Annotated in this window: 111 protein-coding genes (2 of these 111 cut by a window edge); 32 read left to right on the top strand and 79 right to left on the bottom strand. The window is 47.7% G+C overall.

Translation table 11 applies throughout. The annotated features are described in order from the left end of the window. The 6 genes from HC229_RS06950 to HC229_RS06925 form a co-directional block, all read left to right on the top strand. A protein-coding gene (locus HC229_RS06950) for a bifunctional UDP-N-acetylmuramoyl-tripeptide:D-alanyl-D-alanine ligase/alanine racemase (protein WP_191019742.1) crosses the window boundary here: on the top strand, positions 1 to 385 show its final stretch. The gene continues 2,060 nt to the left of window position 1, outside the view; 385 of the gene's 2,445 nt are visible here — the last part of the coding sequence; its start codon lies off the left edge, out of view; it ends in the stop codon at positions 383 to 385. Between the two features lie 70 nt (positions 386 to 455). After that, positions 456 to 839, top strand: a complete 384-nt coding sequence (mscL, locus tag HC229_RS06945; RefSeq protein WP_191019741.1) for a large conductance mechanosensitive channel protein MscL — start codon at positions 456 to 458, stop codon at positions 837 to 839. 440 nt (positions 840 to 1,279) lie between these two features. After that, the gene (locus HC229_RS06940; protein WP_191019740.1) at positions 1,280 to 2,269 is read left to right on the top strand and encodes an aspartate-semialdehyde dehydrogenase; all 990 of its coding nucleotides are present in this window, start codon (positions 1,280 to 1,282) and stop codon (positions 2,267 to 2,269) included. A 77-nt stretch (positions 2,270 to 2,346) separates the two neighbouring features. Beyond that, positions 2,347 to 2,697, top strand: a complete 351-nt coding sequence (locus HC229_RS06935; RefSeq protein WP_191019739.1) for a hypothetical protein — start codon at positions 2,347 to 2,349, stop codon at positions 2,695 to 2,697. A 53-nt stretch (positions 2,698 to 2,750) separates the two neighbouring features. After that, positions 2,751 to 5,129 (top strand): TonB-dependent receptor, encoded by a 2,379-nt coding sequence (locus HC229_RS06930; RefSeq protein WP_191019738.1) that lies wholly within the window; start codon positions 2,751 to 2,753, stop codon positions 5,127 to 5,129. Between the two features lie 16 nt (positions 5,130 to 5,145). Then, positions 5,146 to 5,715 (top strand): YajG family lipoprotein, encoded by a 570-nt coding sequence (locus tag HC229_RS06925; protein WP_191019737.1) that lies wholly within the window; start codon positions 5,146 to 5,148, stop codon positions 5,713 to 5,715. Between the two features lie 51 nt (positions 5,716 to 5,766). On the opposite strand, the gene HC229_RS06920 is transcribed toward HC229_RS06925, so the two are convergent. Continuing rightward, a complete protein-coding gene (locus tag HC229_RS06920) occupies positions 5,767 to 6,567 on the bottom strand; it encodes a TIGR00266 family protein (protein WP_191019736.1) in 801 nt (266 codons plus the stop codon). 181 nt (positions 6,568 to 6,748) lie between these two features. On the opposite strand from HC229_RS06920, the gene HC229_RS06915 reads away from it, so the two are divergent. After that, positions 6,749 to 7,123, top strand: a complete 375-nt coding sequence (locus HC229_RS06915; RefSeq protein WP_191019735.1) for a DoxX family membrane protein — start codon at positions 6,749 to 6,751, stop codon at positions 7,121 to 7,123. Here the strand turns inward: HC229_RS06915 and HC229_RS06910 are convergent. Genes HC229_RS06910 through HC229_RS06900 form a run of 3 tightly spaced genes read right to left on the bottom strand, consistent with a single transcriptional unit; the run spans position 7,120 to position 9,841 of the window. Further along, a complete protein-coding gene (locus HC229_RS06910) occupies positions 7,120 to 8,046 on the bottom strand; it encodes a lipid A deacylase LpxR family protein (RefSeq protein ID WP_191019734.1) in 927 nt (308 codons plus the stop codon). The genes HC229_RS06915 and HC229_RS06910 overlap by 4 nt on opposite strands. After that, positions 8,046 to 8,723 (bottom strand): monofunctional biosynthetic peptidoglycan transglycosylase, encoded by a 678-nt coding sequence (gene mtgA / locus HC229_RS06905; protein WP_191019733.1) that lies wholly within the window; start codon positions 8,721 to 8,723, stop codon positions 8,046 to 8,048. Before mtgA ends, HC229_RS06910 begins: the two co-directional genes overlap by 1 nt. Positions 8,724 to 8,728: 5 nt before the next feature. After that, complete coding sequence (locus HC229_RS06900) at positions 8,729 to 9,841, bottom strand: NAD(P)/FAD-dependent oxidoreductase (protein WP_191019732.1); 1,113 nt, start codon at positions 9,839 to 9,841, stop codon at positions 8,729 to 8,731. A 208-nt stretch (positions 9,842 to 10,049) separates the two neighbouring features. Between HC229_RS06900 and HC229_RS06895 the strand changes: the two genes are divergently transcribed. The 3 genes from HC229_RS06895 (at position 10,050) to HC229_RS06885 (ending at position 16,058) form a co-directional block, all read left to right on the top strand. Then, positions 10,050 to 13,259: a reprolysin-like metallopeptidase gene (locus HC229_RS06895; protein WP_191019731.1), complete on the top strand. Its 3,210-nt coding sequence runs from the start codon at positions 10,050 to 10,052 to the stop codon at positions 13,257 to 13,259. 124 nt (positions 13,260 to 13,383) lie between these two features. Next, entirely contained in the window at positions 13,384 to 15,249 is a 1,866-nt protein-coding gene (locus HC229_RS06890) for a S9 family peptidase (protein ID WP_408610257.1), read from the top strand. 143 nt (positions 15,250 to 15,392) lie between these two features. After that, a complete protein-coding gene (locus HC229_RS06885; RefSeq protein ID WP_191019729.1) occupies positions 15,393 to 16,058 on the top strand; it encodes a hypothetical protein in 666 nt (221 codons plus the stop codon). A 70-nt stretch (positions 16,059 to 16,128) separates the two neighbouring features. On the opposite strand, the gene accC is transcribed toward HC229_RS06885, so the two are convergent. From accC to pdxA, 6 genes are all read right to left on the bottom strand, one after another. Beyond that, positions 16,129 to 17,478: an acetyl-CoA carboxylase biotin carboxylase subunit gene (gene accC / locus HC229_RS06880; RefSeq protein WP_191019728.1), complete on the bottom strand. Its 1,350-nt coding sequence runs from the start codon at positions 17,476 to 17,478 to the stop codon at positions 16,129 to 16,131. Positions 17,479 to 17,567: 89 nt separating this feature from the next. Then, the gene (accB, locus tag HC229_RS06875; RefSeq protein ID WP_191019727.1) at positions 17,568 to 18,050 is read right to left on the bottom strand and encodes an acetyl-CoA carboxylase biotin carboxyl carrier protein; all 483 of its coding nucleotides are present in this window, start codon (positions 18,048 to 18,050) and stop codon (positions 17,568 to 17,570) included. A 24-nt stretch (positions 18,051 to 18,074) separates the two neighbouring features. Further along, positions 18,075 to 19,073 carry a beta-ketoacyl-ACP synthase III gene (locus HC229_RS06870; protein ID WP_191019726.1) on the bottom strand — a complete coding sequence of 333 codons (999 nt, stop codon included), beginning with the start codon at positions 19,071 to 19,073 and terminating at the stop codon, positions 18,075 to 18,077. 163 nt (positions 19,074 to 19,236) lie between these two features. After that, entirely contained in the window at positions 19,237 to 19,431 is a 195-nt protein-coding gene (gene rpmF / locus HC229_RS06865) for a 50S ribosomal protein L32 (RefSeq protein ID WP_176006249.1), read from the bottom strand. Between the two features lie 9 nt (positions 19,432 to 19,440). Next, positions 19,441 to 19,989, bottom strand: coding sequence for a YceD family protein (locus HC229_RS06860; protein ID WP_191019725.1), 549 nt, complete (start codon positions 19,987 to 19,989; stop codon positions 19,441 to 19,443). 64 nt (positions 19,990 to 20,053) lie between these two features. Then, on the bottom strand, positions 20,054 to 21,121 hold the full coding sequence (gene pdxA, locus HC229_RS06855) for a 4-hydroxythreonine-4-phosphate dehydrogenase PdxA (protein WP_191019724.1): 1,068 nt from the start codon (positions 21,119 to 21,121) through the stop codon (positions 20,054 to 20,056). 57 nt (positions 21,122 to 21,178) lie between these two features. On the opposite strand from pdxA, the gene HC229_RS06850 reads away from it, so the two are divergent. Continuing rightward, positions 21,179 to 21,775, top strand: a complete 597-nt coding sequence (locus HC229_RS06850) for a riboflavin synthase (RefSeq protein ID WP_191019723.1) — start codon at positions 21,179 to 21,181, stop codon at positions 21,773 to 21,775. 15 nt (positions 21,776 to 21,790) lie between these two features. Here HC229_RS06850 and HC229_RS06845 read toward each other — a convergent pair whose 3' ends face one another. Beyond that, a complete protein-coding gene (locus HC229_RS06845; protein ID WP_223845551.1) occupies positions 21,791 to 22,099 on the bottom strand; it encodes a hypothetical protein in 309 nt (102 codons plus the stop codon). A gap of 291 nt (positions 22,100 to 22,390) precedes the next feature. Between HC229_RS06845 and HC229_RS06840 the strand changes: the two genes are divergently transcribed. Beyond that, positions 22,391 to 23,647, top strand: coding sequence for a putative DNA modification/repair radical SAM protein (locus HC229_RS06840; RefSeq protein ID WP_191019722.1), 1,257 nt, complete (start codon positions 22,391 to 22,393; stop codon positions 23,645 to 23,647). Positions 23,648 to 23,649: 2 nt separating this feature from the next. Then, positions 23,650 to 24,423, top strand: a complete 774-nt coding sequence (locus HC229_RS06835; RefSeq protein WP_191019721.1) for a TIGR03915 family putative DNA repair protein — start codon at positions 23,650 to 23,652, stop codon at positions 24,421 to 24,423. On the opposite strand, the gene HC229_RS06830 is transcribed toward HC229_RS06835, so the two are convergent. The 11 genes from HC229_RS06830 to HC229_RS06780 all read right to left on the bottom strand — a co-directional run bounded on the left by HC229_RS06830 (position 24,424) and on the right by HC229_RS06780 (position 34,208). Then, positions 24,424 to 24,825: a hypothetical protein gene (locus HC229_RS06830; RefSeq protein ID WP_191019720.1), complete on the bottom strand. Its 402-nt coding sequence runs from the start codon at positions 24,823 to 24,825 to the stop codon at positions 24,424 to 24,426. It abuts the gene before it with no gap. Between the two features lie 79 nt (positions 24,826 to 24,904). Next, positions 24,905 to 27,370, bottom strand: a complete 2,466-nt coding sequence (locus HC229_RS06825; protein WP_191019719.1) for an AsmA family protein — start codon at positions 27,368 to 27,370, stop codon at positions 24,905 to 24,907. A gap of 109 nt (positions 27,371 to 27,479) precedes the next feature. Then, on the bottom strand, positions 27,480 to 28,109 hold the full coding sequence (locus HC229_RS06820; RefSeq protein WP_191019718.1) for an alpha/beta hydrolase: 630 nt from the start codon (positions 28,107 to 28,109) through the stop codon (positions 27,480 to 27,482). Positions 28,110 to 28,115: 6 nt separating this feature from the next. Further along, the gene (locus HC229_RS06815; RefSeq protein WP_191019717.1) at positions 28,116 to 29,051 is read right to left on the bottom strand and encodes a ring-cleaving dioxygenase; all 936 of its coding nucleotides are present in this window, start codon (positions 29,049 to 29,051) and stop codon (positions 28,116 to 28,118) included. A gap of 147 nt (positions 29,052 to 29,198) precedes the next feature. Further along, positions 29,199 to 30,671, bottom strand: coding sequence for a catalase (locus tag HC229_RS06810; protein WP_191019716.1), 1,473 nt, complete (start codon positions 30,669 to 30,671; stop codon positions 29,199 to 29,201). Between the two features lie 125 nt (positions 30,672 to 30,796). After that, the gene (locus tag HC229_RS06805) at positions 30,797 to 31,537 is read right to left on the bottom strand and encodes a hypothetical protein (protein WP_191019715.1); all 741 of its coding nucleotides are present in this window, start codon (positions 31,535 to 31,537) and stop codon (positions 30,797 to 30,799) included. 133 nt (positions 31,538 to 31,670) lie between these two features. Further along, positions 31,671 to 32,363, bottom strand: coding sequence for a type 1 glutamine amidotransferase (locus tag HC229_RS06800; RefSeq protein ID WP_191019714.1), 693 nt, complete (start codon positions 32,361 to 32,363; stop codon positions 31,671 to 31,673). A 2-nt stretch (positions 32,364 to 32,365) separates the two neighbouring features. After that, complete coding sequence (locus HC229_RS06795) at positions 32,366 to 32,959, bottom strand: MarR family winged helix-turn-helix transcriptional regulator (protein WP_191019713.1); 594 nt, start codon at positions 32,957 to 32,959, stop codon at positions 32,366 to 32,368. A 1-nt stretch (position 32,960) separates the two neighbouring features. Continuing rightward, positions 32,961 to 33,224, bottom strand: coding sequence for a DUF2024 family protein (locus HC229_RS06790; protein WP_191019712.1), 264 nt, complete (start codon positions 33,222 to 33,224; stop codon positions 32,961 to 32,963). 59 nt (positions 33,225 to 33,283) lie between these two features. Beyond that, entirely contained in the window at positions 33,284 to 33,517 is a 234-nt protein-coding gene (locus HC229_RS06785; protein WP_191019711.1) for a thioredoxin family protein, read from the bottom strand. Positions 33,518 to 33,806: 289 nt separating this feature from the next. Continuing rightward, on the bottom strand, positions 33,807 to 34,208 hold the full coding sequence (locus HC229_RS06780) for a hypothetical protein (protein WP_191019710.1): 402 nt from the start codon (positions 34,206 to 34,208) through the stop codon (positions 33,807 to 33,809). 272 nt (positions 34,209 to 34,480) lie between these two features. Here HC229_RS06780 and HC229_RS06775 point away from each other — a divergent pair, with 272 nt between their 5' ends. The 4 genes from HC229_RS06775 to HC229_RS06760 are packed head-to-tail and all read left to right on the top strand — an operon-like array spanning position 34,481 to position 38,719. Further along, positions 34,481 to 34,984: a CinA family protein gene (locus HC229_RS06775; RefSeq protein ID WP_191019709.1), complete on the top strand. Its 504-nt coding sequence runs from the start codon at positions 34,481 to 34,483 to the stop codon at positions 34,982 to 34,984. A gap of 6 nt (positions 34,985 to 34,990) precedes the next feature. Continuing rightward, a complete protein-coding gene (locus tag HC229_RS06770; RefSeq protein WP_191019708.1) occupies positions 34,991 to 35,740 on the top strand; it encodes an SDR family oxidoreductase in 750 nt (249 codons plus the stop codon). 11 nt (positions 35,741 to 35,751) lie between these two features. Next, positions 35,752 to 38,016, top strand: coding sequence for a hypothetical protein (locus HC229_RS06765; protein WP_191019707.1), 2,265 nt, complete (start codon positions 35,752 to 35,754; stop codon positions 38,014 to 38,016). A gap of 22 nt (positions 38,017 to 38,038) precedes the next feature. Continuing rightward, positions 38,039 to 38,719 (top strand): SOS response-associated peptidase, encoded by a 681-nt coding sequence (locus HC229_RS06760; RefSeq protein ID WP_191019706.1) that lies wholly within the window; start codon positions 38,039 to 38,041, stop codon positions 38,717 to 38,719. Positions 38,720 to 38,724: 5 nt separating this feature from the next. On the opposite strand, the gene HC229_RS06755 is transcribed toward HC229_RS06760, so the two are convergent. The 4 genes from HC229_RS06755 to HC229_RS06740 form a co-directional block, all read right to left on the bottom strand. After that, positions 38,725 to 40,461 (bottom strand): ABC transporter ATP-binding protein, encoded by a 1,737-nt coding sequence (locus HC229_RS06755; protein ID WP_191019705.1) that lies wholly within the window; start codon positions 40,459 to 40,461, stop codon positions 38,725 to 38,727. Positions 40,462 to 40,566: 105 nt separating this feature from the next. After that, complete coding sequence (locus HC229_RS06750) at positions 40,567 to 41,166, bottom strand: YciE/YciF ferroxidase family protein (RefSeq protein WP_191019704.1); 600 nt, start codon at positions 41,164 to 41,166, stop codon at positions 40,567 to 40,569. Between the two features lie 12 nt (positions 41,167 to 41,178). After that, the gene (locus HC229_RS06745) at positions 41,179 to 43,326 is read right to left on the bottom strand and encodes a catalase (RefSeq protein WP_191019703.1); all 2,148 of its coding nucleotides are present in this window, start codon (positions 43,324 to 43,326) and stop codon (positions 41,179 to 41,181) included. A gap of 117 nt (positions 43,327 to 43,443) precedes the next feature. Further along, positions 43,444 to 43,725, bottom strand: coding sequence for a hypothetical protein (locus HC229_RS06740; RefSeq protein WP_191019702.1), 282 nt, complete (start codon positions 43,723 to 43,725; stop codon positions 43,444 to 43,446). A gap of 101 nt (positions 43,726 to 43,826) precedes the next feature. Between HC229_RS06740 and HC229_RS06735 the strand changes: the two genes are divergently transcribed. After that, positions 43,827 to 44,372 carry a hypothetical protein gene (locus tag HC229_RS06735; protein WP_191019701.1) on the top strand — a complete coding sequence of 182 codons (546 nt, stop codon included), beginning with the start codon at positions 43,827 to 43,829 and terminating at the stop codon, positions 44,370 to 44,372. Positions 44,373 to 44,399: 27 nt separating this feature from the next. Here the strand turns inward: HC229_RS06735 and HC229_RS06730 are convergent, their stop codons facing one another. The 4 genes from HC229_RS06730 to HC229_RS06715 form a co-directional block, all read right to left on the bottom strand. Beyond that, entirely contained in the window at positions 44,400 to 44,951 is a 552-nt protein-coding gene (locus HC229_RS06730) for a hypothetical protein (protein WP_191019700.1), read from the bottom strand. Next, positions 44,951 to 48,517, bottom strand: coding sequence for a DUF6443 domain-containing protein (locus HC229_RS06725; RefSeq protein ID WP_191019699.1), 3,567 nt, complete (start codon positions 48,515 to 48,517; stop codon positions 44,951 to 44,953). The genes HC229_RS06730 and HC229_RS06725 overlap by 1 nt, the downstream gene beginning before the upstream one ends. Before the next feature lie 104 nt (positions 48,518 to 48,621). After that, complete coding sequence (locus HC229_RS06720; protein WP_191019698.1) at positions 48,622 to 52,128, bottom strand: RHS repeat domain-containing protein; 3,507 nt, start codon at positions 52,126 to 52,128, stop codon at positions 48,622 to 48,624. Positions 52,129 to 52,146: 18 nt separating this feature from the next. Beyond that, positions 52,147 to 54,069 (bottom strand): T9SS type A sorting domain-containing protein, encoded by a 1,923-nt coding sequence (locus HC229_RS06715; protein WP_223845549.1) that lies wholly within the window; start codon positions 54,067 to 54,069, stop codon positions 52,147 to 52,149. A gap of 313 nt (positions 54,070 to 54,382) precedes the next feature. On the opposite strand from HC229_RS06715, the gene HC229_RS06710 reads away from it, so the two are divergent. Beyond that, a complete protein-coding gene (locus HC229_RS06710) occupies positions 54,383 to 54,799 on the top strand; it encodes a response regulator (RefSeq protein WP_191019697.1) in 417 nt (138 codons plus the stop codon). A 226-nt stretch (positions 54,800 to 55,025) separates the two neighbouring features. Beyond that, positions 55,026 to 56,048 carry an LLM class flavin-dependent oxidoreductase gene (locus HC229_RS06705; protein WP_191019696.1) on the top strand — a complete coding sequence of 341 codons (1,023 nt, stop codon included), beginning with the start codon at positions 55,026 to 55,028 and terminating at the stop codon, positions 56,046 to 56,048. Positions 56,049 to 56,109: 61 nt separating this feature from the next. On the opposite strand, the gene HC229_RS06700 is transcribed toward HC229_RS06705, so the two are convergent. Continuing rightward, positions 56,110 to 56,376, bottom strand: coding sequence for a hypothetical protein (locus HC229_RS06700; RefSeq protein ID WP_191019695.1), 267 nt, complete (start codon positions 56,374 to 56,376; stop codon positions 56,110 to 56,112). A 157-nt stretch (positions 56,377 to 56,533) separates the two neighbouring features. On the opposite strand from HC229_RS06700, the gene rbfA reads away from it, so the two are divergent. The 3 genes from rbfA to HC229_RS06685 are packed head-to-tail and all read left to right on the top strand — an operon-like array spanning position 56,534 to position 58,706. After that, positions 56,534 to 56,926, top strand: a complete 393-nt coding sequence (gene rbfA, locus HC229_RS06695; RefSeq protein WP_191019694.1) for a 30S ribosome-binding factor RbfA — start codon at positions 56,534 to 56,536, stop codon at positions 56,924 to 56,926. Continuing rightward, positions 56,926 to 58,122: an ABC transporter permease gene (locus HC229_RS06690; protein WP_191019693.1), complete on the top strand. Its 1,197-nt coding sequence runs from the start codon at positions 56,926 to 56,928 to the stop codon at positions 58,120 to 58,122. Before rbfA ends, HC229_RS06690 begins: the two co-directional genes overlap by 1 nt. Next, complete coding sequence (locus HC229_RS06685) at positions 58,119 to 58,706, top strand: hypothetical protein (protein ID WP_191019692.1); 588 nt, start codon at positions 58,119 to 58,121, stop codon at positions 58,704 to 58,706. The genes HC229_RS06690 and HC229_RS06685 overlap by 4 nt, the downstream gene beginning before the upstream one ends. Positions 58,707 to 58,711: 5 nt before the next feature. Here HC229_RS06685 and HC229_RS06680 read toward each other — a convergent pair whose 3' ends face one another. Then, on the bottom strand, positions 58,712 to 59,581 hold the full coding sequence (locus HC229_RS06680; protein WP_191019691.1) for a helix-turn-helix domain-containing protein: 870 nt from the start codon (positions 59,579 to 59,581) through the stop codon (positions 58,712 to 58,714). A gap of 124 nt (positions 59,582 to 59,705) precedes the next feature. Between HC229_RS06680 and HC229_RS06675 the strand changes: the two genes are divergently transcribed. Further along, a complete protein-coding gene (locus HC229_RS06675; protein WP_223845548.1) occupies positions 59,706 to 60,086 on the top strand; it encodes a DUF983 domain-containing protein in 381 nt (126 codons plus the stop codon). Positions 60,087 to 60,113: 27 nt separating this feature from the next. Here HC229_RS06675 and dusB read toward each other — a convergent pair whose 3' ends face one another. From dusB to HC229_RS06505, 34 genes are all read right to left on the bottom strand, one after another. Then, entirely contained in the window at positions 60,114 to 61,106 is a 993-nt protein-coding gene (gene dusB, locus HC229_RS06670; RefSeq protein ID WP_191019689.1) for a tRNA dihydrouridine synthase DusB, read from the bottom strand. 95 nt (positions 61,107 to 61,201) lie between these two features. Further along, a complete protein-coding gene (locus tag HC229_RS06665; RefSeq protein WP_191019688.1) occupies positions 61,202 to 61,786 on the bottom strand; it encodes a hypothetical protein in 585 nt (194 codons plus the stop codon). Then, entirely contained in the window at positions 61,783 to 63,072 is a 1,290-nt protein-coding gene (locus tag HC229_RS06660; protein WP_191019687.1) for a phenylacetate--CoA ligase family protein, read from the bottom strand. Before HC229_RS06660 ends, HC229_RS06665 begins: the two co-directional genes overlap by 4 nt. Positions 63,073 to 63,135: 63 nt before the next feature. Further along, positions 63,136 to 64,839, bottom strand: a complete 1,704-nt coding sequence (locus HC229_RS06655) for a C45 family autoproteolytic acyltransferase/hydolase (protein WP_191019908.1) — start codon at positions 64,837 to 64,839, stop codon at positions 63,136 to 63,138. Beyond that, complete coding sequence (locus HC229_RS06650) at positions 64,839 to 66,356, bottom strand: phytoene desaturase family protein (RefSeq protein WP_191019686.1); 1,518 nt, start codon at positions 66,354 to 66,356, stop codon at positions 64,839 to 64,841. Before HC229_RS06650 ends, HC229_RS06655 begins: the two co-directional genes overlap by 1 nt. Next, positions 66,340 to 70,002 (bottom strand): 1-acyl-sn-glycerol-3-phosphate acyltransferase, encoded by a 3,663-nt coding sequence (locus tag HC229_RS06645; RefSeq protein ID WP_191019685.1) that lies wholly within the window; start codon positions 70,000 to 70,002, stop codon positions 66,340 to 66,342. The genes HC229_RS06650 and HC229_RS06645 overlap by 17 nt, the downstream gene beginning before the upstream one ends. Then, on the bottom strand, positions 70,003 to 71,169 hold the full coding sequence (locus HC229_RS06640) for a DUF2062 domain-containing protein (protein WP_223845546.1): 1,167 nt from the start codon (positions 71,167 to 71,169) through the stop codon (positions 70,003 to 70,005). It lies immediately after the preceding gene. Positions 71,170 to 71,182: 13 nt separating this feature from the next. Further along, a complete protein-coding gene (locus tag HC229_RS06635; RefSeq protein ID WP_191019684.1) occupies positions 71,183 to 71,665 on the bottom strand; it encodes a hypothetical protein in 483 nt (160 codons plus the stop codon). Between the two features lies 1 nt (position 71,666). Next, on the bottom strand, positions 71,667 to 72,038 hold the full coding sequence (locus HC229_RS06630; protein ID WP_191019683.1) for a 3-hydroxyacyl-ACP dehydratase FabZ family protein: 372 nt from the start codon (positions 72,036 to 72,038) through the stop codon (positions 71,667 to 71,669). An 85-nt stretch (positions 72,039 to 72,123) separates the two neighbouring features. Further along, positions 72,124 to 72,717, bottom strand: a complete 594-nt coding sequence (locus HC229_RS06625; RefSeq protein WP_191019682.1) for a porin family protein — start codon at positions 72,715 to 72,717, stop codon at positions 72,124 to 72,126. Positions 72,718 to 72,801: 84 nt separating this feature from the next. Then, a complete protein-coding gene (locus HC229_RS06620; RefSeq protein ID WP_191019681.1) occupies positions 72,802 to 73,410 on the bottom strand; it encodes a porin family protein in 609 nt (202 codons plus the stop codon). Positions 73,411 to 73,443: 33 nt separating this feature from the next. Further along, positions 73,444 to 74,055, bottom strand: coding sequence for a hypothetical protein (locus HC229_RS06615; RefSeq protein WP_191019680.1), 612 nt, complete (start codon positions 74,053 to 74,055; stop codon positions 73,444 to 73,446). After that, complete coding sequence (locus HC229_RS06610) at positions 74,021 to 74,644, bottom strand: LolA family protein (protein WP_191019679.1); 624 nt, start codon at positions 74,642 to 74,644, stop codon at positions 74,021 to 74,023. Before HC229_RS06610 ends, HC229_RS06615 begins: the two co-directional genes overlap by 35 nt. Continuing rightward, the gene (locus tag HC229_RS06605; protein WP_223845545.1) at positions 74,631 to 75,371 is read right to left on the bottom strand and encodes a polysaccharide deacetylase family protein; all 741 of its coding nucleotides are present in this window, start codon (positions 75,369 to 75,371) and stop codon (positions 74,631 to 74,633) included. Before HC229_RS06605 ends, HC229_RS06610 begins: the two co-directional genes overlap by 14 nt. Before the next feature lie 92 nt (positions 75,372 to 75,463). Next, complete coding sequence (locus tag HC229_RS06600; protein WP_191019677.1) at positions 75,464 to 76,519, bottom strand: beta-ketoacyl synthase N-terminal-like domain-containing protein; 1,056 nt, start codon at positions 76,517 to 76,519, stop codon at positions 75,464 to 75,466. Then, positions 76,519 to 77,718 carry a beta-ketoacyl-[acyl-carrier-protein] synthase family protein gene (locus HC229_RS06595; protein WP_191019676.1) on the bottom strand — a complete coding sequence of 400 codons (1,200 nt, stop codon included), beginning with the start codon at positions 77,716 to 77,718 and terminating at the stop codon, positions 76,519 to 76,521. The genes HC229_RS06600 and HC229_RS06595 overlap by 1 nt, the downstream gene beginning before the upstream one ends. Before the next feature lie 91 nt (positions 77,719 to 77,809). Continuing rightward, positions 77,810 to 78,067, bottom strand: coding sequence for a phosphopantetheine-binding protein (locus tag HC229_RS06590; protein ID WP_176006219.1), 258 nt, complete (start codon positions 78,065 to 78,067; stop codon positions 77,810 to 77,812). Position 78,068: 1 nt separating this feature from the next. Then, a complete protein-coding gene (locus HC229_RS06585) occupies positions 78,069 to 78,671 on the bottom strand; it encodes a 3-oxoacyl-ACP synthase (protein ID WP_191019675.1) in 603 nt (200 codons plus the stop codon). 69 nt (positions 78,672 to 78,740) lie between these two features. Then, positions 78,741 to 79,880 carry a beta-ketoacyl synthase N-terminal-like domain-containing protein gene (locus HC229_RS06580; RefSeq protein WP_191019906.1) on the bottom strand — a complete coding sequence of 380 codons (1,140 nt, stop codon included), beginning with the start codon at positions 79,878 to 79,880 and terminating at the stop codon, positions 78,741 to 78,743. Further along, positions 79,880 to 80,326: an acyl-CoA thioesterase gene (locus HC229_RS06575; RefSeq protein ID WP_191019674.1), complete on the bottom strand. Its 447-nt coding sequence runs from the start codon at positions 80,324 to 80,326 to the stop codon at positions 79,880 to 79,882. The genes HC229_RS06580 and HC229_RS06575 overlap by 1 nt, the downstream gene beginning before the upstream one ends. Beyond that, positions 80,301 to 81,569, bottom strand: coding sequence for an ABC transporter permease (locus HC229_RS06570; protein ID WP_191019673.1), 1,269 nt, complete (start codon positions 81,567 to 81,569; stop codon positions 80,301 to 80,303). Before HC229_RS06570 ends, HC229_RS06575 begins: the two co-directional genes overlap by 26 nt. Positions 81,570 to 81,576: 7 nt before the next feature. After that, the gene (locus HC229_RS06565; protein ID WP_191019672.1) at positions 81,577 to 82,326 is read right to left on the bottom strand and encodes an ABC transporter ATP-binding protein; all 750 of its coding nucleotides are present in this window, start codon (positions 82,324 to 82,326) and stop codon (positions 81,577 to 81,579) included. A 1-nt stretch (position 82,327) separates the two neighbouring features. Next, positions 82,328 to 83,326 (bottom strand): BtrH N-terminal domain-containing protein, encoded by a 999-nt coding sequence (locus HC229_RS06560; protein ID WP_191019671.1) that lies wholly within the window; start codon positions 83,324 to 83,326, stop codon positions 82,328 to 82,330. Then, positions 83,326 to 83,730 carry a hypothetical protein gene (locus tag HC229_RS06555; protein WP_191019670.1) on the bottom strand — a complete coding sequence of 135 codons (405 nt, stop codon included), beginning with the start codon at positions 83,728 to 83,730 and terminating at the stop codon, positions 83,326 to 83,328. Before HC229_RS06555 ends, HC229_RS06560 begins: the two co-directional genes overlap by 1 nt. Positions 83,731 to 84,454: 724 nt before the next feature. After that, the gene (locus HC229_RS06550) at positions 84,455 to 84,934 is read right to left on the bottom strand and encodes an ABC transporter permease (protein ID WP_191019669.1); all 480 of its coding nucleotides are present in this window, start codon (positions 84,932 to 84,934) and stop codon (positions 84,455 to 84,457) included. Then, the gene (locus HC229_RS06545) at positions 84,934 to 85,359 is read right to left on the bottom strand and encodes a hypothetical protein (protein ID WP_191019668.1); all 426 of its coding nucleotides are present in this window, start codon (positions 85,357 to 85,359) and stop codon (positions 84,934 to 84,936) included. Before HC229_RS06545 ends, HC229_RS06550 begins: the two co-directional genes overlap by 1 nt. Beyond that, a complete protein-coding gene (locus HC229_RS06540) occupies positions 85,359 to 86,492 on the bottom strand; it encodes a beta-ketoacyl-ACP synthase III (RefSeq protein ID WP_191019667.1) in 1,134 nt (377 codons plus the stop codon). The genes HC229_RS06545 and HC229_RS06540 overlap by 1 nt, the downstream gene beginning before the upstream one ends. A 2-nt stretch (positions 86,493 to 86,494) precedes the next feature. Then, on the bottom strand, positions 86,495 to 87,412 hold the full coding sequence (locus HC229_RS06535) for a dialkylrecorsinol condensing enzyme DarA (protein ID WP_191019666.1): 918 nt from the start codon (positions 87,410 to 87,412) through the stop codon (positions 86,495 to 86,497). Positions 87,413 to 87,693: 281 nt separating this feature from the next. Beyond that, on the bottom strand, positions 87,694 to 88,575 hold the full coding sequence (locus HC229_RS06530) for an LpxL/LpxP family acyltransferase (RefSeq protein WP_191019665.1): 882 nt from the start codon (positions 88,573 to 88,575) through the stop codon (positions 87,694 to 87,696). Next, positions 88,575 to 88,829: an acyl carrier protein gene (locus HC229_RS06525; RefSeq protein WP_191019664.1), complete on the bottom strand. Its 255-nt coding sequence runs from the start codon at positions 88,827 to 88,829 to the stop codon at positions 88,575 to 88,577. Before HC229_RS06525 ends, HC229_RS06530 begins: the two co-directional genes overlap by 1 nt. Then, the gene (locus tag HC229_RS06520; protein ID WP_191019663.1) at positions 88,822 to 90,057 is read right to left on the bottom strand and encodes a beta-ketoacyl-[acyl-carrier-protein] synthase family protein; all 1,236 of its coding nucleotides are present in this window, start codon (positions 90,055 to 90,057) and stop codon (positions 88,822 to 88,824) included. Before HC229_RS06520 ends, HC229_RS06525 begins: the two co-directional genes overlap by 8 nt. 21 nt (positions 90,058 to 90,078) lie before the next feature. Then, entirely contained in the window at positions 90,079 to 90,810 is a 732-nt protein-coding gene (fabG, locus tag HC229_RS06515; RefSeq protein WP_191019662.1) for a 3-oxoacyl-ACP reductase FabG, read from the bottom strand. Positions 90,811 to 90,826: 16 nt separating this feature from the next. Further along, positions 90,827 to 91,960 carry a WG repeat-containing protein gene (locus HC229_RS06510; protein ID WP_191019661.1) on the bottom strand — a complete coding sequence of 378 codons (1,134 nt, stop codon included), beginning with the start codon at positions 91,958 to 91,960 and terminating at the stop codon, positions 90,827 to 90,829. 31 nt (positions 91,961 to 91,991) lie between these two features. Further along, positions 91,992 to 93,512: an HAL/PAL/TAL family ammonia-lyase gene (locus tag HC229_RS06505; protein WP_191019660.1), complete on the bottom strand. Its 1,521-nt coding sequence runs from the start codon at positions 93,510 to 93,512 to the stop codon at positions 91,992 to 91,994. 129 nt (positions 93,513 to 93,641) lie between these two features. On the opposite strand from HC229_RS06505, the gene HC229_RS06500 reads away from it, so the two are divergent. Further along, a complete protein-coding gene (locus HC229_RS06500; protein ID WP_191019659.1) occupies positions 93,642 to 94,898 on the top strand; it encodes an NAD(P)/FAD-dependent oxidoreductase in 1,257 nt (418 codons plus the stop codon). 41 nt (positions 94,899 to 94,939) lie between these two features. Here the strand turns inward: HC229_RS06500 and HC229_RS06495 are convergent, their stop codons facing one another. The 3 genes from HC229_RS06495 to HC229_RS06485 form a co-directional block, all read right to left on the bottom strand. Next, positions 94,940 to 95,524 carry a hypothetical protein gene (locus HC229_RS06495; protein WP_191019658.1) on the bottom strand — a complete coding sequence of 195 codons (585 nt, stop codon included), beginning with the start codon at positions 95,522 to 95,524 and terminating at the stop codon, positions 94,940 to 94,942. 44 nt (positions 95,525 to 95,568) lie between these two features. Further along, entirely contained in the window at positions 95,569 to 97,245 is a 1,677-nt protein-coding gene (locus HC229_RS06490; RefSeq protein ID WP_191019657.1) for a hypothetical protein, read from the bottom strand. Between the two features lie 101 nt (positions 97,246 to 97,346). Continuing rightward, positions 97,347 to 97,940 (bottom strand): hypothetical protein, encoded by a 594-nt coding sequence (locus HC229_RS06485; RefSeq protein ID WP_191019656.1) that lies wholly within the window; start codon positions 97,938 to 97,940, stop codon positions 97,347 to 97,349. Between the two features lie 224 nt (positions 97,941 to 98,164). Here HC229_RS06485 and lepA point away from each other — a divergent pair, with 224 nt between their 5' ends. Then, positions 98,165 to 99,961, top strand: a complete 1,797-nt coding sequence (gene lepA / locus HC229_RS06480) for a translation elongation factor 4 (protein WP_191019655.1) — start codon at positions 98,165 to 98,167, stop codon at positions 99,959 to 99,961. A gap of 61 nt (positions 99,962 to 100,022) precedes the next feature. On the opposite strand, the gene HC229_RS06475 is transcribed toward lepA, so the two are convergent. Together HC229_RS06475 and HC229_RS06470 are read right to left on the bottom strand one after the other, a co-directional pair. Continuing rightward, positions 100,023 to 100,421 carry a VOC family protein gene (locus tag HC229_RS06475; RefSeq protein ID WP_191019654.1) on the bottom strand — a complete coding sequence of 133 codons (399 nt, stop codon included), beginning with the start codon at positions 100,419 to 100,421 and terminating at the stop codon, positions 100,023 to 100,025. Further along, positions 100,396 to 100,947: a GNAT family N-acetyltransferase gene (locus tag HC229_RS06470; RefSeq protein WP_191019653.1), complete on the bottom strand. Its 552-nt coding sequence runs from the start codon at positions 100,945 to 100,947 to the stop codon at positions 100,396 to 100,398. The genes HC229_RS06475 and HC229_RS06470 overlap by 26 nt, the downstream gene beginning before the upstream one ends. 89 nt (positions 100,948 to 101,036) lie before the next feature. On the opposite strand from HC229_RS06470, the gene HC229_RS06465 reads away from it, so the two are divergent. After that, complete coding sequence (locus HC229_RS06465; RefSeq protein ID WP_332871634.1) at positions 101,037 to 102,173, top strand: helix-turn-helix transcriptional regulator; 1,137 nt, start codon at positions 101,037 to 101,039, stop codon at positions 102,171 to 102,173. A 15-nt stretch (positions 102,174 to 102,188) separates the two neighbouring features. Here the strand turns inward: HC229_RS06465 and HC229_RS06460 are convergent, their stop codons facing one another. After that, positions 102,189 to 102,677, bottom strand: a complete 489-nt coding sequence (locus HC229_RS06460) for a DinB family protein (protein WP_191019652.1) — start codon at positions 102,675 to 102,677, stop codon at positions 102,189 to 102,191. Between the two features lie 222 nt (positions 102,678 to 102,899). Between HC229_RS06460 and thiL the strand changes: the two genes are divergently transcribed. Next, positions 102,900 to 103,949, top strand: coding sequence for a thiamine-phosphate kinase (thiL, locus tag HC229_RS06455; protein WP_191019651.1), 1,050 nt, complete (start codon positions 102,900 to 102,902; stop codon positions 103,947 to 103,949). Between the two features lie 210 nt (positions 103,950 to 104,159). Here the strand turns inward: thiL and HC229_RS06450 are convergent, their stop codons facing one another. The 6 genes from HC229_RS06450 to HC229_RS06425 all read right to left on the bottom strand — a co-directional run bounded on the left by HC229_RS06450 (position 104,160) and on the right by HC229_RS06425 (position 110,971). After that, the gene (locus HC229_RS06450; protein ID WP_191019650.1) at positions 104,160 to 104,828 is read right to left on the bottom strand and encodes a response regulator; all 669 of its coding nucleotides are present in this window, start codon (positions 104,826 to 104,828) and stop codon (positions 104,160 to 104,162) included. Between the two features lie 12 nt (positions 104,829 to 104,840). Then, positions 104,841 to 106,952 carry a tetratricopeptide repeat-containing sensor histidine kinase gene (locus HC229_RS06445; RefSeq protein ID WP_191019649.1) on the bottom strand — a complete coding sequence of 704 codons (2,112 nt, stop codon included), beginning with the start codon at positions 106,950 to 106,952 and terminating at the stop codon, positions 104,841 to 104,843. Continuing rightward, the gene (locus tag HC229_RS06440; RefSeq protein WP_191019648.1) at positions 106,922 to 107,575 is read right to left on the bottom strand and encodes a response regulator; all 654 of its coding nucleotides are present in this window, start codon (positions 107,573 to 107,575) and stop codon (positions 106,922 to 106,924) included. The genes HC229_RS06445 and HC229_RS06440 overlap by 31 nt, the downstream gene beginning before the upstream one ends. 1 nt (position 107,576) lies before the next feature. Beyond that, positions 107,577 to 109,463 (bottom strand): tetratricopeptide repeat-containing sensor histidine kinase, encoded by a 1,887-nt coding sequence (locus tag HC229_RS06435; protein WP_191019647.1) that lies wholly within the window; start codon positions 109,461 to 109,463, stop codon positions 107,577 to 107,579. 178 nt (positions 109,464 to 109,641) lie between these two features. Next, a complete protein-coding gene (locus HC229_RS06430; protein ID WP_191019646.1) occupies positions 109,642 to 109,908 on the bottom strand; it encodes a hypothetical protein in 267 nt (88 codons plus the stop codon). 175 nt (positions 109,909 to 110,083) lie between these two features. After that, positions 110,084 to 110,971: a LytR/AlgR family response regulator transcription factor gene (locus tag HC229_RS06425; protein ID WP_191019645.1), complete on the bottom strand. Its 888-nt coding sequence runs from the start codon at positions 110,969 to 110,971 to the stop codon at positions 110,084 to 110,086. 237 nt (positions 110,972 to 111,208) lie between these two features. On the opposite strand from HC229_RS06425, the gene HC229_RS06420 reads away from it, so the two are divergent. Together HC229_RS06420 and HC229_RS06415 are read left to right on the top strand one after the other, a co-directional pair. Beyond that, positions 111,209 to 111,643: an IS1 family transposase gene (locus HC229_RS06420; RefSeq protein ID WP_191019644.1), complete on the top strand. Its 435-nt coding sequence runs from the start codon at positions 111,209 to 111,211 to the stop codon at positions 111,641 to 111,643. Then, a complete protein-coding gene (locus HC229_RS06415) occupies positions 111,643 to 112,563 on the top strand; it encodes a P63C domain-containing protein (RefSeq protein ID WP_191019643.1) in 921 nt (306 codons plus the stop codon). The genes HC229_RS06420 and HC229_RS06415 overlap by 1 nt, the downstream gene beginning before the upstream one ends. 29 nt (positions 112,564 to 112,592) lie before the next feature. Here the strand turns inward: HC229_RS06415 and HC229_RS06410 are convergent, their stop codons facing one another. Beyond that, entirely contained in the window at positions 112,593 to 114,140 is a 1,548-nt protein-coding gene (locus HC229_RS06410) for a glycine--tRNA ligase (RefSeq protein ID WP_191019642.1), read from the bottom strand. A gap of 123 nt (positions 114,141 to 114,263) precedes the next feature. Here HC229_RS06410 and HC229_RS06405 point away from each other — a divergent pair, with 123 nt between their 5' ends. Beyond that, the gene (locus HC229_RS06405; RefSeq protein WP_191019641.1) at positions 114,264 to 114,941 is read left to right on the top strand and encodes a ComF family protein; all 678 of its coding nucleotides are present in this window, start codon (positions 114,264 to 114,266) and stop codon (positions 114,939 to 114,941) included. A 70-nt stretch (positions 114,942 to 115,011) separates the two neighbouring features. Further along, positions 115,012 to 115,343: the 5' portion of an Ig-like domain-containing protein gene (locus tag HC229_RS06400; protein ID WP_223845544.1), read on the top strand. It continues 1,255 nt past the right edge of the window; 332 of the gene's 1,587 nt are visible here — the first part of the coding sequence; it begins with the start codon at positions 115,012 to 115,014; its stop codon lies beyond the right edge, outside the window.

The following is a 115,343-nucleotide window of genomic DNA, read 5'->3' as shown; positions in this document are numbered from 1 at the left end:
CGTCGGCACTTTAAAATCGATCATTTCTCAGATACGCACCATCCCGACAGGCGACAGCGTAGGTTATGGCCGTCGTTTCATAGCTGAACACGAAACCCGGATCGCGACGATTCCAATCGGTTATGCCGACGGGATTTCACGTCATTGGGGAAGAGGCGCCGGATATGTGAACATCAATGGAAAGAAGGCGCCGATCACGGGAAGCGTCTGTATGGACATGCTAATGGTGGACGTGACGGGAATTACGTGCAAGGAGGGCGACCCGGTTGTGATATTCGGTGAAAATCCGACGGTCATTTACATGGCCCAAAAACTGGAAACTATTCCATATGAAATACTCACAAGCATTTCCCAACGGGTAAAGCGGGTATTTTACAGGGAATAAACTAGTATTTTTTGTTAAAACTTAAGTTTATTCTGATTACTTTAGTAGGACTAATCTAAAATCAAAACATATGGGATTCTTTTCGGAATTTAAGGATTTTGCCCTTAAAGGCAATGTAATGGACCTGGCGATTGGGGTAATCATTGGCGCCGCTTTTGGAAAAATCGTGACCTCTTTGGTAGAGGACATCATTACACCCGTTATTTTGAAACCGAGCCTCGAAGCCGCGGGCGTTTCAAAAATTGAAGATTGGGCACCCGGTGGAATGTTGCTGGGCAAGTTCATCTCGGCGGTGATTACGTTTACGATCGTCGCGTTCGTGCTCTTCCTTATCGTCAAAGGAATCAATGCAACGCGCAAAAAAGAAGCTGCCGCACCGGCCGCGCCACCAGCACCGAGCAATGAAGAAAAACTGCTGATGGAAATCCGGGACGCGCTGAGAAATCGTCCTTAATCAGACACCGTACGCTACATTACATATTCACTAAACCACGCTCGAAAGGCGTGGTCTTTTTTTGGACGAAACTTTAACAAAATGTACGTGAAAACTGTATGCGATTTGTCGGCGGAAGCCGCATTTTTACCAGACCTAACAAATCTTGGAGATTTGTTAGGTCTTGCGCGCGAGCCCTGGTTTCGAAACCGACACCCGCCAAAACCGGAACCTGCGTTAAGGATGGCGGCATTGTCGGAGCTCTTTTGCCGACCCGATATTGTTCATACAACGAATTTTCGCGGCAAAAAGCGACTGCCGACAGCCTGACGGCGGTCAACGGCAATTTGTCTTTTTGCTGCACTTTTGGAACCGCCGGAACGCCCTGATAAAAAATCATTGGAGCGAAATTCGGACTTGCTAAGTTTCATTACTTTTGCACCAACAAAACTCACAACATTATGAAAGTTGCCGTCGTTGGCGCTACCGGAATGGTAGGCGAAGTCATGCTACAAGTTCTTGCACAGAGAAATTTCCCGATCACGGAACTGATTCCTGTTGCCTCGGAGAAATCGATCGGAAAGGAAATCGAGTACAAAGGGTCAAAATTCAAGGTCGTGGGCATGCAGACGGCGGTCGACATGAAACCTGAAATCGCAATTTTCTCTGCCGGAGGCGACACGTCCAAGGAATGGGCGCCGGTTTTTGCAGCTGCGGGAACAACGGTGATCGACAATTCGTCGGCCTGGAGAATGGATCCGACGAAAAAATTAGTGGTTCCTGAAATCAACGCTTCCGAACTTTCAAAAGACGACAAAATCATCGCCAACCCAAATTGCTCCACGATACAAATGGTCCTGGCTTTGGCGCCGCTCCACAAAAAATATACGATTAAACGCGTCGTCGTTTCCACTTACCAATCGGTTACGGGAACGGGCGTGAAAGCCGTAAAGCAACTCCAGGACGAATATGCAGGAGTCGATGGCGAAAAAGCTTACAAATACCAAATTCACCAAAATATCATTCCGCAGATCGACGTATTCGAAGACAACGGCTACACGAAAGAAGAAATGAAAATGACCCGGGAAACCAAGAAAATACTTTCGGACGATTCGATCCATGTGACCGCGACTGCTGTGCGCCTACCCGTAATGGGCGGACATAGCGAGTCTGTGAACGTTGAATTCGCCAATGATTTCGAAGTGTCGGACGTGCGAAAAATCCTTTCCGAAACGCCGGGAATCATCGTCCAGGACAACATTGACGCGTTCGAATATCCGATGCCGTTGTTCGCGCATCAGAAAGACGAAGTTTTTGTGGGAAGGATCCGACGTGACGAAAGCCAGCCAAACAGTTTGAACATGTGGATAGTGGCCGACAACCTTAGGAAAGGCGCCGCGACGAACGCCGTCCAAATCGCTGAATATCTGGTTGCAAACCGTCTCGTGTAACATTTAGGCCGCGGACGCTACTAATTTTCACAAAATATTAGGGTTTATTCACGCCGTCCGTGGCTAACTTTACCGCCTTGAAGTCAAAATTCGCCATATTCAACCTGATCGCAACCGCGGCCGTGCTTTTTTCGGTCGTGTTTCAGTCTGTGCATTCGGTTGAGCACATCGTCGAGGAGCTTCAGGCGCCAAAATGCCATCACGAAAAAACCGATTCCAAGCACGAACTGTCGCATCAACACCACAAAGACGACAATTGTTTCGTGTGCCACTTTAATTTCAGCGGATTCATCGGAACCGAAATAACGCGCATCCGTATCGAAACTCCCGAAATCCATCAGGAATATTCTTATATCCGATCAAGGGAGATCACTTCTTATTTCGTCGGAAGTCTTTTTGCCCATCGCGGCCCGCCTGTTGAATGTTGATTTGACATAACTCCGGTTTTTATCGGATCCAATTCACATTCAAACTCATTCCCATGCGTATTTTTTTAGCGCTTGCCTTCCTTTTTTTTGGAAGCAAAAGTGCGTTCGCACAGTTTACCGTTTCCGGAAAAGTCACCTCGGACAAAGGCGAAATCCTTGTCGGATGCCACATCCATGCAGCAAACGTCTACGTAAATTCAGGCAAAGACGGCTCGTTTTCACTGCAGCTACCGGGAGGCAAACACGTAATTTCGGCATCCTTCATCGGATACAAAACATCGCAACGAACGATTTCCGTAACGTCCGACCAAACGGTAGACTTCCTCCTGGAGACCGACGTGGCGTCGTTGCAGGAAGTAGTCGTGTCCGGAAACGCAACAAGCCTCACGACCCAACCGCGCCAAACGCTCAAGGTCAACGCGATCGAGAAATACAGCAATGCTTCTCTTGGCGACCTCGTAAAGGAAATCAGCGGCGTCTCTTCGTTGAAAACGGGAAATGCGATCGTAAAGCCGGTCATCAACGGGCTGCACAGTAACCGCGTCCTGGTGATCAACAACAATGTTCGCCTCGAAGACCAGCAATGGGGATTGGAACATGCCCCAAACCTCGATGTCAACGCGGCCGGATCGGTAGCGGTGGTTAAGGGCGCGGCCGGTTTGCAATTCGGAGGAGACGCAATTGGCGGCGTAATCGTGGTCGATCCTCCCAAAATACCGGTAAAGGATACGATTTACGGGCGCGCTATACTCAACGGGGCCACGAATGGCCAGGGCGGCAGCGCTTCTTCGTCTGTATTCAAAGGCTATAAAAACGGTTGGAACTGGAAACTCCAGGGCACGTTCAAATATATGGGCGACCTTGAAACTCCAGATTATGTCTTGTCCAATACGGGCATTCGCGAGAAGAATTTTTCCGTCGGATTCGGGCATAAGGGCGAGCATTCCGGTTTTGATGCATTTTACAGTTATTACAATGCAGAGATCGGGATTTTGCGCGCGTCCCACATCGGGAACATAACAGATCTTGTCAACGCCATCAACAACGGCCAACCCGCGATCATCGACGATTATACCCACAATATCGCATCGCCTAAGCAGGCCGTCCAACATCATCTGGCCAAGCTCAACTATTATCGGGACTGGCATTCGGGAAGGTTCGACGTGCAGTATTCCTATCAGTTCAACAACCGTTTGGAATACGATGTCAGGCGAGGCGACAACCGCGACCGTGCGGCGCTTGACCTCGATTTGGCGACGCATGCGTTACTTGCGGATTTTACGTCCGACAAAACAAAAGATTTCAGGTTCAAGACCGGAATCGGCGCGTCGTACCAAAACAACATCGCGAGCATTGCAACCGGCGTGCGTCCGTTGATTCCCGATTACGACAAGATCGATTTGGGCGCCTACGCTACGTCGGCCTACGACGTTTCGGCAACATGGCGTCTTGAGGCAGGTTTGCGCTATGATTACAGCCGTGTCGACGCCACGAAATTTTACCTCAAGTCAAGATGGGAAGAGCGCGGATATGACGAAAGCTTCGCTCATTTCATCACGGGCGATTTTGGCACGCAGTGGAAGACGAATCCGGTTTTTACGTATCACAACGTCTCGGCCAGCGTGGGTTCCAAATTCCAAATCGCGGAACACCTGAACTGGTATGTAAATGCAAGTTTGGCGCGCCGCAACCCGAATCCGGCGGAATTGTTCAGCGACGGTTTGCATCACGCAACGGGACAAATTGAGCTTGGCGATTTGCGTTTGAAGCAGGAAACGGCGGTAAAGGTTGCGACGACATTTTCGTACGCATCCGGTAAACTTGCCGTTGAAGTGAATCCGTATGCAAATTCCATCCGCGATTTTATGTTTTTACAGCCGAAGGGCCTCGAATACACAACGAGAGGAGCGTTCCCGGTTTGGGAATATCGGCAAACCGACGCTAGGTTGACGGGAGTCGACGTCACGGTTGATTGGGATTTCCATAAGAATTTCAACTACCACGCTACTTTCGCCTATGTGCATGGAAAGGATATGGAATCGGGCCGACCGCTGATCGACATGCCGCCGGCCAACTGGAACAACGGCGTTTCGTTTCTCAAGAAAGAATGGTACGGGTTCGAAGTCGGATTGCGCAGCGAATGGGCATTTTTCCAGAACCGTTATCCGGACAACGATTTTTATGCCGATGTGATCGTAGACGGAAATCCTGTGAACACGCTGGTTCGCATCAGCCGTCCGCCAAAAGCGTACAACCTGTTGCATTTTTCGTGTCAAATCACGCTTGATTCGATTCCCGGCGTAAAGACGACTTTGGCCTTCGGTATCCACAATTTATTGGACACCGCTTACCGCGATTACCTGAACCGCATGCGTTTTTATGCGGACGATATCGGAAGGAATTTTACCCTTCAACTTAAATTTAATTTTTAACCCAAAACATTACACAATGAAAAAATTGAGATTTTTACCACTAGGAATGATTGCCATGCTTTTGGCTTCATGCAGTTCAGATGACAACAACAACGGCGGTCCCGTAAACGAGGAAGAAGTGATCACGACCGTGACGGTGCAGTTGACGCCCCAAGCCGGAGGAACGTCTGTTACCCTTACGTCCCGCGACCTCGACGGAGACGGTCCGACTGCTCCGGTAATCACGGTTTCGGACAACCTGACGACGAACACCGTCTATAACGGAACGGTCACCCTGCTCAACGAAATCGCAAATCCGATCGAAAACATTACGCCCGAAGTCATCGAAGAAGCTCTCGATCACCAATTTTTCTTCAGTGGCTCGAACGGTATCGGGACTGCGGCTTACAGTGCGCCTTTCGATTCCAACAACAATCCGATCGGCGTGAATTTCACGTTCACGACAACAAATGCCGCGAATGGAAACCTGACCGTTATTTTGCGTCACGAGCCTAATAAAACCGCTCAAGGTGTCTCGAATGGCGACATCGCGAACGCGGGCGGAGAAACGGACGTACAGGTTACATTTCCTGTCGTAGTCGAGTAATTCCGATTTCTGTCAAAAACGAAAAGCGCCTCGATTGAAGGCGCTTTTTTTTTAGAATTTATTGTCTCCGTCGAGCAGGTTTCCGAGTCCGCCGAGAAGGCTGCCTTCTTCCCGGCCGCTTCCGCCTGATTTTGGTGCCGACGCTATGATCCTATCCGCAAGGCGACTGAACGGAAGCGACTGGACAAACACCGTTCCCGGCCCTCTCAAAGTCGCGAAAAACAGGCCTTCCCCTCCAAAAATGGAATTTTTTATCCCGCCGATGAACTCGATGTCGTAATCTACCGTTTGGGAAAATCCGACGATGCAACCCGTGTCGACTTTCAAAACTTCGCCTGACGCCAATTCCTTTTTTGCCAAAGTCCCGCCGGCGTGGACGAACGCCATGCCGTCTCCTTCGAGCTTTTGCATGATAAAGCCTTCTCCTCCGAAAAGTCCGCGACCCAATTTGCGTGAAAATTCAATTCCGACCGCCACGCCTTTGGCCGCACACAGGAACGCATCCTTTTGGCAGATGAACTTGCCGTTGTAGCCCCTGAGGTCGATCGCGATGATCTTTCCCGGGTAAGGCGAGGCGAAACTCACTTTGCTCTTCATCATATTTTGATTCTGGTAGGCTGTCATGAACAAGCTTTCGCCCGTCAACATTCGTTTGCCCGCCGAAAGCAATTTACCCATAAAACCAGATTGTTGCTGGCTTCCGTCGCCGAAGATCGTTTGCATCTGAATGCCGTTTTCCATCATCATGAAGCTGCCGGCCTCGGCTATGACGACTTCCTGCGGATCGAGCTCGATTTCCACATATTGCATTTCCTCTCCAAAAATCTCGTAATCAATTTCGTGTGCTGTCATTCGTTTTACGTTTTATTGTACCGCAAATTAACGATTAGCCGTCAATTATTTGTTTTACGGATAACAAAAAAGATAAGCAGATTCAACCAACTTATGTTTAAAATATTTTGCATTGAACTGACTGTATGATAACATTTTAATTATATTTTTACCATATCTGTAATCAATAAAATCGCTTTTTATGAATTCAAAATTTACGATGATTGTCAGGATTGCGCTTGGGATACTTTTGGTTGTTTTCGGAAGCAACAAATTTCTTCACTTCCTGCCGATGGATGCGCCGTCCGGAGCCGCAGGGGATTTCATGAGCTCGCTCGGCGCTACGGGCTACATATTTCCGGTGGTGGGAATACTCGAAGTGCTTATCGGATTGATGTTGCTCGTCAAACGATGGGTGCCGTTCGCCATTATCCTGCTTGCCCCGATTTCGATCAACATCCTGCTTTTCCATTTGTTCCTGGCAATTCCGGGCGTCGCGATCGCCTTGCTCGTCGTAGTTTTCAACGGCATCTTGGTTTACAAGCATTGGAGGTTGTACCGACCGCTTTTCGCTTAATCGATCAGCCAGGCCGCCTGGATCGATCCGAAGAAAAAGCCTTCATTGACCCAATTGTCGACTTCCTTGCCGCGATACATAAACACATAAGCTAAATCCCAACGGTTCTTGCGGAAACGGAATCCGGCTTCACCTATGAAACGAACGGGCGCCAGATCCCAAGTGATCGGACTGTCTTCGTTGAACATACTGCCCTGGATCGTCGCGTCATATACTTGGTAGCCGATTCCCGGCGCTATGTAAAAGAAGAATTCGCTTTGCTGTTCGTACGCTTTCGGATCGGCACTGACCGATGCGCCGTAAAGTGCCGAGTCGAAAATAGGCAGTAATGGCTTAAGGCTTATCCGCGAAAGCAACGAAAGATTGGCGCCCGTAAAGGCGGTTCCTGCAAATGCGTTGGCCTTGACATGCAGGTCGACCTGGTTCGATTTTGCTATCGGATGCGAATAAAACCCATGGAGTTGCATCGCAATCAAGTCGTGCACCTGATAGTCCCATCCTCTAACAGGTTTATATCCGAACACGTTATGGATGCCGCGCTGGAATTCCTCGGCAAGCGACGACGGCCCGATCACACCGCCCTGAAGCGACAATTTAAAAACCGATTCATTTCGGTAAAACCACCCTTTTTGCGCCTGTCCGAATAAATATCCGGCAAATGGCCTGTCGTGAACGCCCGGATCTTCCGCTTTGACGGTTTGAGGATTGTAAATGTGCTGGCCGGCGCGAAACTCGTAGATTTTCTTAATTGTACCCGCCGTAGTGTCTTTCGAAAGGTAGCGGTAGAAAAGCTCGATGCCGTTCGTGTAATATTTGTCGTTTACCGACGACGTGTACAGGTCGTTTTCCAAGAGCAGCCCGAATTGCTTGCTTTGCGCAAAAGTGGAAAAGGATACGAATAAGAGTACCGAAAAAAGCCGCATCAATACTCCAGTTTGACACGCCTCATCCCGGAGACGATCCGCGATTTGCGTTTGTTGATGTAAGCCGAGGAATAACTCGCCTCATATTTTCTCGGATTCGGCAAGATTGCAGCTATTCCGGCCGCTTCCCGCTTGGTGAGTTGGTTGGCGTCCTTGCTGTACCAGTGTCTCGAAGCCGCTTGGGCTCCGTAAACACCATTGCCCATTTCTATGCTGTTGAGATAAACTTCCATGATGCGTTCCTTTGTCCAAAAAATCTCGATCAGCACGGTGAAGTAGGCTTCGAGACCTTTGCGGATCCAGCTTCGGCCTTGCCACAAAAAGACGTTTTTTGCGGTCTGTTGGCTTATCGTACTCCCGCCGCGGAGTTTTTTGCCTTTTTTGTTGGCCTTCATCGCTTTTTCGATGGCGTTCAGATCGAAGCCGTAATGGTCGATGAACGTCGCGTCTTCACTCGCGATCACGGCTTTTTGGAGATTGGGAGAAATCCTGTCGAGCGGCACCCAGTCGTGATCGAAATAGACCGTCTTGTCATCAAACGTATTCTCGATAAATCGGAAGCCCATCAATGGCGTAAACGGAACCGGGACGAACCGGAACACGATCACGAGGAAAATAGAAACGGCAAAAAACCATAGTGCCGCCTTTTTTATGAAGTTGAAAATCTTTCTGAACATACTTTTTACAATAAATCGGCAAGTTCCTGGCCTACGAGGCTACCGATGGCCACGCCCATTCCGCCAAGCCGCACACCGCAGAACACATTTTGGGAAAGCGCTTCGACAATCGGACGCTTGCTCGCCCCGATTCCCATTATGCCGCTCCACCGGTGCTCTACTTCAAATGGCGTATTTGGTAAAATTACCTCTTTTAGCAATTGCTCCAAACGATTTTGTACGATTTCGGTGTTGCCGAACCGCGTCGTATTTTCTGCTTCAAAATCGAGGTTGCGTCCGCCTCCGAGCAATATCCGGTCGCCAATGTTACGGAAGTAATAATACCCGCGGTCAAAATGGAACGTGCCTTTTATGTCGAGGTTGGGAATCGGCTTGGTAACCAAAACCTGGGCGCGCGCCGGCTTTACAGCATTTTGGGTAAGTTGTGCGGAGAATCCGTTTGTGGCGAACAGTAATTTGTTGGTCGTAAACGAAAAGTCCTGTAGCGCAACCGTAACGTCTTTTGCGTTGTCCGAGAATCCCACGACCGTCATGCGATTCAACACCAGGATGTCGTTTGCGATGGCTTGCTTCAAGAGCGCCTGCATCATATTTCCCGTGTCGATTTGCGCCTCGAAAGGGTTGAAAACGACGTCCCCGAAAATTTTTCCGAAGCCGAAGCGGTCAGTTTGTCTGGCAAATACATCTGATTTGAAAAACGGCCGCAGCAAATCGTTTATGAACGGCATTTTTTGGAGACAATCCTGGTAAAGCAACGCGTCTTGTTCTAAAAACAATTCGTAGCCGCCGAACGGCCTGAAATCAATCACCGAATCACCAAGGCGCTGCCGCATCAACTGCAAACCGTTCCATCGTTTGCGTACCAACTGGATGACTTCTTCCTCGGAATGTGCCGAAAGATCGTCTATGATTTCCGAAAGGCTTCCGAAACAGGCAAAACCCGCATTTTTCGTGCTCGCTCCTTGTGGCAAAGCACCTTTTTCGAGAATCAGGATCTTGGCGTGAGGAAATTTCTCGCGTAGGCGCAACGCCGTGTGCAACCCGACTATTCCGCTTCCGACGATCGTAAAATCGACATTGGAAAACCAGTTTTTTAGTTCCCAGAAACTGAGTTCCATTTGAATTTTTTTATAAAAATACTGTTTTGAACTGACACAAAACAACTGACGATATTTCAAGTTTTTTCCGACATTTTTATCGATTGAACACTTACACAGCTTACATCTTGTCGATTTGTTAAATAATTTGTTATAATACTGAATCATCGAATTATCAAACCCTATATATTTGATGTAACTAATTCACTATTAACCCAAATTATGATTTATGAAAAACAAATTACTCACCATCGCCTTCCTTGCAATCGCCGGACTTTCATGGGCCCAGCAGGGCAAACAGGTTTGGCGTCCGGCCGTTAAAAGTCCTGACTCACAGGTTCTCGCCAACAAAACCACGCTTCACAGCCCAAGACTGATCGCTGTCGACGTCGAGGACCTTAGACAAAAACTATCTATGGCGCCCCAGCGGTTCAAAGTCAAAGAATCGAATCTCGTGATCGCGTTGCCGAATGCGGACGGAGGATCGGACCAGTTCCGCATCACCGAGTTCTCGAACATGGACCCGGAACTCGCCTCACGCTATCCGGAAATCAAATCGTATACGGGAAAAGGCGTAACCGATCCGCTGGCGACGGTTTATTTCAGCATTTCTCCTTTAGGATTACAGTCGATGGTAATCCAGGCAGACAAATCGGTTGTGTTCATCGAACCTTACACGACGGATCAGAGCGTGTATGCGGTCTACAAAAAATCCGATAAGACAGCCTCGATGAACCAATGGGATTGCCGCGTTATCGAGCAATCGTTTGAGGAAATCGGTGAATCCGACGCCGCCTTGGCCCGTCCGAACGCCGACGATGGCAACCTTAGGAATTACCGCCTCGCAATGTCGGTTACCGGAGAGTACACCGCTTACTTCGGAGGGACGAAAGCACTTGCGCTTGCCGCCATCAACAACACGATGACGCGCGTCAATGCCGTGTTTGAAACCGATATGGGCGTGCACATGAACCTGATTGCAAACAACGACCTCATCATTTATACAAACGCCACCACCGATCCTTACGCTAATGCTTCCACGGGAGCAGGCGGCGCCTGGAACCAGCAGTTGCAGACGACGTTGACGAACACCATCGGGAATGCGAATTACGACATCGGACACTTGTTTGGCGCTTCGGGCGGAGGCGGAAATGCCGGGTGCATCGGATGTGTCTGCAAGAATCCGACGTCTTCGGTTCCGCTTGGAAAAGGTTCGGGATATACGTCTCCGGCCGATGGAATTCCGTCAGGAGACAATTTCGACATCGATTACGTCGCACACGAAATCGGGCATCAATTCGGTGGCAATCACACGTTTTCGCACAGCAACGAAGGCACGATCGCCCAAGTGGAGCCAGGTTCAGGATCGACGATCATGGGTTATGCCGGGATTACGGGTTCTACTGATGTCCAGCCGCATTCAGACGCGTATTTTCATGCGGTTTCCATCCAACAAATCACCAATTATGTAAAAACCACGACGTGCCAGACGACCACGGTTACTGGGAATGCGATTCCGACGGCTAACGCTGGAGCGGATTATACGATTCCGAAAGGCACGCCATTCATACTGAAAGGAACCGGATCGGATTCCAACGGTGGAAATCTCACCTATTGTTGGGAACAAATGAATCAACGCACAACGAGCAATTCCATGCCAAGCCCGACGAAGACCGGAGGCCCGGCTTTCCGATCGTTTACGCCGACGACGAGCACATCACGCATGTTCCCCAGATTGGAAACGGTAAAAACAGGCGCGACTTCCTGGACATGGGAAGCTGTTCCGACAGTAGCGCGCACGATGAATTTCAGGCTGACGGTGCGCGACAACCAAGGCGCTTTTGCTGCCAACAATAGCGACGATATGATAGTAACGGTCAACGGAACCGCGGGCCCTTTCACTGTAAGTGCTCCAAACACGGCCGTTTCCTACGTTGGCGGGTCGACGCAAACCGTGACCTGGAACGTAGCCGGAACAACCGCAAACGGCGTGAACTGCTCCAATGTCGACATTCTTTTGTCTACAGACGGCGGTACGAATTTCAATACGACGCTGTTAGCCGCGACACCAAACGACGGTTCCCAAACCATCACGATCCCGAATACACCCGGAACGCAAAACCGCATCATGGTCAAGGGAACCAATCATATTTTCTTTGATATGTCGAACGCGAACTTTACGATAACGGGCGGCTCTTCTGACACGACCGCGCCATCGGCTGCAACGAATCTTGCAGCGTCGGGCACGACACAAACCTCTACCAATTTGACCTGGACGGCGTCTACCGATAATGTCGGCGTTACCGGATACGACGTTTACCGAAACGGAAGCCTCGTCGGTTCTTCGGCGACGACTTCGTATGCCGCGACAGGATTGACAGCCGCGACAACGTACAGTTTTTATGTAAGGGCAAAAGATGCCGCCGGCAACATTTCGGTAAACAGCAATACCGTTTCGGTGACCACATCGGCCAACACAACCGACACTACTGCTCCGACAGCACCGACAACGCTCACAGCTTCGGGCACGAGCCAATCGGCTACTAATTTATCGTGGACGGCCGCAACCGACAATGTCGCCGTTACTGGTTACGATGTTTATAGAAACGGCGTTTTCCTTGCTGCTACGACCACGACTTCTTACGCGGCAACGGGACTTACGCCAGCGACGACCTACAGTTTCTTTGTCCGGGCGAAAGATGCCGCAGGAAACAATTCCGTGAACAGCAACACCGTTTCAGTGACGACATTATCGAACTCGGTTTCCTATTGCGCTTCTCAGGGCAATGATGTCAGCGACGAGTTGATCGGTCGCGTGCAATTCGGGACGATCAACAATCCGTCATCCGGCGGAACGGGATATACCAATTTTACATCAATTTCCACAAACGTGACGCGAGGCTCTTCTTATGCTATCTCGGTCACGCCAACCTGGACCGGAACGACGTATAGCGAAGGTTATGCGGTATTTATCGATTGGAACCAGGACGGGGATTTTTCGGATGCAGGAGAAACGGCCTGGACGCGTTCGGCTACGACCGCAACACCTGTAAGCGGATCGATCACAATTCCTGCGACGGCCGCCATCGGATCGACGAGAATGCGCGTTTCGATGCGTTATAATGCCGTTCCTACATCTTGCGGATCGTTCAATTACGGGCAAGTCGAGGATTATACGGTTAATGTGACCTCAGCGGCACGACTGGACGAAACCGCAACGCCGGCCCTCGGCTTCAGCCTATATCCGAACCCGGTAAAAGGAGAGACACTTAACGTGAGCGACGTTCAGGAAAACGCGGCATTTCGCATCGTGAACCTTCTTGGCCAACAGATCCTGACTGGAAAAGTCAACAACGGTGCGATAAACGTCGAATCTATAAAAGCGGGAACGTATCTGCTGGAAATCGACTCCCAGGTAAAGCGCTTCGTAAAGCAATAGAATATTTAACGCAATCAGACAGGCTGCCTCACAAGGGCAGCTTTTCTTTTTTCACTATTTTTAGGCACATTTTCAATTTTACGACATGAGGAAAGCCGCATTTCTAACTTTTACCATTTTAAGCATGAGCGCCGCGCACGCACAACAAACCATGACGCCTGATTTGCTTTGGAAACTGGGACGCGTTTCGGGTCTCGGGATTTCAAAGGACGGGAAAAACGTAGTGTATAAAGTTTCGACGCCGTCGGTCGAGGAAAACAAATCGAGTTCAAAATATTTTACCGTTCCCGTAGGTGGCGGTAAAGCGGTCGAAGTGACCGACTACAAGTCGCTTCTGAACGACAAGAACGTTTCGCCTGACGGAAAATATATCGCCTACCACGAAGAGGTCAAACTGGCCAAGGTCAACGGGAAGGATTTTTATCCGGAGCTCGAAAAATCGGACGTACAGATTTACGACGGCCTCGACTACCGCCATTGGGATACTTGGAATACGGGATCGTACAATCATGTTTTCTTCCGCGAGAACAAGGAAGGCGCCAAAGGAACCGACCTTTTGGCGAACGAACCGTTCGATTCTCCCCAGAAACCGTTTGGCGGTGACGAAGATTACAATTGGTCGCCTGACGGGAAAAGTATCGTCTATGTCGCCAAGAAAAAATCGGGAACGGAATACGCGAAAAGCACCAACACCGACATTTATCAGTACGATATCGCTACCGGCAAAACGGTAAATCGCACGGAGAAAAATCCGGGTTACGATACCCATCCGAAGTTTGCTCCAAACGGAGACCTGACCTGGCTCCAAATGAAACGCGACGGTTACGAAGCCGATAAAAACGATATCATCGTAAGCCATAAAGGCGTCGATATCAACTTGACCTCGGGTTGGGACGGAACCGTGGAAGACTTCAAATGGAGCAAAGACGGGAAAAAGGTTTATTTCGTCGCGCCCGTTGGAGGAACCAAACAGCTCTTCGAAGTCAACTTCCCTGGGTTGACCAAAATCGCGGTTTCGGTAAAACAATTGACCGACGGCGTGTTTGACGTGGCCGGAATAGTAGACTTCGTTGGCGACAAAGCCATCGTGAGCCGCACCGACATGAACCATGCTGCGGAATTGTATTCGTACGATCTCAAAAAGAAATCGTGGGCGCAGCTTACAACCGTGAACAAAGCGATTTACGATAAACTGGCGCTGAGCAAAATCGAGAAACGCATCGTCAACACGACCGACGGCAAGAAAATGACCGTTTGGGTAATCCTGCCTCCGAATTTCGATCCGAACAAAAAATACCCGACGTTATTATATTGCCAAGGCGGACCACAATCGGCTCTTTCCCAATTCTATTCGTTTCGGTGGAACTTTCAGTTGATGGCCGCACAAGGCTATGTCGTAGTCGCGCCGAACCGTCGCGGAATGCCGGGACATGGCGTAGAATGGAACGAACAGATCAGCAAGGATTGGGGCGGACAGGTCATGAAAGATTACCTCTCAGCGATCGATGATGTCGCTAAAGAAAATTATGTGGACAAAAGCCGTCTGGGCTGCGTCGGCGCCAGCTACGGCGGATATTCGGCTTTTTATCTGGCCGGAATCCACAATAAGCGCTTCAAAACGTTTATCGCTCACGACGGTGTGTTCAACCTGCAATCGATGTATGGAACGACAGAAGAGGTTTTCTTTAACCATTGGGACGGAGGCGGCGCCTATTGGGAAAAAGACAATGCGGATGCCAAGCGCACTTACGGAGAGTTCAATCCGATCAATAACGTGACGAAATGGGACACGCCAATCCTGATCATCCAAGGCGGAAAAGATTTTCGCGTTCCGATCGGTCAAGGACAGGAAGCTTTCCAGGCGGCACAACTACTTGGTATCAAAAGCCGCTTCCTTTATTTCCCGGAGGAAAACCATTGGGTGTTACAACCTCAGAACGCAATGGTGTGGCAACGCGAATTTTTCAAGTGGCTCAAAGAGACGCTTTAGGATATAATGTTTGAGAAAAAGTCCGATATCAGAATTTTCCGATATCGGACTTTGCTTTTTAAGCGAATATGTTACACGATTGATATTCTCATTTTGCGAATATTTAAATTAGCATTACCTTTCCCGTCCCAAGTTTACCGACTATGAAAGCAATGCTGATATTGCTGATTCTGACTGGATTGTCAGCATCGGCGCAAGTAGGTGTGAACACCACCACACCGACGGCCACCCTCGACGTAAACGGCAATATGCGCTTGCGGACCACCGCCGCAACAACGCGCTTGTCTGCGCCGAAAGATTCGCTGCTCGTCGTTGATCAAAACGGAAATATCGTACGCGTCACTTCGCGCAATGTCATTATGAGCCACCTGAAATCATTTGTAAAAGGCGGGCTTTCCTCTACCGCCAACCAGACGATTTCCCTAGGTTCGGCCAACGTTGCGACGGCACCGTTCGGATTTGAGGAATTCGACGAAAACGATGAATACAACAACACCACCTATACGTTTACCGCGGCCAATGCCGGAATTTATTCCGTGAGCGCACAAATCAAAGCATCCGCGGCGTTAAGCCTGACTTCAAATTTCGGGATCGCGGTCGTCAAAAACGGAAGTGTCATCGCGCGAAGTGGTTTCGGAAACATTTCCGTGCTTTCGATAACGGTCTCACCTCCGATCAGAAGTGTCAATACGCTTGTAAAACTGGCTCCGGGAGACACCCTCAGTTTCCAGATCTACGCCGACCTGTTGAATGCGGGAGTCACAGGCACGCGGGAAGACTCGTTTTTTTGGATCGCCCAACAACAATAATCTCGATGATACTCGGACATAAAAAAAACCTGTCGTCTGGACAGGTTTTTTGATATTTCGAAATCCGGAATTATTCCGCTGGATCGTTCATTTTGAAAGTTTCCATAAACTTCGTGGTGTAATTTCCTTCGACATAAGCCGGCTCGTCCATCAACTGTCGGTGAAACGGAATCGTCGTTTTGATACCTTCAATGACGAATTCGTCAAGCGCCCGCTTCATTTTGTTGATGGCTTCCTGACGCGTTTGGGCCGTCGTGATCAGCTTGGCGATCATCGAATCGTAATTCGGCGGAATCGTATAGCCAGCGTAAACGTGAGTATCGAGGCGAACGCCGTGCCCACCAGGAGCGTGAAGCGTCGTTATCTTGCCCGGTGACGGTCGGAAATCGTTATATGGATCTTCAGCATTGATACGACATTCGATCGCATGCAATTGCGGAAGGTAATTTTTTCCTGAAATCGGAACGCCGGCCGCCACGAGAATCTGCTCGCGGATCAAGTCGTAATCGATTACCTGCTCGGTGATCGGGTGCTCGACCTGGATGCGCGTGTTCATTTCCATAAAATAGAAATTGCGGTCTTTATCGACAAGGAATTCCACGGTTCCGGCACCTTCATATTTGATGTACTCGGCTGCGCGGACAGCGGCAAGACCCATCTTTTCGCGCAATTCATCCGTCATGAACGGAGATGGCGTCTCTTCGGTCAACTTTTGGTGACGACGTTGTACCGAACAATCGCGCTCGGACAAATGACATGCCTTTCCATAAGCGTCGCCCACAACCTGAATTTCAATGTGGCGCGGCTCCTGGATCAGTTTTTCCATGTACATTCCGTCGTTTCCGAAAGCCGCGGCAGCTTCCTGTCGCGCGCTCTCCCATGCTTTCTCGAGCTCGTCTTCCTTCCAGATCGCACGCATTCCTTTACCGCCACCACCTGCAGTGGCCTTCATCATTACCGGATAACCCGATTCCTTGGCGACTTGCTTGGCGTGTTCGAGCGATTCCAACAATCCGTCGGAACCGGGAACGCAGGGAACGCCGGCTGCTTTCATCGTAGCTTTTGCCGTGGCCTTGTCGCCCATCTTTTCAATCATTTCAGGAGAAGCGCCGATGAACTTGATGCCGTGCTCCTGGCATATTTTGGAGAATTTGGCATTTTCCGAAAGAAATCCGTAACCCGGATGGATCGCGTCAGCGTTGGTGATCTCGGCCGCAGCGATGATGTTGGACATCTTGAGATACGATTGGTTGCTCGGCGGCGGGCCGATACAGACCGCTTCGTCGGCGAATTTTACGTGAAGGCTTTCCGCATCCGCAGTCGAATAAACGGCAACGGTCTTGATTCCCATCTCACGGCAGGTCCGGATAACGCGAAGCGCGATCTCTCCCCTATTTGCGATCAATATCTTCTTAAACATAATGGTCTGTGTTAAATGAAAAATGTCGAATATCGAAATCGGGACAGGCTAGCCTTGTCCAAAATTCAATCTTCAACATTCAAAATATTTTAAGACGGGTCAACCAGGAACAAAGGTTGGTCGAATTCTACCGGAGACATGTCATCCACAAGGATTTTCACGATTTTTCCAGAGTATTCCGACTCGATTTCGTTGAAAAGTTTCATCGCTTCGATGACGCAAAGCACGTCACCTTTCTGGATGTTGCTTCCAACCTCAACGTACACCGGTTTGTCCGGAGACGGTTTGCGGTAGAACGTTCCGATGATCGGCGACTTGATCGTAATGTATTTTGAATCTTCCGAAGCCGCAGCAACTGGAGCGGCCGGTGTTGAAGCAGCAGGAGCGGCAACCGGAGCGGCAGCTTGTGGCATCGCTGCAACCGGAGCCTGTTGGATATACGTCACCTCAGGTGCGCTGGCTTCGGTCGTGGTTTTGATGGTGATCTTGAAATCGTCCATCTCCAGTTTTACTTCGGTAGCTCCCGATTTGGCTACAAACCGGATAAGGTTCTGAATGTCTCTGATATCCATAAGATTGTAATTTGGTATGTTTAGTTATTTAGCGTCGTATGCCCATTTAAGGTAGATCGCGCCCCAGGTGAATCCGCCGCCGAAGGCCGCGAAAATGAGGTTGTCGCCTTTCTTGAATTTGTGCTCGAAATCGCTGAGCAACAACGGTAGGGTTCCGGAGGTGGTATTTCCGTAGTTTTCGATATTGATCAACACTTTATTTTCCGCAACTCCCATACGATTGGCCGTAGCGTCGATAATTCTTTTGTTCGCCTGGTGGGCGATGAGCCAATCGACGTCCGATTCGGAAAGATTGTTGCGCTCCATGATTTTTTCGGATACGTCGGCCATTCCGGTAACGGCGTATTTGAAAACGGTTTTGCCGTCCTGAAAAACATAGTGCTGACGGTTTTCTACGGTTTCTTTCGATGCCGGAAGCAAAGATCCGCCGGCGTCGATTTTGAGGTATTCGCGCCCGATCCCGTCCGAACGAAGAAATTCGTCCTGAAGGCCGAGACCTTCCTCATTGGGTTCGAAAAGTGCGGCTCCGGCTCCGTCACCAAAAATGATGCACGTCGCGCGGTCAGTATAGTCGATGATAGAGGACATTTTGTCGCCTCCGATTACGAGAATTTTCTTGTAACGCCCGGTTTGGATATGGGCCGCCGCCGTTGACATTCCGTAAAGAAAACTCGAACAAGCCGCCTGAAGATCATAAGCAAATGCGTTTACCGCTCCAATCTGGGTAGCGACGTAAACCGCTGTAGCCGCAACCGGCATATCGGGAGTTGTAGTGGCTAGAAGTACCATATCGATTTCGGCAGGATTGACATTCCCGCGCTCGATAAGGTTTTGGGCCGCTTTTATGGCGAGATAAGATGTGCCTTTCGTGGCATCCTTCAAAATCCTTCTTTCCTTGATGCCTGTTCTGGAGGTAATCCATTCGTCATTGGTATCTACCATGGTCTCAAGGACTTTATTGGAGAGTACGAAATCTGGGACGTAACCTCCTACAGCAGTGATGGCGGCTGTGATTTTGCTCATAGATAGAGAAGTTTTCTTTTGTGGGAGTTTCCCGTAAAAGGTGTTGAAATTACAAAATTTTCGACAAACGTCGGCTTCCGAAAACGTTATTTCCGACTAAAATCCTAGGCAATAAAAAAAACTCCCACGACGTGAGAGTTTACATTGTCTGAATTACAGTGCGTTAGGCAACCGCTTCAGTCTTATCGATAACTACCTGGCCTCTGTAGTACATTTTGCCTTCATGCCAGTAAGCTCTGTGGTAAAGGTGAGCTTCGCCTGTTACCGGGCAAGTAGCGATAGTGGCTACCGTTGCCTTATAGTGTGTTCTTCTCTTGTCTCTTCTGGTCTTGGAAACCTTTCTCTTAGGATGTGCCATTTTATTCTTTTATTTATCCGTTTTTAACAGTGACTTTAATTTGTCCCAACGTGGGTCAGTGCTTTCTTCTTTTTTATCGTTTTTGACTTCTTTAGCCGTTACTTTGAGCTGATTGAGCTTGTCGAGCGCGTCCGACTGGAGCGTTCCGTCCTTAATTCCGGGATGGACGCGTTTCTGCGGAATCGACAAGGCGACCATCTCATAAATATATTGAGACACGTCAACCTGGTGCTCGCCATGCGGCAGGACCAGCAATTCCTCGTTGTCGTTGTTGAACTCGTCACCAAACTGTACGATCAGGTTCATTTTGCCTTTCACGGGCAGGTCGAACATTTCGCCTGTAAGGTCACAAGGCAGGAAAACCGTCCCCTTGTGCTTGAAACTCAACTCGAGCATGGTTGTTTTCTTATCCAGCACCACGTTTACCGTGATATTGCAGGATTCAAACTCGTCGTAACCGAACTCATCAAAGAACTTTTTATCAATCTGATACTCAAATTGGTGCTTTCCTAGTTTTAATCCCGCGAACGAAATTAAAAATTCATTCAACTGTTTCATCATCACACAATTTGCCCCGAATTCGGGTGGGCAAAGATAAAAAATATTTATAACAACAAAAGACTTAATTGCCTTTTTTTGATTCGAGGCTTTTTTCCTTGATTTTCAAAGGATTTTTTGAAATTTCCGCATGGCCGATCCGGGAATGGAATATGTCGATTGCCATGTAGACGGCCTCGGCGAACGAACTGTGGTCGGCTATTCCTTTACCTGCGATGTCGTATGCCGTGCCGTGGTCCGGAGACGTGCGGATTTTATCCAAACCTGCCGTATAATTCACGCCTTTGCCAAATGCAAGTGTCTTGAACGGGATCAGGCCTTGGTCGTGATAGGCCGCGATGACCGCATCGAACTTCTCATATTGCCCGCTTCCGAAGAAACCGTCAGCCGGATACGGTCCGAAAACCATCGTGCCCGTTTCAAACATTTTTTTTATGACCGGGCGCAGCAATTGCTCGTCCTCTTTACCGATTACGCCATTGTCGCCCGCATGCGGATTGAGCCCAAGCACCGCGATTTTCGGCTTGTTGATGCTGAAATCCTGGATCAGTGCTTTTTTTACCGTTTCAATCTTGGTGCGGATGAGCGTCTCATTCAAATGGGAAGCGACATCGTTGACGGGAACGTGATCGGTAAGCAACCCGACGCGCAAATTGTCCTTGACCATAAGCATGAGCGCATTGCCCTGTAATTCCTGGGCTAAGTAGTCGGTATGTCCGGGAAATTTAAATTCTTCAGATTGGATGTTGTATTTATTGATCGGCGCCGTTACCAGGACATCTATGCCGCCGTCTTTCAACGCAGCGACAGCCGTAGTGAACGACTTGATTGCGTATTCGCCGATTTTCTCATCATTTGACCCGAAGTTCAAATCGACCGGCTCCCGCCAGACGTTGAGCACGTTGATCTTTCCGATGACAATCTGGTCGAGGCTGTCGATTCCATGCAGCATGGATTGGGACTCGAATGTCTTTTTAACGAACGACAACACCTTTACATTAGCAAAAATCACGGGCGTGCAGAACTCGAGCATTCGGGAATCTTCAAAGGTCTTGAGAACGACCTCGCTCCCGATTCCGTTCAGGTCCCCGATTGATATCCCAACTAGTATGTTTTCTGCTTTCTTGGTCATGCCCCGACGGATTTTATTTGCTAATTTTGAGGGCAAATTTAGAAAATTAAAACCACAATGTTCACGGGAATCATCGAAACGCTAGGCATCGTAAGCAATATTGATCGCAATGGAGGCAATTTGGACGTAACGATCCAATCTTCGATAACCTCCGAGCTCAAAATCGACCAAAGCGTATCTCACAACGGCATTTGCCTTACGGTAGTAAACATCGAGTCAGATCACTACACCGTTACGGCAATTCAGGAAACTATTGCAAAAACCAATATCGGCGAATGGAGCGTCGGCGACGAGGTCAATCTCGAAAGAGGAATGCGTCTCGGCGACCGGCTCGACGGACACATCGTTCAGGGCCACGTCGACCAGACCGCGATTTGCATTTCGGCCGAAGAAGGTAATGGGAGTTGGGAATTCCGATTTTCGTACGATCAGGAAGCAAACAATATCACAATCGAGAAAGGCTCGATTACGGTAAACGGCGTGAGCCTTACGGTCGTCGATTCGGAAGCCGGGGAATTTAGCGTCGCTATCATCCCTTATACATACGATAATACCAATTTCAAGCACATCGCAATCGGGTCGACGGTCAATCTGGAATTCGACGTGGTCGGAAAATACATCGCGCGCCTTTACGGATTTCGCGACATCCGTTAAAGAAATAACCCGAGTCTAAGCCCGGGTTTTTTTATATCTCACTTGGTTGATTTTGTAAAATGCGATCGCTAACGCCCCTATCCCCAATCCTATCAAGCCATTGTCAATAGGCAATCCCGGAGGAACCGGATCAGTTGGCGACGGCGGCGGCGGACCGCCCGGAGCCGCTAATGAAACGCCGGCAATCATGACCGCCGTAAGCGTAAACATCGCCACGGACGCAACTGTCAGTACTGTTTTTGGGACAAATTTCATAGGCCGTAAAAGTAAATAAAAAATCTTTTTAGCAAAATTTTTCAGCAAATAAATTAATTTTTTGAACAATAGGCAATGTTAATCCCCAAATACCTAATTTAATCAACACATTTAACAATTTCTTGTTATAAAATGAACATTCGCCAAATTTTGCGCTTGCAAATGTACGATTTCAAATCCAACTCCGGAACTTTTAATTGACATTAACGTAGAAAAGAGCGTTTTAGTTTTTTCCACCGTCCAGATATCGTTGCAAAATATCCAATTTCTACTAAGTGTAATCATTGATGTTGCAATTTTAACAAATGTTGGAGAATTAATTGTTGCGGTTTCCCGTATATTTAAGTAAAGCCCCATAAAATGTCAAGTAGAATAAGGGAGAAGCTGTCGATTCTCGCCGATGCCGCCAAATACGATGTTTCTTGTTCTTCAAGCGGAGGCAGTAGGAAAAATACGAACAAAGGTTTGGGCGACAGCAGCGCATCCGGAATCTGTCACACGTATACCGAAGACGGACGCTGTGTATCACTTCTTAAAATCCTGCTAACGAATCATTGTATTTTCGATTGTGCTTTTTGCGTTTCGCGAAAGAGCAACGATGTGCAACGCGCGGCTTTTACCGTCGAGGAAGTGGTTGACCTGACCATGAATTTTTACCGCCGCAACTATATAGAAGGCCTTTTCTTAAGTTCCGGAATTTTTAAAAATCCAGACTTTACCATGGAACGCTTGGTTCGGATCGTAAAAAAACTTCGACTCGAGCAACGCTTTTACGGCTATATTCACCTAAAAACGATCCCGGGTGCGAGCCAGGAATTGTTGACCGAAGCCGGCCTATATGCTGACCGGATGAGCATCAACCTGGAAATGCCGACAGAAGCCGGATTAAAACTTCTCGCTCCCGATAAGTCGCACGAGGAAGTCAAAAAACCGCTTGGCTTCATTCAGGAAAACATTGTGAGGTTTAAGGATGAAAAAAAACTGATCAAAAGCACACCTAAGTTCGTTCCGGCTGGTCAGAGCACGCAAATGGTGATTGGCGCCACTCCGGAAACCGACATGGAAATTATGTATAGCGCGGATGCCTATTACAAAAAATTCGAGCTTAAGAGGGTTTACTACTCCGGCTATATTCCGATCAGTTACGATGAACGAATGCCCATCATTGGCAGCCAGCCTCCCCTTTTGCGCGAAAACCGGCTCTACCAAACCGATTGGCTTATGCGGTTTTATGGATTTGATGTCAAAGAACTGCTCAATTTTCAAAATCCTCATCTCGATGTGGATATCGACCCGAAATTAGGTTGGGCGTTGCGCAACATGGACCAGTTTCCAATCGATATCAACACTGCGGATTATAAAATGATCCTCAGGGTTCCTGGAATTGGAGTGGGATCGGCCAACAAAATTGTGCAAGCCAGGAAATTCTGCAAACTTCGTTCAGATCAATTGCAAAAAATCGGGATCGCCTGGAATCGAGCCAAGCACTTTATCCGCTGTGCCGATAGCATTTTCGAACTCAACAATCCAGAAGCTTTTTCCATCAAATCGCGAATTCTTTCCGAAAGCAACAGCAAATACCTCAAAATTCCCCAAAATCAACTCACGCTGTTCTGACCATGATTACCTACGTATTTGACGGCTCATTCGAAGGTTTGTTAACCGCAATTTTTGACAGTTACGAGCTCAAGTCAATTCACGTATCGGTGATTTGCGAAAAACGCCATCAACCCGGGCTTATCGGAGACGACCACATAGTCACCACCGACGAAATCAAAGCCAGGCGGGTGTGGCAAGGCCTCAAGAAAAAGCTCCCTCCCGATTGGCAGCAGCGTTTCTACAATACATACTTGTCCGAATTGCCTGAAAGCTTCCAACACCTGTTTGACTTTGCCCACTATATTTTCGACAATCCGAAAGGAGCTGAGACGAATTTTGGCAATGCTTCGGTGATGGCCGTTTCCCAAACCGATAAAAGCGTAAATCGCGAACGACATCGCATGAAGGCCTTTATTCGGTTCCAGAAAACTTCCGACGGTATTTTTTATGCCCCAATCGAGCCGGATTACAACGTTCTGCCACTCATCGCTACCTTTTTTAAAAACCGTTACGCCGACCAGATGTGGATCATTTACGATCTCAAACGCAAATACGGCCTGTTCTACAATCTTGAAAAGGTCGAAGAAATCAAGATCGATTTCGTCAGTGAAACCGAGTCTTCGACCTCCTTCCTTCCGGCCAAAGCCGTAGACGAAAACGAAGAACTTTACGGGCTTTTGTGGAACGATTACTTCCGCAGTACGAATATACCGGCACGACGGAACATGAAACTTCATTTACAGCACGTCCCAAGGCGCTATTGGCGATATCTGACTGAAAAACAACACAATTGATCAAGGATCTTTCAACGTAAAAGTGACCGGATCTTCGATTTTGTATTCTCCTTTTTTATAGACTTCGCCAGTGCCAAGAATGAATTCGTACGTGTAAGTCGCTTTCGGGACGTCGAACGCGCATTCTTTCCCTTCTTTTGGCACGACGAGTTCCCGCGTGATTTCGTTTGCTTCCCTGTCGAGGCCCGTCATACGGAACGTCACTTTTTGTGCCATGCGGTTTCGGACACAAATAGCCTCCACAAACTTTGAATCTTTCTTTTTATCATCGGATCGCGCCATTTTCAAAATGGTCAGGCTTCCGAGCAACAGTTCACCTCCTCTCATAACCTTGTCGAGGTCCGACTGTGCGAAAAAAAAGAATGGGAACAGCAAAATGGCAATAAACGAAGAGGATTTCATGACAAAAGGATTTAGGCGTGTACAGCATAAAATTACGCCCGATCCCGCTTTGCCGGTTACAGAAAAACTGTACTAATTGTTAATTTTGAGTCGACGCTCTTTTTCCTTTCACGCTTATCCTGACCTTCCCGCTTTCTGGATCGTCAGAAGCGAGCAGATGCAGCACGATTCCGCGATGGCGCCGTTTCTCAAGTTCGGCCTCATCAGAAATTTCCTCGTCTTTTTTAGGGTTGCGCAGCGGCACGTCGATCAATAAATTCGTTCCGGATCCAAACGAGTAAACGCCTTCCACATCGAGGTTGAGCACATTGGAACTGATCTTCATCGGCGCAATGTGAACCTTCTCGCCCTTTACCTCGAACATCCCGTGTAAATCCTTGAACGCAATATTTTGTATGTCGCGCCTCCTGAAGGCAATCTTTCCGACGCTTTGTATGGGCTCGAAATTAAGCAACGCCCCGTCTCGCAATGAAAACTCACATTTTCCCTGCATCGATTTTGGCAACAGCGCACGTTCACCCGTCATGTGACCGCTCAATTTGGCATCTAGCGACAGTTTACCCGATAGGTTTTTGGACGTGAGGGTCTCCATACCAAAATTGTCGAACGACTGGAAAAATGTCCTTACGTTCACGTCTTTTACCTTTGCCGAAAATCTGTAATTTTCGCGTTTTACCGCATGTACCAATTCCCCTTCGATCTGGATGCGGCCGCCGGCGTGCTTCAACCCGGCTTTTTTGAGGTACATTCCAGATTCAGTGATGTCGACAATCGCCGTGGCCTCGCTTCCCGAAAACTTATTGTACGAGAGCTTGTCGATTTTCATAGCCATTCGGACCGAACTGCTTTCCATAAATTCGTTAAGCTCACTAGTAAAGTTCCCTTTTTTCTTGCTTGCTGTGGATCGCGTCTGACGTTTCGCAACCAATCCGGCAAATTCCATCAAATCGAGTTTTTTGCTGTAAACGTTCCAATTCAGCACGATTTTTTCGGGAGCGATATAATACAGGTTCAGGAAGTTTTCTACTTTTCCGTCCATCAGCACATCGCTTTTGGCGGTTTTTATGTGGATATTCCGGATGAACAAATCGCGCGAATTGAAATCAAGGTTGACTGAAACGTCCTCCAAACCGATTTTCTTCGGGCCGTAAATTAAATTGGCATTCGACACCGCGATTTTCCCGAGAATCTTGGGCCGTGCGAGCTTGTGGTCGATGACGTCGGCAGTGAAATCTACGTCGATTTCGGCCTTGCCTGCTTTAAAATCGAGCAGGTTTTTATCGACTATCGAATTTACGCGCGTCAGTTCAAAGCCGGAAATCAGTTTTCCTTTCGCGGTAGGATTGTCGAGGTCCGCGATGGAAATTACGGGCATTGAAAAGGGCACGGTTCCGTATTCGCCCGAGAGATTCCGAAGCAAAATGACCGAATTCGCGTCGCCAAGCGGCTTTTTTTTGTTGTAATTATTCGCAAAGGTTCCATCGAAATTGCACTTGGAAACCAATCCACCGGGAGTTTGCAGGTCGTTGTTGCGCACTTTGGCCTGGACGTAAATCAGCGGATCATCGAACGAATTGAAGTCGCCTTCGAGATCGCAACGCACCTCGATTGGTTTCGACATGTCGAACAACAACAGTTTTTCGCTGATATTACCGGACAAAAGCGCCGCCACATTTTTCCAAAGAATTTTCTTATTTACAAGGTGGATCGCAAAGCGGGCATCCGTTCCTTCAAAGCTAAATTCCGCGGCAAGCGTAAAATGTTCGTTCCCGATGTCGATTGGCTGTTGCACTAATCTGTAATTCGACAGGCCGTCGGCACGCACGTCGAACTTGCCTTTGAGCCGCTTGTTTTTGGAGAAACTGCCATGTTTGGTATTGAAGCTCATGCTCTCCACGAGAATATCGTAATCGACGTTTGCCTGCCATCCTTCGGCTCTCGGGTCGACTTTACCGTCGAGCTTGTTTACCTTGTAATGGTGAAGTTTGCGCCTTGCGGAATTTTCGATCCGGAACGCTACATTTTCCAAACGAAACTCTCGCCACTCGAAAGCTGTACCGCCACTTTTGCTTTCAGACGCAGGCTTTTTCTTAAAAACAGAGGTATTCGAATAACCATCGGCCGTCACAAAAATATCGACGGATGCATCTTCGATCGCGATTTTCCTGATTTCGACAGTACCCGAAATAAGCGCCAACACATTGACCGACACGTCTATCTTTGAGGCCGAGAGCAGCTTCCGATTGTGATCTGCAAAGTGCCTGTCGGTCAGCGCGACATCGACAAGCCGCAGCGAAACCCTCGGAAATCCGCTGAAAAACTCTGGCTTTAAATCGCCAATAACGAGTTTACCGTCGAGATTTTCGTTGAGTTTTTGGCTAACCTGAATTAACACATCGTCTTTGTTGCTTTGGATGTACAACCCGATCGACACGAATCCGATGACAAGCAAAATCAAAGGCACGGCCAACACCAACAGGATGATCCTGATCCATCGCCTATTGCGGGTTTTGGTAATTTTTGCTGCCGGATCCTGGATTTCCATTTCGAGAATGTTGTAATTCTTAAATATAGTCGAAATCGCGCGAATCCGTGTTTCTTTTGGGAAACCGTTGTCAACGCCTCACAAAAAAACCCGCCGAAGCAGGTTCTTGTCATGATGGAAAATGTTTCCGAAACCATTCGGACGCAAGCAACAGATCTTGCTCCGACAAACTGTGACCCGTAGCGATGCTGTGATCGTCCACCAAAAACCCGGCGCTCGAGAGAGCATTTGTATACTTTCGGTTCTCGTCTTTATCGACAGTGGGATCTTGAGAGCCGTTAGACAAAAACACCGGTGTCGGCCTGAGACTGTTTTTCTGGCGATTGTCCCGAAACGGCGGCATCGGCCGGAACAATATCGCACCTGCAAGGAAATCCGGATGCAGAACTAGCGTCGCCCCGGCGATGTTGGCACCGTTCGAATAGCCGAGAGCGACGATCTTCGTCACGTCGAAACCTTCTGACACGGCAACTTTTTCGAGAAAATGCTTTAATTCATCTGTTCGGAACCCGAGATCCTGTTCGTCGAAAATCCCCATCGCCTTTCGCTTGAAAAAACGCGGCATGCCGTTTTCCTCAACATTTCCTCTAACGGAAAGTACGTTGAATCCGTCGCCGAAATAATTGGTCAGAGACAACAAATCATGTTCGTTGCCGCCCGTTCCGTGCAAAAGCAGCAGCGTGAACGCCTCCGCCTTTCCGGCCGACCTGTAAATGTATTTTAATGGTGAATATTCCATGATAACTTAACTGATGGTGGGTAAAATAGCCTCGATCTGGGCGCGTTTGCTCTCGTGTTGTGCCGGAAGTTGGAGGCCTTTGCCCAAATCTTCAAGCGTTTCGTCTACCATAAAACCGGGATTGTCGGTAGCGATTTCGAACAGCACGCCTCCCGGCTCACGGAAATAAAGCGAATGGAAATATTGCCTGTCGATTTGCGGCGTAATGCTCAATCCGGACGCTGCTATCTTTTGTCGGAACTCCATCAGTGCGGCATCGTCTTTCACACGAAACGCAACGTGGTGGATGGTTCCGTTGGCGCCCCGTCCCTTTTCTTCGGACGGAATTTCGACGATATCCACGATCGCAGCGCTCTCGACGGCATCGGTTACATAACGGAAGCGATTGACATCCTGTTGCTGCAAGTGGTATCCGAAAATATCGGTGAGGACAGCGGCCGTCGCGGTTTTGCTGTTAAGCGTCAAGGTGATGTGATGAAAACCTCTTATTGCGAATTCGGACGGGACATCTGCGGTTATCCATGGTTTTCGGGCGTCATTTTCCACTTCGGTCAGTTCGAGCTTCAATCCGTCAGGATCGATAAAGGTCAGATACTGCTCTCCGAATTTGACGGCCGGTTTATTATAAATGACGTTTTGCTCGTCGAACCGTTTGATCCAGAAATCAAGGCTTCCTTTTGGTACGGAATACCCGATTTCGGTTGCCATTCCCGCTCCTCTTCTGCCTTGGGCAATCCGGTCGCCCCAAGGGAAAAACGTCAGGATTGTTCCGGCACTTCCGACCTCATCGCCAAAGTAAAAATGGTAGGTTCCCGGATCGTCGAAATTGACCGTTTTTTTGATGAACCTCAAATCGAGCGTCTTTGAGTAGAAATCAAAATTGCGTTGGGCGTTTCCGGCAAGGGCCGTGATGTGGTGCAAACCTAAAACTCTATTTTCCATGATAATGATATGTATTGGTTGATGGATCAAAAGTAAGCCGGCCCAAAACGGCCTGCATTGAACTAGGACAACAAATGCAAAAACCGGCTCCTTCGGGATCAGTCGAGCGGAACCGGCTTCAAGGAAATTAAAGCTACCACAGTTTTTCTACAGGGCGGAATGCTGGAATTCCTCGACGTCGGACATCGAAATGCCCAAAGCGGCAGCCACTCCCGCACCATAATCAGGATCTGCTTTAGCGCAATTGCGGATATGTCGTATCTGTATGAACTTTTCGGCCGGCGCGATCTGGGCGGCGGTGTTTTGGAACAGCAAACGCTTTTTCTCATCGGTCAGCAATCGGAACAAATTACCTGGCTGTGAGAAGTAATCCGTATCGACGCGATGATCCCATGCGCCCGCGTCACCGTGCAAGGCCAGCATCGGCTCTTTTTGATCGGTTTGCTGTTGCCATTGTCCGAAGCTGTTGGGTTCATATCCAATCGTTCCTCCGTAATTCCCATCGACGCGCATCGCACCGTCCCGATGAAACGCATGATACGGGCACTTGGACTGGTTGACGGGAATCTGGTAATTGTTTACGCCGAGACGGTATCGTTGCGCATCTCCGTACGAGAACAATCGCCCCTGGAGCATCTTATCTGGCGAAAACCCGATCCCGGGAGGAACATTGGCCGGATTGAACGCCGCCTGTTCCACTTCCGCAAAGTAATTTTCAGGATTTCGGTTGAGCTCAAATTCCCCGACTTCGATCAACGGATAATCGGCATGTGGCCAGACTTTCGTGAGGTCAAACGGATTGATGTGATAGGAATCGGCATCTTTTTCGGGCATGACCTGCACATAAAATTTCCATTTCGGGAAATCGCCTTTCCCTATCGAGTCGAACAGATCGCGTTGGTGACTTTCGCGGTCGCCTCCGATAATTGCAGCAGCCTCGGAGTCGCTGAGATTCTCAATACCTTGTTGGGTGCGGTAATGGAATTTCACCCAAAACCTCTCGTGTTGCGCATTGGTAAAGCTGAACGTGTGGCTTCCGAAACCGTGCATGTGACGGTACGATTTCGGGATGCCGCGATCGCTCATGACAATCGTGACCTGGTGCAGGGCCTCGGGCAACAGCGTCCAAAAATCCCAATTGTTGTTCGCACTGCGCAAGTTTGTCCTCGGATCGCGTTTTACGGCGTGATTGAGATCAGGGAATTTCATCGGGTCACGCATAAAGAACACCGGTGTATTGTTTCCGACGAGATCCCAATTGCCCTGTTGGGTGTAAAATTTGAGTGCGAAACCGCGAATGTCGCGCTCGGCATCGGCAGCACCGCGTTCGCCGGCAACGGTTGAGAAGCGAACGAACATGGGTGTTTTTTTCCCGATTTCCGAGAAGATGTCAGCCTTGGTGAAACGCGTAATGTCATGCGTCACGGTAAATTCGCCATATGCTCCAGAACCCTTTGCGTGCATGCGGCGTTCCGGGATGACCTCGCGGTCGAAGTGCGCCATTTTCTCTAGGAACCAAAAGTCTTGGAGCAAGGCTGGGCCGCGGGCACCCGCAGTTTGTATGTTTTGGTTATCGGGAACGGGCGTCCCGGTAGCCGTGGTAAGTTTTTTATTTTCCATGATTGGATGCTTCAGGTTATATGTTGCTCATCGGATCTTGTTTGAGTTGCGTTCTTTCGACCCGGGCGCGACTAAAAAAAGGGCCGTCTTGAAAATGCCAGATCGCGACGGCCCGAAACAAAAAGTTATTTTACCGAATACGGAAGCGATAAGTTTCCGCTGGCCACCGAATACACCTGGTAGACGCCAAGCATCGGTTTGGGGCCTTTGCCTCCATCGGTGTGTGTGGTCTTGCCGCCCGTGTTCACTTGCATGAAGCAGGCCACGGCGTCGAATTTAAAATCGGTTTTGCCGGATATGCGGTAGTCGGGAACCATCACACGGATCGTATTGCCGTTTGTCACCACCTGGTAACCGGGACTGTCCATGTACATCGCCATCCCGGGATTGTTGGCCGGAAGTTTTACCGAGTTGTCGGTTTTCTTGAATTCTTTGACGGCGAGTCCACCTTCGACGCGTTTGTCTTCGACGAGAATCACCCAATGCGGATGCCATATCACTCCGTCATTGCCGAAATTGCGGTCATAGTTCTCGTCCCACATAGGCGTATCGTCAAAATCAGGATGAGAAGTCAGGGCAAGGGCGACGATACCCTCAGTTGGGTTGAAACCGACATCGGTAGACTTCAATGTCGTTGGGAATACGTAACCCAGGACCGGTGCGCCGTTGAGTTGTCCGACACCTTTCGGCGTGGTGGCTCCGGCATTTCCCTTTACTTTGATTTCCCAGACCGTCATGCCGTAATCGGGACTTTTTGTTACCGATGCCGATTCGATGATAAAATCGTCGTTGTTGTAGCATTTGCCGCATTCGGGCGCAAACAGCAATCCCATGGCCGCGGCGGCCAGATAGAATAATTTTTCCATGTTGAAATGATTTGATGGTTGATAAAAAAATAAACGAATACGGGGCTGTGATTCCAAAATATTGAAATACAGCTACTTAAAATAAAAAGGATAGAGCGTAATAATGAAATTGCACTAGTCGCGCGAAATACCGCTAGCGAAGAACGTTGGTCAGCCTGTCGAGCAGTTCGGACAAGACCGCATTAGGTCGTGAGAAATGACGCGCTAAAATTTCCGTTTCGGATTGCACAAAGCGCGCGCTGACAAGCTCGTCCCGTCCGTTGATGACCATTTGTGCGATCGATGCCGGCGTCGCCTCGGGATGGAATTGGATGCCGAGTACATTATCCGCGAACGCGAACATCTGGTTTTTACAAGCGGGATTTTCCAAAAGATTTTGGGCAGATTCCGGCAGCTCGAACGTGTCGCCATGCCAGTGAAATACCGGGCTGTCGAAGTCCAGGCCGTCCAAAAGACGGTGATTTTCGCCCAAAGCGGTTTTCTGGACCGGAAACCATCCGATTTCCGTATCGGAATTTCGCACAACTTTCCCTCCGATCGCCTCGGCAATCAATTGGGAGCCGAGACATATCCCCAAAACCGGTTTTCCCGTCACAATGGTTTGCTTTATAAACCGCTTTTCGTCTGCAAGCCACCCAAATTGCTGTTCGTCGTAGATATTCATCGGCCCGCCGAGGATGACGAGTGCGTCGAAATCGAGCTGTACGGGAAAATCCGCAGCTTCAAAAAGTTTGGTAAAGGAAATTGTGTGGCCGTTTTCGAAAGCCCAATCGGAAATATGGCCCGGACCTTCATAAGATACGTGCTGAAGAATATGTAAGTTCATTTTCAGGCGGTTTTTGCCGAAAATTCGTTGCAGTCCACGCGTAATTCGGCATCGGAAAGAACAGTTTCGAGCAAGTTGCAATAATGGAAATCCTGCTGACGCGAGTGAAATCGACAATTGAGGCACATGCGCTGTAGCGAAATCACGCCCTTTGCATTGAGTTGGGAAATCAGCTGCAGAAGCGCCGTGTACATCGACTCTTTTTGCAGTTCGGGAAAGCTTTCGAGCGCTTGTTCGATATCAGATGTGAACCGCGCCGATCCCTCGGCTATCTGACGCCCGAAGTCGGTCAACGCCAAATTGAAGCTTCTCGAATCGGACCGATCCGACACTGATTGCACGAGCTCTTTCCTGATCAACGTCTTTACCGAATCACTGATGGTTGCCTTGGTCATGTTGAATTCCGAGGCGAGCGAACTCACAGTGGCCATTCCCGTGCGATGCGTATGGACAAAAACGAGAATCTGCACCTGGATCGGGCTCAACCCATACGTTTTGGCTTCCTGCCACAGCAAAACGCGGAAGGCTTCGGAGACTCTTTCGAGCCCTGATGCTATTTTCGCTTCCAGGTTATTTTGCCGTGGTTGGGTGTCCATTTCAGTTACAATTTTCCATTTCTACGATATAGTAGCCCTGTCGTTCAATGTCATCTACCACGGGAGGCGGCGCGACTTCGATGTGACAGTATCGGCACTCCTCGGAATTGAGCGTAAGACCGTTTTGCCCTTTCGCGGCCAGGTATTGCTGCCCAAATGTATGGATAATATTTTCGTCTTTGAGTTCGTCGGGAACGACAATGTCAAAATGCATAATCGATCCGTCGTTGCGGGTTACGTAAGTATCCCAAACTGCTACTTTCATAAGATTGTTGTTTAAGTTGTGGATAAATCCCGGAAGCCGGAACCTCCGGGATTGATGAATCAGGCTTTTACGTCTTCCATCGACGCTCCGAAATTGAGGTGGAGCACGTTTCCGTTTTTCAAAACCAATGCCGGCACTGATTTCAGGCCCGCCGCTTCAGCCTCGTCAATGCGATGTTTGGCAGTTGCAAGGTTGACGATTTCGACCTTTTCTTCTCCTATCAGGCTGATAACGTCGTGTTCTGCGCTGATACAAACCGGGCATCCGGCGTGGTAAAAAATTGCTTTTGTCATGAGATTGCGATTTTGTTTGGCTTCATTGCCGGCACAAATATAGTTAGGAATCCTAACTAATGACGCATTTTACATAATTTTAACAATTTTTTAAGATCATAAACCGGATCAATCCAAAGCAAATTTTGTTTTAATTCATTGACTGTTAGTAAATTACACTTAAACACAAATCGTCAGTCGGCAAGATTCCGCTAAACGCCAATCAATATGATATAAAGATGTGAGATGTCCGAAAACAAAAAAGCATTGGGATTGCCAATGCTTTTAAGATGGGTTTTACCGAAAAGGATTATTCTACGGTTACGGCCTTCGTGATGAATTCCGTAGCCGATTTCTTGAATTTCAGGTTGTAAGCGCCGGCCGCAGTTGGCTTGAACTTGTACACTGTGTCCTTGATCACGGCAGCCGCCTCGCAGTTATTCGATGCGTAACGCGCCACAAGTTCAATGGTTTTGGTAGTCCCGGTGGCCGACTCAACGTACCGTTGGAATTCGCCGCACGCATTGTCGACCGAATATTTTACGACATACGAAAGTTCCTGGTTTACGTCACCTTCAGACGGGCCCGTAATATCGGTCACATAAGCTACTTTCGTAACCGTTGAAGTGTTGGAGTCATCATCGCTGCATGATGCTGCACCCATTGCCAAAAATGCCATTACGGCAATTGCTTGAAATTTGATCTTTTTCATAATAAAACAATTTAATTTCCCTCTAGATTGTCCTATTTGACAAGGGTTGCGCCAGGTCTCGTGTTAAAGTATCGTCTTAAAAGCTAGTGTTCGCGTAGTAAATTGTCAGTCAAAACTTTATATGACTGTTACAAATTCAATTTTTTTCGATTTGTTTAGCGTCGACTGCGACCGAAGGCACTCAGGACGTAAAACCCACCTCGTTTCGAAGAAATGATGTAAAAAATCCTTGTTTGAGTTTGCGAACTTTGAGTCCCTGTAAGACCCCGACCATGATAAAATCCAAAATTGCACAATGTTGTTTGGCACTGTCCGACTTGAAGTGGAAAATCAGCTTTGCCGAAAGTGCGTCGGCGGGAAGGTTGAGCTATGAATTTTCATTGGACGCCAATTCGGGAAAAGTGCTTTTAGGAGGATTGGTAAGTTACGACGCTTCTCTCAAAGAGGAGCTTTTGCGAATTCCGAAATCTCTTGTGGAACGTTATACGCCCGAGTCGGCTGAAGTTACCAAGGCAATGGCGTTGTCGTTCCGCAAAATAAGCCATGCGGACGTTTGCGTAGCCTTGACCGGACTCACGTCTCCTGGCGGGAGCGAAACGCCTGAGAAGCCCGTCGGAACCATTTTTACCTGCATCGCTTTTCCAAACGATATACTGGAAGATCGCGTCGTCTTCGATGGCTCTCCCGAAGAAATCGCAAGCAAGGCCGTCGACCGTGTAGCCGATCTCTTGCTCCAGGTTTTGCTTGACAAATCCGAACAATCTAACGTAAAATAGCTGAAAATGGAGAATTACGATGAATACAAAACACAACAACTATCCGGCAAGCGCGTACTCGTAACCGGAGGCACGACCGGTATTGGGCGCGCAACCGCCATTTTGCTTGCGACCCTCGGAGCCAAGGTATTGGTATTCGGAAGACATCGTCAGGAACTCGATGATACGCTGGCATCCGTCGCAGACGACAATATTTCGCTTTCAGGGATCGTTGCCGACGCCTCGCGCCGGGAAGACCTTCTCAGGGTTTTCGAACATGTGGATTCCGAACTTGGCGGGCTCGATATCCTAATCAACAATGTTGCCTTGCCAGCTCAGAGTATCGTCGACACGGACTTTGAACACCGCGATTACATCCTGCAAACCAATCTGGCTTCTTACATGAGTTGTGCGCAGTTGGCGATCGACCGAATGAAATCAGACGGCGGGCACATCGTAAACGTAGGCTCGATGAGTGCCGAGGTCAGGGAAAAAGGAAGCAGCCTTTACGTGGCGACCAAATCGGCAATCGAAGGATTATCGGCATCGCTGCGCAAAGAGGTCAACGAAATGGGCATCAAAGTCACGTTGATCGAACCCGGCGCGACGGCTACCGACATGCAGGGAAACGACGCCGAAAAACTTGCCGAAAAAACACGCGAAAACGAAATGTTGACCGCTAACGACGTTGCCGTTGCCATCGCCTATGCGCTCTGTCAGCCAAAACGATGCGACGTTGTCCTGATCCAACTAAGGCCCCATCTCCAACTTATCTGATTTTAATTTCAATGAAAAATCCTCTAAGCGCGTGGGCTGCAACCGCCCAATCGGACATTTTGCACGGAAAGAATGTCGGAGAACTTCAGTTTGGCGAATTCCGGGTTGACATCGTCCAATCTCACAATTCGCTTTGGGCGATCTGCGAATGGCCCGGCGGAGGACGCGTGGCATTCCGTCCTGTTTTTACCTGGGGCGCCGTCATTGAAACGTCCGATGTCAAACAAACATCGCCCGACCAAGTCGATATCCGCATTTCATGTGCTCTCGGCGAATTCCGATGCACGATCACCTTTGCCGAAAGTATGCAGTTTCCTACGTTTCGCTACACTACATCGTTCATCTCGAAAGAGGATCTCTTCGTGCCGTTCAGCCCGCGCGACGTGTTGCCGCTGCCGGGAACGGGCCTGATTTCCAATTCAAAAGGCGAAATTCACGTATCCCAGGAAGGAACGCGTTCCGGACACCTTTATTTCAGCTTGTCGAAGCCGTTTGAAGGATCGGTTTTCTATTTCCAGAATCTTACCGCTTTGAGCGAATATTGTGACGCTACGGAAACGTCAGTTGGCGGTTCGGTTGGCGGAAGTTGGCCCGAAACGGGCTTCAGCCTTCCTCCAACTGTCAAAAAACCGATTCCTGCGGGCCGTCGTTTCATTATTTCCGACGCCTTCGTTTTGCCGTCTGTCGAAGTCCCGAAAAGCAAGGAAGCGGGTTGCAGGAACTATCTCGACTACCTTGCATCGGTCTACCTGTTGCTTCCAAAACCCGAAACAGTCTATAACGACTGGCCGAAAATTGCCAAAAAAGGCTTGTCCGACCTCGGGAGAAACAAAGGTTGCTGGACGCAGGCCGAAGGACACTCTTACCTCAACGCCTACGTTTGCGACTACGATACGCCTCCCGAAATCATGGTGCAACTGGCCGTGCTGGTGCCGCTGACGGAATATTTTGAGTGGCGCGGAGGCAAACCCGATGCGGTACGGGACGATTTGCGCAACGGCTTGCCCGCGTTTTATGACGAAAAGCTCAAAGTGGTCAGGCGATGGCTTCCGTCACTTGTACATCGGCTTGACGAATCAGAAGAACAAAAGAAAGAAGGCGTCATGGATTCCTGGTATTTGCATCATCCGTTGATGAACCTCGCCCGACTCGCCATCAAAAAAGACAAGATGGCCGAAAAAATCATCCTGGATTCCATTGCCTTTCCCATGAAAGTCGCCAAGCATTTCAACTATGAATGGCCCGTGTTTTATAATTTGGACACGCTTGATGTCGTCAAAGCGGAAACTGCCGAAGGTAAAGGAGGCGAAAAAGACGTTCCCGGCGCTTACGCCCATCTGATGCTCGAAATGAGAGATCTCACAGGGGACGATTTGTATTTCCGTGAAGCGATCACTTCACTCAAAAAACTCGAAGGACTCGGGTTTGAAATTTTTTACCAGGCCAACAATACCGCGTTCTCGGCCGCTACTTTGTTGAGGGTTTATAAAGAGACCGGCGAGCAAAAATATTTGGACTTGAGCTATGCCTGTATCGCGTGTTTGTTCCGCAACATGCAAATCTGGGAAGGCCATTACGGACTGTCGAAAAACTACTCCCGTTTTCTTTCTGTTTATCCGTTGGCCGAAGCTCCGTATATCGCGGCGTATGAAGAGGTCGAGGTATATGCTGCGCTTGTCTTTTATTTACAGGAGGCCGAGTCGATCGATTTGGCGCCATCGGTACGCTTGCTCGTCGCGGAATTCATACGGTATTTTGTTTTTCGGATGCCGTTCTATTATCCGACCGTTTTACCGCAGGAAGTGCTTTCGGACGAAGTCAAGACCGGCGAAATCGACAAAGATCTCTGGATCCCGCTCGAGGATCTCAGGGACGGTTGGGAAAAAAGCGGACAGGTCGGTCAGGAAGTCTACGGTGCTGCGGGCGCCGGATTCGGTGTAATGCCGAGACAATATCACAAACTCGGAGACAGCGGCATGATGTTGTTTTGCGATTATCCCGTCCACGGCTTGCGGATTTACCAAGACGGCCAAGTCACATTTCGCGTACAGGGCGACAAGCGGTTGACCTGCCGCATAAGGATCATAGGAGAATCGTTATCAGACATACGACTCTCCGCCAATAAAAACGAATTGGCATCAAAATCCGACGGAAAAGACTGGCGCGAATTTGAAGCAAATGGGGAAACCACTTATCGCCTCGAATGGTCGCGGAGCAACAAAGCGAAAACCAAAAACGGCCAACCAAAGAGCAGAAGACCGAAACACTCATCGTAGTTCGACAATAATTCATCTGGCAATGGCAAGCAGCAAAGCTATCGAGGTGTCGTTAGGCGCGCTATCCGAACGATTTGGAGCGGATGTGATGCAGCGACAAACCGTGTTATCGGCGTTGAACAGGGAAATCAATGCATTTGACCATGAGCCGTATCCGATACTGACTAACGCTTCGCCTACAACATTGACGCCTTTCCGATGGGGAATTGTTCCGCCTGATTGGACGAAAGATCCGGATTCGATCTGGCACCTGACTTACAAAGCCAAACTGGAATACCTCAACCGCCGATACGCCTGGAAGAATATCCAACGCAATCGTTGCATCGTTCCGGCAACGGCTTATTTTGAATATCATTGGAATGATCCTAAAGGAAAATCGAAAACCAAATTCCGAATCGAAAGTGCCGACTCCAAAATTTTCGGCATAGCCGGACTCTATGCTACCTGGAAAGATGGATCCGGCCAGGAACTTCACACCTACGCGATCTGCACCACGACGGGCAACGACGTCATGAAATTCGTGCACAACAAAGACATCGAGAAAGATTTTTACAGAATGCCGATTATGCTCAACAAAGCAGACGAGCGCGATTGGCTCGACGAACGCATTCCCGCTACCGATTTCGCTTTCCCCGCCTACAAACCGAACCTCAGAGCCGAACCCTGTCCGGGCGAAAATGGCATACAAACCACGTTATTCTGACGCCGTTAATTCTTGCGTTCGCCTATTTGCTGCCGCCAAAGCGCGTAATAAAGACCTTTCGCGGCGACGAGTTCTTCATGTGTGCCTTGTTCGGCGATTTTGCCTTTTTCGAGAACATAGATGGTATCGGCGTGCATGATCGTCGACAGCCTGTGCGCGATGAGGATCGTCATCTGCCGGCGATCTGCTGATATTTCGCGTATGGTTTGGGTGATTTGCTCTTCGGTAATTGAATCGAGGGCGGAAGTCGCCTCGTCGAAAATAAGCAAGCGTGGATTCCGCAACAGCGCGCGGGCGATCGAAAGCCGCTGCTTTTCGCCTCCCGAAAGCTTGCGTCCGCCTTCCCCAAGTATCGTATCGAGCCCGTCAGGTGCGTTGTTGAGGACGGTCGTGGCCGATGCTTTCCCGAGTGCTGCGAGCATTTCGGCTTCGGTCGCATCTGGTTTTACGAACAACAGGTTTTCGCGAATGCTCCCGAAGAAAAGTTGGGTATCCTGGGTCACGAATCCCATTTGGCGCCGGATACGGTTATAGCGCAAATCCTTGATCGAAACGCCGTCGTATAAGATGTCGCCTTCAACCGGCCGGTATAATCCGACGAGCAGTTTTACGAGCGTCGATTTCCCCGAGCCCGACGGACCGACAAAAGCGAGTGTATCCCCGAGTTTCGCCTTAAATGAAATATTCTGGATAGCGTTGAAATTGGCGTTGCGATGGCGAAAAACGACGTCCGAAAAGTGGAGTTCCGTCAACGGGCCCGTGTCGACCCAATCCTTCGGGCTGTATTCGACGGGCTTTTCGAGAATGCTGTTGAGCATCGTCAGTGCGGTTTCGGCTTCGCGCCACGACACGATGATATTGCCCAAATCCTGCAAAGGCCCGATGATGGCCGTGGAAATGAATTGCATCGAAATCAGTTCTCCCGTAGAAAGCACGTTTCGGAAAATCAGCCACAGCAAAATAAAAAGGATCGACTGTTTGAGAAAAATCAGGATGGTGCCTTGAAGAAAGCTCAGCGTGCGCATTTTACGGACTTTTGCCATTTCGGACACATAAATATCCTGGGTGTGTTTTTTCAGACGCCTGATCTCGGAATAGGTCAAGCCGAGACTTTTCACGAGTTCGATGTTGCGCAGGCTTTCTGTGATCGTGCCGCTCATTTGTCGGTTTTGCCGCATCAGCGAACGTTGCAGCGTCTTGATCGAGCGGCTTAACTGGCTTGTTATTCCGCCAAGTACGACGAATCCGATGAAAAAAACCGGGATCAACGCCCAGTGTTTGGTCACGGCGTACCACATCAAAAAACCAACGCCGACCAACGAAGAAAACAAGACATTGATGAATGCGGTAATGAATTTCTCCGTGTCGCTTCTAACTTTGAGCAAAACGGCCAGGATCTCGCCGCTCGTTTGGTCCTCGAACTCCTGAAACGGCAACCGCAACGTATGTCGCAATCCTTCGTTAAAAATGTCCATGCCGAATTTTTGTACGATCATGCGCAGCACATAATCCTTCAAGGACAGGAACAGGCGTGCCGCCAACGCAACGGCAACGGCAAGCAGCAACAGTTTCACGATGCCGACAGGAAGCTCGCCCTTTTGCGGCCGCAGCGCATAGCCGTCGACGATTTGCCCGAAAATGATAGGGTCGTACAACGCCAGGATTTGTGCGATCGCCGCCAGCATCAAAGCCAACGCTATCCATTTTGAGTAAGGTTTGAGGTATTTCCAGAAGATGCGCATGTCGATTAAGAAGATACGAAAATGTACTGTCTTGACAATACCGGACATCTAAAAACACAAAAGCCGAAACGAAACGTCCCGGCCTTTGTCCTCATCAGTAAGTAATCAAGGTTTTTTGGATAGCGGTTTGTCCGCCGTAGCGCCGACTTCCCCATCGGCTTCTGTATTTATCGCGTTGATCGCCGCGTCGCTTAACAACATGTCGGCTTCTTTTTCCTCGGCTAGCGTTTGGGCGAGCAATTTGGCTTCGTCGTTGAGCCCCAGCGTTTTCGCGAAGGTGTACAACGTGCCGTAAGTCGCGATTTCGTAATGTTCTACTTTTTGGGATGCCGCGATGATTCCCGCATCACGGACAGGCCCGTGCTCGGTTTCTTCGAGAATTTCCTCTCCTTCTTTGATAAGTCCGGCCATTGCTTCACACTTCTTGCCCTCGGCCTTTCCACCCATGAGTTCAAAGATTTCTTCGAGGCGGGTCACCTGATTTTCTGTTTGGGCGATGTGATCCTTTATCAGCGATGCGAGCCTTGCGGAATGAGCGTTGGCCTGCATCTTCGGAAGTGCCTTCAACAGGGCATTCTCGGCCCAGTAGATATCCTTTAGGCAATCCACGAACAGCGATCGCAAATCGGCAGCTGCATTTGGACCCGCCGTGGTTACATTGTTGGCATCCTGGGATCCGTCGTTTTCATTGGTAAGCGTTTTCATATCTGATTTTTTTTAGTTGGTAAGAATTGTTTCGCGTTCCCAGATGCGGTGATCACTCATGGCCTCGATAAAACGCTCGATGGATGCGGTGCCGCCGTCTCCCGAAATCAATCCCGGGTCGTCTTCGATCGCTTTGTTTTTTGTCAGGGAATCCAGAAGTGCTGCCGAAGCTCCCATCGCTCCGATGACTTTACAGTGTTTGTAAGCATCCTGGACGAATTCGACCACGTCAGGATCGGAAGCCAATTGCGATTGTGCGCCTCCGTCGGGAATGAAGACGGCATCGAACAATACAGAGGACGAGGTAAGGAACGAGAAATCGATAGGAAGTTCGCCTCCGTCATCGGTTGCCAAAAAGCCAAGATGAGGCGCGACTATGAATGCCTTAGCGCCGTTCTTGAGCAAGGTGATCTTTAAATCTGTTATGTTTTCCCCACTGGAACCATCGGCACAAATGACAGCGACCTTACGCGTTTCGATCGATGGTTTGACCGTCGGGTTGTTGATCATGCTGAGTGCATCCGAAGGCTCGTAGGATATTTGCTTTTCAGATGGTTGCTGAGCGTCGCTTCCCTCGGCACGAACGCCTTCATTTATTGGCCGCTCGAGTTTATCCGGAACCGGAAGACCCAATCCCTTACCTACTTGTCGGGCAAGATTTTCGTCGATTTTAGACAATAAACCGAGCATTCGCAAACGGATTGCCGTGGTATCGACTTTTCCGAGCTCAAACCGAAGCGCGCGAACAATATGCGATTTTTCGACCTCGGTCTGGCTGTTGTAAAACAATCGCGCCTGCGAAAAATGGTCGGAAAAACTTTCGCTTCTCGCCCTCACCTTGACCGCTTCGACTCGTTCGTTGAAACTGCTGAATCCACCTTGGCTTATCTTAGCTTGGTACGGGCAACCGCCTCCCAACGAATTCGGGTGGTAACTCACGCGGCCCACGTTGATTTCCTGTCGCATAAACCCGTCTCGCTGGTTATTGTGGACCGGAGCTATGGCACGGTTGATCGGGATTTCGTGGAAGTTCGGGCCGCCGAGACGCAGCAATTGTGTGTCGGTATAGGAAAACAACCGGCCTTGCAGCAATGGATCGTTCGTAAAGTCGATTCCGGGAACGATGTGGCCCGGGTGAAAGGCGATCTGTTCAGTTTCTGCAAAGAAATTATCGGGATTGCGGTTGAGCACCATTCGCCCCACTATGGTCACGGGAACCAATTCCTCTGGAATGATTTTCGTCGGATCCAACAAATCGAAATCGAACTTGAATTCGTCGGCTTGAGGCACGATCTGGACGCCGAGTTCCCATTCCGGAAAGTGGCCCGTATCAATCGCTTCCCAAAGATCCTCACGGTGAAAATCAGGATTTTTACCCGAAATTTTCTGGGCTTCGTCCCAAACCACGGCGTGTGTGCCCAATTTAGGTTTCCAGTGGAATTTGACGAAATGGGATTCGCCTTGTTCGTTAATGAGTCGGAACGTGTGCACGCCAAAACCTTCCATCATGCGATACGAACGTGGAATCGCCCTGTCGGACATCGTCCACATGATCATATGCATCGATTCCGGCATGAGCGAGATAAAGTCCCAAAACGTGTCGTGGGCCGAAGATGCTTGCGGGATTTCGTTGTGAGGCTCGGGCTTGACCGCGTGGACCAAGTCAGGAAATTTGGCCGCATCCTGTATGAAAAACACCGGAATGTTGTTTCCGACAAGGTCAAAATTACCTTCCTGTGTATAGAATTTTACGGCAAAACCGCGGACGTCGCGAGCCAGATCGGTAGAGCCGCGGCTCCCGGCAACGGTAGAAAATCGTGTAAAGACGGGTGTTTTTTGGCCGGCCTTCTGTAAAAATCCGGCTTTGGTGAATTGCGGGATCGGATTGGTGACTTCAAAAAAGCCGTGAGCTCCGGAACCTCTGGCGTGCACGATTCTTTCCGGAATCCGCTCGTGATCGAAATGCGTGATCTTTTCGCGCATGATGAAGTCCTCGAGCAGGGATGGCCCTCGCTCGCCGGCCTTGAGCCAGTTATTGTCGTCGTTGATCCTGACGCCGTGGTCGGTAGTCATGAATTTATTGGTACCATCTGATTTGTTCAGCGAGAAATCGCGTTGCTTGTCATCCTGATGGTTTGCAGAAGTGTCGTCTTGTGCCATAATTGTCCTGTGTTCGTTTATCCAAAGAAACCTTTTAGATACGATCTGAACCTTACACAATTAGGCGGAAATGAGGTAGCTTTGGATTAGTTATCTCGTACAATCAACTTGGTTGGATCAATTTTCGTCCTCGCGAAGCTTGAAATAGATAACGGGTGACACGAATGGAATCAACAGCGTGAGCAAAAGTAAAAGGGTTTTGTTTTTCAGTTGGCTTTTCCAGATGTCATACAAAGTTACGATCCAAAAAATGCCAAATGTCCCCAAACCGACCGCTACGAACAAGGTTTCGGGATAACCCTGAAGTTTGCAGAATACGCCAAAAGCGGTCGCCGCCATCGTGATGACGAGAAGGGCGCCAAGAAAGGTACTTTTTGAAATTTCCATTACTGCCAACATCCATGATTTCCGACGAAAGTTACATAATTCCCATGAACTTAAGACGGGCTAATTTTTGATACGATTAAAACCTTAAATTAATACCGCTCAAATCGACTACTATGAAAAAATTATCAGCCGCATTCCTGATCCTTTTGGCGTTGGGTTGCGAATCAGGAGATCATCCCGTATCTACATCGGGACAGAAGACCAACTCATCTGTAAGCGAGCCCGGCGCCGATTACGCCAGGACATCCCAAGGTGACCTCGATTTCAAAAACGCGATGCGCGAACGCTACGGCGCATCGACCGAATTCGGATCGCACGGCCTCATCACGATTACGTATCCCGACCAAAAAAAACTCTACATCGCTTCCACTCAAGATCCCAACATTGTGATTATCGAGGGAAGCGCGATCAACGACGGCAAATATAAGTTGGTCTATGATGCCGACGAGACCAAGTCGCCAGACCAGCGATTGTCCATTACGACGATGCGATTACCTGTCAATCCTTGTGTGAATCATCCGATAAACGAAACCTTCGGACAATGTTTCGTGCGCGAATTCCAAGCGTTTTGCGACGGATTCACGGGATGCGCGGCAATCGCGACGAATCCCGTCGGCGTTTCGGCAGCAATCGGCGCGCATTGTGCGTTGTGCAGATAAACGAAAGGCGAGTAAGCCCCACCTTTTTCATTGTGCTTCGTATTGCTTGGTTTGCTGAATGTCGCTTTGGACTTGCCGGCTCCACTGCTGTTGCTTTATCTCGTTGAAATTCGCTTCACTGTCGTAACGATAGTGGCGGGCGGTTGCCTCTTCGAGATAGCGGTTATATACTTTTTGATAACTGGGAACTTCGGAAACTTTTTTGCGGTTCAGGCTGTCGAACGCCTTGCGAATCTTGCGTGCGTATAGTTCATGAAGATCAAAATGCACCTGCTCATGATTCAACGTATAGTTATCATTCGTGGTTGTCCAGGATTTACTTTTAATAAAATAGGTTCCGATTTTAAATTTGGGAATGTCACCTTCCCAATGGCCATCAGAAATTTCGACGACAACGGTAGACATAGCGGCAAGGTTCGACCTGGCCGTATCCGGAACCCCCTGAAAATCGGGCCAGGTCAACTTTTTGGTCGACGACCAAGGTATCTTGTCGATGTCCTGCGGCATGGAATCGAAATACGAGCGTGGTTCGTTCGATACGAATACGATACAGAGGGCCGCGAACAGAATTTTGTACATCATTTGTTGGTTACCGTAAAGGTGGCGTCAGGTTGACTTCCATCCGTTTTTATTTTTCCGACGCCAATCGACAACTGCTTGGGTTTTACACCACGACGGATGAGGAATTTATATATCGCATTAGCCCGCGCGGACATCAAACCACCAAGCGTTCCCGTTTTACCATCAACCGTTGTCAAGGAATTCAGGGTTGCCCCCCTACCGGAGGATACCGATACACTCGTTGAAATCATAAAATGAACTTGCGGGAAATCTTTCAGCGTTTTTAGCATGTCTCTCATCGTTCGTTCGGTTAACGGTAGATTCAACGTACTCGAATTCCCGGCGAACTGAATGTGGCGATTATAGGTCTTGCCAATCTCTATTGGTTTATTGTCCAATGTCGGGACCGGTTTAATCTTAGGTCGGGGAGTCGGGGTTACGAACCTTGGGATAGTGATGTCGACATTTGAAATCGAATTATCTCCTTCAACCAACCCGGCACCGTCCATGTCGAGCGCGGTCAATTTGTCCCTGTCCTTTACCGGCTTGCTTTCCTTCTTTGTTTGCCTTTTGTTCCCTCCGCCGTCGAAAACATCGGAAAGCCACTCGTTGATGACCGGGAAATCCGGCCGAATCCATGCCCCTCTAACGGATTCTTGTGTATACTTATTGCAGCTGCAATCATTTCCTATGCTTTGGATTGCCCCCCACAAACGCTTGAGGAGATTGACAATGACGTTGAAAAACCCTAATCCATCCTCGTCCATGTTGAGTACCGGATTGTTATCGCTTACAACATAAGGAGACTGATAGCTCGTAAAATCAGCCATGGGGTCCATCGTCGTAAAACGCCCAATATCTGGCATGTAGTGCCTAAATCCAAAATCGTAGAAGTTTATTCCGAGCTCGTCCTGCCACTCCTTCCCGTTGTATTTATAATTGAAGGATTTCGGACAATCTGTACACGGACCGACTCCGACTCCGTCTATATAAGCGCTCCTCGACATGTTGTAATTGTTGTGCTTGAGCCCAAACGGGTAATAATTGTTTTCTTCGAGAATCTTCACTTCACCCGTTTCGCTGTCGGCAGCATACCTGATTCGAATATTTCCGAGGTGATCGACATAGTTATAGACATATCGGAATATCAGTCCTGAAGATGTCAAACTCGCCTCGAGGTTCCCTTCGGAAGTAGAAACGAAATCGAGTGTGCCGTCCGTATATTGGAAAATTCCCAAATAATCGGTATTGCCGGAACCGGTGGTCGACGTCCATGACTTTGCAACCTTATCGCCTAAGGCATTATAGGTATAGATAACGTTCTCCGATGTGTTCTTTTCGACGCCTATAGGCAAATTCAAATGGTTGTACGTAATTACTTTGATTCCTTTGTTCTTATCGATGATCAGGTTTCCGTAGGCATCATAACCATAATCGTTGCCGCTGATGTTGCCGTCGTAGAATCCGGAACCGATACTGGAGTTGTCCGTTACCTTGAGAAGTCGATCTACTTTATTCAGGTCATAGACATAAGATAAATTGTCGATTTCAAGAAAATACAGGTTGTCGTCGTATTCCCCATTTCGGGTCAGGAGCGTGATATTCCCATTCTTGTCGTAATCGACGGCCTCATTGTAACTATTTGTTTCCGGTGTCGGATTGCCGGGTTTTTCATAGTTGGCGTCGGTCAGGCGATATAAGTCGTCATAAAAATAGCGGTAGCGTCTCTGAATCATATCGTTCCTTGTCTTCCATTGGGTCTCTGAAATGTTTCCGTTATACATGGCCTCACCCGGTGTTGGCGGTAAAAAATCATTGTCGGGGCTTGGCGTTTCGTAACGTATTTGGAACTTGAACAAGTCGTCCGGATCATTCCCTTGAAAAATTGGCAAGTTCGTCGAAGGTTCCCCTATGTAGTTGATATCGGTGAGCCATCCGCGAATGTTGTGATAGTACTCTACTTTTTGGAGGCATTCCAATCCGGAAAGATCCGATCCTCCGACCCTCTTGACCAACACGTTTCCTAATTCGTCATACTCTTGCTTTAACAGGGATTCGGTGGGATTCCCGTTAACTGTGTGCAGCGTCTTTGCCAAGAGCCCTTGGGGGGTGTAGGTATGTCCTTGTTTTATCAACACATTCGTGTTTGAAGCGGAAGACGACGTGTACTTGTGCTGTATTTCTTGATTTAAAAGCTGGCCTGCAAAGTCAAGTTTGGCATCGCTATAAGTATATCCGCCAAGATGATTTAATTTATGGTTTCTCACTTCGCGTCCATAAATATCGTACAGCAAGTGATTTACTTCCCTCCTGTAGGCTGTGGTTGCCTCTAATACCCTGGCATAAGTCCCGGTCGGCAGTCCTTTCGGCTTGGTTGTTTGATTGTAATGCACTGCCTGGCTGGCATCTGACATTACAAAGGAAGGTATTGTTGCGGGGGCATTCGGAAAGTTATAATCGTCATAGTAATTCACCGTCAACACATGGAAAGTTGTGGTTGGCCAAGCCACATTACTGTATCGGAAGGCGACCCCGTTTACCGTTGTATTGGTTGTCGTCGCCGTTTTGGTTTCACTGAAGTTGGTCATCTCGGCATCCCGTTCAGCCTGCCTTGCCTTCCAACTGATGCTATCGGCCGCTTGGGCCATCCAGCCTGTGAGGACCACCCGGTCGAGCGCGTCGTATTTTGTGATCAACCACCCGTTGTTGTTTCTCACGGTATTAGTGAATGGCGATGCCACGGGTCCATTGGCAACAACGCGATCCAGTTTGTCGTAAACCATGAATTCCCACGATTTTCCCGGAAGCTTCTTGTGGGCGATCCGCTCACGCCTGTCGTAGCGGTATTGATAACACTGGCCGTTCAGTTTACCTTGGGTCAATGTTCCGGTTACGGCCGGCGGAATGACATAAGTAAGATTTCCAAATTGGTCATAGACATAATACGTGTCGTGAGGATCGCTCAGGTTGTAGCGTCTTTTGAGTATTACCCGCCCCTGGACGTCCTTAAACTCCTCGGTCGTGCGATTCAACCCGTCGCCCGTTTCCCAGTTTTCATCTTTTGTCACGGTTTTGTACAGCCTTCCGGCGGGATAGCTGTTCGCACCGCCTTCGTCGATCATCGGCTTAAAGACGCCAAGTCCGGCATCCCAGCTGGAAATCGCGGTGATGAGCTTGACTTCGTTGTTGAGGTTGGCCTGATAGTCGAACTTGATCTCGTGGCCGGATCCGATCTGCCAGCTATAGCCAGGAGCTCCTTGTTTAAGCGTACGTCCTAATGGAGAAGCGTCGAGCCTGCGTTGGAAAAATGATATATCGCCGAGATACTGCGGATAATTGGACAAAGCCGTATTCACCGTCAAACTATCCCGGAAAAGCATCGTGGCATCCGAGGCGGGAGCAGGTAGATAATCCTTGGTTTGACGACCAAAATCATCATAGCGGATCGAGTTCACGATGTCTTTCCCACTGGCCGATTGTCGATGTGAAATTTCCTGTATCGGTTTGCCCAAGCCGTCAAAATAGGTAACGCTTACCTTGGCCTGTTCCGGCGTGGGATTCGCAATGGTCGTATTGGTGGGCACCCGATATACGGTAGCTTTTGTATAATTTTGATCAACGCTTTGGCCCCACCCCGCCAAAGGCAATACTAACGAAAGTAAAAAACTTTTTTTCATATGCTCGGGAGTTAGGGCTTGTAGTGATAGTTGTGTTCGGAAATCAATTCGGACTGGGCATTGCGCACCTCTTTGAGCTTGCCAAAATTATCGTATATATAATTCTTGCTGTCTCCTTTGGGATCGGTTATGGTCTTGACGCCCTGGCCCGGCGCATAGAGATACGTCGTCACCAAAGCTGTCGGATATAAAGTGCGCAAATTGGCCAATGCAGCGCTGAGCAGCGATTCGTTATACGTCCCCGCTGCAGAATATAACGTGATGTCGTCCTCGGAGGCGAACGGGATTGCAGGATAATCAAGATTTTCCAGTTTTGCTACCGGCATCGTCTTGTCGTACCCGTACACAAGCAACGTCGCTTTGCCATTTTCCTGTTTGAAAACAGTCAGGTTGCCTTTCGCGTCGTATGCGTCGTAGCGGACTCTTTTCTCCAGAGATTGGCTGTCTTTTTTACTGCTTACGGATGTTTGTATGATGTGGTTATAACCATCTTTCATATATTCCTCCTGCGTCATCGAAACTTGTTGGCCGTTGCGAATTGTCTTGATCTGGAGGGGAACGTTGATAAAATTCGCTGCCACCAATGTCGGCTCGTTCGTGCCGATCGGATTATCCGTTGCGTATAGATATTGCCTCATGGTTTCTTCCAACTGGCCCGCGTGACGGGTTTCGGTAGCGACCTGTCCGTAATTGTTGTAGGTTATGGTCGTGATATCGTCAACAGATGATGCCCCGAGGTACGTGTATTCCTTGATGTCCGCGATCTTGTAAGCTTGGGAAAGTATAGGCGTACACAAATAGCTGAACTTGGAACGCGAGGTGCCATTCGGACCCTCGACAGGATCAGTATTCCCATAATAATTGCTTTTAAGCCTAACGCCATAAAATACAGTGACGCCGGGAATGTAGTCCTGATACGTAAAGGTCTTTTTGTGGAGCAGCGTTCCGCTTCGGTCGTAGGTTCGCTCTGCCGTCTGAAGCCCGGTAATCGCATTAGGCACATCGGGAAACCCGTTTGAAGTCATATTTGGCTGGTTGTGGAAATCGAATTCCTTCCTTCCTATATTGTACGTCGACGTACCCAATATTTCTTCCACTTTTCCGTACCCGACATAATTGCTCAGATGCTGCAAAAATCGAGAATCGACGAAGAGTTCCCGTGTAAACATTGTCTGCATGTTCCCGCACGGGGAATCGCAACGCGTACTGGTACAGTTGAAGCAATACACGTCATTGATGGCAAGCGGATTGAAATCAGTAAGTATCTTGCCTGAATGGTACACGTAATTTTTAATCGTCGGAGACGGGTCCGTTACGGATGTGTAGCTCGTAATCGTTTTCACCCTTAATCCCCCGCCTTGGTATTCGGTGCCTTCGAGAAGTCTTCCGAAATAGCGTACATTGATGTTGGAATTTGCTGCATACGCAACACCGCCCGGAAAATAAGGAACGGGATTAAACGCTTGAGGGGCCGGGAATGTCGCCCGTATTTTATAAACGTATCCGGCTTGGTAATTCAAACGGTACGTGACATTTTGTTGTATGCCGGTGAAACCTGGCAACTGCCAGTTTTGGAGGCTGACGAAATTCCCCGGCACCCAAGTCATCACGGGCGTCTCCACACCGGATCCGTTTCCGCTCACTTTGACCAACGTTACCGAAGATTCGTACCACATTTTAGTTTTCGCAATGTTATTGGGCGACTGGTCGGTCATAGACATTATTGGGTTTCCATGCGAAAAACTCACCTGGAAGCTCATGGTTACGCTGGCATTGATCCCTTGCAAAGTGACGGTTTGGCTGTTTGACGACCACGATGGCATCATACCTCCCGTCGCACTGTAATATTTAAACATCGAGTTGACCTGCTGTTGAGAAGGAATCGGCTGATTCGTAAATGTATGAGGCTCAAATTCAAAAGTGGTATGCCCTCCCGTCGGATAGGTGATTTTCTTGATCAGGCCAGCTTTGGCGTAGTCGTTGTTGGCGTACCGGTTTCCTTTAGTGTAATTGGTGTAAACGAACGGGACATTGTTCGTTGCGCCCATGAATTCATATGGATAGTCATAATAATCAAGATCTGGTGTTAGCGAGGTGTTCGAGGCGCCGTTGTAATAACCGTAAAAATCAATGGCATTTGAAGTCTTTAGCGGCAACATGACACTTTGGTCATATTCAAATACATGGGCCGGTTTGGACAAATCAGCGGTTTGGGTTGTTCCTTGCGTATATCCGATTTCCTTGACCGCGTCGAGCCTTAACCTCTTGGCGAGCACCGCGGTATTCAACTGATAATTCCCTATTGGAGGCGATGAACCATGTGGAAAATAAGACGTAGTGAGTTGAAACGATTTGAGTTTTTTATTGGTCGTCTTTGAAAAAATATCGACGCTTTGCAGTTTTTTATGCGAATCGGTCGACCTAAGATTCGTGTCCTCCCGGTCGGCGAGAACAAAGTCGATCCTAAGATCGGGTGTCGTGATCTTCTTCAGGATTTTGACCTGGCTGATATCATAAGGGCTGGAGTTCGGCAGTTGCGGCGTAGGCAAATTGTTAGGCTGGGGACCTCCGTAGCACGAATTCAAATACGCGAATTGAGAGTACCGCAAATTGGTTACCTGCCCATCCTGATATTCAAAATCGATACTCTTTCCGCTGGTCAATGTAATTTTAGTCACTTTGAAAGTGGAGCCACTTTTCTCGTAATAGTCATTTACGGGAAGATTGCCATGGGATATCTCTCGCCCGCCGCTACCAAAAAAGTAAGAAGTTCCGTCGGGCAGTTTCGCTTCAATGGTAGGATTGGTTTGATCGCCTCCTTTGATGATCTTGATCCCGTCTTTATTATCTATGAAAACAACTGCCTGTGTTTGGGGATTGACATAGAACTTTCCCATGTACCCCCCAAGATTGTAGTGGTAAATATCGGGGTCGCCATGGCCTGTGCGCAATGCATTTAAAAGCGCCCCGTCTTCTGCGTTTGGCGGAAGGCCCGGGATTTCAAATATCCCATAGGATGAACAAGCCCCATTAAAACACTGGGTTGGGCAATTAAAGATGTAGTGGTTGTTCCCTAACTGCTTTATTTCTTTGTAACTGCCTAATCCTCCCGATGTCAGTATCCGATTCATGAAAAAATCATAACTGGCCTGTGCGGTGTTCAACGTCGGGCTGTCCATTTCATCACGCCGGCCGCGAACTTCCTGTATGATGTAGCCGCCGGGAGAAAAGTCCCATCCCAACCCAACCCACGTGGCCTCGTCCGCCACTTTTATACCCGATGAATTATAACGCAGTGCGAGCGGTAAGGTAAATTCATCGACTTTAATGGTGTAAAGCGGAACATCGATATTGGGCGAGCCGTTGTAATATCCTACCGGAATTTCGCCAAAGCGTTCCATTAGGGCTGCTTCGGGAGAGGTAGGAATATTGTTGACTTTGGGCTGGTAACCCTGGGCAGAAAGCGCGATGGCGCTTCCCAAGCAAAATGCAGAGAGTATTTTTTTTACACTATCCATGTTCTTTGGAGAATTATTTTATCTTGATTTCATTACTTTGACCGCATCCGTTGATTTTTCGGTTTTGACCTCAACGATATAGATGCCTTCCGGGTAGCTTCCCAGGTCGATAGGCACGGTCCGCCCTGTCGTAATTTCAAAACTTTGAAGCATGTGGCCCGCTATGTCAAACACCGTTGCCGTGCCTTTTTCAAAGTCGTAACCGATAATGACATTGGTGTAATTGCGCGCCGGATTTGGCGCAGCCTCGATCGACTGACGCGCTTTTTCCTTCTTATCCTTGTCCTTGAGCTTGATTACCCAAAAATCGCTTGTCCCGTAATTAAGGGTCTTGTTTTTTGAAGCGGGCTGCTTTTGGTAATTGTTTCCGGAGAGGCCGGAAAGTGCGTCGGCGTCGACTCCGGCCGATTTGCCCGAACCTTGGCCAACGACGTTCGTTGGAACGGCAATACCGGTTTTTATCGGACCGTCTTGGGACCCGAGGGCTTCGCTAAGCTCGTCGCGCAGGCCTTCGGTGTGTTCCTTGTAAATATCGTTTACGGCGTCGCGGCCTTGCGTGAGCGTTTCGTCAACCTCTTTTTGAGCATTATCTGAAACTGCCAAAGATTCGCCTTTTCCCGCAACTGACAACCCCTGGTTTTTTCTCTTACCGTTTTTGCGACGCAGCGCGTAATTGTTTTTGGCCGCGTTTGAAGTCCCGGCCAAGAGGTAACCTCCGTCCCGTGTTTGTATCAATTTGCGGAGGATGTCATCTCCATCACTTCCCAGATGCCTGTTCCAAATTTCTTCTCCGTTCGCCTTTACCTTTAATGCGATGTAGTCATTGATTCCTTCTTCTTCTTTAGACTTTCCGCGGGTTTCGGTTTTTGCGTGGCCGCCGATCAGAATACTGCCATCCGGATTTTCGGTCAGCGAGGTAAGGATATCGTACTTTCCGAAGTCATACGATTCCTGCCAGACGGAATTCCCTTGCTCATCCATGCGCACTACCCAAAAATCACTTCCCGAGCGAGCAGATGTAGTTTTATTACCCGAGGTCCCGGACGCTGAATTGCCGCCCAAAAGATAGTCGCCATTATTGAGGGCCAATATTGTAAACGGCTGGTCGTCAAGATCGCCTCCAAAGGTTTGCTGCCACAGCTGCTCACCTCGAACATCGAGGCGCAACACCCAGAAATCACCTTTCCCAAAACCTTTGCCCTTCTTTTCGTCGGATTCAGGAGAATTGGTGTATCCCAAAACCATATAGCCGCCGCTCGGAGCAGGGCACAAGCCGCGCAGTTGCTCGTTATAGAGACCGCCGTAGGTTTGCTGCCATTCTATATTCCCGGAACCGTCGAGCTGGACGATCCAAAGATCTGTCCCGCCGCGATTCTTGTCGGTTTTTTCACCCGAAATGCCAGATGCGGAGGTTCCGCCAAGCAAGTATTTGCCGTCTTTGGAAACCAGCACAGCTACCAATTCGTCCGAATCAATACCTCCTATCGTCTTTTGCCATTGCAAACCGCCACCAGCATCCAGTTTTATGACCCAAAAATCCGAGAGACCACGTGCGCCCTCGGTTTTGTCCAGGCCTTTTCCTGATGTAGAGGTACCTGCCAATATAAATCCGCCATCGGGCGTGAGCCGGATACTTTGCAAAATATCCATGCCGTTGCCGCCAAAGGTTTTCTGCCAGACCGCTTCGCCATGTTCGTCCATTTTCCAGAGCCAATAATCAAGATCGCCCCGGTTAGCGGATGTTTTGTTTCCGGTGGCACCTGAGACGGAGCTACCGGCCAAGATGAAGCCATAATCGGCGGTAGGGATAGCGTCAAAAAGGAGCTCGGCATGTTTCCCGCCATAGGACCGTTCCCATAAGATATCCTGGGAATACGAAGTCAGCGTGAACACACATGCCGCAAAGGCATACCAACTCCAGAAGGGTTTGTGTAGGTTCATGGATTTGAATTTTAATTATATCTGGTAAAAACAAATACAAACTTAAAGTACGGGCAGTACTTCCAAATCAAATCTCTTAGGGAGCCGCGATGAATCGCCGAGTGGTTTTTGAATGGCGCAATTTAACTCAATTTTTGGAACTTTAAAATAAAATTCCTACTAAATTGTTAATTTTATGTTAAGTATTTTTGTTGCGAAAGCGCCGCTCAAAACAACATGCCGCTAACGTTATACTGGTAATCGTACAATCCATTCTAATTCAAATATAAGCCCACAGCTTCGACCAAAATATACCTTTGGCAAAAAACGAGACATGAATAAAATATTTTTTGCCGACGACGATCCAGATGATCTTTTACTTTTCGCCCAAGCCATGGAGGACTTGAAACAGGAATTCGAGGTCTTTTACAGCGGTGACAACATCGAAGACCATCTTGAGTCGCCTTCGCTGGTTTTCCTCGACATCAACATGCCCAAGCGAACAGGTTTTGAAATCCTCGAAATCATCCGACAAAAATATTCCAAGACCGAACTTCCGGTCATCATGTTTACGACCACGAACGACCAGGCTACGGTTGAACGTGCGCGTAACGCAGGCGCCAATTTGTTTCTTGTAAAACCGAATAGCTTCTGGGATTTGACACATGCCGTGAAAATGGTGCTGAAGATGGACTGGTCCGAGGAGAATGAATTTGTGCTTTCAAGGGAGAAATATCTCCAGGCGACTTAACTGCGCATAATGCCCCTCCATCTGATTGCCGTTGAATCGTTTATTCGTCCGCAATAATAATCGGAACGAAAAGCGTTGACCAATGTCATTTTTTTACACTTCAGAATTGCCTAACTTCGTCGTGTTTCACAAAAGTTGAGAGCTGTTATAAATGTCCGGAGTTGTCGTATTGCTGACATTTCTCGGTACGGCGACTCGCCAACCATTCAAACACGAAACTACACACATGGAAATAGGAATCGACAGCTTTGCGTCCGCTATGTACGGAAGCACCAGCCTTGGCAGCGCCGACGCAATGGAACAGTTACTGGAGCGCATCGTACAGGCGGACCAATCAGGACTCGACGTATTCGGAATCGGCGAACACCACAAGAAAGAATTTCTGGATTCCGCTCCTGCGGTGATTCTCGCGGCCGCCGCGGCACGAACCAAAAACATCCGTTTGACGAGCGCCGTGACGGTATTGAGCACTTCAGATCCTGTCCGGATTTACCAAAGTTTCGCCACACTTGACCTGATATCCAAAGGTCGCGCGGAAGTAGTCGTGGGACGAGGTTCCGCGATAGAATCGTATCCGTTGTTCGGATTTGATCTCGACGATTACGACAACCTGTTTAGGGAAAAACTCGAACTTTTCCTGAAAATCCGCAACGAGGAATTCGTCACCTGGTCCGGCAAATTCAGGCCCTCGCTTCAAAATCAGCCCGTTTATCCAAGAGCGTTGCAGGAAAAACTGCCCGTCTGGCTTGGCGTTGGCGGAACTCCCGAATCATTTGCGCGCGCCGGAAGATTGGGATTGCCGTTGATGGTAGCCGTCATCGGTGGTGAAACCGAACGGTTTGCCCCGCTCGTCGATTTGTACCGACAGGCCGGACGCGAGGCGGGCTTTGCAGCTGGCGATTTGAAGGTCGGATTGCATTCTCCGGGCTACGTGGCATCCACGACCGAGAAAGCCATAGCCAATTATTTCCCGGGTTACCAGGAACTCTGGACAAAATTAGGGAAGGAACGCGGTTGGCCTCCGGTTACGCGAAACCGTTTTGATGCCCAGTCAGGACCCGAAGGCGCCATCGTAATAGGTGGCCCGGAAGAGGTCGCCGAAAAATTGTCGAGACACAGCCGCGCGTTAGGTGGTATCGATCGTTTTACTTTCCAGATGGACAACGCCGGGCTCAGCCACGATCAGCTGATGTCGTCAATTGAAATCATCGGCTCTAAGGTGATTCCGATGTTGAAAAAAATTGACTAATTCCAATTTAGCCTAATTCCGACCGGTTTTTGCCATCGTGCTCGAACGAGTTTTCTGATCGTTACTCTTTGGTTGCCGGAGTCGCTTTCGGGTCGTTGCGTTGGGAAGCTTCCACTGCATTCCCTTCGGTTGCAGGCGCGGTCGTGTCGATCACATTCGGATTGATATGCGTCGTACTGTCGCGCTGGCCTTTCGATTGTTCATCGATTTGGGTACCGAGTTCGCTTTCGTTGTTCTTGGCGTTTTCGTCGTTTTCGTTTCTGTTGTTACAAGCCAGCGTCAGCATCGCCATCAGTAAAATCGGGAAAAAGAAATAAATGCGTTTCATAATTGTCGTTTTTAAGCTGTTATCATCACGGCAATTTACGACAGCGAATGCGTGAATTCCTTACACGATATCGTTTTGGTTGATTAAGATTTTGGAGCGGCATCACATACGCCCGGAATCGTCAATTCCCAAAAAACAAATTCCCTACCTTTGCACCATGGAAACAAACCGTCAAAAGAAAATCGCAGGCGTACTGCAAAAGGATTTGGTCGATATCTTACAAGGCGAGGTGCGCAAAAATGCGATCGCGAACCTTGTCATCTCGGTTTCGAAGGTTTCAGTGACGTCCGATTTGTCGGTGGCTTCGGTCCACCTTAGTATTTTCCCTCAGGATAAAGCTCCGGAAACTTTGGCCGCAATCAAGTCGAATACGCCGCTGATCAAGCACGATTTGTCGCAACGCGTCAAAATGCAATTGCGCAAAGTGCCCAACCTGACGTTCTACATTGACGATTCGCTCGACTATATCGAAAAAATAGACAAAGCACTCAAAGGAGAAGAAAATCCTATCGAAAACCGGGATTTGCTCGAGCGCCGCAAAAAATCCTAGTGAATTTCCCGCTTTACATAGCCAAACGTTATTTGAGGACCGCGAGCAAGAACAACGCGATCAACCTCATCAACGGCATTGCCTCGATCAGCATTGTCGTTGGCGCCGCCGCTTTGTTTGTGGTGTTGTCGGTTTTCAGCGGACTCAAGGATTTCAGCTTATCGTTCAGCAACGACTTCGATCCAGACCTGAAAGCGCTTCCGCAAAAGGGAAAAATATTTACCGTTTCGCCAGAACAAACCCGCAAACTCCAAAAAATCAGCGGTGTAAGAATGGTCTCCAAAGTGATAGAAGAGCGCGTATTGTTCGTGTTTGACGCTAAGGAACAAGTGGCTTATCTCAAGGGCGTCGACAGCCTTTTCGGACAAGTGAACAGCATCAACAAAACCATTTTTCAGGGACAATGGCTCGAACCGAATACCGCCCAGGTCGTCGTCGGATACGGAATTTCCCAACGATTGTCGCTCGGCTTGCTCGACTTCAACAACCCGTTCGAAGTCTATATGCCCAAACCCGGGAAAGGCGATATCGAAAATCCCGACGAAGCCTTTACCAAAGCGGTTTTGGCACCTGTCGGAATTTACGCCATCAGCGAAGAACTCGATAGCAAATACGTTTTTGCGGACCTTCGACTGGCGCAAATCCTGCTCAATTATAAGATCGACCAGGTTTCGGCCGTGGAGTTCAAGTTGGATCCGAATGCCGATATGGACAACGTATCCGAAGAAATTGCCACGATACTTCCGGCAACGGATGTCAAATCGCGGGCGCAGCTCAACGAATCGCTCTATAAAATGCTCAACAGCGAAAACCTCGTGGTCTACCTGATTTTCACGCTCGTGGTGATCATGGCGCTTTTCAGCCTCGCCGGAGCACTTATCGTGATGATCATCGAAAAGAAAAACAACCTTAAAACACTCACGGCTCTTGGCGTGGAAATACGCGATTTACGCAAGATTTTCCTGTTTCAAGGCAGCTTGCTTTGTTTGTTTGCCGGCGTCTTCGGGCTGGCCGTGGGCGGTGCCGTGATCTTGCTGCAGCAACATTTTAAGCTCATTATGATTACGCCGACTTTGCCATATCCCGTGGTATTCACGTTCCAGAATATCGCCATTGTGTTTTTTACGATTTTCGGCTTCGGATTCCTGGCTTCGCTGATCGCATCATCACGCGTACAAAAAACATTGGAAGAATGACGCGCTACTTATTGCTTTTACTGGTCACTTCGATCGGTTTTTCCCAAGAGATTTTCCGAGACGAACGCTTTGGGTTTTCGATGGAGCGACCGGCCGACTGGCTCCAGGCCAAAACCGGCGAAGCGATTGAAAACGCATCCGAAAGAATACAACTACCTCCTGAAAAACTCCAGGAATTGCTGCGCAGCCACCGCGGTTCGATAGACGTTGTAGCGTTTTACAAATACGACCTGAATTCGGTCAAGGGAGTCATTCCTACCATCAAGATACTGTTGCGGTCTAATCCGACAAAATCGGCATCCGATTTTAAACAAATGATCGGGCAAAGTTTTTCCAGCCTGAAAAAAAGCTTTCCGGATTTTACCGTAACCGTGCCGCCAACGCCCGTGAAAATTGGCGAAAAAACCGGCATCCACATGAAAGGTCTGAACAAACTGGAAACCAAATACGGCGTGGAGGAAGTCCGTACGATCATCTACGCGATTCCGCATGGCGACCTTTTTTACCAACTCAATTTCATGGATACTTCTAAAGACGATTGCCGAGCGCTTTTCACCCAAATCCTGGCCTCGATCAAGATTTAATACGACTACCGAAAGCGTTTCCTGAAACCGGATGGCGTTACGCCTACTTTCTTTTTGAACAGTTTGGAAAAGTACGCATAATCGTCGTAGCCGAGTGCCGATGCGATCTCGTTGTAATTTCCCGTCGCATGTATGAGTTTGCGCCTCGCTTCGAGCATTACGCGATCGAGAATGATCCCCGAAGTCGATTGCCCGACGGTTTCCCGATTGATGCGGTTGAGATGCTTGGCCGTGATATGCAACGCAGCCGCGTAATATTCGGGCGACTTTTCTTCCCTGAACCGGGTTTCCAACAACTTGGCGAATTGCGAAAACTTTTCGGCATATCCCGATCGGTTTTGCGCCAGGCTACCGTTTGGCAGCGCACGATCTATTTCAAGGTAAATTTGTGTGATATGGCTGATGATGAAGTGGCGTTTGGATTTTTCGTCCCTAAAACCTGCTTCGGACATTTCCCGAAAATGCCGCGTAAAATCGTCGATTACAGAAGCGGGAAGATCCACGTGATCGACCGATCGCACCTGGGAAAAAAACGCGTAATCGGACAACAGTTCGTCCGAGAAACGCATTTCGTAAAACGCCGCCGTGTGAAAAAAGATAAAACCATCAGCATCTTCAGACAATTCCCAATGGTGGACCTGGCCGGGCGACATCATAAAAACGCTGCCCCGCTTGACTTCATAGGTCTTGAAATCGACCGTATGTGAACCCATCCCGGACGTAAAAACCATCGTAGCGTAAAAATCGTGCTTGTGGGGCTTCTCGATATGTTGGTGGCTCGTGACCAAATGATCGGCCAAGGTGTTGACATAGTAACCCGAAAGGACATTCTTACCTTTGAATTTGTCGATACCAAGAATTTCGATTCTATGCATAATGTCCGTAAAGTACAAATTTAGCAAACTTTTGTCCTAACCTGAAAACCGATTGTCATCCGATCTTTGTATCAACAACATAAAGCTATTGACCATGTTTAGCAAAAAGAGCAAAATACAAAGTATGATAACCGGATCATGTCCGAAATGTCATGAAGAAAATATGTATGTGAACCCAAATCCGTACAATATTATCGAAACGATGAAAATGCACGAGCGCTGCCAGAATTGCGGCTTTAAATACAAGGTCGAACCCAATTTCTTTTTCGGGGCGATGTATGTGAGTTACGCGTTGTCCGTACTGGTCGGTGTAATAACTTTCGGGATTGTAAAAGTGGGATTCGGGCTCGACCTCGTCCAGTCGTTTGCCGCGATATTTATCATACTGATTGCATTGATGCCGCTGATTACAAGACTTTCGCGCAATATTTACATCAATTTGTTCGTGAATTACGATGACTCATTAGTTCGAAAACCGAAAGTCGAAAGCCGAACGACCGTCTAACCAGGACGACGAAAAACTTCAGACATCTCAAGCAATTTCGTAATCCGAATAAACGTCGGCAATCGTGTCGAAAATGGCGAACAAATCGTCCTTGCCGTCGGTGGTGACGAGCTTTTGACGGTATTCCTTGAAGTTGGCGATGCCCTTGAAATAATTCGTATAATGGCGGCGCGTCTCGACGATCCCGAGTTTGTCGCCTTTCCATTCCATCGCCCAGGTCAGGTGATTTCTGGCAGCTTCGATGCGGTCTTTCATCGTCGGGGCGGATAATTTCTCCCCGGTTTCCATAAAGTGCTTGACTTCGTTGAAAATCCAGGGATAACCTATCGCGGCGCGTCCGATCATGATACCGTCGATACCGTATTTATTCTTGTATTCGAGCGCTTTCTCAGGAGAATCGATGTCGCCGTTGCCAAAAATCGGCATGGTGATGCGCGGATTGTCCTTTACCCTTGCAATATGCGTCCAATCGGCTTCCCCTTTGTACAATTGGGCGCGCGTCCTGCCGTGTATCGACAAGGCTTGAACGCCGATATCCTGCAACCTTTCGGCCACTTCGTCTATGTTGATCGAATTCTCGTCCCAACCCAGACGCGTCTTGACCGTAACAGGCAAACTCGTAGAATCGATAACGGCTTTGGTAAGTCGGACCATCAAATCGACGTCCTTGAGCACCGCGGCTCCTGCCCCTTTGCACACTACTTTTTTGACCGGGCACCCGAAATTGATGTCGATAATATCAGGATTGACCGTTTCGACGATCTTGGCGGACATCGCCATGGCTTCCTCGTCTCCTCCGAAAATCTGTATGCCGACGGGGCGCTCATAATCGAAAATATCAAGCTTTTGGCGACTTTTGATCGCATCGCGGATGAGCCCTTCGGATGATATGAATTCAGAAAACATCAAATCGGCTCCATGCTGCTTGCACAGGCGACGAAACGGCGGATCGCTCACGTCTTCCATAGGCGCAAGCAAAAGCGGGAATTCAGGGAGTTCGATATTGCCGATTTTTACCATTGTGCAAAGGTAAGGGGAAAAGTCGGAAGTCAAAAGCCCGGAGCGGCATATTGATTTCCCGGCCAATGCTGCCTACCGCTACCCTCGCATCAAATTCAGTGGAATGTCGACTTTCGCAATACCTCGAGCATCGTTTGCTCCGTTTGAGGAATCAGCGAAACGATTCCGACGCTGAAATCGCGTTTCCCAAATAACCGACTGAACATGTACATGTGGAGCGCTCCGTTGTTCGGAAGCCCTTCGAGGGAGATATAGCTCACATAGAATTCGAGTCCGTCGATCGTCTCCTTATAAATACGCGACTTGATCGGTTTGCCCGGAATTTCCCGCTCAAATGACGCTATCAACAATTGTTGGAGCATTTCCACAGAATCTTCGTAAGGGCCGTCCGTAGCTTCGTCGAATGGCTGGAAGTTAGCCTCCATGTGATTGAACTGATCTTTTTTAAACGAAAAAATTGGAACCGCCTGGTTGACAATAGGTGAACCGAGCGTCGCCTCAAACATCTCCTTTCCACGTTTGACTTGTTGCGCAGACTCGGCGTCGCTAACGGTGTAAAAACCATGAGGAAGATCGATTCTCCAATTAAAGTCCGCGCTGTAGAATTGTTTTTCATCTTGGCCGGAAACCGAGACGAAATTTAGCAGCGCGATAATGCAAATGACAAATTTTCGTATCATTTCCGGTAGTCGAAAAAAGTGATTGGTTTGCGGCTCATCGGATTGAAAACTACAGGATTCAAAATTTCCTTCGTCGTGAATTCAATGCGTGGCGTCACGCGCAATTTCGCCCTGAAATGGTCTTTGATCTCGCGTAAGAATTGTTCCGATTCTTCCTTGACGACAAGTTTGATGACGATCTCATCAGTTCCCAAATCGTTCGTAGATATCTCGATGACGTGCAGGTCAATGTTCTCGAAATCGTTCAAAACGTTCGTCATCGCCGGCGGGTACAACGTCGTGCCTTTGTATTTGATCATTTGCTGTTTGCGTCCCAAAACGGGCCCGACACGCAACGTATTTCGTCCGCATTGGCAAGGTTCGCGATGCAATTGCACGATATCGCCCGTCTTGAAGCGGATGAGCGGCATTCCTTCCACACCGAGATTCGTGATCACGAGTTCACCGGGTTGTCCGTCGGGAACGGGATTGTTGTCATCGTCCACGGTTTCCACGACAATCAGTTCCGGATGATGATGCCCGCCGAGATGGAATTCACATTCGGTGAACGCCGTGGCCATTTCGGTAGAAGCATAGGTCGAATAAAGTTCGATGTCCCACTTTTCGGCAATTTTGCGCGATAGCGTGCTGTCGGAAAAATCCTGCTCGCGCAGCGCTTCTCCTATACAAACCGCTCCTTTTACACCCGAATTCTTATAGTCGATGCCGTGGGCTTCCGCGTATTCGATGAGTTTCAGCAAAAAAGATGGAACCGTTATCAGGTACGTCGGTTTGTACTTCAGGATCGAATCCCACTGTAATTCCGGAATTCCGGCGCCGACGCGAATCACGCCGACTTTCATCTTGCGCAACCCGAGAAAATAGGCAAGCCCGGCCATAAATCGCCTGTCGATCGTGGTCATGAGCTGGACGACGTCGCCCTGTTTGATCCCGGCGCAATCGAACGAAATAGCTTCGTTATACGCCAAACGATCGAGGTCGTTGTCGGTCAAGCCGAAAGTCACCGGATCGCCAAGCGTGCCCGAAGTTGTGGCATAATCGATAATTTCCGCCGTGGGAACGCACAAAAAATCGTCGTTGAATGCCTGAAGTTCCGCTTTGGTCGTCACGGGAATCCTGCGCAGGTCGTCCAACGATCCAATACCCGAAACATCAATATTTCTCTCGCTAAAAAGTTTTTTGTAATAAGCCGAATTTTGGGAAACATATTGGAGCGTTTTGGCCAGTTCCGATTCCTGGAATACTTTTATTTCTTCGGCTGAAGCGGTTTCGATTTTCGGGATCATTTATATCGTTTTGCCGCGGATTCGCGGATTATATCGGATTTCAAAAATAGGAATCCCAACTGATTAGTTAAGTTTTCGATTGATTTTTTTGAGGTATTCCTGGGCGTGTTTTTTTGCCGGAAGCGTCGTGATTTCCTTTGTCAGCGCAACTTCGAAATGCGGTTTTGCTTTCGCGTATTCTTTTCGTGCGAAATGATATTGACCCACTTTGTAATGGACGATCCAAAGGTCTGGGTTCAAAGATTGGTAATTTTGGGCAAATTCATCGCTCATTTCCGATTCCTTGTCTAGGAATTCATCCATTTTGCGGTCTTCGATGCGATATTGTTCGTATTTCCTGAAAGCGTCGGAATCGGCAAAAGGATCCTTCGCAATTGCAAATTCAGGAGAAGAAAGCGTCTCAAGCGATTTCCCGTCGTGACGTTTCCCGAAAATTTCGTTCAAATCATAACAAACCAACTCGCCCAATTGATATGGATTAGCCGAAACCCAAACCTTGAGACCGACAGGCTGGAAAATTACGCCGTGGTGCGCCAACAGCTGATTGAGGGCTTTTTCATTTCCGTAACCAAGTGGCAGCCCGCCTTCGATTGCCTTTGTATCGCGTAGGATCGAAGCGGCGATTGCTGGATTTATCTTCGGATTCTGATCGAACTCTTCCGTCAATTTGTCGAAACGGTACTTCGAATGCGAATTTTCGATTGCGTCGCTATTGCGTTTGTCGTTCTTGTAAGATTCGCTTTGGAAATGGTTCGAGCACAACAACTGATCGGCCGAGTTCGCAACTTCGTATACGCCGAAATTTTTCGGGGAAACCTCTATCAACGCGGCTTTCCCGTCTTTCGCGCTCCCGACCATGATCGCTTCGGACACAAAAACCTGCCGTTTCCTGGCAATGGCTATCGCCTCGTCGATGGTCGTGGCATACTGCAAGATTTCGCGCGTCAGGATCGAAATCGGCGTCTTGGCGATAAGCGGGATCTTCGATTTTCCGGCATTGATCGTCACCGTCAAACCTTGGTTGTTCATACCCGACACAGCGCCTATCATACCCGGCCAGGTCACCATCATAAACGGGTTCCCTTTATCGGGCCTGACAAAAGCGATCACTTTGTCTTTTGCGAAATCATCTCCGGCGTAGAAATCGAAATTGCGGCCCAAAATCAAGTTCCCATCTTCGGACTTGTCGCCCCAGGCCGCGAAAGACGAACATCCGACAAGCATCAGATCCTGCATCGCGTGCCCGATATCATGAGCGCCGTGAAGGTAAAGCGATCGCAGATACGGAGGCGCGATGAAGTCGTAATCGTGGGATGTGTATTGCGAAAGTCCGTAGATCTCGGTTTTGTATTCTTCGGGAACGTGCAGATAAAGCTTGCGATTGTACCACGTAAGGATTTTGCGCAACAACTTTTGCTTGTTTTTTGACGGGACGATTTCCTCGATTTTTGAAAAAAACACCTTTTCCTGCTTTTTGAGAAGCGAATCTTCGAGTGCGCCCGTCGCAAGCCCGATTTGAAGCGGATCGCCTTCGACATACAACTCCCATTGCCGCTGCTTGTTCTTCAACAGGAAGTTGTTTCCGGAGATATAGCGCTCCGGGGAAATTTTTTCAACACCGGGAATGGAGTTGTCGTATCCTTGAACTATCGGTTTGTGGCGCAAAGAACCCGAAGTGCCGCACGAAGCGACCGCAATGGCAAAAAAAATCGCCACCACTGCGCGAGTCCTGCGGCTATGCGATCGCAAAAACAGTCGTGCGTTCATCATTCGGTATGTTTGATGATTTTGTTCAACAAATAGTCCTTGCCGAGGATTTCCGAACAGGTCAAAACCGCGCCTATCGTAACACCTAAAACGCCGTGTACACTGACGCTTTGGCCCGTGAGATACAAATTGTCGAGCTTGGTCTTGGCTGCGATAAAAGTCTTCATCGGATTGCTTGAATCTTTCACATAACCGTACATATTGCCTTCAAACCCACCGATATAATCCCGGTAGGACAAAGGCGTCGAAGTATGAACCGACTTGATGCAGTTGTTGATTCCCGGGAACTTCCGCTCGATCTCAATTAGAAATTTGGCGACTTTTCGTTGTTTGAACGATTCGTACGATTCGCCCCGGTCGCTTTTTTCGGCCGTCGTGTTGTGAGAATCCGCCCAAGCTTTGACGTCGTCGAACTTCATGTAGGTGATGAACGTCATGCCGTCGGCCCAAACGTCGTTCTGGCCGCTGGCATTCATCGAGGCCATGTAGGCTTTCGGCCACGAATCCTCGTCGTAATCGTGGGCGCTCCAGACATCACGGCTGTCGCGGAAATGATAATAGTTGTGGTTGATATACGGGAAACTTTCGGGCTTAAAAACGATATACACGCTAAATGCGGACATCGACCCTTCAAGACTTTTGATACGGTCGAAGAATGCTTTGCGGAACTTGTCTTCGCCGACCATTTCGAGGGTCGTCTTGAGTTCGATATTCGAAATGAAAATATCCGCAAAAACCTCGGAGCCGTCTTTCATCACGACCGACGTCACTTTATTTTCTTCCGAATTTATCTTGACGACCTCGCGGTATTTGTAAGTTTCTCCTGCGTTTTCCTTTAGCCGTTTGATCAGCAATTTCGTGATCTGGCTTCCTCCATGGATGCAGCGCCACGAGCTTTGTATATATGAATTTACCGAAAGTGCGTGCACATAGAACGGCGACTTTTCGGCAATTCCGGCGTACAAAAAATTGGAACCGGCCAAAATTGCGCGCAATCGTTCGTTTTTCGTGACAGAGTCTATGGTCTCCTTGGCATTCAGCGATAAAATTGCCTGGTCGTATTTTCCGTCGATCTTGAGGTTGTACATCGGGAACGAATCGCAGGTTTGCTGGATTTTAGTGCAGTATGCTTCGAGGTTTTCACGCTCATCCGGAAAAAACCCGGAAAGTTGATCGATGAAATTGTCGTAACCTTGTGCGTGAGGATATTCCGAACCATCGTCACCGAACGAAATGCGGTCAAACCCGTCTTCGTCCATTTTTTTGAGGTTCAACCCGTTCATGATCCCGATGTACTCGAAGTAGCGGTTCAGGTTTTCGCCTTTTCCCAATCCGCCGATGTAGTGGATCCCTGTATCGAAAATAGTTTTGTCGCGCACGAACGTCTGAAGGTTCCCGCCAAACTGGTTGTTTTTTTCGAGCACGCACACGCTGTGACCTTCCTTGGCCAGGATTACGGCCGAGACAAGCCCTCCAAGGCCGCTGCCGATGATTACCACGTCATACTTCTCCTTCACGTCTCAATATCGTTATGTTGTCCTCGCGATGTGAAACCGCAAATCCTAATCCTTCAAAAATAGGCACAAAAGTAGCGTTATCGAACAAAATTACCGCATCGGAAAGTTTTGAAACCGCTTCTGCCTCAACTTCTTTGGCCGTTATCAGGATCAGGTCATATTTTTTTACAGGGAAGTCGATGTATTCGAGGTCACGCGCCGCCATCAGGTGACTCGTTTTTGCCACACGGCGTTTTTCTTCATCGGCTATATAGGAATCGATTTTGCGCAACGATTGCTGGAAAACCAACAAGACATCGAGCTGGCCGTAATCGTCTGCAATGTGCAGCATTTTAGCTTTAGGCGCTATGTGATTTCCGAGTTGGTAATAAGCTTCCATGTTTTTGTCAATGTCCGACTTTACAGCGCTCACGACATACTCTTCCTTAAAATCGAAACTGCCCAATACAAATTTCTTCCAGTATTCCGGGCCTTCCTCCTGAGCGCGCAATTTCTGGAACTCGTCCCGCATATAGGCGTTGATTTTCTTTGTCCGTTCGGAATAATCCTTCCCGAAACGCAAGTCTTCGGGTGTGATGCGCGCCAGGAATTTGATTGCTGTCGTAGTTCCGTTGAGGATGAAATCGTTCTTTGGGGCCGCCTCCGAATATCCTTGGATCAACACCGGCAAAATATCGAGATGGAACTCTTGGGCGAGGAAAAATGCCCCTTTTTTAAAGCGTTTGATCGAATTGTCCTGAGACCGCGTGCCTTCCGGAAAAATCATGATCGAAAAGCCCTGAGCAACTTTTTCGCGCAAATGCTCTACGCCTGTCTCGAGGCCCTCGCTGGCCGGATAAAACCCTGCCATTCGCACGCCAAGGCCGATTATAGGATTGTTGTAGACGTGGTCAGATACCAAAAAAATAATCTTTCCATTGAGGCCGCCCATCGCCATCACATCCAAAAACGAAGTATGATTGGCAATAATGACGGCCGGTTTCCCGAAATTTTCCCCAAACTCATTGTACAAACGCCTTTTGACGGCCGGATACGTGTAAAACACCGAATTCATATAAGCCGACATCACATTGTGAAAGATCCGGCTTTTGCGCGTTTTGGAAACCGGAAGCAACTTCATGATCACGAAACTCAGCAAGGAGACCACAAAACCTACGATTCCGTAATACGCGAGCGAAAAAAAAGAATGCAGCACCCTCCTGAGTTCGATAGGCGCGAAACCTTTTTTGCGTCGGGCGAAGAAAACCCACCTGAAAATCATCGGATACAACACGAAAATCATGGCGCAGGCCGCAAAAACGCCAATCAATGCGGCAGACGAAATCGATCGAAGCGACGGATGTCCGGCGAATATCAGCGCACCGACTCCGAAAATCGTGGTTATCGCCGCCAGGATAATCGAAGTCCGGTACACCTTGCGTTCATCGCGCCCATCTGTATATTCCTTTTGAAGCGCGCTCGTCATAAAAATCGAGAAGTCGACGCCATGGCCAAAAATGAGCGTGCAGACGATCGTGCTGAAGATATTGAGCTCGAGACCGAAAATCCCCATAATTCCAGCGGTTACCAATCCGGTTAGGACAATCGGGATGGTGGCGACGATCACGATTTCGATGCGGCGGAAAAACACGAAGAGTATTGCGATTACGGCAATCAGCGAATAGTCGACAAGGTTGTTGAAATCGTCTCGCAACTGCTTCAGGAACGTCTCGTTCATTTGCTGTCGGTCGATTGGGACGATATTTTGTTTGGCTGCTGCCGATTTGACAAAAGCATCGCGTTGCGCATTCGAAACTTTGACAAGAGACGAAACCGTGAAAAAGCCCTGCTTTTTTGCGATGAATTCACCGAGTTGCAAAGCCGCTACCTGGTTGAGCTCGTCTATCGAAATCGGATCGAACCGACGTGAAAGCAATCGGTAAAATGGCTCGTATGCATTGGGTTTGAAACCGACTTTTTCCCCTTCGGAAATCAAGCTGCTCCTCACGAACTCCATTTTTTCGATGGTCCAGAACGAATTCCATCGGTCGATTTTTTTTTGCTGTCCGGATTTCGGGAGAACCAGTCCGCCGATGGAGCTGAAATTGAGGATTTTACCGGATTTTTTATCTGATTCCAAATCGAGGAAAAGCCGCGAGTTGTTCGCCAAAGCTTCTTCGAGACTGTTGCCGTAGGCCGCGACATAAATGGTTTTGGACGTCAGGCTCGAGTTTTTCTCGAGTTGTTTTTCCGCTTGACGGATATCGCCCGGAACATAATTGAGCTTGGACAGATCGCTGTCAAACTTCACGTTTTGAGCCGTAAAGAAACTGACGGCCACCAATATCACGCAACCGCCGATGAGCCATTTGCTGCTGTCGAACGAAAATCCGGCGGCGCGCTCGATAAAATTCTCTTTATGGACCGCCGCTTCCGCCTTCGGTTTGTAGAGATGGGGAACGATCAACAGCGAAAAAAACGCCGAACCCATTACGATGGCCGCAGCAAAAATCCCGAGGTCGCGCAAGGCCTCACTCTTTACGAAAAGCAGGCACAAGAACGCAAGCGCCGTCGTCGTGGAGCTCATGAACAACGGCTTGGTGATGATTTTATAGACGGTTTTTACGTCTGAATTGTGCTTGTAATGCGTCAGGATATGGAGCGAATAATCGATCGTAATCCCAATCAGGATCGCACCGATTCCCAACGAAATGGCAGAAATCGTCTCCGTTGCGAAATACAGGACGGTCAACGCGAACAGAGCCCCGAAAATCGTCGGGATGAAAATGATGACCGGAATTGTGATTTTGCGGTAAAACAACATCAGGATCAGCATCAGCGCGCTCATCGCCAGGATCGTGGTAAACAGCACGTCTCCTTTTATTTGAGTGGCATTGGCTACCGCGATCAGGGGCGATCCGAAATAACTAACCTTCGTTTTCGACTGGTTGATCGCGTTTTTGATCGCATATAGTTTTGTTGAGAATTCGGCATTTTTATCTGCTTCAGAAGCCGTTTGGTTGGGCGCGATGAACAGCAACAACATTTTTTTGTCGCGCGTCATCACAAAGCCGTTTTCTAAAGTGAAATCGTCCCCGAGGCTCAGTTGCTGCAATTTTTTAAGTCCGATGAACGAAATGCCGAGCGGGTCACGTTGGATGAATTCTCGCGTAACCATTCCCGATGGCGACAAAATCGAACGATAATTCGCCTCGACCGTCGCTTTTATGGAATCGGTCGATAGCTTTTGGTCGATTCGCGCATAATCGGACTCGTCGAGGAACAGCGGCAGATTGTCAAATACAAACCCAATGGTTTCCTCAATGTTTTCTTCCCCAATCCTGCCCTGGATTTCTTTGTAGTATGGTTTACAGGACTTTTCGAGAGCGTCGATGAAAACCTCGGCGGTTTGCTGCAGATCTTCGGGCGTTCCGCTCGATTCGGACTCAAAGATGACCGTGATTTTATCGGCAAAATTGACCTGTTTCAACACCTTTGCCGTCACGTCGAGCTTGTCGTTCACCGGAAGCAGTTTCGTGACGTCTTCCTCAAATTTCAAACGCGAGGCAAAAAATCCGAAAACGCACAAAATAGCCAATCCGATCCCAATCGAAACCGTCTTGTTGCGACTAACGAAATCGTGTATGGCGAAGAAAAAACGATGCATTTACCTGGATTCTTTTTTGAAGACCGACAGCAATCCGTAGCTCAAAAATCCGGCTACGACCGACGCGATTGCCGCTAAAGTAAGACTTCCTATGAGATATTGGCCCAAATGGTCTTTTAGCTTTTCGAACGTGATCGGCAATTGAGGGAATAAAGGCGCGCCCGTGTCGTAAACCAAGCTCCCGATCCAGAGCGAAGCCGCGACGATAGGCGGAATCATCGGCGGGATGCTCACATTCGAAAAAATATACGCAATAGCTTTGTTGAGTCTAAAAACGGTGGCCAGAAACAGCGAAAGCACCGTTTGGAATCCCCAAAACGGGCTGATGCCGATGAACACGCCCAGCGCGATCGACAGTGCTTTCACGCGGTTCGAATCTTCGCTGTGCAGCACATTTTCGAGCAGGAATTTCTTAAGGCCTTTTTTTTTTAGTTTCCGAAACAGGTTGCGCGGGAATATCCAGAGCAGGCAAATCGTGACCAAGACCGTGTTGAGTATCGAAATGCGCGTAAAATCTTTAAAAGGACGAAAATGGGAAACCCGTTCGCTCGGATCGTATAAAACCTGTATCGGAACGTTTTTTACAGGAATGTCGCGCCAGGCCGAACGCACGATGACTTCGATTTCAAACTCAAACTTCTTCGTAAAATACTTTTTCGGAATGCGCTTCAGCGGATAAAGCCGGTAACCCGATTGGGTATCTTCGAGCCGGATCCCGGTTTCGAACCAAAACCAGAAATTCGAAAAATTGTTGCCGAAACTGCTCTTTTTGGGAACACCTTCCTGCGTCATGTTTCGTCCGCCTATCAACAGTGCCTCGCCTTCCGATTCAAGCGAATCGAGGAAAACAGGCAAATCGGAAGCGAAATGTTGCCCGTCCGAATCTATCGTAATGGCGTAATCGAAACCCATTTCGCGAGCCTTGGCGAAACCGTTGCGCAGCGCCATGCCTTTCCCGATGTTTTGAGGATGGGTAACAATCGTAAGTTGCGGGTAGTCGGAAAGGATTTCGGGTGTGGAGTCGGTAGCGCCATCATTTACGACAATCACATCGGCAGTATATGCAAGCACGGAGTCGATCACGCGCCTGAGCGTTTTGTGGTTGTTGTACGTGGGAATAATCACACATACGTTGAGCTTCTCCATCTGCTGCGTCACTTGCGTCATCGGTCAGAGCAGCCTATTTGTAAGCCTTTTTTTCTTCATCTGAAAACGACTTGGAACGCACGATGAAGTTTTTTATGTAGTCTTTGAGTGCTCCGCTTTTACCGAAATTGGCTACGATAAACGCTTTGTCTTCCTTGATGTTTTTCTTGTAACCGACGATTTTCGGGACGCTTTCCTGAACCGAGAGCCGGATCATGCGAATCTCGATATTGTCGGCATCGGCGGCGACCGCGGCATCGATGAGTTTCGCGCCCGCTTTCATGTGCTTGGTCTTTTTCCCGAGCGTGTTCCCGTATTTGGACAACAATGTTTCGGCAGCGCCTTTGTAGGCGACGAGTGCTTTATTCGCGTCCGACTCTTGTACCGAACTCATCTTGGCGTGGAACGCGTTGGCGCTTTCTTCGGTTTTGGCAGCGTCGGGATAAAGTTTCCTCACTTCGGCTATATCGGCAAAAGCAAGAACGAACAAACAAACGATCGAGGCGATGATTTTCATATCAGACTTTTTTATAAGTACTGGAAAGCTTAAGTGCCACCGTATCATTAAAGTACGTCGTATTCTTGACTTTTACAAGACCTTCCTCCGATTGTGAAATATTTAACTCCAACCGCAAATCGGGCGTCACGTCCGGATTGATGAGCGCCATGAACTTGACGTTCGAAAGACTTTGCATAAACAGGCTTTGGCCGATGATTTCCTCGGTCAGTTCCTTGATGATCTGCATCATGCATACGCCGGGCATCACGGGATTTCCGGGGAAGTGTCCCTTAAAGACCTCGTGTTGCGCATTGACTCGGATAGCGACGGCGTGATTGCCATCGGAAACCTCGTCTTTTGAAATTAGGGTGTAAAAATCTTTTAAAAGCATATCGTCGTTTAAAAAAGCTGGATTTAAATCGGTCACAAAAGTACGTTTATTCGTCAAGCAAGCAAACGAACCCGCTTCCGATGCTTTAGAAGTTATACGAAACGCCAACGGAGATCACCTGGTTGAGTCGGATTTCGCTCACGTCATCGTTGTAATCTTCTTCGTACCCGCCCGTGCTGACGTTGCTTCCGAAAATGTCCACAAGGCCTTGCTTGATGCGCGCCTCGACAGACATTCCGAATGGAAGCGTATATCCGATTCCGCCATAAAGTCCAAAATCGAAACCTTCGACACTATCGTGGTTGTCACCGACTTTAAAATCGATGGCAGGGCCCGCCAGAACGTGCAATCCCTGATAGATGAAAATTTTATTGGTGACTGCTATTCCTACGTACTTCGCCTCGACGTCGTATTTTTCGGCGCCCAGATTCGGGTCGAAACTTTCGTAGGCCAAAAGCGTTCCGCCCTGACGCGAATAATTGACTTCGGGCTGGAGGTTGTATCGTTTCGAAAACTTGAATGTGATTCCTGCACCCGCGTAAAAATCGAGGTGGCGGCCGCTTTCCGCATTCGTCAGGCGCGACGTGTTGATTCCGGCGCGCACCATCGGTCGAATTTTCGATTGTGCATTTGCCAGGGAAACTGACGCCAGAGCGAGCAGTAAGAACAATTTTTTCATAGTGTCAAAATGTAAATGTTGCCTGCGGGAATCGCCGGGTTTCAAAATCGAAGCTACAGAAATGCACCTCGATTCCGAATTACGTTATTTGGATGAGGGACGGGAATTGAACGTATAAGAAAGCCCGAGCTGCAGCGCGAGGTTCGAGGTTTGGTCGAATTCTAGAAACGCTGTCGAATCGGTAAAGATATCGTCGTCGATCGTGCTCACGAATCCTTTTTTGACGCGGAATTCCAATTCGAGCCCGTCTACGAGGCGACAGCCAAGACCTAACGTCAAGCCCACATCAGTATAATTGTTGACGCTGACATTGTCGCTGTTGTACACAAGAAAATCAACCGTAGGACCGACCAAAATCGACACGCGATCGACGAACGTGATCTTGTTGATGATGGCGACCGTAAAATACTGTAGCGAAATATCGATGTCTTCCGAAACGGTTTGGCCCCCGCTCTGGTAATCGAAATCGCCCTTCGCTCCTTGTCTTGAATAACCGAATTCAGGCTGCAAGGTGTAATATTTGTTAAACTTTACACCGGTAAATACGCCGGCGTAAAAATCTGGCTTGAAGCCGAGGTCGGTATCGGAAATCTTGGAGAAGTTCACGCCTCCGCGAAGTCCGGGTGTGAATTTAGGTTGGGCATACGCAATCGAGCAGCCCAAGGCGATGATCAGTGTAAGCAGCTTTTTCATGGCTTTTGTGTTTGGTTTTTCGACATTGGCAAATCAAGGCGCGAAATGACGCATCTCGATGTTCAGCTTTATATCGCGATGATGGATTTCGATCGTATCGGCAAATTTATCGTTTGTGCTGACAAATCCTACAGAAACCTTTTCTTTCTTTCGACTTCCTTTTGAAATGGAAATCAGTTTATTGCCAGAAAACGAAATTTGGTAATGGTCGCGACCTTCAACAGCAAAAACCTCTAAATCGCCGGTGTGCCCGTCCAGCTCCGGAATTGCGTACGTCTCCCGAAAAAGCAATCGGAAATCGTCGCGCAACGTATTGACGATGATTTTGCGATCGAGATCGTCGACGATCGCATTCTTCCGGAAACTTTGCTGCCCGATTTCGAAATCGAGCAACGTATTCCCAAAATCGGTCGTCAGCACGACGCGATGAACGGAATCAGAGATCTTTTTGGCAATCAAAATCCCGTTGAGTTCGTGTCCGTAGACCGCAATTTTGGTGCGATAGGTGTAGTCTTGGGATTTATCTGAAAAATACGGATTCACGACCGTTGCCGTTTGAGGGAACGCGCTCGGTTTTGGCCTCGGGGCGCATCCGACAGCAAGCAGAAAACTAATTGCTAAAAGCGGAATCGTCAACTTTTGCATTGAGAATCTTGTTTTTGAAGACGATTTTGGTGTAGTCGGTTTCGGATTCGAGCAGGCGGACCTGTTCGACCGTTCCTTCTTTTTTGTCGAAACTCAACTCGACTTGCTTGATGTATTTTTTGAGTGACGCGTCTTTAGGGACGAAACGCGCGATGTCGAAACCAGCCGATTTGTAATACGAAATGGCGAATTCCTTATCGTCGAACATTTGGCCGGAAACGCTTCCTACGATCAGTTTGTTGATCTTGGAAAACGTCTTGTTCGATTTGGCGTCCATCTGGCTCTTTTTGCCCTCGTCGTTGATGAAGATTTTTCCCGATTTGAACACAATCGAGTAATTGTACGGTTTTTTATACTGCCAGGCCAGGGAATTTGGCTCTTTGAACGCCATTTTTCCGGACGTTTCAACATCTTTCGCCAAAAAATCCATGTGTTTGTATTGGACGAAATCCGTCGTCATCGTTTTGATCGTGGCCGAGGCCGCATTCACTTTCTTCTTGAAATCGGCAATTTCAGATGCTGACATCGCTTGTTGCGCAAAAGTCTGGAATCCGATAAAAAACAGCAGTAAAAAACTAATCTTCTTCATAAGCAGTCAATCCGAGAAGCGCGTCGATCGGAACGATTTTAAAATTTTTCTCGCGCAAAGTTAACAATATCCGTTCCAAAACGTTCACGGTAACCTGAGAAGTGTCGTGCATTAAAATAATCGCACCTGGCTTTATCTGTCGGACAATCCGCTCATAAATAGCGTTTTCATCTTTGCTGAAGCCATCCATCGAACGAATGTTCCAACCGATGACGTCGTGTTTGGTGACCTGGAGCGCCTTTGCGATAGACGGGTTCGTCACGCCATACGGTGGTCGGAAGAATCGCGGTTTCCTGCCGCATACTTTTGAGATTGCTTCATCGGTTTTCGCCAGTTCCGACAGGACTTCTCCGGAGTTCTTCCAATCGAAATCTTTGCCGTGAAGATAACTGTGGTTGGCCACGATATGACCGTTTTGAAACATCTGACGAACGATTTCAGGATGCGCATCAACGTTCTTCCCGATGCAGAAAAACGCCGCCTTTACGCCGAACCTTTCGAGCAATTCCAACACTTTTGGCGTGAATTCGCTTGGCCCGTCATCGAATGTGATTGCAATCTTGTTTTCCTTTTCGGACAGGTTCGAACAATGCGTTTTTACGTGATAATTGCTGCCGATCCAAGCCGACCCGATTACTACGATGGTCATCCAAACCAAAATCGCGAATCCCAAAAACCACCAGCTCAAAGACGCGAAAAGGCTCAAAAGAGCCAGTGTGATTGCCATTGCGGTAAAAGATAGTGTGACGATTTTATGCCGCATCGTATATAATTGCTCGTTATTTCACAACTTTAAACCTTAAACTTTGCACTTAACCCTTAAATCGAAATCAACGTAAAACTATGGTCGATGCCGCGATATTGATTGTACAATAAAATCTTGTGATACGAAGGCTTCTCGACAGCATTGATCTTCAATTGCTGGGGAACTTCCTGATTTTTCAACACGTTCGCCCCAACGTATAATCCAAAGGCTGAAGCGGTGTTGTATTCGCCCGAAACGTGCTTGTAGAAAATTTGAGGCGTAAAGGCAAATTCACGCGCCAATTCCTTGTAATATTCGTCGAATTCCACATCTCCGTCAAAACCAAGGACAACGGCGTCTATGTCGTGTTGCGTCAGATTGTTCGCTTGTAAAAATTCGATCGCTTTGTGTGCGACGGCGTCAACTCCGACTTTATTGATCGTCTCGATGTCGAGCAACTCGGCATATGTCGATTCCGATTTTGTGTCCGACAACATAAAAAACGTTGCGCCTTCGCTGAAAATCGTCGCTTTCGTTTTCGACCCTAAAACATCGTGAGGGCCGGAATCGTCTGGCTTGATGAAACCCGCGAGCTTGAACAGCGACTTTGTGTATTCGGTCATTTCGTCTATCCCGCCGACGAGAACGTTTGAGACTTCATCGGCATCGAATTGCAACTTGGCGTCAACCAAAGCCGATTCGAACGAAACCGCTCCATTCACATACGTAAAATTATATGCCTTGCAGCCCAAGTTGATCGCGATCGTCGAAGCCACGGTGTTGTGTGTCGATTGGATGAACGAGGTCGGCGTCAAAAATTGTTCGTTGTTGTCGATGATCGCCTTGAGAAACTTGTCGGAATCTTCGATGCAGCCCATTCCCGTTCCCGTGATGATGGCGTCGAGGTTTTCGACTCCGGATTCCCTCATCGCCAAAGTAGAGGCGACGATGCCGTTCTTTACGCCTTTGGCCATCCTGCGGGAAGCGATAGGAGAGAAATACTCCTTGTAATCGGGTTTGACGAGCTCGAGGAAATTCGCGTTTTCGTCAATTGTGAATTCCGATGGAAATCCCGCTGTCGTGGCTTGTGCCGAGACACATCCGATGCCGTTGATATAGGTTTTTGCCATCAGTTCTTCGAAAATATTACTGTCGAGCAGTTGCCGCCGAATCCGAACGAATTAGACAGAACGTGGTCGATGTTTTTGTGTTTTAGCTCAGTTTGCGGAACCAAATCGAATTCCGCCATTTTAGTCGTGAAGTTCAGGTTCGGATAAACTACGCCGTTCTGTATCGCCAAAACGGAATAAACCGCTTCGATCGCAGCTGCGGCCGCCAACGTATGTCCCGTAAAAGCTTTCGTAGACGAGAAATCCGGCACGTCTTTTCCTTCATAAACACGGGCTACGGCCCGACCTTCGCTCAAATCGTTGTTTGGAGTCGCCGTCCCGTGCATGTTGATGTAGTCGATTTGCGTCGGATCGAGATTCGCAACCTTGAACGCTTTCTGCATCGCCAAAAACGCGCCTTCCCCATTTTCAGACGAAGCCGTTTGGTGGAAAGCGTCGTTCGCGTTCGCGTAACCCGTGATCCGTGCAAGCACTTTTTTACCTTCCTTTTCCACGATTTTGTCTGATTCCAAAACCAGGAAAGCAGCGGCTTCACCAAGGTTTAAGCCTTTTCTGTCGTTGTCGAAAGGCGTGTTGTATGTGTCGGTCAGGATCATCAGCGTCTTGAATCCGTTGATCGTGAATTTCGCCAATCCGTCGGTTCCGCCAACAATGACGCGGTCGAGTTTACCGGCCTTAATCATTCGCGCGCCAAGCATGATCGCATTGGCAGCCGACGAACAAGCCGTTGAGATTGTCGTGACAAATCCTTCCAAACCGATGATTTCCGCGATTTTTTGGGAAGTGTCGCCTCCGTCATGGGCCGAAATGAATTTTATCGTATCGGGATTCTCGAAATATTCGTAATAATGCTTTTCTGTCGTGTCCATTCCACCAACAGATGTCGAATTTATCAGCCCGGTTTTGTACTCGGACATATTCGAAATCCCCGCATTCGCTACCGCTTGTCTCGCAGCGAAAGCGCCCAGCAAGGCCGTTCTCGTGAAATTATGATCGGCAGCCAATCCAAGTTCGGACGCCAAATCGTCATTCGACTTCTTGATTTCCCCGAACATAATCTCATCCTTGTGGATCGTGTCGATGTTGTCGGTCCTGGAAATTCCTTTGTCCGAATTCGTCAACGCGCGAAAATTCTCGTCCACGTTGTTTCCGATCGCAGAAATAATTCCCATTCCGGTAATCGCAATTCCTCTATTCATCAGCACATTTCCAGACAACGCAGGGCATTATCCAATTATCAAATTGATTAGTTATCTAATTGACAAATTCGCTAATTCGCTAATTCGCTAATTATTTCGTCCGGTTCGCCTCTACATAAGCCGCCATCGTATCGATCGATTGAAATATATTCTTGCCTTCTTTCGGATCCGTGAGCTTGATTCCGTAGTCTTTGTCCAACAAAACGATCAATTCCAGAGCGTCGATCGAATCAAGGCCCAAACCGTCGCCAAAAAGGGCGTCCGTATTCGAAATGTCCGACGGTTGCACGTCTTCAAGGTTCAAAACCGCGATAATCTTCTCTTTCAATTCTTGTTTCAATGCTTCCATGTCAATTCGTATAAAGTGATTCTATATTTTGTTTTGTGTGTGCTTTTTTTCCTTCGGATGAAACCAGGTAAACGAACGCCTTGTAGTCATCCTTAAACAATTCCGTCCAGCCGCAAAGCACATTTGCCGCCTTGCCCGTTTCTATCAGATTTTCAGCATATCCGATGAAAAAATCAGGATTAAACGCGCCAAATATAAAGAAACTATTCTCGGTTTTCAACTGGTGGCGTATGCTAATTTCGCCAAGGCAGATATTGGGCAACGTGTACACAAACACCGCGGGGCTCGGGAAGTAATTGCCCTTGTCGGCAATCGATTCCTGATAGGTGACGTCCGTGTCTAAAGAAGAGGACGAGTTGGCAAACAATAGAGCCGTTTCAGGATTCGGATTGTCCTTCAGTACCAATTCGGATCCCAAAAATGCGAGTTTGCTCAAATTGTCCATCTTGAAAAATTTCGGATACTGAATCCCAAAATGACGCACACTTTCTTTCAAAAAGTCCGACACATTCGCCACAGACGATTCAAAAACGGTTTTCCCGTCAACCGAAATTTTACCGTTTTCGATCGAAGCATATGATTTTATGTAAAGTGTATCCTCCAAATCCCCTCAATTATCTCATTATCTAATTATCTCATCATCTAATTACCTCATTCGCTAATTCGCTAATTATCACTCCCCAAAACTCCCTTCTTTCTCGAAAACGACAGCCGTATTGCATCCGCCAAAACCAGATGCTGTCTTCAAAAAGTACCGCAAAAATCTGTCTTCGTTTTCACGGATGACGTTCACATTTTGGCTTACGCCGATTTCATCGAAACCCGCTGAGGCAATCAGTTTATTCTGCTTCAACGCTTCGATTCCGATCACCGTTTCCAGCAATCCCGAAGCGCCGAGCGTATGCCCGTAGAACCCTTTCAGGCTGTGAAGCGGCTTGTCTTGTAATCCCAACCGGTTGAAGGCGATGGCTTCCATTTCATCGTTGAACGGAGTGGCCGTGCCATGGGCCGAGATGTAATCGATCTTATTCGCCGGGAGATTTGCCTCTTTCAACGCTGATTCCACGCTCAGAACCAAGCCTTCTCCTGTTCGGGAAGGGCCGGAAATGTGATTGGCATCGTTCATCGACCCGTCGCCCAGGATTCTGGCGTTGGCGTGAGACGCATCCGAGGTGACCAAAACGGCAGCCGCGGCTTCACCCAAAGTAACGCCTGTACGATTTTTTGAATACGGCTTACAAGGCGCATCGCTCATCGCCTGGAACGAATTGAATCCCGATAACACAAATTCGGAAACCAAATCGCCGGCCACGACGAATGCTTGGTCGTAAAGACCGGACTGAATCAGGCGTTTTGCGACCGAGATCGCCAAAATACCCGACACGCAGGCGTTCGACACTACAATCGGTTCTGATTTGAAACCGAAAAAATCCGCAACGGTTTGTGCCAGATCATGTAATTGGGCTTTTTGAATGTTCCCGGATTCTAGAGCGGTGATGTTGCCTTTTGTCGTGGAGAGCAAAAATGCGGTTCGCGTGCCAAGATCGGATTTGGATTTTTCGACGATCGGACAAAGCGCCAAAATCATCATCTTTTCGAGTTTCGTATAGCTTCCTGACGACGACTTCTTTGCAAACTCCGCATTCAGTCGCGCATCCTCAACGATAGCCGAAAAATAGGCATTCGGCACCATTTCATTTTCGTGCCGCTTGATTCCCGAAATTCCGCCAATCAGGTTATCGAAGTTTTCCTCTACCGAAAAACCTAAAGGCGTAATGCAATTCATGCCCGATATGTAAACGTCCTTCTTCATCACACCAATCCCATTCGTTGTTTCCATTCGGCCCAAAATGGCGGGTTCGTAAGTTGGAGCTCGCCTTTTTCGTCAAGGAAAACCTGAGTGGTTTCTCCTGTGCAGGCCACGTCTCCGTTCGTGTCGAAAATCGTGAATTTAAAGATGATCTTCGCAGCCGGCGTGTCGTAAAATTCGGTTTTGACGGTCGCCACGTCGCCGTATCGCAACGACAGTTTGTGCTCGCACTGGGACTTTACGATAGGTGTCGAATAGCCGCTTGCCGCGACATCGAGGTAGGAAACGCCGTGACGTCTGCCGAAAGCTTCGCGCCCGTCCTCGAAATATTTGATGTAATGCCCGTGCCACACGATGCCGAGCGGATCGCACTCGTTGAAGCGGACGCGCGTCTCGAATTCCGTGGTAAGTTCCGGGATCAGTTTATACGGTTCTTTTCTTTTTGTCATACAACAAGGCGATAGTGGTCGTGGCTATGAAAAAGGCGAATAACAGCGCAATGTCGGTAGAAATATCGGCAATGGACGCGTTCCGCAAAAAAACATCGTAAAACGCGTTGAGTCCCCAATTCATGGGCGAACACTGGGCGACGATCTGCATGAACTTCGGCATGGCGAAAACCGGAACCCATACGCCTCCGAGCGCCGCTAAAACAATGACGGAAGTTGCCCCGAACGGAGCCGACTGCTCTTGCGTTTTCGCGATCGTTCCCACCAAAATCCCGTAACCGGTCGCGGCTAATCCTGAGAAAAGGGCGACGATCGTCAACATGAAAAGATTGGCGTCTACGTTGAGCGCGGGCAATCCCAAAAGCGGGAAAACCCATATTCCGACGGCGATCATCATATAAAATTGGATCATGCAGATGATCAGGTACGTCAGCGTTTTCCCTCCAATCACAACCGCACTCGAAACCGGATTGGTTCGCAACCTGATGAATGTGCCCTGGCTTTTCTCCTTGACCATATTGATCGAAAGCGGGATTACGATAAAAAACATCGCGAAAAGCGTCCACGCAGGAACGTTGTGCTGAACCGCATTGGGCTTGACTTCTTTGTTTCCGAATGTAGGGTTGATTTCCTTGAACGCTATAAAACTCTCCTGGTCGAACGATTGGGTTTCATCTGTTCCCAACTGTTCGCTGAACGCGTCGTAGATCGACTTGCTCTCGATTTGGGAAATCATTTTGTCGATGTTGTTCATCACGGCGTTCTTGAAACTCATCTGGACGGCCGGATCGAAATACAGCTTTACATCTTTTTGCGTGATTTTTCGGGTCGGCGGTTTGACTTTTATCGAATCTTCCATGCCGAAACTCGTGAGCAGTTTTTCTACGTTTTGGTCGATTTTGATCTGAAGGTCGGAACTCAGATCTTTCGGAAGCACGATCGCGAGTTGATAACGCCCGCTGAACACCGCGTTTTTGGCCGATTCCTCGGTGAGTTTCGATCCGTCCAAATCGGTAATGAGGTCAAACGCCTTGGCCGACTTCATGTTGGCAAAAATCGATTCGGATACGCTGCCCTTGTCGTTGTCGACGATCAAAATCGGAAGCTGGGAATCGCCAGATCGCTCATATGCCGATTGTTGTATCAGCGTAACAGCTATAATCAGAACCAAAGGCATCGCGAACAAAATGATCACGCCCCCGATGTCGCGGCGCAACAACAGCAATTCCTTTTGTATGGACATCCGGAGTTTATGCATCGCGCAACGCTTTTCCGGTTAGCGAAAGGAAGACATCTTCGAGATTGCGCGCATCAGGAGTAGACGAAATCAGTTCTGAAGGCGTTCCCTGTGCGTAAATCACGCCTCGGTCGATAATGGCGATCCTCGTGCAAAAATCCTGGGCTTCGGTCATATGGTGGGACGTGTAAATGATCGTCGTGCCGCGTTGGTTGATTTCCGTCAGGTATTCCATGATCACGTTCTTGGAATGGACGTCGACGCCAACGGTCGGTTCGTCGAGAAACAACACTTTCGGCTCGTGCATGATGCCTGCGATCAGGTTGATGCGGCGTTTCATGCCTCCGGAATAAGTGTCGATCCTCTTTTTTGCGAATTTCGTCAAGCCGAGCCTTTCGAGATTGTAGGCGATCTTATCTTTGAATTCCGAACCTTTGAGTCCGTACATCGACCCGAAATAGTTGAGATTTTCCTTGGCGGATAAGGTCGGGTACAATGCGTATTCCTGAGGGACGACGCCAATGATTTTTTTGAGCTCGTGTTCGTCCGCTTCGTATGTTTTTCCGTCGATCGCGAAGTCTCCCGATGTGGGTTCGAGCAAACCGCAAAGCATCGAAATCAACGTGGTTTTCCCGGCTCCGTTTGGACCAAGCAAGCCGAAGACTTCACCTTTGTATATCTGTAAAGACAAGGGTTTAACCGAAAAATGTTCGGCTCCTTTGTACTTTTTTGCAATGTCGTGTATGTCAATGATGGCGTCCAAATCAGGCGATGGCTTTTTTTAGTTTTTTGAAGAAAGCTTCTTCAAGATCGGCAATTTTTACCATTTCGTCTGCCAACAAATTGTAAACATCTGATTTCGACGAACGATTTTTGTAAACGCGCGAAGCTTCTACGGCAAAATCGCGCCAACGATCGCCGATTTGCGTCATTTCGTGAGACAATTCCTTTAGTTCGGGTTTGTTCAGGATTGCCGACGATTCCTGTAGAAACGCAGCGAATATATAACGGAATCCGCCTCCGCCCGTCCCGATTTCCTCCTGCATCCGGACGATTTGCGCCAAATAATGGTTGGCGACCTTCACACCGTACTTCGCAGGCCATTTCCTGACAAGTTTGGCGACGGTGCGTATCCCTTTGACGCCGACGAACGGCACGGGCGCAAGCATATCGCGGCAAGTTTCCTTGATGCCTTTGATGATCGCTTTCGGCAGATCGGACTGTTTTGGGATCGAGGTCGGAAAGTACATTTGCCCTTTCGGCGCAAACGCTCCCTTGGCAAAACGGACTTTTTCCAAGTCTTTATGAGTCAAGGTCGTGACGCTTTCCATTACAGGATCGGAAACGAGATAATCGGTCTCAGTCTTTCCGTAAACCACGCAATTGTGGGCGTTGAAATGGAAGCGGTATTCGTCCGGAAAATAGGTCAAACCGTAAACGCCCACCTGAAGCCCTGTCGGAATATTGTTTTTGAGGTTTTCGTCAAGTGCTTGCTGAGCCGATTTCGGATTTGAGAATTTAATGCGTTTGACCTTGAATCCCAGTCGTTTCGCGGCTTTGTTGAAAATCGTGCCCGGCATGGGGCGATAGGAAATGGCAGGTGCATGATTGACCTTCAAAAACGGGATGTAGACGAAGAAAAGTCCGGATCCGATCCCAAAAATCATCGGTTCTGAAATCTCAAAACCGTTGTGCTTCAATAAATTGGACGCGACGCCATTCTCACAATGGGCCGCTTGGTGGTGCGTAAATCCTACTTCCATTATTCGGCTTTGAAATTCTTGAGTTGATCGATCCCGATGTCGAACGCATCGGCGTATTTTTGGAGTGTGTTATCTGACAGTTTTGCGAAAATCGACGGCTTGAAGTGGCGTTTGACGCGCCATTTCCAAATACCGACGTAACTCGCCAGGATACCGATGTCCATTTTGGCCGCTTCCATGAAATATAAAATAGGGCTTGCGTTACCGGCCCTTATCTCCGCTTTGGCCGCTTCCATGCGATCGGAAATGTCGTCCATCGCGTTGGCAAGCGCAATCGACTTCGGTTCCCAGCCTTTGCTCAAGGCGGTTGTGTAATTGCCTTGTTCATCTGTGGCGTAAAGCAATTCGCGAACGTTGTTTTTAGAGAGATTCCCTTCGTCCTGAGGCACTTCTTCTTTCTTCATATCAGCTCGATTTCGGATAAATCCTAGCCGCCAAAAGTACCAAAACTAATTTGAACCTTTTTTACGAAATCGAAAATTCAAACCATTTTGTGGTAATTGGTAACCTGCGGCGGGTTTGTGGATGGAACTTGAGATGTGGGAAACGGCTGCATCACGACCGTTTCGGAGTTGTGGCCGTAGACCTAACAGGTATTTCGAATCCTGTTAGGTCTGCGAACGTACGGTTTTTTAGGCACATTTTGCTACAGAAAATCTGTACTTATTCTTAAAGTTCTGACCCGAAAACAGCGCTGCAAATTAGTGTAAGCAACTTGGAGATCAATAAATAGTAGCGCGATTGCGGTTAGCGGCGCCAAATGGAGTTTTACCTGAACAATTTTTTAATGTTGTCCCAAAAGCCATCGCTTTGGTCATTGCGTGGTTGAACCGGCTTTTCCTGGCTTTTGTTGCGGTATTTGTTTTCCTTTTCGATCTCGTTTCGGAATTGGGGCGTATTGACTGAAGCTATGCTTTCGAATTCATCCAAAAATTGAAAATCATATTCGAATTTACGAATGGCTTGTGCTAACTCCGCTTTCGATGGGAGTTCGCTCTTTTCAAAAAAGCGGCCTGGGTCATTGACATCTGGATGTATTTATAGCGTGACGTTCCAACAGCCGTGAAAACTCGTAGTTGTAACCGAAATAGAGCCAAGATTAAACCTGGACGCGAAAACGGCTGATCGTCAATCCTGAGAACCGATGGCGACCGGAACTTGCTGTTGTATGAAAAGATTGATTTCGCCATCCAAAAGCTGAGTTTCGCCAACAAACGTGCGGCAATGCATCGTGCAAAGGCAGTAATCGTCGGTAGCGAAGTTGGAAACCAAAGAAGATTTTGTAACGATCACGTCTCCCGCTTTCGGAAGTTCGAAAATCTTAAGGGTTTTGATAGCGCTGATGAATCCGATGACTTGGGCGTCGGGCTTGTCGGTCAGATCTTCATCTACAAAAAACCCTTTGGCGACGATAGCGGCGCAGTTTTGGGCAGCGTTCTCGACAAGGCCTGCCTCTATAAAAAAGCCGTCCGGATTCACAAAAATATTGTCAGGGAGAATTTTAAATGTCGTTTCAACGGCTCGTTCCTCGAGATGCGTAATCACGTCAACCATTAGGAATGGCGCGCGATGCGGAAGGTATTTCGCAATGTCGATCGCGGTTGTCATCAGGATGCGAGTACGGTTTTCATTTGACCTTTTGCAATTTCGGAACCGTTGACAGATGAAGCGATCTCTACCATAGTGATCCCTCCGAATTCCTGCAATATCGCGACTTTCGTGACGATTTCATCTCCGACTTCAGGCAATTCGGAAATAGTCAGCGAACTCACCGACCCGATATAACCGGTGGGCGCGGCTTCCTGTTTCAGAAAAAATTGATATCCGGTATGAAGCGCCACAGATTGCGCCATGTGTTCGATTAATCCTGATTCGCGAAAGACGCCGTCGACGGTAAAAATATTGTCATCGGAAACCCGAAGTCCTGAGATGAGCTCGCTTTCCGAAAACGAAAACAACGTGTCGACCATTACAAACGGGAACTTCTGCGGAATCAGATCCTGAACGGCCTGGTTGTGCGCCAAAACTTCCATTACACGACCGTTAAGTATGCGTAAGCGAAAGAGAACCGGCCGCTTTCCGGAACCGACAGGAGGATTTTCTGTCCTTTTTGCAACTTCCCGGAATTCATCAATTCCTCAAGCGCAAGATAGATCGAGGCCGATCCTACGTTTCCGACGCGTTGCAGGTTCATGAACCATTTGTCGTCTGACGGGCAAATTCCTTTCTCGGCGAAAACGGTTTTGAGCCCTGCCACGAAATAATGTGAAGAAACGTGAGGAAGGAAATAATCGAGGTCGTCGACCGTAATATTGTGTTTTTTGAGCGTGTCGCCCATGCTCTCGGCACCTTTTTCAAGAATATATTTATCGAGCAACTTGACGTCTTGCTTGATCGAAAATACCGATTGTTTGCCCCATTCGGACGGGTCGTACTCGCTCCAAGGCTTGATCGATCCGTCGTCTTGTTTGTCGCCGCCCGCGTACATGCACGCTTCGAGTTCATGGGCATACGAGTAAGCGTCCATCCATTCGATTCTGAGCGAGAGGTCGCCTTTCGGTTGGTTTTCGAGCAGGAAAGCTCCGGCTCCGTCAGATAACATCCAACGCAAAAAATCTTTTTTGAACGCGATGATCGGCTGTTCTTCAAGACTTTTGAGATTGGTGACTTCCTGTTCGTATTTGTCGGAAAGCATCCAGGTCGAAACCTTTTCGGAACCGGTACAAACCGCGTTTTTCGTGTTTCCGGATTTTACCGAAAGAAAGCCGTATTTGAGCGAATTCATGCCCGCGCAGCAAACACCGGTGGACGAATTGAGCTCAACCGATTGGTTTTTGAGCAATCCGTGGACCATGGCTGCGTGGGACGGCAGAAAATTGTCGGGTGTGGACGTTCCGCAAGACAGCAACTCCATGTCGTTTGCCGAAAAAGTAGCGTCGAAAAGTGAGGCTACGGCATTCCGGGTCATCTCGGCGTTGTTGTGGGTGCTGTTGCCGTCTGTATCCAAAGCATAGTAACGCGTGGTGATCTTGTTATTCCTCAAAATCAGCCTACGTGCCTTCGATGCCGTCTCATTGATCATCCCCAAATAGCTTTCCATGTCGTCATTCTGGATCGCATCATTCGGCAAGAACTTACCGGCTTTGGTAATATATACTTCAAACATAGTTAAGTCTCAACTCTCTGAACCCCTTGAAAATAAAGGGTTTCTCTCTTAATTTTATTGATTTTCAGCGGATACGTTAAAAGGTGCAAGATATACACAATCGGTGATATAACCCAAATCGCGAGGAATAAATAAACATAAAATACTTTGAGCCATGTTTTGCGCCCCGATTTTCGCGATTTGATAAATTTCGACCACTTATTAAAGATTTTATTGCCTGTGCGGTCGACCAACACCAGATACGGACTGATGCGCACGGCATCGTTTTCGACCAATTCCGGCTGCAGGTTTTGCAAATCCCCTGATTCAAGATGTCCTTTGACAAGACGTCCGAATTTAGAGGAATCCAGAATGTCTGCTTCGGAAACGCCAGGAAGCGGAAGAATGCCCCACTTCTTAGCTTTTTTTCCTGAAAACATCCATTCGACTATCGTCAGGACGCTGATGAGATTCCCGACGCGGTCCACCAAGGCGACATTGCCGACGAGATTCGCACCGGCCTCATCCAAAAGCACTTTAACTTTTTCCTGAGCCATGACCCACATATTGCGCGATCCGCTCACGGTTACCACGGGTTTTCCTTTGAGGATCGATTTGCCGTCGTCGCTTTTGAGAAACGAATTCATCGGGATCGAAGGCGACAAATACCAAACTTGATAATGAAACAGGATCAGGTCGTAATTCCTTTCGAGAAACTCAGTGGGAACGGGCTGAAGCGTGATCGGTTCCTGAGCGAACGATTCAGGGAAAACGCCAAAAAACTGGTCGCTGTCCCACGGGAACGGAAACGGCGTCACCGGTTTTACCTCATGGAAATCGACGTGATATCGTTCACTGTCCAGAAACGGCTTGGCGACGTTTTGGGCAATCTCGGCCAACTGTCCTGATTGGGTATAATAAATGACCAGAACGTTTTTCATCCCTGTTTGTTTTCGCGCGCAAATGTAAGTGAATTTTCGCAGAAATCCCCAAGGTTGCTCTTATTTGCAAGAGTGACAAAAAGTTAGGCGACAATCTCTGTCAATTCGAGGAGCGGCATTTACGACTCAATCAGATAAACTTTTAACAAAAAGTACAGTTTTTCTGTCGCGGAAAGTGGTGAAAAAACGTTACGTTCGTAAACATAACAGATTTTCAAAAATCTGTTATGTTTGTGCCAATGCGACCTAGGAAACGGACTTCATCAGTTGCAAACTGTGCCCTAATTCTCCGACTTGTCCCAAAACTGGAAAAAGTTGAACCACTGGAGCGGGTATTTCCGAACCATGGCTTCCACACTTGTCGTATAGGCTTTCAGCAATCCTTTTTCGTCCCGATGTTTGACATCTGCCAAGCGCGTGTAAAGGTGATAGTGCAAATTGGGCTCTTTCATCACATAGACGAATGCAACCGGAACTTTGAGGCGGGACGCGATGAGAAACGGTCCTGCAGGGAAATTGGCCTCTTCTCCAAGCAGTTCTTCGGTAAAGAACTTCGTGCTCGGAAAATAGCGGTCGCCCGTAAAACAAACGAGTTCGTTTCGCGCCAATGCGGCGTTGATCTCAAAAATATGGGAAAGATCTTCGCGGATAATGATGAATCCGATGTTGGATTTGGACGTGACGCTTTCGAGATACTCACGAATCGCGGAATGTTCGAGATCGGTTGTGACGAGATTGATCTGGAAATCGGAATTGACCTCGGCCAAAAAATGCTCTGCAATCTCAAAATTACCGATATGGGCGCTGATCAAAACGCCTCCTTTTTTCTGTTCCAATAGTCCGAAAAGCAACTCGATCCCATCGAATTCGTAAGTGAACTTTTTACGCAGTCCCGCAGAAATGGCGACTTTGTCGATAATCGTTTGCCCGAAGGTAAAATAACTGTTGTAAAGCGCGCGCCTGGTCTTGGATTTCGAATAACCCAATCGGTTGTGGAAATAATACGACATGTCGCGATTGCTCCGCTTTTGGGTAAGGAAGTAATAAGCGGCGACAAAATACAACACAAAATAAGCCGAGCGGACGCCCAGCTTCCTGATCAGGAAAACGAAAATCCTATATCCGAGAACCGTCCCTTTGGACTTGCCTTCCCATTGCGCCATTACGCGTGCTTGGCTATCAGTTTTCGTTCAATAAGATCGTAAAATGTCTGAAATGTCGAGATTCCGACAAAATCAGATTCCACAAGCTTGACGCCGAAGTTGGCTTCGATCGAAACTACCAGATCAACATAATCCAAACTATCGAGCCCCAAAGTGTCTTTTAGGATCGCATCAGGCTGGATATCCTCTACATCTACCTCGAATTCATCAGACATGAACTCGTTCATCTTGTTGATAATCTCTGCTTTATTCATTTTCTTTTCTATACTTTTTCACGACCAAAGCCGAGTTGGTTCCTCCGAATCCGAAAGAATTCGACAAAAATATATTAATTTCCTTATCCAACGCAGTACGCGCGATATTTAATTTGGATGAGTCGTCATCTGGGTTTTCGAGGTTGATGTTGGGCGCCACGAACGAATTGTTCATCATCAGGATGGAGTAGATGACTTCACTTGCCCCTGCCATCCAGCATTCGTGCCCGGTCATGGATTTTGTGGAACTCACCGGCGGTCCGTCAGGTCCGAAAACCTCGAAGATGGCTTTGGCTTCGTTTGCGTCACCGACGGGTGTCGAAGTCGCGTGGGCATTGATATAATCGACTTCGGATGCATCGACGTCTGCCTCTGCCAGTGCTTTTTTCATCGCGATCGACGGGCCGTCTACGTTTGGTGTCGAAATATGGCCGCCGTTCGATGAAAATCCGTATCCGATGACTTCGGCGATTATGTCCGCTCCCCTGGCGATAGCCGATTCGTAACTTTCGAGTATAAGCGTTGCGCCGCCTCCACTTGGCACCAATCCGTCGCGGCTCGAATCGAACGGGCGCGAAGCTTTCGTCGGATCGCCTTCCCGCGGTGAGAAGACGCCAAGTCCGTCGAACGAACTCATTGCATATTTATTGATTTCCTGCGCGCCGCCGCAGATGATAACCTCCTGCATTCCGGATTTGATCAGGTAGTAACCAAGCCCGATCGAATGCGAACCGCTTGCGCAAGCCGCCGAAATGGTCATATTGACGCCTTTCAACTGAAAAATCGTAGCGAGGTTCATCGTCACGGTGGAATTCATCGATTTGAAGATCGCTCCGGATCCGATGAGCGCCGTGTCTTTTTTGTCGCGTATGATATCCGTCGCTTCAATGATGCCTCGGGAAACCGAATCGTTTCCGTAAAGGATGCCCACTTCGCGATCGTGGAAAAACTGCTCGTCGATCTTGGCGTTTTTTAAAGCCTCTATCGTCGCCATATAGGCATATTCGGTTTCTTCGCCTACGCTGATACGCTGGCGCCTGTTCAAGAGTTCCTTGAGATCCGGTTTCGGGACAACGCCCGTCAAAGCCGACCGGAATCCGAATTCCTTGCGTTCATCGTCATAGCGAATGCCTGACTTTCCCTGGCGAAGCGACTCGGTCACCTCATCGAGAGACGTGCCGATGCAGCTCCAGATACCCATTCCGGTAATTACAACTCTCCTTCCCATTATCGCGCTTTCGGTGTAATTTTATGAATAGATGCCTCCATTTATGTTGATGATTTCTCCCGTGATATAGCCTGCTTTTTTGGAAGCGAGGAATCCGACGAGGTCTGCGATTTCTTCAGCTTCCCCAAAACGGTTGGCCGGAATCATTTTGATAAGTTCTTTTTCGTCGAGATCGGCGGTCATATCCGAACGAACAAAACCTGGCGCAACCGCGTTCACGGTAATATTGCGTTTTGCAACTTCCTGGGCCAAGGCTTTTGTGGCTCCGACCAAAGCGCCTTTCGCTGCGGAATAATTCGTTTGTCCCGGCGTTCCTTTCACACCCGAAACCGACACCATGTTGATGATGCGTCCGTATTTGTTGCGCAACATCTTTTGGATGAAAAAGTTGGTGACGTTGTAAAAGCCGTTGAGACTTGTATTGATGACCTTGCTCCAATCTTCATGCGACATCCACATAAACAAACCGTCACGTGTGATGCCGGCATTGTTCACGATGACTTCTACGGTAGCTTCCGGGTTGGCTTCCTGCCATTGGCTGAGCACCGTTTTCGCATCGTCCGAGTCGGAAACGTCGAATTTGAGGAGTTCTGCCGTCCGGCCGAGTTTCTTCACTTCTTCAAGCGTTTCGTCGGCGGCAGCCTGGTTCGACTGATACGTGATCAAAATGTGATATTCGGTCTCGGATGCGAGTTTGAGACAAATCGCGCGACCGATGCCGCGGGAACCACCTGTGACTAAAGCACACTTCATTCCTATATTGTTTTTGTCAGTTGCTGAAATGTTCGACGTTTTCGAACCATTGGTTGCCCAAAACCGATCCGTCGGTCTTGAGGAATCCCCATGTTTTGTCCTTTTTAACCTTGACGAGGCCGTTGACGAATCCCGTCTCTTCTCCTTTAGCCGCAGAAATCAGTGCCGTCAGCCCGCCGATTGGAATGCCGTATTCGGTCGGGATCACAAGTTTGCCGCTCGTGTTGACGAATCCCCATTCTTTTTCTTTTACCGGAGCGAGTCCGTCGGCGCTGAAAACATCGGCATCGTTGTATTTCGCGTCGACGACGAATTTTCCTTTGGCGTCAATGAATCCCCATTGTTTGCCGACGTTTACCGGCGCAAGGCCTTTCGAGAACCCTTTTGCTTTGTCGAATTTGGGCTCGATCACCCATTTCCCCGAGCGGTCGATAAAACCTATTTTATCGTTTTTCTTGGCATATGTGAGGTCGGAATCTCCAAAGTCCCAAATTTTCTGGGCGCCGTCGATCGCCGTGAATTTTCCGTTCGTTACAAGTCCTAAAGCCGAACCTCTTTTGGCCCAAGCCGTCCCTTTGCTGAAATCGCCTATGTCGTCATAGGACGTTTCTACGACCACCTTACCTGACTTTTCTACGATTCCCCAATGCTCGTTGTTCTTTACACGCGCATAATTGCCTTGAAATTCTTTGATGATCTGGTATTTCGGCTCGACGACTACTTTGAGCTGGGCGTTGATGAATCCGACGCGGTCGCCTTTTTTGATCATGGCGATTCCGTCGTTGAAGTCGAAAAGTTTATCGCTGTCAGGAGACTTGACTTCTTCCCCTTTCTTGTTGATGTACGTGATTTTCTTTTCCTTGCCTTGCTTGAGCGTTACGATCGCATAGCCGCTGTTGAAGTCGTTCGCGTCATCGTAGATCGGCTTGATGGCCCATTGCCCTTTTTTGTCGAGATAGCCCCACTTTCCGCCTTCTTCGGCTATAGCCAATCCGTCAGAAAAACTTTTTGCTTTCTTGAATTTAGGCTCGATTGCGATGGTTCCGGTCTTCGAAAGGTATCCGAATTTGCCGTCCTTGCGCACCAATGCTAACTCCTGTGCGTTTGCGATACTAATCGCCAGTACCAATAAAAAATACAGTTTTTTCATATTGCTTGATTTGATGATACTAGCTAAAATACTAATTATTTGTCAAATGTTCCTTCACCTTCTGGACGAACGGATACATCGCCTGGTCTTCGCTGAAAACCGGCACGATGCCTCGGATATCGTCGTAGATTTTGCGGGAAACCGATGAAATCTTGTCTTTCTGTTCCAAAATATCGATCGCCTGTACGATGGAAATCGCCTCAATGGCCAAAACTTCGAACGCGTTCTCGATGACTTTCGCCGTAATGCAGGCCGCGTTGGTCCCCATGCTCACGATATCTTGGTTGTCGTTGTTGTTCGGGATCGAATGGACATACATCGGGTTCGACAGCGTTTGGTTTTCAGCTGTTGTAGAAACCGCGGTAAATTGCGTTCCTTGCATGCCGAAATTAAAACCGAGCTTGCCCATGTTCACGAACGGTGGCAAAATCTCGTTTATTTTGGCGTTCATCAAATAGTTGAGCTGGCGTTCGGCCAACATCGATAACTTCGTGATAACGATTTTAAGCTTGTCCATTTCGAGCGAAATATAGTCGCCATGGAAATTGCCTCCGTGATAGACATGCCTGTTGGCCACGTCTATGATCGGATTGTCGTTGGCGGAATTGATCTCTTTTTCGAGAATGGCCGATACCGAATCGATGGTTTCCTTTATCGGACCCAAAATTTGGGGCACACAACGCAACGAATAATATTCCTGGACTTTTTCCTTGAAAACTTTCTCGGTGTTGTCGCCCGAATACAAATGGTCTTCGCGTTTGCGGACAAGTTTGCTGTCGGAAAGATTCTCGCGCATTTTAGCGGCAATGTCCTGTTGTCCGACATGAAGTTTGGTATTGTTGAGTTCCGCCGACAAATGATCGTCGTAAGCCTGTACCAACTCATTTATTGCGCACGAAAGTTTCACAGCCCAATCAAGCACTTTTTTGGCATTGTAGACATTGACGACTCCGATTCCCGTCATGACCGAGGTTCCGTTCATCAAAGCAAGGCCTTCGCGAAGTTCGACCTTTATGGGTTCCAGGCTTTCGATCGCGAACACTTCCTGTGTCGGTTTTCGTTCGCCTTTGTAAAACACTTCGCCCTCGCCTATCAAGACCAAAGCCAAGTGCGCCAATTGCACCAAATCCCCGGAAGCGCCTACGCCTCCATGCTCGAAAATCAATGGTGTGATGTCGCGGTTGATAAGCTCTTTCATCAACGTGATTACCGATGGATGAACACCCGAATTCCCAAGCGACAACGTATTCAAACGCGCTAGAATCGCCGCCTTGACGAACGTTGGGTTCATCGGTTTTCCCGTGCCTGAGGAATGGCTTCGGATCAGGTTGTATTGCAACTGTATGCGGTCTGCGTCGTCGATGCGGTATTGCGCCATTGGCCCGAATCCCGTATTTACGCCGTAAATCACCTTATTTTCAGAAAACTCCTTTAAAAAATCAAAACTCGCGTTGACCCGTTGCAGCACTTCTTCGCTAATGGCTACTTTGTTGTTGTCGAATACAACGGCTTCAAATTCCGCGAGGCTCAGATATTCATGTATCGTGTTCATTTACACTTGATTTTAGAGAGCGTATAAACTTTACGTTTATTTTTTTATTATCTTGTTTTGTCTTTATTTTTGAGGCGACAAATGTAATATAAATTAAGAGATTTTTAAGACGTAATAAAACGAATTCCGATGTTAAAAGAAGTTGTCGACGTGTTGGTTATTGGTGCTGGTCCTTCCGGATGCGTTTCGGCTGCCCATCTGCACAATAATGGTGTGAAGGTAAAAATGGTCGAAAAACAGAAATTTCCGCGTCTTGTCGTCGGTGAAAGCCTGATTCCGCGCGTGATGGACCACTTTCACGAAGCGGGTCTTTTCCAATCGCTCGACGCGATGAGCTTCGAGAAGAAACTCGGGGCGCGCTTTATCCGCGGCAACGAGATCTGCGTTTTTGACTTCAGCGACAAATATGGCGAAGGTTGGGATTGGACCTGGCAAGTGCCGCGCGGCGATTTCGACAACACGATGGCAAAAGAATGCATCGCCAAGGGAATCGACCTTGAATTCGAATCGGAGGTGATCTCGGTCGAATTTGACGGAAGCGATTCCCGAACCGTCGTCAAGGACAAAGACGGCAACCTCAAGGAAATCCACGCGAAATTCATTATCGACTCAAGCGGTTACGGCCGCGTTTTGCCGCGTTTGCTCGACCTTGACACACCGTCCCATCTCGATCCGCATTCGTCGATTTTCGTCCACGTCGAAGATATTAACAGGCCAGAAGGCGAGGAAGGCACGATGATCTCGTTTGACATTCTGGAAACCGAGGTCTGGCTTTGGGTGATCCCGTTCTCCAACGGCAGGACGTCATTGGGCGTTGTCGGACCGACCACTTTCATAAACTCGTTGTCCGAAAGCAAGGACAACCGCGAAGCATTGAAGAACGCCATACAGCTTTCCGATTTTTACGTGAAGCGATTCGGCGGCGTCGAATTTTTGTTTGAGCCAGTGAAACTCGAAAATTACAGCCGGTCTGTAAAGAGAATGTACGGTGACGGGTTTGCCTTGACCGGAAACAGTTCGGAATTCCTTGACCCGGTCTTTTCGTCTGGCGTTTGCTTCGCTACGGAATCCGGAATTTTGGCTGCAAAACTATACCTGAAAGGGCAAAGTGGCCAAAAAGTGGACTGGGAAACCGAATTCACGGGCTATATGAGACGCGGCATAGGCGTATTCACGACTTATGTGAAAGAATGGTATACTGGCAATCTCCAAACTTTATTTTTCCATCAACCGGAAAACCTCGATGTTAAACAAAAGATTTGTGCGGTTTTGGCGGGATACGTCTGGGACGAAACCAATCCGTTCGTCAAGAAACACGACAACGTCATCAAGAATATGGCCTATCTGATCAACCAGGAAAAAGAGATGGCCGCGAGCAAGGTCTGATCCTAATCAAAAAGGCATTCTAACAAGGATGCCTTTTCTAATTAATTGAAGCGCTTGACCTGCATCGCAAAGTTCTTCGCGAGTTTTTCGTACGCACCCGAAATCCTGTCGCCGAAATCATTGTAATTCTTGTTGGTCAACCCGATGGATTTGTCGAATTCGATCGAAAGCAAAACATTTGACGGATTTTGCGTCTCAAAGACCGTAAGTATGGCCGTTACTTTGGATTCCTCCCCTCCCATTCCAATGCCGTAGCCCGGATAAAGCCACTTCGTCTTCACGCTCAGCGTGTATTTCGCCGACGCATTTTTCGCCATCGTTATCTGGCCCTTGTCAAAACGCCCGTTAAAATACGCGATGAAGGCCGGCTCGTATTTTTGTTCGCGGAACGCATACCAATCTTCGACGAATTTGTCGGCTCTTTCGATGTCTTTCTTTCGCTTGTCGTGTTTGGACTTGAGGAAAGCTTCTTCAGATTCGAAACCGTGGATTTGCATCCCGGCATAGTCGAAAGTCACATTATAGGCGGTAATACCGTGAAGCGCATCCAATTTGCCGGAAAGCACCTCGAATCGTTGCGCCGCCGCCGATGTAACTACAAAAAAAGCGATGATAACGTATCTCATCTGCCAAAAATAAAAAAAGCCCGGTAAGTTCCGGGCTCAAATTTTTACTTGAGGACGATTTTTATCAAGACGTCTTCTTTATTTTTCTTATACGCTTCCATCAGCAGCAAATTGTCTGTGACCTTCATCATGCGATCAGCCGAAATCTGGTGCAATTTGAAATCCTCGACCTCCTTGGCGTTGAGGATCGATCCGCGCGTGGAACTTCCGTCGGCATCCGAAATGCGAACGACCGTCAAATATCCCTTTTTTCTATCCGAATAGGTCGCCGGGACTTTGTCGTCCGTAATATCGACATTGTCCGGATTGTCGAAAAAGACAAGAAAACATTCTTTGTCGTTCGAAAAATAGTTGAAGCCCATGCTTCCACGCCCTTGCATCCCAAATTGTTGCTTCGGGATTTTCTTCATCCAACCCAACGATCCGTTAGGCAAAATTTTGGCGACGAGCATGTCGTTGTAGTGATACGTGTAATAGGTGTTCATCCCGCCGTTCATTCCGCCGCTGGTGGTGTGCAAGACCGAAAAATATTGTTCGGCCGCGAGAACGATGCTGCCGTCGGGTTTTACTTCGAGATCGCGCAAATGAAGATCGTAGAACTTTGCTCCTTCGCCCTTTTCTTCTTTCTTCTCGTTCTTGCGCTTGGTCTTCTTGCTTTCGTTTTGATTGAGCAGTTCCAGAGGAATTTCGTGCGTGAACATATCGTAAAGCGTGCCGTCCGGCTTCATTTTATATGTAATGATACCGTCGCAGTTCTTGTAGTAATTGTAACCGTCACGCGATCCCTTGGAAAAGAATCCCGTCCTGTTCATCCCATTGTTGTAAAAACCTGCAACCACGACATCCCCTTTGCCATTGCCGAAGAAGGCGAGATCGTTGATGAACGCATCTTTCGCGTCAACCTTGGTTACCTGGAAACTATCGGAGCCAGGTTTGAGCGTAAAGAGCTCGAGATGATAGTTTGGCGTCGTATCATCCTTTTTCTTTTTCTCATCTGTCGTATCGTCGTGGAAAATGCGGTTCAACATGTACACATTTCCGATGCCGTCCACGTAATAATCGAGATTGTCCATTTGCCTTTCCGTATAAGGCATCGTCAATTCGCGCTCGCTTAGTTTGTTCATGTCGCCGTCGAACGCGATCAGCCCGATTTTGTCAAAGCTTTTCGTATCGCGTTTCTTCTCAGGAATGCGTCGGAATTTGACAAGGAAGTTCGAGTGATCATACGAAACGTAGATCGGGAATTTGTCCGTTAGGTTGAAATCCATCACACGCCCCGACGCTTGCCCGGAAACTTTGCCTTGAACCTGTAAAATCAACTTTTTGCCGCCGACGAATTCGCCTTTGTCCAGATCGATTTCCTGGGTAAAAAGTTGTTCGATTTTGTTGTCGCCGTCCCATTGTGTGAAAAACAACTGCACTCTGCCCTTGATATACGCGATGCGCTCATAGACGGCGTTTTTCGGAAATGCATCCTCATACAGTTTCATGCTTACCTGGGCAGGCTTGTCGGTATCGAATTTCTGGATGTAAATGTCGCGTTTGTCGATTTTCACGGCGATGGCCTTGCCTTCCTCGCTGATGTAGTACTTATCGTCTGCGTCAACGACCCGGTACGGCTCACTGATCTTGTACTCGTAATCCTTTGAGAGCGTCTTGTTTTTTTGCGCGTTGCCCATCGATGCGGCAAGCACCGCACAAAGCAATAAAATTTGTTTCATTTTGTTTTTGGTTTGGGGCAAACTTAGTATTTTCCCACAAACCACCAATAAAAAAAGCCCTATCTTGAGAAAAGGGCTTTTTTACGATAAATGAGCGTAATTTACTTTGCTTTCTTTCGGATGTCGTTCGCCAATTCCTTCCCCATTTTCGCGTAGGATTCAGCTATGCGCCCGCCTGAATTGAAGTCCATTCCCATTCCGACGGCTCCAGGCGATCTCTCTATTCTCACCGTAAGTACGACGTTGCTCGGGTTGGCAGTTTCAAAAAACGTGACCAAGGCAGTCACCTCGGCGTTTTGGCGGCTCACTCCGACGTTGTAACCCGGCTGGATCCACTCTGTTTTTACCTTCATCGTGTACTTTGCGCTGGTAAGTCCTTTGTCGGCTTTTACCGATCCGTCATCGAAACGCTTGTTGAACGATTCGATAAATTTCGGCTCATAGCGCGCCTCGCGATCGGCGAACCAATTCTTGCGGAAATCTTCGTCCTTTCCTTTTTCTTCGCGTTTTTTCATTTTGTCGGCAAGGAAATCCTCCTCGTTGTCAAATTTCGCAACTTTGATGTTGGAGTAATCAAATTCCACGTTGAATTCGGTTACGCCCGCAAGATTTTTATAATCTCCGGATTCTACCTTTTTCTTTTGGGCAACTGCGGCCGTGGCGACCAACAGCAAAACGAACATTGCTTTTTTCATAATATCTTGATTAGTTGGGCCAAAAGTAATTATTTTTCCGAAAGACGGTATACGTCATTTGCCGTAATGTTCGCCCATTAATAATAATCCTATCGTATTGTGGCAACCAACTTTAGCGTTATATTTGCCGATTAATTCCAAGCTTCGCCCAAATGGCGGCTGGTTCCCGTGACACGATGAACCTCAGCTTAAAGCCGACAGCACAAAGCTTATTGCAACAGAAAATGAAAAACATCCGCAATTTTTGCATCATCGCCCATATCGACCACGGTAAAAGTACGTTGGCCGACCGTTTGCTTGGCGCGACCCAAACCGTAACCGCCCGCGAAGAAAAGGCCCAGTTGCTCGACAACATGGATCTGGAACGCGAACGCGGCATCACGATAAAGAGCCACGCGATCCAGATGGATTACACTTATAAAGGCGAAAAATACACGCTCAACCTCATCGATACACCGGGACACGTCGATTTCTCCTACGAAGTTTCGCGTTCCATCGCTGCTTGCGAAGGCGCACTTTTGATCGTCGATGCGGCGCAAAGCATTCAGGCGCAAACGATTTCCAACCTTTACCTTGCCTTGGACAACGACCTGGAAATCATCCCGGTGTTGAACAAGGTCGATTTGCCTAGCGCGAATCCTGAAGAAGTGAGTGACGATATCGTCGATTTGCTCGGATGCAAGATCGAGGACATCATCCACGCATCCGGAAAAACCGGGTTCGGAGTAGACAAGATACTCGAAGCTATCGTTGAGCGCATACCCGCTCCGAAAGGCAACCCTGACGAGCCGCTTCAGGCGCTGATTTTCGACTCGGTCTACAACCCGTTTCGAGGCATCGAAGTTATTTTCCGGGTAAAAAACGGAGAGATCAAAAAGGGTCAGAAGATTAAATTCATGGCGACCGGCAACGAATATTTTGCCGATGAAATCGGGACGTTGAAATTGAACCAGGTTCCGAAACCCGTCGTTTCTGCCGGGGACGTTGGTTACCTCATTTCGGGGATAAAAGAAGCGCGAGAAGTAAAAGTGGGCGATACGGTCACGGATGCGAAAACGCCGACGACAAATATGATCACGGGATTCGAAGACGTGAAACCGATGGTTTTCGCTGGAATTTATCCGGTTGATACCGAAGATTACGAAGAATTGCGCGCGTCGATGGAGAAATTGCAATTGAACGATGCGTCTTTGGTATTTGCTGCCGAAAGTTCCGCGGCACTTGGTTTTGGCTTCCGATGCGGATTCCTCGGGATGTTGCACATGGAAATCATCCAGGAACGCCTCGAGCGCGAGTTCAATATGACCGTGATCACAACGGTTCCCAACGTTTCCTATCTCGCTTATACCAAAAAGGAACCGGAAGTTGGGTTTGTGGTCAACAACCCGTCGGATCTTCCTGAACCGTCTAAACTGGACCGGGTCGAAGAGCCGTATATCAAGGCCACGATCATTACCAAAGCGGATTTCGTGGGGAATGTGATGTCGCTTTGTATCGAAAAACGAGGTCAAATCACAAATCAGACCTACCTCACAACCGAACGCGTCGAATTGAACTTCGATATGCCGCTGGCCGAGATCGTATTTGACTTCTACGATCGACTCAAAACCGTCTCGAAAGGATATGCTTCGTTTGACTACCATCCGATAGGAATGCGCACGTCGAATCTCGTGAAGCTGGACGTTTTGCTCAACGGCAATACGGTGGACGCTCTTTCGGCTTTGATCCATGCCGACAATGCATACAACATCGGCAAGAAAATGACCGAAAAATTGCGCGAACTGATTCCACGCCAGCAATTCGACATTCCAATCCAGGCGGCCATCGGAGCGAAAATCATCGCTCGTGAAACGATCAAGGCATTGAGAAAAGACGTTACCGCAAAGTGCTATGGTGGTGATATTTCGCGTAAGAGAAAACTCCTCGAAAAGCAGAAAAAAGGTAAGAAACGCATGCGCCAGGTCGGAAACGTCGAGATTCCGCAGGAGGCATTTATGGCCGTTTTGAAGCTCAACGATTGATGCTCAAATACAAAAATGAACAATCCCGATCAGCTCATGCCTGTTCGGGATTTTTTTATGGTTACATTCCGGGCCAGTATAAAATATTGTATTTGTGGCCGTCCGGATCGGCGAACCCGAAAGTGTAACCTTGTTCGAAATTTTGGGGCGCTTCGAAAATCGTCGCGCCCGCCGATTTCACTTTTTCGACCCATTGATCGACTTCTTCCCTGCTGTCTGCCGAAAGGGAAAATAAAACCTCGTTTTCGCGTTTCGCATCGACCCATTTCCCATCTTTGCCCATCTTGAGTCCGCTTTCCGTAAAGAAATTGATGACGAAATTGCTGTCGCCAAACGAAAAACTTACCAGATCTGCCGAGTTGTGTTTACCGTTTTGCTTGAATCCAAGATCGGAATAAAATTTTGACGTGACTTCCAAATTCCGCGAAATCAGGTTAGCCCAGATCATTCGTGTTTTCATATCGTTCGATAAATTGTTTTTTCATTAACAGATCGGTTTGCAGGTCTTTCCCGAGACGGAAATCGTGCTTGCCGAAAACAACAAACCCGTTTTTTTCGTAAAACCGGATAGCGTCGTGATTGTGTTCCCATACGCCGAGCCAGACGAAATCGAGCTGGAGATTCGAGGCGTGATCGAACGCAACGTCCAACAGCGACTGTCCGATCCTGAGATTCTGGAATCCCTTGTCGACGTAAATTTGCTGGATTTCCATCGCATTCTCGTCCTTGCATTCGTTTTGCGCCATACCGCGATTCAACTTCATATAGCCGACTGGCTGCTCTACCGAGACGGCGAAGTAAAATTTCGATTCCGGGTTCGCGAATTCACTGGCGATCCTGTCCGTTGAACGACTTTCGGCAATATAGGTGTCGATATCTTCTTTGGAATTGGCATCGGCAAAACTGTCCCTAAACGTTTTGATGCTAAGTTGGCGAAGCGTTTCCAAATCGGCTTGACCGACCTTTCGTATTGAAATGGTTTCCATAACGTGAATTTACAACCTTTTGGCCGGTCGCGTATATATAGTTCAACATCTCAATTCACATTGTTATAAGTCATGTGTTACAAAATATAATGTCACAGATTTTTTGTAACAGATCAATATATTGGTTTGACATTGTCCGTATCCACAACTTTGGCAACGGGAATAAAACGCTGCAACCGGACGCCACTATTCTTATCTTTGAAAAAAAACCGATGCAGGACGAGTCGCCAAAACGCTTCGACAGGATCGTTTCGATCTTGATCCAACTCCAGTCGAAAAAAATCGTGAAAGCCCAGGAAATGGCCGACCGTTTCGATTGCAGTTTGCGCACGATTTACCGCGACATACGCACACTTGAGGCATCGGGCGTCCCGATTTACTCCGAAGCTGGAATCGGATACTCGCTCGTAGACGGCTACCGATTGCCGCCTGTGATGTTCACGCGTGAAGAAGCCTCGTCGTTCATTGCCGCCGAAAAGCTCATGCAACAGTTCTCGGACCAGGAATTGGGCGACCATTACGCCTCGGCCATGTTCAAACTCAAAGCCGTCCTGAGAAGTTCCGAAAAAGAGTTGGTCGAAGAGATCGAATCGAACGTCTTGGTGCGTCATACCGGCGGGTTCGACCGATCAAAGGCACCCAACGCACTGGCGTCCATTTTTCGGAGTATTGGCGAAAAGCTACAGGTAAAATTGTTATACGAAGCCGTTGCGGCCGGCCAACCGGGAGAGCGCATCGTCGAGCCAGTGGGCGTTTTTCACGAAAATACGTTTTGGTACATCTTCGGATATTGCCATTTGCGCAACGATTACAGGCAGTTTCGCACCGACCGCATCCACAACATCCGCTTGACGGATCTTAAATTCGAGCGGCAACACGAGCCTTTGGAAACCTACCTGAATTCCTCGAAAGCCACAACAACGCTGGTTCGGATCGTTGCGGAAAAATATGTCGTACCGTTCATGAAATTCGATCGCAAACATTTCGGATTCACGTCAGAAATCGAGACGCCCGACGGATGCGAAATGACGTTTATGACGCGGGACGTGAACGATGGTTTTGCGCGCTGGTTCCTGATGTTTGCCGATTATGCGACGATCCTCGAGCCGCTTTCGCTTAACGACCGATTGCTCGAATTGATGGAACTTGCCAAAGCCCGCATAAAATCCAACGAAAAAAAGCCCGAAACTTCACGCCCCGGGCAAACTTTAAACCTTAAACTTTAAACCTTAAATTAAAACTCACCAACGCTCCCAAAAAAATGGCGGCTCGATGTTCAGCGCGCGTAAGTAGACGAACATTTGGCCTCTGTGATGGATTTCGTTGTCGATGAAATACAGGACGTTGTGCAGGATCGGGAAATTGTATTGCCCGAAAAGATTGAACATTTCCGGGAACCGCTCTTCAGGGATTTGCGCCCAATAGGTTTTGATTTCCTCGTCGGCTTCATCCCATTTTTTCAAGTATTCCGCCTTTGACGCGGGAACCGATGGTTCAATATACGGAACATCGTCTGAATTGGCGATCGCTTTCAGTGCCGGCCCGGCGATCGAGAGCAGTTCGTTGGCCAATTGCGCCGCAGTTCTCATGCCTCCGATCGAAAATTCGAAAAACTCCTTTTCCGGGAAAAGCTCGATGGTCCGGCGCGTCAAAAACCGGTGTCCGAAATAGTGCTTCAGCAACTCGTCTTTGCTGATGATAGGCATTGTGGTTGTGGCTGTTGTTTCCATGATGATGTGTTTTATTTGTTATAGCCCAAAATTAAAACCGTCGAGTGACAACCGTTTGTCAGCAGCAAAACTGGAAGTCGCTTTTTTTAGTTGTCGTTAAGAGTTAGAGTGTCTTAAGATTAATATCTTTCGGACGCAACCCGGTTTTCATACGCTGAATTCGCGACATTCTATCCCGCCGAAAATCCCAAAAGCGTACCTTTGCACTTCAATTTTCCAAATATGTTAGAAAACAAGAATCCGCAGCGAACGAGCATTTCCCAATTGGGCGAATTCGGTCTTATAGACCATTTGACTAAAAATTTCGAGATCAGGCAGGACTCGACGCTGAAGGGAATCGGTGACGATGCGGCGGTTCTCGACTTCAAGGATAAAAAAGCCATCGTGACGACCGATTTGCTGATCGAAGGCATTCACTTCGACCTGGCATTCATGCCGCTCAAACATTTGGGTTACAAGGCGGTCGTGGTCAATCTGTCGGACATTTGCGCGATGAACGCCAAACCGACCCAAATCACGGTTTCCATTGCGATATCGAATCGTTTTCCGTTGGAAGCAGTTGAAGAATTGTACGCGGGCATCGCCTTGGCGGCCAATCAGTACAATGTAGATGTGATAGGTGGCGACACGACGTCGTCCCAGACCGGGCTTCTGATAAGTGTGACGGCTTTGGGACAGGCGGACGAATCGGAAATCGTATACCGGAACGGCGCAAGACCGAATGAGCTGCTCGTGGTTTCAGGCGATTTGGGATCGGCTTACATGGGCTTACAAGTTTTGGAGCGAGAGAAACAGGTTTTTCTCGTGAATCCCCAATCGCAGCCGGATCTTGACAATTACACCTATCTTATCGAACGACAATTGAAGCCGGAGGCACGGACTGACATCCGGACATTGTTGCATGCGTTGGAAATAAAGCCGACATCGATGATCGACATTTCGGACGGATTGTCGTCTGAAATCCTGCATCTGTGCAAACAATCGAATGTCGGTTGCAACCTTTTCGAGGAAAAACTGCCTATCGATCCTCAGTTGATCAACACCTGTGAAGAATTCAATATCGATGCGACGACCGTGGCCATAAACGGTGGAGAGGATTACGAATTGCTGTTTACGATTGGACTCGGGGATTTCGACAAGATAAAGGCAAATCCGAACTTTACCGTCATCGGACACATAACCGAGGAAAAAGAGGGCGCTCACCTGATAACGCGCGCCGATACCAAAATCCCGCTAAAGGCCCGAGGCTGGAACGCATTGGAATCGGAATAAAATAAAAAAGCGACACTCCCTAATGTGTCGCTTTTTTTGAGATCGTCAGTTTCTGGATAGTAGGTTAAGCTATAAAGACTGACTCATTTACCCTTGCGGGATTTTTTACTTAGCATTACCGGAACGAAGATACCGGGTGGTTTGCTATAAATGGTTACGGTTTCCCGCATAAATTGATGCGGGAAACCGCAAAATGTCATAAGTCCGGTTTTACAGCAAGCCTTTATTGCGGGCTTCCCTTATCAGATCAATGTCTGTAGCGCCTTTGAGATTGAAGGTTTCCTTGAGATTGAGCTTGCGTTTTTCTATGGCGCTCAACGAAAGCGGGACGAAGCTCGGAATGTCTTTCGTTTTGGTTCCTTTCGACAAGTGGTAGAGGATTTGCTTGTCGAACTGGTCGACGTCTATGTTGTCGTATTGTATTTGGGAAATGAGTTTTACGACGGTTTGGCTATAGTAGTTTTCCTCGTGGAGGATTTTGTCGAACGCGGTCAGCAACTCGTCGAAAGTCAGATCGTTTTTGATGATCAGGCCGTTCGGATTGATGTTTTTGACGATGTTGCTGATCTTGAGCAATTCGGTGTGCATCGTAAGCAGGATGATCTTGCAATCGGGCATTTGCTTTTTGATCAGCTGCGCCAGGTCTTCTCCGGAATGGATGTTTTTCTCTTCATAAGCGGGCATGCTGATATCGAAAAACGCGATGTCGAAGTCTCCGGTAGCCGACGCCGTTATGTTGTCGTATCCGGATTTACAGTCGCTGGCCTGTGTGATGGTAAACTCATAATCGGCGGAATTGTATCCTTTGATGGCGTTTTTGTAAGCCTCGATTATAAACGGATGATCGTCTACAATGAGAATGTTGACTTTTTGTGGCATTTCGTTGTTTGGTTAGGCGATGGCGGGCTCCGCGGAAGACTGTTGGCCTTCATCGGGTTTGCTTTCAGTAGGGAAAGTTATGCAAATTGTCGTTCCCTTTCCTTTTTTGGACTTAATTTCTAGTTGTCCGTCACATTCCTGTGTTCTCGAAACCATATTGGACAAGCCGATGCCTTTGCTTTTTTTGTTTACCGAAAACCCTTCTCCATTATCTGTGACCTCTAGTTTGAGGGTGCCATCCTGTTCTCGTAGGATTACTTTGATCTTTGTCGCTTTGGCATATTTGTTCACATTCTGCAACGCTTCCTGCACAATCCTGTAAATGTTGATTTTCAGGTTGTTGCTCACTTTCTCCCATGGAATGCGATCATCGATATCGGTTACGACTTCCGTCTCGAAATTGTTTGCTTGTTCCTCGAGAAGATTCGTCAAAATGGCCAGGAAGTTATTGATAAGCACGAATTTTTCCCGATTCAGGTCGTGCGATATTTCGCGAATGTCCTGTTCGATGTTTTTGAGTTCGGTAAGGTAATTATTGCGCTTCTCGGTTGCTTCGCCTCCGTCCATTTTGTTCAGGCTGTCAAGATTGAGACGCGCCCCGAAAAGCCGGCTTAGGACACCGTCGTGGAGTTCTTGTGCAATGCGCTTTTTTTCGCGTATACGCCCTTCCTCGATTTTGTTCTGTTGGGCGATCATCAGATTGTAAATTTCTTCATTCGCCTTTTGCTGGGCCTGCTTAAGCATCAACTCCCGGTTTTTGGCGCGCTGCGTCCTGATTACGAACAACAACAGTCCTATCATTACCGTCCCCACAAAAAACAGCAAAAGTGTCCTATTCTTTTCCTCTAGTTTGTCTTTTTGCAGCGAGATTTCATCCGTTTCGAATTGGATGCGAGCGAATTTGTCTTTTAGTTGGCGTTCTGTAAGTTGAACAGAATCATTAATTCTAATATATTGATCGGAATATTTTTGCGAATTCAAAGCATCATACGACGACAACTGTTTGAGTGGATTTAATTTTAGAATAGCATTTTGACTCTCTTCAGCAATTTTCAATGCTTCTTTGGTTTGATAAATAGCGCTATCAAGTTGCCCGATAGAATAGTAATATTCCCCCAATCTCGTTTTACTAAAACAAATTCCTGAAAGGTAATTTAACCCACTCTTAATTCTAATAGACTCTTCAAATAATTCCACGATTTGTTTTCCCTTCTCGCCTTTTTTGAATTTGGAGTATGCCAAATTATCTAATAAGACAGAGTATAGCAACGGATTTTCCCTGTCAAGGTTTTTTTCTTTTAACGCCTTCTCGAAATTTAAAATTGCTTCGTCATTTTTCTCCGCTCCTTGATAAACGTTGCCAATATTATTGAGGGTTGTTGCATATGGACTAGGCGATTGTAAAGGGCTATTTTCAACAATATTAAATGCTCTGTTCAGATATAATAGGGCATCATTATAGTTCTTTAGGGCATTCGATATTATTCCGAGTAACACCAAGGCTTCATAAGTTTTCTGAACGTCATCAGTATTTCTCAAAAGTTTTAGTGCGTCCAATGCGGCAGCCTCACTTGCATAATAGTCATTTTGATTCCATAAGATTTCGGCATTGTTGATTTTTACTGAAGCCAGATTTACTTTGTCATCAATCTTCGCATAAATTTTTTCAGCTTTCAAATAGTATGTAAATGCACTATCCTTAGCTATTTTGTATTTGTAATAATCTCCTAAATATACATATGCCTTTGCTTCGCTGATAGTGTCGTTCGCTTCAACAGATCTATCTAGCGCTTTGAACGACACTTCTTTATAATTTTCAAACGCTTCAATATTAAAAAATCGATTCGCAACCTTGAAAAGATTTACCCTACTCATCGAATCATTCGACGCCGTGAGAATCGCTTGATAAGCATTGTTATTAAACCTTTTTTTATCAATATCAGACAACGTGTCCGATCCCGCCAACCGTAAGTATACATCTATGCTGTCTATTTCGATAGGCTCTTTCGAACTCGTATCAAACGTTGGCTTTTCGCAGCACGTTGTGAGTAAAATAAAAATTATGAGTCCAATATACCTCAAGAATAGTATTGTTAAATTAATCCCACTTTTTTCGCTTGACATATTAAATCTTCCTCTGTGCTTTTAGGAACTCCAAGCACTTCTTTAAGATGTGCTTTTCTTTTATCAATTGCGCTTTGTGATAGCAGTAAATGATTCGGCAAATTTTTTGTTTTTACCCCTTTCGCAAGTAATTGCAAAATTTCTCTATTTATAGCATCCAAATATACTTTTTCCTTCGATACCTCATGTATGCTTTCGGTAACTGTCGAACTATATATTTTTGTTTCACCCCTCAGCACAGACCGAATTGAATTAATTAGTTCGTCAGGTGTAAAGTCGCTTTTGACAAGTAGAGCTCTTGGCTCAATGTCTTTTACAAGGGAATAAAGTACTAATTTTTCAATATGCGAAGTTAAAATAACAATTTTCGCATCCTTCCATCTTTGTTGAATGAGCAATGCTAAATCTTTTCCATTCGTCACACGATTATTACCTGAGGGTGGAAGATTTATGTCAAGTAGAACTAATTCAAAATATTGAACGGGATTGTTGATTATTGCAACGGCTTCATCACAATTTTTAGCAATATGGAAGTCAAATTTAAAACTTGCTTCAGCAAGTTCTAGGATGCTTTTGTAGCCCTCAATCATTGCTAGATGGTCTTCAATTATTAAAGTTCTCATATTATATTGGTATTTCAATAAAAAGTTTAGTTCCATTGGACGGCGACGACTGGATAAAGAATTTGCCATTAATTTGATCTAGCCTGTCATTTATATTTTTAAGTCCCATGCCACGGTGACTCTGGCCCTTCGCAAACCCCTGACCATTATCGGCAATCTCAAGTTTGATAACATCGGCTATACAGTTAAATTGTATTTGAACGAAAGTGCAATTTGAGTGTTTAATTGCATTGCTTAAAGTCTCCTCGAGAATCCTGTAAATGTTTAGTTTAACTCGTTTATCTATTCCATCCCAGTAAAGTTTTTTCTCATCTAAGTCCAAAATAAACTTGATTTCGGTTGATAACTGATATCGCTCGACTAGTTCCTGAACCAACTCCTTAAATTTGCCCTTCTGTCCAAGCTCATTGTTATTTAAATTATGGGCCAAACTCCTCAACTCAAGTTCAATTGACTGTATTAAATCGATTTGCTTAAAGCACAGGGAGTTATACCTGACGTTATTGTCTCTACAGAATACATACAAGCTTAATCTAACACTCAAAAGTTTATTCATCACACCGTCATGTAATTCTTTTGCGATCCTATTCTGCTCGACTAGACGCGCGTTTTCAACGGCAGATGCTTGCTTTAGCAAAAATTGGTAAAGTTTTTCTCTAGAATTATATCTCTCTTGAGCTAGCCTCATATTAATTTGCTTTGTCCGCTGCCAGACAATTACGAAAGTAAGGCCTAATATAATCAGCAAGAATCCGCAGATTGTTATAAATATCCATTTTGATTTGATAGCGCTGTTTCTATCTTCGAGCGCCTCAATCGTCTCATAATTAAGACGTGCGAATTTTCGCTTGGCCATTTGATCTCGGTTAGCGATACTGTCACGAAGACGCTCTCCAAGTACATCTAATGGATGTCGCGTCGGTGCAAGTTTCAATAATTCCGTAATTACTTCGGTAGATACAACTGGAAAATTATTTGATTGGCATTTGTATAGCCCTCTTCTTAAGTATTGTTCTGCCGAGGCGCTGTCTCGCTTTCTTAAGTAGAAGTTGCTCAAATGAATGTCGTTAATGATACTTCTATATACTAGTCGCCAATTATCGTTTATATTTTGGGATTTAATAAAAAATGGAAGGGCTTGGTCAATATTTTCTGACTCAAGCTTGCACATGCCCATGGCATCAAGCACATTTGCATAAAGTGAGGGATTTTTATTTTTTAAATCGTATGTAGTCAACACCTTACTAAAGTAATTAGTAGCTTCAACATTATTTCTTTTTAAATGATATACCAATCCAATATTAAATAAAGTTGTTTCTCTAAAAAACGCAGTACTATCCAATTTTCGATGTTCCAAGAAATTTAATGCTTTCAAGTGAAATTCCAAAGACTTCTCATAGTGATCCAGTTCCATATTTACGATACCAAGCAGGTTCAGTGACTTGTATTTTTGGCCGTCAAGTCCATTCCTTTTTTTACAGGCAATTAGAGCCCGCGTAGCAGAATTTTCTGCAAGAAAGTATTCTCCATAATGATATTGTAACTGGCCTTTAAGAATTAGAGCGTCAGACAAATCTCTTATATTGGTTGATTTAAGAAGAATACTCTCCGCGGTTAAAATGTGCCTATATGACAACTCCATTCGTTGTTCTACATAAAAAAATTCCGCCAAATTTAGATGTGCCCGTGCGATGAACGACTCTAAGTCGCAAGCCTTAAGAATTTTGTCATTTATGTCTTTGAATTTCGCTTTGTAACCTAAATTCCAATATCTATTTGCTATCTTAATGTCATTCGAATATTTAACTTCTTTTAGAAGCGTCCATTTATTCATCTCCTCAAGCCTTTCTAACAAATCCAGTTGCTGTTGAATTGGGAGATTTTCCATTTTATTAAAATTAAATAGTTTCGAAGTCTTGACACGAAGTTCAGATGCTGTAAATAGTACGGACACTAAGAAAATGATGATCGCCTTTTTCATAATTTTTGCAAACTAAAAAAGGGCTATCATAGTGATAGCCCTTTCAAATTATTTCGTACTTATTTAGTCGATGATGTACGATATGTTAATCCAGTTTTTTTCCTCCTCCGGCCGGTAACGTACCTCCCGTTTCAAAGTCAAATTTCTTTCCACCACCTGCAGGTAGAGTTCCACCAGTTTCAAAATCAACTTTTTTGCCACCACCACCTGGGAGAGTTCCGCCACCAGAAGTGTCGCCTTTTGCGGTAGTTGAGGTATTTTGTTTTGATGGGTCACCTATTTCATGCGTAGTAAACGAAGTCAAAACCAATACTAAAGAAAACAATCCGAAAGTTAAAATAGCTTTTTTCATAATTTGAGACATTTATGTTCGTGGTATTTTGTTTTTGTTTGTCGCGTGGACATAATGATTCCACGGAGCAAAACTAAATACGATGCCTCGCTCAAGCCCTATGTTTATTGTGGTCTTTGGTAGATGACCCGATTTTGTTAGTGAATGATATCACTTTGGAGTGTGATTGGAAATTCTAAAATTCCAAATAATTGCCGTTTGTGATGCTGCTGATGATCGAATCGACGTTTTCTTTGTAGGATTTTGAAAACGGAAGTTTTACCGAAGAGTCTTTTAAGTAGCAAACCGCGTTACCCGTATGGATTCTCGAAACGTAATCTATGTTGACGATGTAGCTGTTATGTATCCGCACAAACGGAAACGGGAGCGAGCTCTCAAACTGTTTCAATGTCTTGAATGCCGTAATCATCTCCCCACTATTTAAATGAATGTCGGTGGAGTTGTTGTCAGCCTGCAAGTACAAAATATTCTTTGCGTCTATAAAACGGTAGTCGCCGTAAGATTTTACGCAAATCACAAGTGGTTTTTCTTCAATAGGCAACTCAGACATAACCTGGGGCTGAGGCGCTTCAAGAATAGTGACCGCTTCGTCATTGTTATCCGTAACTAGTGACTCCGCTATTGGCAGTTCCGCTACTCTGGAATCAGGTACCGCCGAAATCAGGTCCTTTTCTTCAACGATCGAAGTCAGAGAGCGCTCATATCGCAACATCGCCTTGCGCAATTCAAGCGAGCGAAATGGCGTAAGAAGGTAGTCGAGCACATCGTATCGAAGCGCTTCGTAGGCTAAATCCGCAGTTTTTGCGGTAACGATAACCTTTGGAACGTTTGTGAGGTAGCGATAGAATTCGCTGATCAGACCTAAGCCTAACTTTGAAAGAGGATTTTCAGGTTGAATTTCAAGGAAAATAATATCTGGATTTTTTTCGAGAATCAAATCCAAGCCTTCGTCGAAATTTAAAGCACTTCCGACAAACGACAATTGCGGAAAAACGGCTGCCACAGCTTTCGTTTCCGCTATTTCGTCGCGATTGTCGCTAACAATTACGTAAGTGTGCTTCATTGGTTAGGGCCAACGCTGCGTAGGGAGGTAAGTTTGGGACTTATCGGAAGCTAATTTATTTATAAAATTTACCGCTTTTTTGCTTTGGACAACTTGAGCATGTCATTTCAGACGTGAATCAACGAACTGCAAATTTATTCGGCCAATTACATTGCAGTAAAAGATATTGCGAGCTAATTTTACTATTTTACATTAATTTTCTAAATTTGTGTAATGTTGTAAAAATCATAATACTATATGGAACTATCTGTCTTGCAGAATATTGAGTCTCAACAAGAAATTAAAAATTTGTTTTCACAAGAGGCAACATGTATCAACTTTCTCGAAGCCCTCCGATGGAAAGGCGACGTTGTTAGCCCGTTTGACGAGAATTCAAGAGTTTATGAATGCAGTAAAATGCGTTACCGCTGCCGGAATAGCGGTAAATATTTCAATGTTCGCACCAATACCATTTTCCATGGTTCAAAAGTGACGCTGTCAAAGTGGTTTGAGGCAATCTGGCTGGTATGGAACTATCCGAATACGAACATCATGGAGTTGTCAAGAAAACTTGACGTCTCGCCCAAGACTGCATGGCTGATGCAAAAAAGAATAGCGCGGCTTGTCGAGAAAAAGCCGGCAGAGCCAACCGTTGGCATGGCGCTTACCGATTGGCTAAATCGTCTACAATAATGATTTACGCACGCTACGGTTCACCTCAACACAAAATCTTAATTGCGGACGCCGCTCTCCAACCCTATATACTTTCGGATGGCAGGTTTGTACTGACCAAAAAAAGTATCAACCGTTATTTTGGGCAAGTTTCCAAAGCGAATTGGCTAAACGAATTCATGCAAAGCTTTAGCCGATACGGAATCGGAGCGACCGGTCTGCTGGAAAAACTTTCGCGCCCGATACATTTTGAATCAGCCGATCACGAAGCTGTACCTTCTATAATCGAGGCCTACGACGTGAACACTGTTCTCGAGGCCTGTGAATTTCTGATTTTTGCAAAAAATGAAGGTTTCCTGAGCGTCATAGAACTAAAATTCGCCAAAGCAGCCCAAATTCTTATCCAGGAAGATAAAAACAACAGTCTGTTTTTAAGGATTGCCGAAACGACAGGGCTAACCTTCACTAAGGATAAAGCACAACAACGAATTGTCCTTTCTTTCGCAGATCACAATAGGGAGAAGGCCTATAAATGGATCGCAGCGTTTCCCGACGACTTCTGGAACCTTGTAATGTCCCATTTGCAAACCGATTGGAAATCGATGCGTGAGGATCCGTTACCAGCGGCACACTTTGTACGGGATTGGGTTTTCTCGCGCCTCCCTTCAAGTCTTTTCGATGAAATGCGATCTAAGGCTCCAAAGCGAAGCTATCGGTTAAAACGAGGCCCTCAACAAAATCAACATCCTCAAATTTCCAGCTATTTGCACGGTTTGATCGCACTTTACACGGTTTCCGAAGGCAACCTCGGCATTCTCGACCAATTGTTGAGCAAATCTTACCCTGTCGTACGAAACATCACGATAACGACAGCGGAGCCTGAACTGGAATTAACTGCTTTTTCGCGCCAGGTCAAAAATCTTCTGGCGGCAGTAAAATAAAAAAGCCTCCGCGATTTGGAGGCTTTGTACTATTTGGCGGTTTTCAGCAGCCACGTTCGCATCGAAACTTCATCGTTGATAATGTTGCGAAGTTCAGAAATCGCAACCCTATCCTGTTGCATCGAATCGCGATGGCGGATCGTAACCGTGTCGTCTTCCAACGTCTGATGATCTACTGTTATGCAAAATGGCGTCCCAAGCGCGTCCTGCCTGCGGTAACGGCGTCCTACCGCATCTTTTTCGTCGTATGTGACGTTGAAATCCCATCTCAGTTCCTCGACGATTTTGTGTGCAACATCAGGCAATCCATCTTTTTTGACAAGCGGAAGAACCGCTGCTTTCGTAGGCGCCAGGACAGATGGCAAAGCCAAGACCGTCCGCGTCGACCCGTCTTCAAGTGTTTCTTCTTTCAACGATTTGGAGAAAATCGCGAGGAACATCCTGTCAAGACCGACCGAAGTTTCCACGACATAAGGCACATAATTTTCATTCAACTCAGGGTCGAAATACTGTAGTTTACGACCAGAAAACTGCTCGTGCGCCTTCAAATCGAAGTCGGTTCGCGAATGGATTCCTTCCAATTCCTTGAATCCGAAAGGAAAATTGAACTCTATGTCCGCGGCAGCATTAGCGTAATGCGCCAGCTTTTCGTGATCGTGGAATCGATAGTTTTCCTTGCCAAGACCAAGCGACAAATGCCAGTTCAGGCGCGTTTCCTTCCAGTATTCGTAATATTTCATCTCTTCCCCGGGACGGACGAAGAATTGCATTTCCATTTGCTCGAATTCGCGCATCCTGAAGATGAACTGCCGCGCGACAATCTCGTTGCGAAACGCTTTCCCGGTTTGCGCGATTCCAAAAGGAACCTTCATCCTGCCCGATTTCTGGACGTTCAAAAAGTTTACGAAAATACCCTGGGCGGTTTCGGGACGCAGGTACAAATCCATCGCATTTTCAGCCGATGCGCCGAGTTTCGTACCGAACATAAGGTTGAATTGACGCACTTCCGTCCAGTTTTTCGAACCGGTTTCAGGATCGGCAATACCCAATTCCTCGATAAGCGCCTTCACGTCTTCCAAATTACCGCTGTCGAGACCGGAAGCCATGCGCTGCAAAATTTCCTTCTGACGCGCCTTATATTCAACGACGCGACCATTTGTCGCCACGAACTGAGCTTCATCGAATGCATCTCCAAAACGCTCTTTGGCTTTATCGATTTCCTTTTGCGCTTTCTGGTTGAGTTTTTCGCAATAATCCTCGATGAGAACGTCGGCGCGGTATCTTTTCTTGGAATCTTTATTATCGATAAGCGGATCGTTGAACGCATCGACGTGACCCGACGCTTTCCAGGTTGTCGGATGCATCAAAATCGCCGCGTCAAGCCCGACGATATTCTCGTGCATCTGCACCATGGCTTTCCACCAATATTCGCGTATGTTTTTCTTGAGTTCGGCCCCGTTCTGACCATAATCGTAAACCGCACTGAGGCCGTCGTAAATTTCGCTCGACGGAAAAATAAAACCGTACTCTTTGGCGTGGGAAATCACGTTTTTGAAGATATCTTCCTGCTTTGACATGATGCGTTGGGTAATTTTTAGAGAATTCAACCGCGAAAGTAAAAATTCTTGGCCGAGGCTGAAAATAAAAACGCTTCTTTCGCCCGAATTTCCTAACTTTCAGACATTAAACGCCATTTCGATATGTTACACGCCTTGCTCAACTTGTTTTTCCCGCCGGTCTGCGCGGGTTGCGACAGCCTTTTGCTGCAAAATGAATCTGTGATTTGTTCCGGTTGCCGTCACGAAATCCCACTTACGAACCATCATCTGCAACCTCAAAACGAGGCATCCACGAAGTTCTTCGGACGCATTCCCGTCGAATCGGTCACTGCATTTTCGTATTATCACAAAAAAGGCATTGTCCAGGAAATGATCCACAAACTCAAATACCGCGGCCAGGAAGACATAGGAACGGCTCTCGGCTATTGGTTTGCTGAAGATCTAAAATCGGTTTGCGCTTCCGCGGATGCGATCGTCCCGGTTCCGTTACACCCGAAAAAATTGAAGAAACGCGGATACAACCAGGTCACCAGTTTCGGAAGTGCGCTTTCGGATGCGCTTCGGATTCCGATGGACGAAAAGCTGCTCAGGCGAAATTTTTATTCGAAGACGCAAACGAAAAAGAATCTGTTCGCACGGTCGGAGCTCAGCAAAACGCTTTTCGAAGCCGATTTTTCCGAAGTCCACCATGGCAAGCACTTTTTGCTGATCGATGACGTACTTACAACCGGCTCGACACTAGAGGCTTGCAGCCGGGCGTTGCTGAAAATCCCGAATGCGAAAATCTCGATCGCGTGCCTGGCGTTCTCCCATTCTTAATTCCGTCAAAAAACATTTTACTGCCAAAAATTATAATCGTTATTTTGTGCATCGAAAACCTGATTTTCAGTTGAAAAAACTCTTTACATATCTCGCCTTATTGATTCTTCTCGTCAACGTGGGTTGCGCCAAGCGCGGCACGATTACCGGCGGGCTCAAGGACACCATTCCGCCGACGCTTTTGCAGAGCATCCCTGAAAACTATTCAAAGAATTTCAAAGGCAAAAGTTTCAAGCTGGTTTTCGATGAATATGTGAAGATGAAGGACATCAACAAACAACTTATAGTGTCTCCTCCTCTAAAGAACGAGCCGATGATCATGCCTCAAACGGCTGCGAAGACCTTTACGATAACAATTAAGGATACTTTGCTTCCGAATACCACGTACAGCTTTAATTTCGG

The sequence above is a fragment of the Flavobacterium selenitireducens genome (genome assembly GCF_014748335.1).
GTDB lineage: Bacteria > Bacteroidota > Bacteroidia > Flavobacteriales > Flavobacteriaceae > Flavobacterium > Flavobacterium selenitireducens.
This window is presented reverse-complemented; position numbering and strand designations above follow the sequence as displayed.

Coding starts and splice junctions, on each gene's coding strand:
- mscL (WP_191019741.1), top strand. CDS start 456: ATGGGATTCTTTTCGGAATTTAAGGATTTTGCCCTTAAAGGCAATGTA.
- HC229_RS06940 (WP_191019740.1), top strand. CDS start 1,280: ATGAAAGTTGCCGTCGTTGGCGCTACCGGAATGGTAGGCGAAGTCATG.
- HC229_RS06930 (WP_191019738.1), top strand. CDS start 2,751: ATGCGTATTTTTTTAGCGCTTGCCTTCCTTTTTTTTGGAAGCAAAAGT.
- HC229_RS06925 (WP_191019737.1), top strand. CDS start 5,146: ATGAAAAAATTGAGATTTTTACCACTAGGAATGATTGCCATGCTTTTG.
- HC229_RS06920 (WP_191019736.1), bottom strand. CDS start 6,567: ATGACAGCACACGAAATTGATTACGAGATTTTTGGAGAGGAAATGCAA.
- HC229_RS06915 (WP_191019735.1), top strand. CDS start 6,749: ATGAATTCAAAATTTACGATGATTGTCAGGATTGCGCTTGGGATACTT.
- HC229_RS06910 (WP_191019734.1), bottom strand. CDS start 8,046: ATGCGGCTTTTTTCGGTACTCTTATTCGTATCCTTTTCCACTTTTGCG.
- mtgA (WP_191019733.1), bottom strand. CDS start 8,723: ATGTTCAGAAAGATTTTCAACTTCATAAAAAAGGCGGCACTATGGTTT.
- HC229_RS06900 (WP_191019732.1), bottom strand. CDS start 9,841: ATGGAACTCAGTTTCTGGGAACTAAAAAACTGGTTTTCCAATGTCGAT.
- HC229_RS06895 (WP_191019731.1), top strand. CDS start 10,050: ATGAAAAACAAATTACTCACCATCGCCTTCCTTGCAATCGCCGGACTT.
- HC229_RS06890 (WP_408610257.1), top strand. CDS start 13,384: ATGAGCGCCGCGCACGCACAACAAACCATGACGCCTGATTTGCTTTGG.
- HC229_RS06885 (WP_191019729.1), top strand. CDS start 15,393: ATGAAAGCAATGCTGATATTGCTGATTCTGACTGGATTGTCAGCATCG.
- accC (WP_191019728.1), bottom strand. CDS start 17,478: ATGTTTAAGAAGATATTGATCGCAAATAGGGGAGAGATCGCGCTTCGC.
- accB (WP_191019727.1), bottom strand. CDS start 18,050: ATGGATATCAGAGACATTCAGAACCTTATCCGGTTTGTAGCCAAATCG.
- HC229_RS06870 (WP_191019726.1), bottom strand. CDS start 19,073: ATGAGCAAAATCACAGCCGCCATCACTGCTGTAGGAGGTTACGTCCCA.
- rpmF (WP_176006249.1), bottom strand. CDS start 19,431: ATGGCACATCCTAAGAGAAAGGTTTCCAAGACCAGAAGAGACAAGAGA.
- HC229_RS06860 (WP_191019725.1), bottom strand. CDS start 19,989: ATGAAACAGTTGAATGAATTTTTAATTTCGTTCGCGGGATTAAAACTA.
- pdxA (WP_191019724.1), bottom strand. CDS start 21,121: ATGACCAAGAAAGCAGAAAACATACTAGTTGGGATATCAATCGGGGAC.
- HC229_RS06850 (WP_191019723.1), top strand. CDS start 21,179: ATGTTCACGGGAATCATCGAAACGCTAGGCATCGTAAGCAATATTGAT.
- HC229_RS06840 (WP_191019722.1), top strand. CDS start 22,391: ATGTCAAGTAGAATAAGGGAGAAGCTGTCGATTCTCGCCGATGCCGCC.
- HC229_RS06835 (WP_191019721.1), top strand. CDS start 23,650: ATGATTACCTACGTATTTGACGGCTCATTCGAAGGTTTGTTAACCGCA.
- HC229_RS06830 (WP_191019720.1), bottom strand. CDS start 24,825: ATGAAATCCTCTTCGTTTATTGCCATTTTGCTGTTCCCATTCTTTTTT.
- HC229_RS06825 (WP_191019719.1), bottom strand. CDS start 27,370: ATGGAAATCCAGGATCCGGCAGCAAAAATTACCAAAACCCGCAATAGG.
- HC229_RS06820 (WP_191019718.1), bottom strand. CDS start 28,109: ATGGAATATTCACCATTAAAATACATTTACAGGTCGGCCGGAAAGGCG.
- HC229_RS06815 (WP_191019717.1), bottom strand. CDS start 29,051: ATGGAAAATAGAGTTTTAGGTTTGCACCACATCACGGCCCTTGCCGGA.
- HC229_RS06810 (WP_191019716.1), bottom strand. CDS start 30,671: ATGGAAAATAAAAAACTTACCACGGCTACCGGGACGCCCGTTCCCGAT.
- HC229_RS06805 (WP_191019715.1), bottom strand. CDS start 31,537: ATGGAAAAATTATTCTATCTGGCCGCCGCGGCCATGGGATTGCTGTTT.
- HC229_RS06800 (WP_191019714.1), bottom strand. CDS start 32,363: ATGAACTTACATATTCTTCAGCACGTATCTTATGAAGGTCCGGGCCAT.
- HC229_RS06795 (WP_191019713.1), bottom strand. CDS start 32,959: ATGGACACCCAACCACGGCAAAATAACCTGGAAGCGAAAATAGCATCA.
- HC229_RS06790 (WP_191019712.1), bottom strand. CDS start 33,224: ATGAAAGTAGCAGTTTGGGATACTTACGTAACCCGCAACGACGGATCG.
- HC229_RS06785 (WP_191019711.1), bottom strand. CDS start 33,517: ATGACAAAAGCAATTTTTTACCACGCCGGATGCCCGGTTTGTATCAGC.
- HC229_RS06780 (WP_191019710.1), bottom strand. CDS start 34,208: ATGAAAAAGATCAAATTTCAAGCAATTGCCGTAATGGCATTTTTGGCA.
- HC229_RS06775 (WP_191019709.1), top strand. CDS start 34,481: ATGATAAAATCCAAAATTGCACAATGTTGTTTGGCACTGTCCGACTTG.
- HC229_RS06770 (WP_191019708.1), top strand. CDS start 34,991: ATGGAGAATTACGATGAATACAAAACACAACAACTATCCGGCAAGCGC.
- HC229_RS06765 (WP_191019707.1), top strand. CDS start 35,752: ATGAAAAATCCTCTAAGCGCGTGGGCTGCAACCGCCCAATCGGACATT.
- HC229_RS06760 (WP_191019706.1), top strand. CDS start 38,039: ATGGCAAGCAGCAAAGCTATCGAGGTGTCGTTAGGCGCGCTATCCGAA.
- HC229_RS06755 (WP_191019705.1), bottom strand. CDS start 40,461: ATGCGCATCTTCTGGAAATACCTCAAACCTTACTCAAAATGGATAGCG.
- HC229_RS06750 (WP_191019704.1), bottom strand. CDS start 41,166: ATGAAAACGCTTACCAATGAAAACGACGGATCCCAGGATGCCAACAAT.
- HC229_RS06745 (WP_191019703.1), bottom strand. CDS start 43,326: ATGGCACAAGACGACACTTCTGCAAACCATCAGGATGACAAGCAACGC.
- HC229_RS06740 (WP_191019702.1), bottom strand. CDS start 43,725: ATGTTGGCAGTAATGGAAATTTCAAAAAGTACCTTTCTTGGCGCCCTT.
- HC229_RS06735 (WP_191019701.1), top strand. CDS start 43,827: ATGAAAAAATTATCAGCCGCATTCCTGATCCTTTTGGCGTTGGGTTGC.
- HC229_RS06730 (WP_191019700.1), bottom strand. CDS start 44,951: ATGTACAAAATTCTGTTCGCGGCCCTCTGTATCGTATTCGTATCGAAC.
- HC229_RS06720 (WP_191019698.1), bottom strand. CDS start 52,128: ATGGATAGTGTAAAAAAAATACTCTCTGCATTTTGCTTGGGAAGCGCC.
- HC229_RS06715 (WP_223845549.1), bottom strand. CDS start 54,069: ATGAACCTACACAAACCCTTCTGGAGTTGGTATGCCTTTGCGGCATGT.
- HC229_RS06710 (WP_191019697.1), top strand. CDS start 54,383: ATGAATAAAATATTTTTTGCCGACGACGATCCAGATGATCTTTTACTT.
- HC229_RS06705 (WP_191019696.1), top strand. CDS start 55,026: ATGGAAATAGGAATCGACAGCTTTGCGTCCGCTATGTACGGAAGCACC.
- HC229_RS06700 (WP_191019695.1), bottom strand. CDS start 56,376: ATGAAACGCATTTATTTCTTTTTCCCGATTTTACTGATGGCGATGCTG.
- rbfA (WP_191019694.1), top strand. CDS start 56,534: ATGGAAACAAACCGTCAAAAGAAAATCGCAGGCGTACTGCAAAAGGAT.
- HC229_RS06685 (WP_191019692.1), top strand. CDS start 58,119: ATGACGCGCTACTTATTGCTTTTACTGGTCACTTCGATCGGTTTTTCC.
- HC229_RS06680 (WP_191019691.1), bottom strand. CDS start 59,581: ATGCATAGAATCGAAATTCTTGGTATCGACAAATTCAAAGGTAAGAAT.
- HC229_RS06675 (WP_223845548.1), top strand. CDS start 59,706: ATGATAACCGGATCATGTCCGAAATGTCATGAAGAAAATATGTATGTG.
- dusB (WP_191019689.1), bottom strand. CDS start 61,106: ATGGTAAAAATCGGCAATATCGAACTCCCTGAATTCCCGCTTTTGCTT.
- HC229_RS06665 (WP_191019688.1), bottom strand. CDS start 61,786: ATGATACGAAAATTTGTCATTTGCATTATCGCGCTGCTAAATTTCGTC.
- HC229_RS06660 (WP_191019687.1), bottom strand. CDS start 63,072: ATGATCCCGAAAATCGAAACCGCTTCAGCCGAAGAAATAAAAGTATTC.
- HC229_RS06655 (WP_191019908.1), bottom strand. CDS start 64,839: ATGAACGCACGACTGTTTTTGCGATCGCATAGCCGCAGGACTCGCGCA.
- HC229_RS06645 (WP_191019685.1), bottom strand. CDS start 70,002: ATGCATCGTTTTTTCTTCGCCATACACGATTTCGTTAGTCGCAACAAG.
- HC229_RS06640 (WP_223845546.1), bottom strand. CDS start 71,169: ATGACGCAAGTGACGCAGCAGATGGAGAAGCTCAACGTATGTGTGATT.
- HC229_RS06635 (WP_191019684.1), bottom strand. CDS start 71,665: ATGAAAATCATCGCCTCGATCGTTTGTTTGTTCGTTCTTGCTTTTGCC.
- HC229_RS06630 (WP_191019683.1), bottom strand. CDS start 72,038: ATGCTTTTAAAAGATTTTTACACCCTAATTTCAAAAGACGAGGTTTCC.
- HC229_RS06625 (WP_191019682.1), bottom strand. CDS start 72,717: ATGAAAAAATTGTTCTTACTGCTCGCTCTGGCGTCAGTTTCCCTGGCA.
- HC229_RS06620 (WP_191019681.1), bottom strand. CDS start 73,410: ATGAAAAAGCTGCTTACACTGATCATCGCCTTGGGCTGCTCGATTGCG.
- HC229_RS06615 (WP_191019680.1), bottom strand. CDS start 74,055: ATGCAAAAGTTGACGATTCCGCTTTTAGCAATTAGTTTTCTGCTTGCT.
- HC229_RS06610 (WP_191019679.1), bottom strand. CDS start 74,644: ATGAAGAAGATTAGTTTTTTACTGCTGTTTTTTATCGGATTCCAGACT.
- HC229_RS06605 (WP_223845545.1), bottom strand. CDS start 75,371: ATGGCAATCACACTGGCTCTTTTGAGCCTTTTCGCGTCTTTGAGCTGG.
- HC229_RS06600 (WP_191019677.1), bottom strand. CDS start 76,519: ATGGCAAAAACCTATATCAACGGCATCGGATGTGTCTCGGCACAAGCC.
- HC229_RS06595 (WP_191019676.1), bottom strand. CDS start 77,718: ATGAATAGAGGAATTGCGATTACCGGAATGGGAATTATTTCTGCGATC.
- HC229_RS06590 (WP_176006219.1), bottom strand. CDS start 78,067: ATGGAAGCATTGAAACAAGAATTGAAAGAGAAGATTATCGCGGTTTTG.
- HC229_RS06580 (WP_191019906.1), bottom strand. CDS start 79,880: ATGAAGAAGGACGTTTACATATCGGGCATGAATTGCATTACGCCTTTA.
- HC229_RS06575 (WP_191019674.1), bottom strand. CDS start 80,326: ATGACAAAAAGAAAAGAACCGTATAAACTGATCCCGGAACTTACCACG.
- HC229_RS06570 (WP_191019673.1), bottom strand. CDS start 81,569: ATGTCCATACAAAAGGAATTGCTGTTGTTGCGCCGCGACATCGGGGGC.
- HC229_RS06560 (WP_191019671.1), bottom strand. CDS start 83,326: ATGGAAGTAGGATTTACGCACCACCAAGCGGCCCATTGTGAGAATGGC.
- HC229_RS06555 (WP_191019670.1), bottom strand. CDS start 83,730: ATGAAGAAAGAAGAAGTGCCTCAGGACGAAGGGAATCTCTCTAAAAAC.
- HC229_RS06550 (WP_191019669.1), bottom strand. CDS start 84,934: ATGACAACCGCGATCGACATTGCGAAATACCTTCCGCATCGCGCGCCA.
- HC229_RS06545 (WP_191019668.1), bottom strand. CDS start 85,359: ATGGAAGTTTTGGCGCACAACCAGGCCGTTCAGGATCTGATTCCGCAG.
- HC229_RS06540 (WP_191019667.1), bottom strand. CDS start 86,492: ATGTTTGAAGTATATATTACCAAAGCCGGTAAGTTCTTGCCGAATGAT.
- HC229_RS06535 (WP_191019666.1), bottom strand. CDS start 87,412: ATGAAAAACGTTCTGGTCATTTATTATACCCAATCAGGACAGTTGGCC.
- HC229_RS06530 (WP_191019665.1), bottom strand. CDS start 88,575: ATGGCGCAATGGGAAGGCAAGTCCAAAGGGACGGTTCTCGGATATAGG.
- HC229_RS06525 (WP_191019664.1), bottom strand. CDS start 88,829: ATGAATAAAGCAGAGATTATCAACAAGATGAACGAGTTCATGTCTGAT.
- HC229_RS06520 (WP_191019663.1), bottom strand. CDS start 90,057: ATGGGAAGGAGAGTTGTAATTACCGGAATGGGTATCTGGAGCTGCATC.
- fabG (WP_191019662.1), bottom strand. CDS start 90,810: ATGAAGTGTGCTTTAGTCACAGGTGGTTCCCGCGGCATCGGTCGCGCG.
- HC229_RS06510 (WP_191019661.1), bottom strand. CDS start 91,960: ATGAAAAAACTGTATTTTTTATTGGTACTGGCGATTAGTATCGCAAAC.
- HC229_RS06505 (WP_191019660.1), bottom strand. CDS start 93,512: ATGAACACGATACATGAATATCTGAGCCTCGCGGAATTTGAAGCCGTT.
- HC229_RS06500 (WP_191019659.1), top strand. CDS start 93,642: ATGTTAAAAGAAGTTGTCGACGTGTTGGTTATTGGTGCTGGTCCTTCC.
- HC229_RS06495 (WP_191019658.1), bottom strand. CDS start 95,524: ATGAGATACGTTATCATCGCTTTTTTTGTAGTTACATCGGCGGCGGCG.
- HC229_RS06490 (WP_191019657.1), bottom strand. CDS start 97,245: ATGAAACAAATTTTATTGCTTTGTGCGGTGCTTGCCGCATCGATGGGC.
- HC229_RS06485 (WP_191019656.1), bottom strand. CDS start 97,940: ATGAAAAAAGCAATGTTCGTTTTGCTGTTGGTCGCCACGGCCGCAGTT.
- lepA (WP_191019655.1), top strand. CDS start 98,165: ATGAAAAACATCCGCAATTTTTGCATCATCGCCCATATCGACCACGGT.
- HC229_RS06475 (WP_191019654.1), bottom strand. CDS start 100,421: ATGAAAACACGAATGATCTGGGCTAACCTGATTTCGCGGAATTTGGAA.
- HC229_RS06470 (WP_191019653.1), bottom strand. CDS start 100,947: ATGGAAACCATTTCAATACGAAAGGTCGGTCAAGCCGATTTGGAAACG.
- HC229_RS06465 (WP_332871634.1), top strand. CDS start 101,037: ATGTCACAGATTTTTTGTAACAGATCAATATATTGGTTTGACATTGTC.
- HC229_RS06460 (WP_191019652.1), bottom strand. CDS start 102,677: ATGGAAACAACAGCCACAACCACAATGCCTATCATCAGCAAAGACGAG.
- thiL (WP_191019651.1), top strand. CDS start 102,900: ATGTTAGAAAACAAGAATCCGCAGCGAACGAGCATTTCCCAATTGGGC.
- HC229_RS06450 (WP_191019650.1), bottom strand. CDS start 104,828: ATGCCACAAAAAGTCAACATTCTCATTGTAGACGATCATCCGTTTATA.
- HC229_RS06445 (WP_191019649.1), bottom strand. CDS start 106,952: ATGTCAAGCGAAAAAAGTGGGATTAATTTAACAATACTATTCTTGAGG.
- HC229_RS06440 (WP_191019648.1), bottom strand. CDS start 107,575: ATGAGAACTTTAATAATTGAAGACCATCTAGCAATGATTGAGGGCTAC.
- HC229_RS06435 (WP_191019647.1), bottom strand. CDS start 109,463: ATGGAAAATCTCCCAATTCAACAGCAACTGGATTTGTTAGAAAGGCTT.
- HC229_RS06430 (WP_191019646.1), bottom strand. CDS start 109,908: ATGAAAAAAGCTATTTTAACTTTCGGATTGTTTTCTTTAGTATTGGTT.
- HC229_RS06425 (WP_191019645.1), bottom strand. CDS start 110,971: ATGAAGCACACTTACGTAATTGTTAGCGACAATCGCGACGAAATAGCG.
- HC229_RS06420 (WP_191019644.1), top strand. CDS start 111,209: ATGGAACTATCTGTCTTGCAGAATATTGAGTCTCAACAAGAAATTAAA.
- HC229_RS06415 (WP_191019643.1), top strand. CDS start 111,643: ATGATTTACGCACGCTACGGTTCACCTCAACACAAAATCTTAATTGCG.
- HC229_RS06410 (WP_191019642.1), bottom strand. CDS start 114,140: ATGTCAAAGCAGGAAGATATCTTCAAAAACGTGATTTCCCACGCCAAA.
- HC229_RS06405 (WP_191019641.1), top strand. CDS start 114,264: ATGTTACACGCCTTGCTCAACTTGTTTTTCCCGCCGGTCTGCGCGGGT.